The sequence below is a fragment of the Escherichia sp. E10V5 genome (genome assembly GCF_004212315.1).
In the GTDB taxonomy this organism is placed as follows: Bacteria; Pseudomonadota; Gammaproteobacteria; order Enterobacterales; family Enterobacteriaceae; genus Escherichia.
Genome location: NZ_RHJM01000003.1, coordinates 57672 through 173014, shown reverse-complemented (window position 1 = coordinate 173014; position 115343 = coordinate 57672). Strand labels below are relative to the sequence as shown.

Annotated in this window: 106 protein-coding genes and 4 tRNA genes (2 of these 110 cut by a window edge); 66 read left to right on the top strand and 44 right to left on the bottom strand. The window is 52.2% G+C overall.

Annotated elements, in window-relative coordinates; translation table 11 throughout:
• The 7 genes from hflX to nnr all read right to left on the bottom strand — a co-directional run.
• Window positions 1–114, bottom strand: the 5' end (the start) of a protein-coding gene (hflX, locus tag D9738_RS02880; protein ID WP_000460360.1) for a ribosome rescue GTPase HflX. Its footprint begins 1167 nt before the window's first position; the window shows 114 of its 1281 coding nt (coding positions 1–114); its start codon is at window positions 112–114; its stop codon lies off the left edge, out of view.
• 76 nt (window positions 115–190) lie between these two features.
• A complete protein-coding gene (hfq, locus tag D9738_RS02875) occupies window positions 191–499 on the bottom strand; it encodes an RNA chaperone Hfq (protein ID WP_001051883.1) in 309 nt (102 codons plus the stop codon).
• An 85-nt stretch (window positions 500–584) separates the two neighbouring features.
• Window positions 585–1535 (bottom strand): tRNA (adenosine(37)-N6)-dimethylallyltransferase MiaA, encoded by a 951-nt coding sequence (gene miaA / locus D9738_RS02870; protein ID WP_001280339.1) that lies wholly within the window; start codon window positions 1533–1535, stop codon window positions 585–587.
• The gene (gene mutL / locus D9738_RS02865) at window positions 1528–3393 is read right to left on the bottom strand and encodes a DNA mismatch repair endonuclease MutL (RefSeq protein ID WP_130259516.1); all 1866 of its coding nucleotides are present in this window, start codon (window positions 3391–3393) and stop codon (window positions 1528–1530) included. The genes miaA and mutL overlap by 8 nt, the downstream gene beginning before the upstream one ends.
• Window positions 3394–3402: 9 nt before the next feature.
• Window positions 3403–4740: an N-acetylmuramoyl-L-alanine amidase AmiB gene (amiB, locus tag D9738_RS02860; RefSeq protein WP_130259515.1), complete on the bottom strand. Its 1338-nt coding sequence runs from the start codon at window positions 4738–4740 to the stop codon at window positions 3403–3405.
• An 18-nt stretch (window positions 4741–4758) separates the two neighbouring features.
• Entirely contained in the window at window positions 4759–5220 is a 462-nt protein-coding gene (gene tsaE / locus D9738_RS02855; RefSeq protein WP_000981977.1) for a tRNA (adenosine(37)-N6)-threonylcarbamoyltransferase complex ATPase subunit type 1 TsaE, read from the bottom strand.
• The gene (nnr, locus tag D9738_RS02850) at window positions 5192–6739 is read right to left on the bottom strand and encodes a bifunctional ADP-dependent NAD(P)H-hydrate dehydratase/NAD(P)H-hydrate epimerase (RefSeq protein WP_130259514.1); all 1548 of its coding nucleotides are present in this window, start codon (window positions 6737–6739) and stop codon (window positions 5192–5194) included. Before nnr ends, tsaE begins: the two co-directional genes overlap by 29 nt.
• On the opposite strand from nnr, the gene queG reads away from it, so the two are divergent.
• A complete protein-coding gene (gene queG, locus D9738_RS02845; RefSeq protein ID WP_130259513.1) occupies window positions 6738–7877 on the top strand; it encodes a tRNA epoxyqueuosine(34) reductase QueG in 1140 nt (379 codons plus the stop codon). The genes nnr and queG overlap by 2 nt on opposite strands.
• Here the strand turns inward: queG and D9738_RS02840 are convergent.
• The 5 genes from D9738_RS02840 to orn all read right to left on the bottom strand — a co-directional run bounded on the left by D9738_RS02840 (window position 7860) and on the right by orn (window position 9200).
• Window positions 7860–7913, bottom strand: coding sequence for a hypothetical protein (locus tag D9738_RS02840; RefSeq protein WP_100699686.1), 54 nt, complete (start codon window positions 7911–7913; stop codon window positions 7860–7862). The two genes, queG and D9738_RS02840, sit on opposite strands and share 18 nt — an antisense overlap.
• A gap of 233 nt (window positions 7914–8146) precedes the next feature.
• Window positions 8147–8222 (bottom strand) — tRNA-Gly (locus tag D9738_RS02835).
• A 35-nt stretch (window positions 8223–8257) separates the two neighbouring features.
• Window positions 8258–8333 (bottom strand) — tRNA-Gly (locus tag D9738_RS02830).
• A 35-nt stretch (window positions 8334–8368) separates the two neighbouring features.
• Window positions 8369–8444: transfer RNA gene (locus D9738_RS02825), tRNA-Gly, on the bottom strand.
• Between the two features lie 210 nt (window positions 8445–8654).
• A complete protein-coding gene (gene orn / locus D9738_RS02820) occupies window positions 8655–9200 on the bottom strand; it encodes an oligoribonuclease (RefSeq protein ID WP_064525781.1) in 546 nt (181 codons plus the stop codon).
• A gap of 94 nt (window positions 9201–9294) precedes the next feature.
• Between orn and rsgA the strand changes: the two genes are divergently transcribed.
• The 3 genes from rsgA to mscM all read left to right on the top strand — a co-directional run bounded on the left by rsgA (window position 9295) and on the right by mscM (window position 14757).
• Window positions 9295–10347, top strand: a complete 1053-nt coding sequence (rsgA, locus tag D9738_RS02815) for a small ribosomal subunit biogenesis GTPase RsgA (RefSeq protein ID WP_130259512.1) — start codon at window positions 9295–9297, stop codon at window positions 10345–10347.
• Window positions 10348–10443: 96 nt separating this feature from the next.
• Entirely contained in the window at window positions 10444–11412 is a 969-nt protein-coding gene (asd, locus tag D9738_RS02810; protein WP_130259511.1) for an archaetidylserine decarboxylase, read from the top strand.
• 21 nt (window positions 11413–11433) lie between these two features.
• Complete coding sequence (gene mscM, locus D9738_RS02805; protein WP_130259510.1) at window positions 11434–14757, top strand: miniconductance mechanosensitive channel MscM; 3324 nt, start codon at window positions 11434–11436, stop codon at window positions 14755–14757.
• 30 nt (window positions 14758–14787) lie between these two features.
• Here the strand turns inward: mscM and D9738_RS02800 are convergent, their stop codons facing one another.
• The 3 genes from D9738_RS02800 to epmA form a co-directional block, all read right to left on the bottom strand.
• Window positions 14788–15111, bottom strand: a complete 324-nt coding sequence (locus tag D9738_RS02800; RefSeq protein WP_130259509.1) for a YjeO family protein — start codon at window positions 15109–15111, stop codon at window positions 14788–14790.
• Window positions 15112–15208: 97 nt separating this feature from the next.
• A complete protein-coding gene (yjeM, locus tag D9738_RS02795) occupies window positions 15209–16711 on the bottom strand; it encodes a glutamate/gamma-aminobutyrate family transporter YjeM (RefSeq protein WP_130205971.1) in 1503 nt (500 codons plus the stop codon).
• 218 nt (window positions 16712–16929) lie between these two features.
• Window positions 16930–17907 carry an elongation factor P--(R)-beta-lysine ligase gene (gene epmA / locus D9738_RS02790; RefSeq protein WP_000004771.1) on the bottom strand — a complete coding sequence of 326 codons (978 nt, stop codon included), beginning with the start codon at window positions 17905–17907 and terminating at the stop codon, window positions 16930–16932.
• Between the two features lie 324 nt (window positions 17908–18231).
• Here epmA and frdA point away from each other — a divergent pair, with 324 nt between their 5' ends.
• The 6 genes from frdA to blc all read left to right on the top strand — a co-directional run bounded on the left by frdA (window position 18232) and on the right by blc (window position 23369).
• Entirely contained in the window at window positions 18232–20040 is a 1809-nt protein-coding gene (gene frdA / locus D9738_RS02785) for a fumarate reductase (quinol) flavoprotein subunit (RefSeq protein ID WP_130205969.1), read from the top strand.
• A complete protein-coding gene (frdB, locus tag D9738_RS02780) occupies window positions 20033–20767 on the top strand; it encodes a fumarate reductase iron-sulfur protein (protein WP_064525766.1) in 735 nt (244 codons plus the stop codon). The genes frdA and frdB overlap by 8 nt, the downstream gene beginning before the upstream one ends.
• A gap of 10 nt (window positions 20768–20777) precedes the next feature.
• Complete coding sequence (frdC, locus tag D9738_RS02775) at window positions 20778–21173, top strand: fumarate reductase subunit FrdC (RefSeq protein WP_001568431.1); 396 nt, start codon at window positions 20778–20780, stop codon at window positions 21171–21173.
• A gap of 10 nt (window positions 21174–21183) precedes the next feature.
• Window positions 21184–21543: a fumarate reductase subunit FrdD gene (gene frdD, locus D9738_RS02770; RefSeq protein ID WP_130205967.1), complete on the top strand. Its 360-nt coding sequence runs from the start codon at window positions 21184–21186 to the stop codon at window positions 21541–21543.
• A 62-nt stretch (window positions 21544–21605) separates the two neighbouring features.
• Window positions 21606–22748, top strand: coding sequence for a BlaEC family class C beta-lactamase (locus D9738_RS02765; protein WP_130259508.1), 1143 nt, complete (start codon window positions 21606–21608; stop codon window positions 22746–22748).
• Between the two features lie 87 nt (window positions 22749–22835).
• Window positions 22836–23369, top strand: a complete 534-nt coding sequence (gene blc / locus D9738_RS02760) for a lipocalin Blc (protein WP_130259507.1) — start codon at window positions 22836–22838, stop codon at window positions 23367–23369.
• Here the strand turns inward: blc and sugE are convergent.
• The 4 genes from sugE to efp all read right to left on the bottom strand — a co-directional run bounded on the left by sugE (window position 23366) and on the right by efp (window position 25040).
• Complete coding sequence (sugE, locus tag D9738_RS02755) at window positions 23366–23683, bottom strand: quaternary ammonium compound efflux SMR transporter SugE (protein WP_130205961.1); 318 nt, start codon at window positions 23681–23683, stop codon at window positions 23366–23368. The two genes, blc and sugE, sit on opposite strands and share 4 nt — an antisense overlap.
• A gap of 356 nt (window positions 23684–24039) precedes the next feature.
• Window positions 24040–24186, bottom strand: a complete 147-nt coding sequence (ecnB, locus tag D9738_RS02750; protein WP_000239596.1) for a lipoprotein toxin entericidin B — start codon at window positions 24184–24186, stop codon at window positions 24040–24042.
• A 110-nt stretch (window positions 24187–24296) separates the two neighbouring features.
• Window positions 24297–24422 carry a lipoprotein antitoxin entericidin A gene (gene ecnA, locus D9738_RS02745; protein WP_064525758.1) on the bottom strand — a complete coding sequence of 42 codons (126 nt, stop codon included), beginning with the start codon at window positions 24420–24422 and terminating at the stop codon, window positions 24297–24299.
• 51 nt (window positions 24423–24473) lie between these two features.
• Window positions 24474–25040 carry an elongation factor P gene (gene efp, locus D9738_RS02740; protein ID WP_000257278.1) on the bottom strand — a complete coding sequence of 189 codons (567 nt, stop codon included), beginning with the start codon at window positions 25038–25040 and terminating at the stop codon, window positions 24474–24476.
• A 41-nt stretch (window positions 25041–25081) separates the two neighbouring features.
• Between efp and epmB the strand changes: the two genes are divergently transcribed.
• Together epmB and D9738_RS02730 are read left to right on the top strand one after the other, a co-directional pair.
• Complete coding sequence (epmB, locus tag D9738_RS02735) at window positions 25082–26110, top strand: EF-P beta-lysylation protein EpmB (protein WP_130205957.1); 1029 nt, start codon at window positions 25082–25084, stop codon at window positions 26108–26110.
• Between the two features lie 393 nt (window positions 26111–26503).
• Window positions 26504–27373, top strand: a complete 870-nt coding sequence (locus tag D9738_RS02730; protein ID WP_130205955.1) for a YjeJ family protein — start codon at window positions 26504–26506, stop codon at window positions 27371–27373.
• A gap of 202 nt (window positions 27374–27575) precedes the next feature.
• On the opposite strand, the gene D9738_RS02725 is transcribed toward D9738_RS02730, so the two are convergent.
• The 3 genes from D9738_RS02725 to D9738_RS02715 form a co-directional block, all read right to left on the bottom strand.
• On the bottom strand, window positions 27576–27929 hold the full coding sequence (locus D9738_RS02725) for a DUF4156 domain-containing protein (protein WP_000558209.1): 354 nt from the start codon (window positions 27927–27929) through the stop codon (window positions 27576–27578).
• Between the two features lie 137 nt (window positions 27930–28066).
• Complete coding sequence (gene groL / locus D9738_RS02720; protein ID WP_000729132.1) at window positions 28067–29713, bottom strand: chaperonin GroEL; 1647 nt, start codon at window positions 29711–29713, stop codon at window positions 28067–28069.
• Between the two features lie 43 nt (window positions 29714–29756).
• Window positions 29757–30050, bottom strand: a complete 294-nt coding sequence (locus D9738_RS02715) for a co-chaperone GroES (RefSeq protein WP_001026276.1) — start codon at window positions 30048–30050, stop codon at window positions 29757–29759.
• Between the two features lie 275 nt (window positions 30051–30325).
• On the opposite strand from D9738_RS02715, the gene yjeH reads away from it, so the two are divergent.
• On the top strand, window positions 30326–31582 hold the full coding sequence (yjeH, locus tag D9738_RS02710) for an L-methionine/branched-chain amino acid transporter (RefSeq protein WP_130259506.1): 1257 nt from the start codon (window positions 30326–30328) through the stop codon (window positions 31580–31582).
• Between the two features lie 15 nt (window positions 31583–31597).
• Here yjeH and D9738_RS02705 read toward each other — a convergent pair whose 3' ends face one another.
• Complete coding sequence (locus tag D9738_RS02705) at window positions 31598–32074, bottom strand: FxsA family protein (protein WP_130259505.1); 477 nt, start codon at window positions 32072–32074, stop codon at window positions 31598–31600.
• Window positions 32075–32410: 336 nt separating this feature from the next.
• On the opposite strand from D9738_RS02705, the gene aspA reads away from it, so the two are divergent.
• From aspA to lysS, 11 genes are all read left to right on the top strand, one after another.
• Complete coding sequence (gene aspA, locus D9738_RS02700) at window positions 32411–33847, top strand: aspartate ammonia-lyase (protein ID WP_130205949.1); 1437 nt, start codon at window positions 32411–32413, stop codon at window positions 33845–33847.
• Window positions 33848–33964: 117 nt separating this feature from the next.
• Window positions 33965–35266 carry an anaerobic C4-dicarboxylate transporter DcuA gene (gene dcuA / locus D9738_RS02695; RefSeq protein ID WP_130205947.1) on the top strand — a complete coding sequence of 434 codons (1302 nt, stop codon included), beginning with the start codon at window positions 33965–33967 and terminating at the stop codon, window positions 35264–35266.
• 115 nt (window positions 35267–35381) lie between these two features.
• A complete protein-coding gene (gene cutA, locus D9738_RS02690; protein ID WP_130205945.1) occupies window positions 35382–35720 on the top strand; it encodes a divalent cation tolerance protein CutA in 339 nt (112 codons plus the stop codon).
• Window positions 35696–37393, top strand: coding sequence for a protein-disulfide reductase DsbD (gene dsbD, locus D9738_RS02685; protein WP_130259504.1), 1698 nt, complete (start codon window positions 35696–35698; stop codon window positions 37391–37393). The genes cutA and dsbD overlap by 25 nt, the downstream gene beginning before the upstream one ends.
• Before the next feature lie 35 nt (window positions 37394–37428).
• On the top strand, window positions 37429–38004 hold the full coding sequence (locus D9738_RS02680) for a transcriptional regulator (protein WP_001188520.1): 576 nt from the start codon (window positions 37429–37431) through the stop codon (window positions 38002–38004).
• Window positions 38005–38110: 106 nt separating this feature from the next.
• Window positions 38111–38186 (top strand) — tRNA-Phe (locus D9738_RS02675).
• 601 nt (window positions 38187–38787) lie between these two features.
• On the top strand, window positions 38788–40326 hold the full coding sequence (gene cadC, locus D9738_RS02665; protein WP_130259503.1) for a lysine decarboxylation/transport transcriptional activator CadC: 1539 nt from the start codon (window positions 38788–38790) through the stop codon (window positions 40324–40326).
• Window positions 40327–40688: 362 nt separating this feature from the next.
• A complete protein-coding gene (gene cadB / locus D9738_RS02660) occupies window positions 40689–42023 on the top strand; it encodes a cadaverine/lysine antiporter (protein WP_130205939.1) in 1335 nt (444 codons plus the stop codon).
• Between the two features lie 79 nt (window positions 42024–42102).
• Window positions 42103–44250 (top strand): lysine decarboxylase CadA, encoded by a 2148-nt coding sequence (cadA, locus tag D9738_RS02655; RefSeq protein WP_130205937.1) that lies wholly within the window; start codon window positions 42103–42105, stop codon window positions 44248–44250.
• Window positions 44251–44308: 58 nt separating this feature from the next.
• Window positions 44309–45766, top strand: coding sequence for a dipeptide/tripeptide permease DtpC (dtpC, locus tag D9738_RS02650; RefSeq protein ID WP_130205935.1), 1458 nt, complete (start codon window positions 44309–44311; stop codon window positions 45764–45766).
• 237 nt (window positions 45767–46003) lie between these two features.
• Window positions 46004–47521, top strand: coding sequence for a lysine--tRNA ligase (gene lysS, locus D9738_RS02645; protein ID WP_130259502.1), 1518 nt, complete (start codon window positions 46004–46006; stop codon window positions 47519–47521).
• A 118-nt stretch (window positions 47522–47639) separates the two neighbouring features.
• Here the strand turns inward: lysS and ghoT are convergent, their stop codons facing one another.
• The 4 genes from ghoT to yjdI form a co-directional block, all read right to left on the bottom strand.
• The gene (gene ghoT, locus D9738_RS02640; RefSeq protein WP_130205931.1) at window positions 47640–47813 is read right to left on the bottom strand and encodes a type V toxin-antitoxin system toxin GhoT; all 174 of its coding nucleotides are present in this window, start codon (window positions 47811–47813) and stop codon (window positions 47640–47642) included.
• A gap of 26 nt (window positions 47814–47839) precedes the next feature.
• Complete coding sequence (gene ghoS / locus D9738_RS02635; RefSeq protein ID WP_130205929.1) at window positions 47840–48136, bottom strand: type V toxin-antitoxin system endoribonuclease antitoxin GhoS; 297 nt, start codon at window positions 48134–48136, stop codon at window positions 47840–47842.
• A gap of 217 nt (window positions 48137–48353) precedes the next feature.
• Window positions 48354–48626, bottom strand: coding sequence for a GNAT family N-acetyltransferase (locus D9738_RS02630; RefSeq protein ID WP_000405647.1), 273 nt, complete (start codon window positions 48624–48626; stop codon window positions 48354–48356).
• 11 nt (window positions 48627–48637) lie between these two features.
• The gene (gene yjdI, locus D9738_RS02625) at window positions 48638–48868 is read right to left on the bottom strand and encodes a 4Fe-4S mono-cluster protein YjdI (protein ID WP_130259501.1); all 231 of its coding nucleotides are present in this window, start codon (window positions 48866–48868) and stop codon (window positions 48638–48640) included.
• 179 nt (window positions 48869–49047) lie between these two features.
• Here yjdI and D9738_RS02620 point away from each other — a divergent pair, with 179 nt between their 5' ends.
• The 5 genes from D9738_RS02620 to D9738_RS02600 all read left to right on the top strand — a co-directional run bounded on the left by D9738_RS02620 (window position 49048) and on the right by D9738_RS02600 (window position 55789).
• On the top strand, window positions 49048–50679 hold the full coding sequence (locus D9738_RS02620) for a sensor histidine kinase (protein WP_130259500.1): 1632 nt from the start codon (window positions 49048–49050) through the stop codon (window positions 50677–50679).
• Window positions 50676–51395 (top strand): two-component system response regulator DcuR, encoded by a 720-nt coding sequence (dcuR, locus tag D9738_RS02615; protein WP_130205923.1) that lies wholly within the window; start codon window positions 50676–50678, stop codon window positions 51393–51395. The genes D9738_RS02620 and dcuR overlap by 4 nt, the downstream gene beginning before the upstream one ends.
• A gap of 556 nt (window positions 51396–51951) precedes the next feature.
• Window positions 51952–53292: an anaerobic C4-dicarboxylate transporter DcuB gene (gene dcuB / locus D9738_RS02610; protein ID WP_000899528.1), complete on the top strand. Its 1341-nt coding sequence runs from the start codon at window positions 51952–51954 to the stop codon at window positions 53290–53292.
• Window positions 53293–53369: 77 nt separating this feature from the next.
• The gene (fumB, locus tag D9738_RS02605) at window positions 53370–55016 is read left to right on the top strand and encodes a class I fumarate hydratase (RefSeq protein WP_130205921.1); all 1647 of its coding nucleotides are present in this window, start codon (window positions 53370–53372) and stop codon (window positions 55014–55016) included.
• Window positions 55017–55138: 122 nt separating this feature from the next.
• Window positions 55139–55789, top strand: coding sequence for a DUF2238 domain-containing protein (locus tag D9738_RS02600; RefSeq protein WP_130259499.1), 651 nt, complete (start codon window positions 55139–55141; stop codon window positions 55787–55789).
• Here the strand turns inward: D9738_RS02600 and melA are convergent.
• Window positions 55786–57141 (bottom strand): alpha-galactosidase, encoded by a 1356-nt coding sequence (gene melA / locus D9738_RS02595; protein ID WP_130259498.1) that lies wholly within the window; start codon window positions 57139–57141, stop codon window positions 55786–55788. The genes D9738_RS02600 and melA overlap by 4 nt on opposite strands.
• Before the next feature lie 282 nt (window positions 57142–57423).
• On the opposite strand from melA, the gene melR reads away from it, so the two are divergent.
• From melR to pmrB, 7 genes are all read left to right on the top strand, one after another.
• Window positions 57424–58332 carry a transcriptional regulator MelR gene (melR, locus tag D9738_RS02590; protein WP_130205915.1) on the top strand — a complete coding sequence of 303 codons (909 nt, stop codon included), beginning with the start codon at window positions 57424–57426 and terminating at the stop codon, window positions 58330–58332.
• A gap of 198 nt (window positions 58333–58530) precedes the next feature.
• Window positions 58531–60798: an arginine decarboxylase gene (adiA, locus tag D9738_RS02585; protein WP_130259640.1), complete on the top strand. Its 2268-nt coding sequence runs from the start codon at window positions 58531–58533 to the stop codon at window positions 60796–60798.
• A gap of 333 nt (window positions 60799–61131) precedes the next feature.
• Window positions 61132–61893: a DNA-binding transcriptional activator AdiY gene (gene adiY, locus D9738_RS02580; protein WP_130221796.1), complete on the top strand. Its 762-nt coding sequence runs from the start codon at window positions 61132–61134 to the stop codon at window positions 61891–61893.
• 136 nt (window positions 61894–62029) lie between these two features.
• Window positions 62030–63367, top strand: coding sequence for an arginine/agmatine antiporter (gene adiC, locus D9738_RS02575; RefSeq protein WP_130259497.1), 1338 nt, complete (start codon window positions 62030–62032; stop codon window positions 63365–63367).
• Between the two features lie 104 nt (window positions 63368–63471).
• Window positions 63472–65115 (top strand): phosphoethanolamine transferase EptA, encoded by a 1644-nt coding sequence (gene eptA, locus D9738_RS02570; protein WP_130259496.1) that lies wholly within the window; start codon window positions 63472–63474, stop codon window positions 65113–65115.
• Window positions 65112–65780 (top strand): two-component system response regulator BasR, encoded by a 669-nt coding sequence (basR, locus tag D9738_RS02565; protein ID WP_130259495.1) that lies wholly within the window; start codon window positions 65112–65114, stop codon window positions 65778–65780. Before eptA ends, basR begins: the two co-directional genes overlap by 4 nt.
• The gene (gene pmrB / locus D9738_RS02560) at window positions 65781–66881 is read left to right on the top strand and encodes a two-component system sensor histidine kinase PmrB (protein WP_165383162.1); all 1101 of its coding nucleotides are present in this window, start codon (window positions 65781–65783) and stop codon (window positions 66879–66881) included.
• Here the strand turns inward: pmrB and pmrR are convergent.
• From pmrR to crfC, 4 genes are all read right to left on the bottom strand, one after another.
• Entirely contained in the window at window positions 66857–66946 is a 90-nt protein-coding gene (gene pmrR, locus D9738_RS02555) for an LpxT activity modulator PmrR (protein WP_074399408.1), read from the bottom strand. The genes pmrB and pmrR overlap by 25 nt on opposite strands.
• Before the next feature lie 114 nt (window positions 66947–67060).
• Complete coding sequence (proP, locus tag D9738_RS02550; RefSeq protein ID WP_130259494.1) at window positions 67061–68563, bottom strand: glycine betaine/L-proline transporter ProP; 1503 nt, start codon at window positions 68561–68563, stop codon at window positions 67061–67063.
• Between the two features lie 262 nt (window positions 68564–68825).
• Complete coding sequence (locus D9738_RS02545; RefSeq protein ID WP_130259493.1) at window positions 68826–69704, bottom strand: diguanylate cyclase regulator RdcB family protein; 879 nt, start codon at window positions 69702–69704, stop codon at window positions 68826–68828.
• Window positions 69701–71929, bottom strand: coding sequence for a clamp-binding protein CrfC (gene crfC, locus D9738_RS02540; RefSeq protein WP_130259492.1), 2229 nt, complete (start codon window positions 71927–71929; stop codon window positions 69701–69703). Before crfC ends, D9738_RS02545 begins: the two co-directional genes overlap by 4 nt.
• Window positions 71930–72327: 398 nt before the next feature.
• Here crfC and D9738_RS02535 point away from each other — a divergent pair, with 398 nt between their 5' ends.
• From D9738_RS02535 to phnP, 16 genes are all read left to right on the top strand, one after another.
• Window positions 72328–72663: a zinc ribbon domain-containing protein YjdM gene (locus tag D9738_RS02535; protein WP_001300891.1), complete on the top strand. Its 336-nt coding sequence runs from the start codon at window positions 72328–72330 to the stop codon at window positions 72661–72663.
• A 284-nt stretch (window positions 72664–72947) separates the two neighbouring features.
• Complete coding sequence (gene yjdN, locus D9738_RS02530) at window positions 72948–73391, top strand: VOC family metalloprotein YjdN (RefSeq protein WP_130205897.1); 444 nt, start codon at window positions 72948–72950, stop codon at window positions 73389–73391.
• Window positions 73392–73523: 132 nt separating this feature from the next.
• Complete coding sequence (gene phnC / locus D9738_RS02525) at window positions 73524–74312, top strand: phosphonate ABC transporter ATP-binding protein (RefSeq protein WP_130259491.1); 789 nt, start codon at window positions 73524–73526, stop codon at window positions 74310–74312.
• A 24-nt stretch (window positions 74313–74336) separates the two neighbouring features.
• The gene (phnD, locus tag D9738_RS02520; protein ID WP_000991997.1) at window positions 74337–75353 is read left to right on the top strand and encodes a phosphonate ABC transporter substrate-binding protein; all 1017 of its coding nucleotides are present in this window, start codon (window positions 74337–74339) and stop codon (window positions 75351–75353) included.
• Window positions 75354–75458: 105 nt separating this feature from the next.
• Window positions 75459–76238 carry a phosphonate ABC transporter, permease protein PhnE gene (phnE, locus tag D9738_RS02515; protein ID WP_130259490.1) on the top strand — a complete coding sequence of 260 codons (780 nt, stop codon included), beginning with the start codon at window positions 75459–75461 and terminating at the stop codon, window positions 76236–76238.
• A 20-nt stretch (window positions 76239–76258) separates the two neighbouring features.
• Window positions 76259–76984, top strand: coding sequence for a phosphonate metabolism transcriptional regulator PhnF (phnF, locus tag D9738_RS02510; protein WP_130206096.1), 726 nt, complete (start codon window positions 76259–76261; stop codon window positions 76982–76984).
• A complete protein-coding gene (phnG, locus tag D9738_RS02505; protein ID WP_130205889.1) occupies window positions 76985–77437 on the top strand; it encodes a phosphonate C-P lyase system protein PhnG in 453 nt (150 codons plus the stop codon).
• Window positions 77434–78018 (top strand): phosphonate C-P lyase system protein PhnH, encoded by a 585-nt coding sequence (gene phnH / locus D9738_RS02500; protein WP_089574897.1) that lies wholly within the window; start codon window positions 77434–77436, stop codon window positions 78016–78018. The genes phnG and phnH overlap by 4 nt, the downstream gene beginning before the upstream one ends.
• Window positions 78018–79082: an alpha-D-ribose 1-methylphosphonate 5-triphosphate synthase subunit PhnI gene (gene phnI, locus D9738_RS02495; protein ID WP_130259489.1), complete on the top strand. Its 1065-nt coding sequence runs from the start codon at window positions 78018–78020 to the stop codon at window positions 79080–79082. Before phnH ends, phnI begins: the two co-directional genes overlap by 1 nt.
• Window positions 79075–79920 carry an alpha-D-ribose 1-methylphosphonate 5-phosphate C-P-lyase PhnJ gene (gene phnJ, locus D9738_RS02490; RefSeq protein WP_000002284.1) on the top strand — a complete coding sequence of 282 codons (846 nt, stop codon included), beginning with the start codon at window positions 79075–79077 and terminating at the stop codon, window positions 79918–79920. Before phnI ends, phnJ begins: the two co-directional genes overlap by 8 nt.
• The gene (gene phnK / locus D9738_RS02485; RefSeq protein ID WP_097750848.1) at window positions 79917–80675 is read left to right on the top strand and encodes a phosphonate C-P lyase system protein PhnK; all 759 of its coding nucleotides are present in this window, start codon (window positions 79917–79919) and stop codon (window positions 80673–80675) included. The genes phnJ and phnK overlap by 4 nt, the downstream gene beginning before the upstream one ends.
• A 110-nt stretch (window positions 80676–80785) precedes the next feature.
• Window positions 80786–81466 (top strand): phosphonate C-P lyase system protein PhnL, encoded by a 681-nt coding sequence (gene phnL / locus D9738_RS02480; protein ID WP_000611425.1) that lies wholly within the window; start codon window positions 80786–80788, stop codon window positions 81464–81466.
• On the top strand, window positions 81463–82599 hold the full coding sequence (gene phnM, locus D9738_RS02475) for an alpha-D-ribose 1-methylphosphonate 5-triphosphate diphosphatase (protein WP_130259488.1): 1137 nt from the start codon (window positions 81463–81465) through the stop codon (window positions 82597–82599). The genes phnL and phnM overlap by 4 nt, the downstream gene beginning before the upstream one ends.
• On the top strand, window positions 82599–83156 hold the full coding sequence (phnN, locus tag D9738_RS02470) for a ribose 1,5-bisphosphokinase (RefSeq protein WP_130259487.1): 558 nt from the start codon (window positions 82599–82601) through the stop codon (window positions 83154–83156). The genes phnM and phnN overlap by 1 nt, the downstream gene beginning before the upstream one ends.
• Window positions 83143–83577, top strand: coding sequence for an aminoalkylphosphonate N-acetyltransferase (gene phnO, locus D9738_RS02465; RefSeq protein WP_001110490.1), 435 nt, complete (start codon window positions 83143–83145; stop codon window positions 83575–83577). Before phnN ends, phnO begins: the two co-directional genes overlap by 14 nt.
• 1 nt (window position 83578) lies before the next feature.
• Window positions 83579–84337 carry a phosphonate metabolism protein PhnP gene (gene phnP, locus D9738_RS02460; protein WP_130259486.1) on the top strand — a complete coding sequence of 253 codons (759 nt, stop codon included), beginning with the start codon at window positions 83579–83581 and terminating at the stop codon, window positions 84335–84337.
• Between the two features lie 26 nt (window positions 84338–84363).
• Here phnP and yjdP read toward each other — a convergent pair whose 3' ends face one another.
• From yjdP to D9738_RS02445, 3 genes are all read right to left on the bottom strand, one after another.
• Window positions 84364–84693, bottom strand: coding sequence for a DDRRRQL repeat protein YjdP (gene yjdP / locus D9738_RS02455; protein WP_130259485.1), 330 nt, complete (start codon window positions 84691–84693; stop codon window positions 84364–84366).
• Between the two features lie 68 nt (window positions 84694–84761).
• Window positions 84762–85394, bottom strand: coding sequence for a GNAT family N-acetyltransferase (locus D9738_RS02450; protein WP_130206094.1), 633 nt, complete (start codon window positions 85392–85394; stop codon window positions 84762–84764).
• A gap of 112 nt (window positions 85395–85506) precedes the next feature.
• Window positions 85507–87771: a hybrid sensor histidine kinase/response regulator gene (locus tag D9738_RS02445; RefSeq protein WP_130259484.1), complete on the bottom strand. Its 2265-nt coding sequence runs from the start codon at window positions 87769–87771 to the stop codon at window positions 85507–85509.
• A 113-nt stretch (window positions 87772–87884) separates the two neighbouring features.
• Between D9738_RS02445 and D9738_RS02435 the strand changes: the two genes are divergently transcribed.
• From D9738_RS02435 to D9738_RS02410, 6 genes are read left to right on the top strand one after another with little or no spacing between them, the layout of a single operon-like run.
• Window positions 87885–89405 carry a sugar ABC transporter ATP-binding protein gene (locus tag D9738_RS02435; RefSeq protein ID WP_130259483.1) on the top strand — a complete coding sequence of 507 codons (1521 nt, stop codon included), beginning with the start codon at window positions 87885–87887 and terminating at the stop codon, window positions 89403–89405.
• A complete protein-coding gene (locus tag D9738_RS02430; protein ID WP_021557441.1) occupies window positions 89402–90376 on the top strand; it encodes a hypothetical protein in 975 nt (324 codons plus the stop codon). Before D9738_RS02435 ends, D9738_RS02430 begins: the two co-directional genes overlap by 4 nt.
• 30 nt (window positions 90377–90406) lie before the next feature.
• On the top strand, window positions 90407–91348 hold the full coding sequence (locus D9738_RS02425; RefSeq protein WP_130205867.1) for an ABC transporter substrate-binding protein: 942 nt from the start codon (window positions 90407–90409) through the stop codon (window positions 91346–91348).
• 54 nt (window positions 91349–91402) lie between these two features.
• The gene (locus tag D9738_RS02420; RefSeq protein ID WP_130205865.1) at window positions 91403–92086 is read left to right on the top strand and encodes a D-lyxose/D-mannose family sugar isomerase; all 684 of its coding nucleotides are present in this window, start codon (window positions 91403–91405) and stop codon (window positions 92084–92086) included.
• 14 nt (window positions 92087–92100) lie between these two features.
• Window positions 92101–92961: a ketose 1,6-bisphosphate aldolase gene (locus tag D9738_RS02415; protein WP_130215626.1), complete on the top strand. Its 861-nt coding sequence runs from the start codon at window positions 92101–92103 to the stop codon at window positions 92959–92961.
• Window positions 92958–93959, top strand: a complete 1002-nt coding sequence (locus tag D9738_RS02410) for a carbohydrate kinase family protein (RefSeq protein ID WP_130259482.1) — start codon at window positions 92958–92960, stop codon at window positions 93957–93959. The genes D9738_RS02415 and D9738_RS02410 overlap by 4 nt, the downstream gene beginning before the upstream one ends.
• Here the strand turns inward: D9738_RS02410 and D9738_RS02405 are convergent.
• Entirely contained in the window at window positions 93956–94663 is a 708-nt protein-coding gene (locus tag D9738_RS02405) for a response regulator transcription factor (protein ID WP_130205859.1), read from the bottom strand. The genes D9738_RS02410 and D9738_RS02405 overlap by 4 nt on opposite strands.
• A 290-nt stretch (window positions 94664–94953) precedes the next feature.
• On the opposite strand from D9738_RS02405, the gene yjcS reads away from it, so the two are divergent.
• From yjcS to yjcO, 7 genes are all read left to right on the top strand, one after another.
• Entirely contained in the window at window positions 94954–96939 is a 1986-nt protein-coding gene (gene yjcS / locus D9738_RS02400; protein ID WP_130259481.1) for an alkyl sulfatase YjcS, read from the top strand.
• A 208-nt stretch (window positions 96940–97147) separates the two neighbouring features.
• A complete protein-coding gene (locus tag D9738_RS02395) occupies window positions 97148–97423 on the top strand; it encodes a YtcA family lipoprotein (RefSeq protein WP_001308208.1) in 276 nt (91 codons plus the stop codon).
• Between the two features lie 18 nt (window positions 97424–97441).
• Window positions 97442–98473, top strand: a complete 1032-nt coding sequence (gene mdtN / locus D9738_RS02390) for a multidrug efflux transporter periplasmic adaptor subunit MdtN (protein ID WP_130259480.1) — start codon at window positions 97442–97444, stop codon at window positions 98471–98473.
• Window positions 98473–100524 (top strand): multidrug efflux transporter permease subunit MdtO, encoded by a 2052-nt coding sequence (gene mdtO, locus D9738_RS02385; RefSeq protein ID WP_130259479.1) that lies wholly within the window; start codon window positions 98473–98475, stop codon window positions 100522–100524. Before mdtN ends, mdtO begins: the two co-directional genes overlap by 1 nt.
• The gene (mdtP, locus tag D9738_RS02380; protein ID WP_130205853.1) at window positions 100521–101987 is read left to right on the top strand and encodes a multidrug efflux transporter outer membrane subunit MdtP; all 1467 of its coding nucleotides are present in this window, start codon (window positions 100521–100523) and stop codon (window positions 101985–101987) included. The genes mdtO and mdtP overlap by 4 nt, the downstream gene beginning before the upstream one ends.
• Window positions 101988–102184: 197 nt before the next feature.
• Window positions 102185–104332, top strand: a complete 2148-nt coding sequence (gene fdhF / locus D9738_RS02375; RefSeq protein WP_077629246.1) for a formate dehydrogenase subunit alpha — start codon at window positions 102185–102187, stop codon at window positions 104330–104332.
• A gap of 93 nt (window positions 104333–104425) precedes the next feature.
• Window positions 104426–105115 carry a Sel1 family TPR-like repeat protein YjcO gene (gene yjcO, locus D9738_RS02370; RefSeq protein WP_064525643.1) on the top strand — a complete coding sequence of 230 codons (690 nt, stop codon included), beginning with the start codon at window positions 104426–104428 and terminating at the stop codon, window positions 105113–105115.
• A gap of 78 nt (window positions 105116–105193) precedes the next feature.
• On the opposite strand, the gene gltP is transcribed toward yjcO, so the two are convergent.
• From gltP to nrfA, 8 genes are all read right to left on the bottom strand, one after another.
• Window positions 105194–106507, bottom strand: a complete 1314-nt coding sequence (gltP, locus tag D9738_RS02365) for a glutamate/aspartate:proton symporter GltP (RefSeq protein ID WP_130205847.1) — start codon at window positions 106505–106507, stop codon at window positions 105194–105196.
• Window positions 106508–106847: 340 nt separating this feature from the next.
• Complete coding sequence (nrfG, locus tag D9738_RS02360) at window positions 106848–107444, bottom strand: heme lyase NrfEFG subunit NrfG (protein ID WP_130259478.1); 597 nt, start codon at window positions 107442–107444, stop codon at window positions 106848–106850.
• Window positions 107441–107824 (bottom strand): heme lyase NrfEFG subunit NrfF, encoded by a 384-nt coding sequence (gene nrfF / locus D9738_RS02355; protein ID WP_130259477.1) that lies wholly within the window; start codon window positions 107822–107824, stop codon window positions 107441–107443. Before nrfF ends, nrfG begins: the two co-directional genes overlap by 4 nt.
• Window positions 107817–109535, bottom strand: coding sequence for a heme lyase CcmF/NrfE family subunit (locus tag D9738_RS02350; protein ID WP_130259476.1), 1719 nt, complete (start codon window positions 109533–109535; stop codon window positions 107817–107819). Before D9738_RS02350 ends, nrfF begins: the two co-directional genes overlap by 8 nt.
• 19 nt (window positions 109536–109554) lie before the next feature.
• On the bottom strand, window positions 109555–110511 hold the full coding sequence (nrfD, locus tag D9738_RS02345; RefSeq protein WP_130259475.1) for a cytochrome c nitrite reductase subunit NrfD: 957 nt from the start codon (window positions 110509–110511) through the stop codon (window positions 109555–109557).
• Window positions 110508–111179 (bottom strand): cytochrome c nitrite reductase Fe-S protein, encoded by a 672-nt coding sequence (gene nrfC, locus D9738_RS02340; RefSeq protein ID WP_000220281.1) that lies wholly within the window; start codon window positions 111177–111179, stop codon window positions 110508–110510. The genes nrfD and nrfC overlap by 4 nt, the downstream gene beginning before the upstream one ends.
• Window positions 111176–111742, bottom strand: a complete 567-nt coding sequence (gene nrfB / locus D9738_RS02335; protein WP_001295391.1) for a cytochrome c nitrite reductase pentaheme subunit — start codon at window positions 111740–111742, stop codon at window positions 111176–111178. Before nrfB ends, nrfC begins: the two co-directional genes overlap by 4 nt.
• Window positions 111743–111786: 44 nt before the next feature.
• Window positions 111787–113223, bottom strand: a complete 1437-nt coding sequence (gene nrfA, locus D9738_RS02330; protein ID WP_130205836.1) for an ammonia-forming nitrite reductase cytochrome c552 subunit — start codon at window positions 113221–113223, stop codon at window positions 111787–111789.
• Between the two features lie 393 nt (window positions 113224–113616).
• On the opposite strand from nrfA, the gene acs reads away from it, so the two are divergent.
• Window positions 113617–115343, top strand: partial view of an acetate--CoA ligase gene (acs, locus tag D9738_RS02320; protein ID WP_130205834.1) — the 5' portion only. The gene runs 232 nt beyond the window's last position; the window shows 1727 of its 1959 coding nt (coding positions 1–1727); it begins with the start codon at window positions 113617–113619; its stop codon lies off the right edge, out of view.

Here is a 115343-nt window from a genome sequence, read left to right as displayed (position 1 = left end):
ACCGGCGGAAGAAACCAGAGATTCAAACTCCTGGAGGTCTTCCATATCTTTGTCTTGCGTAAAATAGATGTGTACCAGTACCGCCTGCTCACCAGCATCATAACGGTCAAACAAGCGTATAACCCTCTAAATAGATCAGCGGGGAACGCAGGATCGCTGGCTCCCCGTGTAAAAAAAACAGCCCGAAACCTTATTCGGTTTCTTCGCTGTCCTGTTGCGCGGAAGTATTCTGCGCGCTGCTACCATGATGGTAGTTACTGCTGGTACCGCCACCGGCGTTGTTACTGTGATGAGAAACCGGGCGAGACGGGACAACAGTAGAAATCGCGTGCTTATAAACCATCTGGCTGACCGTGTTTTTCAACAGGATCACGAACTGATCAAAAGACTCGATTTGTCCTTGCAGCTTAATACCATTCACCAAATAAATAGAAACTGGAACACGTTCCCGACGCAGTGCGTTCAGGAACGGATCTTGTAAAGATTGCCCCTTAGCCATTCTCTCTTTTCCTTATATGCTTATTTGTACTTTGAACCTTTCGATTCTGAAAAAATTGCGCACGATACGTCTCAATTGTACACATTCAGCCTGCGATAGCACCAACAACCTGTAATACTTCGTCACGCGCCTGTTCTGGTTTTTCACTGTCAAGCCAGTGAACTCCTTCCCAACCACGCAGCCAGGTTATCTGCCGCTTCGCCAACTGTCTCGTGGCGCAAACACCTCGATAAACCATTTCATCGTATGAGATTTCGCCTTCAAGGTAAGACCACATCTGGCGATAACCCACGCAACGAATGGAAGGCAAATCCGTATGCAAATCTCCTCGGGCAAAAAGCGCCCGGACTTCTGCTTCAAAACCTGAAGCCAACATCTGATGAAAACGCTGCTCAATTCGTTGATGGAGCAGTTCACGGCTCGCCGGGGCGATGGCGAACTGATGCACCTGATACGGTAGAGCGTCTCCTGACGTTTGCGTCAGTTCCGTTAAAGTTTTACCCGAAATGAAAAAAACTTCCAGTGCTCGGGAAAGCCTTTGTGGATCATTTGGATGAATCCTTGCTGCCGCAACCGGATCGATCTCCTGAAGTTGACGATGCAATGACTCCCAACCTTGCTCTGCCGCCTGTTGCTCAATTCTGGCCCGTACTTCCGGGTCCGCCGACGGTAGTGGCGACAACCCTTCCAGCAACGCCTTGAAATACAACATCGTACCGCCCACTAACAGTGGGATCCGCCCCGCCGCCGTGATATCGGCCATCTCCGCCAGCGCATCGCGGCGAAAATCAGCGGCCGAATAAGCCTGCGACGGATCGCGAATATCCAGCAATCGGTGCGGCGCGGCGAGTAATTCTTCAGCGTTCGGCTTCGCCGTTCCGATATCCATCCCTTTGTAAATAAGGGCAGAATCAACGCTTATCAACTCTACTGGTAAAATTTTACGCAGCTCAATAGCTAACGCCGTTTTACCGGAGGCCGTCGGCCCCATCAAAAAAATCGCCTTAGGCAGGCTCGCCTTACTGATATCACTCATCTTTCAGGGCTTTTATCGCCGGATGTAAATCAACAGATTGTAACAGACCACCCGGCGGCGTTTTCACAAGCTGCGGACATAACCGTTCTACGTCCGTCAGCAGGGTAATGGCCTGTGCCATTGACCACTGCGCATGTTCGCTCATCAGATTTCGTGCAATCCACTGCGCAATATTGCCAGGTTCGAATACGGACTGCTTCGCCAGGTAGCCTATCAGTTCAGGAATCAAGATTTGTAAATTTTGTTGGCGTAAGGGTAAAGGCACGGCCCTGATGGTCACATGCTGCGCATCGGACTGAAATTCAATACCCAATTCCGCCAGTGCAGACTGCGCTTTTTCTAAGGCCGCTCTTTCTTCACCAGAGACTTTTAGCCGCAGCGGAATAAGCAGCGGCTGAGCGCAGACCGGCGCATCTCCCGGCGTTAACTGCGCCTGACGTAACCAGCGTTCCGCCACCGGCAGGGCTAAAAGTGAAATATTGCCGTCACGTTCTAGTAGCGCACAGTCCGAATGGACGATAGTCAACACCCGACCAAAGCTTTGACCATTCGCAGCCAGCGTAAGTTCCTGCGATTCTTGCACTTTTGGTTTGTGCATCGCTGCAGGCGTTTGCAAAAGCTGGCGATACACATCGCCTTGCTGTTTCTGGTAGCCCGGTTGCGCGTTCGGCCACGGGGCGGCCTGACGGCTACCGCTACTTGCAGCAGGCGCAGGAGATGAAGACGGAGAGTAACGCGGAGCCACTGGCTCACGAACTGCCGGTTCAGCAAAGTGATTACGCCCTGCTGCCACGCGGTTTTCGGGTATATGGCGCGGTGCTGACTGGGCGTTATCTTCCAACGGCAAAGGCGTTTCCAGCTGCTGTTGCAGCACGCTCAACACGCCCTGATAGATAAAGTCATGCACCAGACGCGACTGATGGAAACGCACTTCGTGTTTGGCGGGGTGTACGTTGACGTCCACCTGATGCGGGTCGATCTCCAGATATAGCACAAATGCCGGTTGCTGATCGGCCCCCAGTTTGTCTTCGCAGGCCTGGCGGATCGCGTGATTGATCAGGCGATCGCGCATCATGCGACCATTCACGTAGCAATACTGAATTTCCGCCAGTGCGGGCGTGATGTGATTCGGATCGGCCACCCAGCCGCGCAGCGTGAGATCGCCGTGTTGCCATTCAATCGCCAGCGCATGTTCGAGAAAAGCGGTGCCGCAAATCGCCCCTAAACGGCGTTCTTTTTGCCCGCCTTCCGGCACTGCGCGGTACTGGCGTACGATTTTTCCGTTATGCGACAGGTTGATAGTGACGTCGAAACGCGCCAGCGCAATGCGGCGGATGATTTCATCGATATGGTTAAATTCAGTTTTCTCAGTGCGCAGGAATTTGCGCCGCGCCGGCGTATTGTAGAACAGGTCCAGCACTTCCAGCGTCGTTCCCACCGGATGGGCCGCCGGTTTTACCGTCACGTCCATATCGCGGCCTTCGGCATAAGCCTGCCAGGCCTCCTGCTGCTCCGCGGTACGTGAAGTGAGCGTCAGACGGGAAACTGAACTGATACTCGCCAGCGCCTCACCGCGAAAGCCCAGGCTGATAATGGCTTCGAGATCGTCAAGAGAGGCGATTTTACTGGTGGCATGACGCGCGAGCGCCAGCGCCAGCTCATCTTTTTTGATACCGCAGCCGTTATCACGAATGCGGATAAGTTTCGCCCCACCGCGTTCGATATCAATATCGATACGTGTCGCACCGGCATCGAGGCTGTTTTCCACCAGTTCTTTGACTACCGACGCAGGTCGCTCGACCACCTCACCTGCGGCAATCTGGTTCGCCAGTTGTGGCGGTAAGACCTGAATTGGCATCAATAATCCTTAGTTTGGCAGCGTGCGATCTGGCGTCGTCACCGTACTGGCAGTTTGTGCCGTTGCCCCCTGCGGCGCAGACTGCATTGGATGCGCAAGGAAGTAATTGCGCAGGCCGTTGTAAATGGCTTCTGCCAGTTGTTGTTGGTAATCGTCGCTCGCCAGCAAACGTTCTTCGCTGTTATTGCTGATAAAACCCGTTTCGACCAGTACTGACGGGATATCCGGCGAACGCAGAACGCCGAGACTGGCGTGTTCTGGTCGGCGTTTATGAATTTCGCCAATGCGTTGCAACTGACTGATCATATTGGTCGCCACATCATACCCTACCCGCTGGGAATGACCGAATTGTAAATCCAGCACCGCCTGGCTTAGGTACGGGTCGGCCTGACTGTTCGCCAGCACATCGCCCGCCCCGCCCAGCAGCTCCGACTGCTTCTCATGCTGTTCCAGCCAGCTTGCCATTTCGCTGTTGGCGCGACGGTTAGAGAGCACCCATACGGAGGCTCCGGTGGCACTACGGTTTGGTGCGGCATCGGCATGAATCGACACAAGGAAATTGGCGTTTTGCTTACGTGCCACATCGCTGCGCCCCATCACCGAGATAAAGTAATCCCCGTCACGGGTTAAAACGCCCTTGAACATCGGATCGTTATTGAGCAAGGTACGTAATTTACGCGCAATGGCGATGGTGACATTTTTCTCCCGTGTACCACCAGGGCCGATAGCGCCAGGGTCCTGACCGCCGTGTCCAGCATCAATAGCGATGACAATTTTATCGCCAGTGTTAGCCGTCGAGCGCGCTGCCGGACGCGTTACCGTATTGCTGCTGATAACGCCCGTGGTACGGTTGTTTTCTGTTTTAAACGGATTGCGCGCCGGTTCGCTGACGCGCGGTGCGACCACTGGCGGAGCCTCAACGCGTTTAGCAACCACAGGCGTTGGAGGGGGCGGTGGCGGCGCATCGGCATTAATCGTAAAGACAACGGTGTAATTGCTGCCATTCTGCCGCTTCACCGCTTCGGTTTTACCGTTTTCGGTAAGATCGACCACCAGCCGCAACGTTTGTGCATCTTTAGGCGTTCCAGAGCGAATCGCCTTCACCAGATTATTACCGCTGAACAACAACGGCAGCCCCTGAATCACGCCCGTTTGTTTGATATCGAGCGCCACGGTGCGTTTGCTTTGATGGCTAAACGCATAATCAGGATCGCCATTAAAACTTAACGTTATCCGCGCCTGTTGATTACCGTTAGAAACCTGAATATCAGAGAGCGTCGCGGCGCCAGCCTGCGCGCACAGCAGCACCAACACCGCCACCAACCAATTTCTGATGCGATACATCATCCCGCCACCTTTTAAAGGTTAACCGGCTAAACGCGCCAGCAACAATTCACCCGCAGAGGAAACCGCACTCACGCGCGCCTCACGGCCTTGTGCCTGATAATCAATGTGTATTTCGACATCCGGGTCAGGAAGAACACCTGTACCTTGTTGTGGCCACTCCACCAGGCAGATGGCATCGTTGGCAAAATAGTCGCGGATCCCCATAAACTCCAGCTCCTCGGGATCGGCAAGGCGGTACAAATCAAAGTGATAAACCATTAAATTGTCGAGCGTATAGGGTTCGACCAGCGTATAAGTGGGGCTTTTGACATTACCCTGATGACCCAGAGCTTGTAAAAAGCCCCGGCTGAAGGTGGTTTTACCTGCGCCTAAATCGCCATACAGATAGATTACGGTTGCGCCATCGCAGGCTTTCGCTACCCGCTCGCCCAGGTCTAATGTTGCCTGCTCATCAGGGAGCGGAATTACTCGATTCATCATGGTTTTTATCAGTCACTTCCGGGTTAACAATACGCTGTAGCGTGGAAAAGAGATCGGTTGCCAGCATCCCGCGCGTACCAAAACGCGCTGCCAGTACGTCAGCTGCCGCACCGTGTGCGACACAGCCCGCGCACGCTGCATCATACGGCGATAATTTTTGCCCAAGCAATGCGCCAATAATACCAGAGAGCACATCGCCCATGCCGCCGCTCGCCATGCCTGCATTTCCGGCGTCAATAATACCTAAAGCGTCAGGATGTGCGGCGACCACGGTTCCGGCACCTTTCAGCACCGCTACGCCGCCATAACGTTGTACCAGACGTTGTGCGTAATGTAAGCGGTCACTTTCAATTTCAGCGACGGAACAGCCTAACAACCGCGCAGCCTCGCCAGGATGCGGCGTGATCACGCGATTGTGACGCTTATCGGGATTGATTGCCAGCAGGTTCAATGCATCGGCATCCCACAACATCGGTTTGCGAAAATTTTCAACTTTTTGCAGGGCTTTTTTTCCCCATTCTTGCTGGCCCAGACCGGGACCAATCACCACCACATCGGCCCATTCCAGGCTGTCTGTAAGAGAGTCCATAGTCAGTTCATGCACCATCAATTCCGGTCGTGCGGTCAGCAGCGGCGCAATGTTTTCACTGCGGGTCAGCACTCTGACCAAACCAGCGCCAGCACGCAGCGCCGCTTCTCCTGCCATACGAATAGCTCCTGCCGTGCCGTGATCGCCACCGATAATCACCAGCCGCCCGTGATCACCTTTATGCGAAGTCGGGCGACGCGGTTTCAGCCAGTGAGAAAGTTGTTCAGCAGAAAACCGCTGAATTTTCGTCTCCTGACCTGCCAGCCAGCTATCCAGCCCCAGAGAGTCAAAATGCAGTTGTCCGGTAACATCCCGCGCTTTCCCGGTGAGCAAGCCAGGTTTCAGCGCAATAAAGGTGATGGTGTGATCGGCGTTGATCACCGCACCTGGCGTGGCGCCGGTTTCCGCCAACAGGCCGGAAGGGATATCAACCGCCACAATCGGCGCGGGATGGGTATTAGCATGGTCGATTAATTGGCTAATAGATTCACGAGGCGCTTGCTGCAATCCAGTGCCGAGCAGCGCATCGACGATCAGATCCACCGACTCGGGCCAGACAATATTCGTCGCATGGATTTCGCCTCCCGCGTTTAACCATGCCTCGCGTGCCAGCGCGGCCTCTTCCGGCAACGGTTTGTCACTTTCCTGGGCCAGCAGCGTGACATCAATGCCGACCGCTTTTGCCAGCCGCGCGACCACGTAACCATCACCGCCGTTATTGCCGTGACCGCACAGCACCAGCCAGTGGCGGGCGTCAGGATAAGCCGCACGACACACCTGAAATGCGGCTTCGCCAGCGCGAAGCATCAGCTCATAGAGCGTTAGCCCCAGCGCATCTGCCGCCTCACGTTCGCCGCGGCGGATATCGTCGGCGTGCCAGACGGTGTGTGGTATACTTACGGGGTTTTTCTTCATTGTATGGTCCGTCATGTCAGAGCCCCTCGATCTCAATCAGTTAGCGCAAAAAATTAAACAGTGGGGGCTGGAACTGGGCTTTCAGCAGGTAGGTATTACCAATACCGATCTCAGCGAGTCCGAGCCCAAACTGCAAGCATGGCTGGACAAACAGTACCACGGCGAAATGGACTGGATGGCGCGTCACGGTATGCTGCGCGCCCGCCCCCACGAGTTATTGCCCGGTACGCTGCGCGTGATCAGCGTGCGGATGAATTATCTTCCTGCCAACGCCGCATTTGCCAGCACGCTGAAAAATCCCAAACTAGGCTATGTTAGCCGTTATGCGCTGGGCCGTGACTATCACAAGCTTCTGCGCAACCGACTCAAAAAGCTGGGCGAGATGATTCAGCAACATTGTGTTTCGCTGAATTTTAGACCGTTTGTCGATTCTGCGCCTATTCTCGAGCGCCCGTTAGCTGAAAAAGCTGGACTTGGCTGGACAGGTAAGCACTCACTTATCCTCAATCGCGAGGCCGGTTCGTTCTTCTTTTTAGGTGAATTGCTGGTCGATATTCCTCTGCCCGTGGATCAACCGGTCGAGGAAGGATGCGGTAAATGCGTGGCCTGTATGACGATTTGCCCGACCGGCGCCATCGTCGAGCCATATACCGTCGATGCTCGCCGTTGTATTTCTTATCTGACGATTGAGCTGGAAGGGGCTATCCCGGAAGAGTTGCGACCGTTAATGGGAAACCGTATTTACGGCTGTGATGACTGTCAGCTTATCTGCCCGTGGAATCGCTATTCACAACTGACAACTGAAGACGATTTCAGCCCGCGCAAACCACTACACGCACCGGAACTCATTGAGCTTTTTGCATGGAGCGAAGAGAAATTCTTAAAAGTCACGGAAGGATCGGCGATTCGCCGTATAGGTCACCTGCGTTGGCTGCGTAATATCGCCGTAGCATTAGGCAATGCGCCCTGGGATGAAGCGATTCTGACGGCGCTGGAAAGTCGTAAAGGTGAGCACCCACTTCTTGATGAGCATATAGCGTGGGCGATTGCGCAGCAAATTGAGAGACGAAATGCGTGCGTGGTCGAAGTGCAATTACCAAAAAAACAGCGTCTGGTTCGTGTAATTGAAAAGGGACTACCACGTGACGCCTGATTCATCCACAGCTTGTGAATAAAAATAAAAACGCATTGCAATTCAAGACGAATATCATCGTCAAGTGATCGATACGACAAAATACAATCTTAATTTTCAACTTATATATCAACAAGTTAAAAAATTACTATTCACCGTGCGAAGTTTTTCTGAAATTAAGATTACAGCCCGGACCTGTGGATAACTCTGTTTACAAGAGTTTGTCAGAGGCAACAAAAACCAGCAATAACGCATCGCGTCGCTGTGGATATTTTATTGGGGGAAGAATTTGGAGCGGGAAACGAGACTCGAACTCGCGACCCCGACCTTGGCAAGGTCGTGCTCTACCAACTGAGCTATTCCCGCTTGGGTGGTCTGTGCTTTGCAACACTTTCAAATTTTGGAGCGGGAAACGAGACTCGAACTCGCGACCCCGACCTTGGCAAGGTCGTGCTCTACCAACTGAGCTATTCCCGCTTGGGTGGTCTGTGCTCTGCAGCACTTTCAAATTTTGGAGCGGGAAACGAGACTCGAACTCGCGACCCCGACCTTGGCAAGGTCGTGCTCTACCAACTGAGCTATTCCCGCGTACTACTTAATTTTTGCTTTCGTAATTTCGCATTTCTGCGTCGTTACGGGAGGCGCATTATACGAGAAATCTTTCCCTCTGCAACCCCCCTAAAAAAAATTTTTCGAATTTTTATCTCAAGTGCTGAAATTATCAGCAAGACGTTCAATTTAGCGTCAAAATCACGCCGCCGCAAGTGGATTCCGGCGGTTACGTGACCAGGAAAAATTTTACAGCTTGATGAAATGCTCGCGGTAGTAAGCCAGTTCCGCAACTGATTCGCGGATATCATCCATCGCCTGATGCGTCCCCTGCTTGGTAAAACCGTCGAGAATTTCCGGCTTCCAGCGGCGCGCCAGCTCTTTCAGCGTGCTGACATCGAGATAGCGGTAGTGGAAGTACGATTCCAGTTCCGGCATGTATTTGAACAGGAAGCGGCGATCCTGACCGATGCTGTTACCGCAGATAGGCGATTTCCCCGCAGGCACCCACTGTTTTAAAAATTCGAGCGTCGCCAGTTCTGCTTCCCGATCGCCCATCGTGCTCGCTTTCACACGCTCCACCAGCCCGCTGGCGGTATGGGTGCGCACGTTCCAGTCATCCATCAGCGCCAGCTGTTCATCGGACTGATGTACTGCAATGGTCGGCCCTTCTGCCAGAATATTCAGGTTGGCATCGGTCACCAGCGTGGCAATCTCAATAATGCGATCGCGCTCGGGATCCAGACCGGTCATCTCAAGATCGATCCAAATCAGGTTGTTTTCATTGGCACTCATGCTATTTTCCACCCATTCACAGTGACTATATTGATCCACAATTGCGTGTATCATAGATGTTTTGCCCATCAGGGGCGACCAGGAGTCTGTACGATTGAGTAAAAATAAACTCTCCAAAGGCCAGCAGCGCCGCGTGAACGCCAATCACCAGCGTCGTCTTAAAACGTCTAAGGAGAAGCCCGACTACGACGACAATCTGTTTGGTGAGCCTGATGAAGGTATCGTCATCAGCCGCTTTGGTATGCACGCTGATGTGGAATCCGCCGATGGCGACGTTCACCGCTGCAATATTCGCCGCACCATCCGTTCACTGGTAACCGGCGACCGCGTAGTCTGGCGTCCGGGTAAACCGGCGGCGGAAGGCGTAAATGTCAAAGGGATCGTGGAAGCGGTACATGAGCGCACCTCGGTGTTAACGCGCCCGGATTTCTACGACGGCGTGAAACCCATCGCCGCCAACATCGATCAGATTGTTATTGTCTCCGCCATTTTGCCGGAGCTGTCGCTCAATATCATCGACCGTTACCTGGTAGCCTGCGAAACCTTGCAGATTGAGCCGATTATTGTGCTCAACAAGATAGACCTGTTGGACGACGAAGGCATGGCGTTCGTCAACGAACAGATGGATATCTACCGCAACATCGGTTATCGCGTATTGATGGTTTCCAGCCATACTCAGGATGGGCTGAAACCGCTGGAAGAGGCATTGACCGGACGCATCAGCATTTTTGCCGGGCAATCTGGCGTTGGCAAATCCAGCCTGCTGAACGCGTTGCTGGGGCTGCAAAAAGAGATCCTGACCAACGATGTCTCTGACAACTCAGGTCTGGGCCAGCACACCACGACTGCCGCTCGGTTGTATCACTTCCCGCACGGCGGCGATGTGATTGATTCTCCTGGGGTACGCGAATTCGGACTCTGGCATCTCGAGCCGGAACAAATCACTCACGGTTTTGTCGAATTCCATGACTACTTAGGTCTGTGCAAATACCGCGATTGCAAACACGATACCGATCCGGGCTGCGCTATCCGTGAAGCCGTTGACGAAGGGAGAATCGCGGAAACCCGTTTCGAAAACTATCACCGTATTCTGGAAAGCATGGCGCAGGTAAAAACGCGTAAAAACTTTTCTGATACGGATGACTGACAATTAAGCTAACCGTCGTTAGAATCGTCCCCTTTTTTTCAGGATCCGGCATATACGCCGGATCAGGAACGACAAAACAATGGCCTGGAGGCTACTTTGTTAAATTCATTTAAACTTTCGCTACAGTACATTCTGCCGAAACTATGGCTTACTCGCCTGGCGGGTTGGGGCGCAAGCAAGCGAGCAGGATGGCTGACAAAACTGGTTATCGATCTGTTCGTTAAATACTACAAAGTCGACATGCAAGAGGCGCAGAAGCCGGATACTGCCAGCTACCGCTCCTTTAACGAATTTTTTGTCCGTCCGCTGCGTGACGAAGTACGCCCAATCAATACCGATCCGAATGTTCTGGTCATGCCTGCCGATGGCGTTATCAGCCAGTTAGGTAAAATCGAAGAAGATAAAATCCTGCAAGCCAAAGGCCACAATTACAGCCTCGAAGCCCTGCTGGCGGGCAACTATCTGATGGCGGACCTATTCCGCAATGGTACGTTTGTGACCACTTACCTCTCCCCGCGTGACTATCACCGCGTACACATGCCGTGCAACGGTATTTTGCGTGAGATGATCTACGTGCCGGGCGATCTCTTCTCCGTTAACCATCTCACTGCTCAGAACGTGCCAAATCTGTTTGCCCGTAACGAACGCGTGATCTGCCTGTTCGATACCGAATTTGGCCCGATGGCGCAGATTCTGGTTGGTGCGACGATTGTTGGCAGCATTGAGACTGTCTGGGCGGGCACCATTACGCCGCCGCGCGAAGGTATCATCAAGCGCTGGACCTGGCCTGCCGGGGAAAACGACGGTTCTGTGGCGCTGCTGAAAGGCCAGGAAATGGGTCGCTTTAAACTTGGCTCTACCGTTATCAACCTGTTTGCACCAGGTAAAGTGAATCTGGTTGAGCAACTGGAAAGCCTGTCTGTCACGAAAATTGGCCAGCCGCTGGCAGTATCTACCGAAACCTTTGTTACGCCAGACGCTGAACCAGCCCCGCTTCCTGCTGAAGAGATCGAAGCAGAACACGACGCCAGCCCATTGGTTGACGACAAAAAAGACCAGGTCTAATCCATCAAAGGAAACGCTGACGTGCGCCTGATTATCACTTTTCTGATGGCCTGGTGCCTCAGTTGGGGGGCGTACGCCGCGACGGCCCCCGATAGCAAACAAATCACCCAGGAACTGGAGCAGGCAAAAGCGGCGAAACCCGCGCAGCCGGAAGTCGTAGAGGCGCTCCAGTCTGCCTTAAACGCGCTTGAGGAACGAAAAAGTTCCCTTGAGCGTATCAAGCAATACCAAGAAGTCATTGATAATTATCCGAAACTCTCCGCTACTCTGCGCGCACAATTAAACAACATGCGTGACGAGCCGCGCAGCGTGTCGCCGGGAATGTCTACCGACGCGCTGAATCAGGAAATTCTCCAGGTCAGCAGTCAGTTGCTGGATAAGAGCCGTCAGGCCCAGCAAGAGCAGGAACGCGCCCGCGAGATAGCGGATTCATTGAATCAACTGCCGCAACAGCAAACTGATGCCCGTCGTCAGTTAAATGAAATTGAGCGCCGCCTGGGAACACTTACCGGCAATACCCCGCTTAATCAGGCACAAAATTTCGCGTTGCAGTCTGACTCCGCACGTCTGAAAGCCCTCGTTGATGAACTGGAGCTGGCGCAGCTGTCTGCCAATAACCGCCAGGAATTAGCGCGCTTGCGCTCTGAGCTGGCGGAAAAAGAGAGCCAGCAGCTGGATGCGTATTTGCAGGCCTTACGTAATCAGTTGAACAGCCAACGCCAGCTTGAGGCGGAGCGGGCGCTGGAAAGCACCGAGTTGTTGGCTGAAAGTAGTGCCAATTTACCGAAAGATATCGTCGCGCAATTCAAAATTAACCGCGAGCTTTCGGCGGCGCTGAATCAGCAGGCGCAGCGAATGGATCTCGTCGCTTCGCAACAGCGTCAGGCTGCCAGCCAGACATTACAGGTCCGGCAGGCGCTGAATACCCTGCGCGAGCAGTCACAATGGCTGGGAGCGTCCAACCTGCTCGGCGAAGCATTGCGAGCGCAGGTGGCACGGCTACCGGAAATGCCGAAACCACAACAACTTGATACCGAAATGGCGCAGTTGCGCGTTCAACGGCTGCACTATGAGGATCTACTCAATAAACAACCTAAACTGCGACAAATCCTTCAGACTGACGGTCAGCCGCTGACCGCCGAGCAAAACCGTATTCTCGAAGCACAACTGCGTACTCAGCGTGAGTTGCTGAACTCATTGTTGCAGGGTGGTGACACGCTACTGCTGGAACTGACCAAGCTGAAAGTCTCCAACGGGCAACTGGAAGATGCGCTGAAAGAGGTGAACGAAGCGACGCACCGCTATCTGTTCTGGACCTCTGACGTGCGCCCGATGACCATCGCCTGGCCGCTGGAAATCGCCCAGGATCTGCGTCGTCTCATTTCGCTGGACACCTTCAGCCAGTTAGGTAAAGCCAGCATCATGATGCTGACCAGCAAAGAGACGATTTTGCCGCTGTTTGGCGCGTTGATTCTGGTCGGTTGCAGTATTTACTCGCGCCGCTATTTCACCCGTTTTCTCGAACGTTCGGCAGCGAAAGTCGGCAAGGTGACTCAGGATCACTTCTGGCTGACATTACGCACCCTTTTCTGGTCGATTCTCGTCGCGTCACCGTTACCGGTGCTGTGGATGACGCTGGGTTACGGCTTGCGCGAGGCGTGGCCTTATCCGCTGGCGGTAGCGATTGGTGATGGCGTAACAGCCACCGTGCCGCTGCTGTGGGTAGTGATGATTTGCGCCACATTTGCCCGCCCGAACGGCTTGTTTATCGCTCATTTTGGCTGGCCGCGCGAACGTGTTTCCCGCGGGATGCGCTACTACCTGATGAGCATCGGGCTTATCGTGCCGCTGATTATGGCGCTGATGATGTTCGATAATCTCGACGACCGCGAGTTTTCCGGTTCGCTGGGACGGCTTTGCTTTATTCTCATATGTGGTGCGCTGGCGGTGGTCACCCTCAGTTTGAAAAAAGCGGGGATCCCGCTGTACCTCAACAAAGAGGGAAGCGGCGATAACATTACCAACCATATGTTATGGAACATGATGATTGGCGCGCCGCTGGTCGCTATTCTGGCAGCGGCAGTCGGTTACCTGGCAACGGCACAGGCGCTGTTAGCAAGGCTTGAAACCTCGGTCGCCATCTGGTTCCTGCTGTTGGTGGTTTACCACGTTATCCGCCGCTGGATGCTAATCCAGCGACGCAGACTGGCTTTTGACCGGGCGAAACATCGCCGGGCCGAGATGTTAGCGCAGCGCGCGCGTGGCGAAGAGGAAGCGCATCATCACAGTAGCCCGGAAGGGGCGATTGAAGTCGATGAAAGCGAAGTCGATCTCGATGCCATCAGTGCGCAGTCCTTGCGGCTGGTGCGCTCAATCCTGATGTTGATCGCCCTGCTTTCGGTCATTGTGCTGTGGTCAGAAATCCATTCCGCTTTCGGCTTCCTTGAAAATATTTCGCTGTGGGATGTCACTTCCACGGTACAGGGCGTAGAAAGTCTGGAGCCGATTACCCTCGGTGCGGTGCTGATTGCCATTCTGGTGTTTATCATCACCACGCAGCTGGTGCGCAACCTGCCCGCGCTGCTGGAACTGGCGATTTTGCAGCACCTGGATTTAACGCCGGGTACGGGCTACGCCATCACCACCATCACCAAATATCTGCTGATGCTGATTGGCGGGCTGGTCGGCTTCTCAATGATTGGTATTGAGTGGTCGAAATTGCAGTGGCTGGTCGCCGCGCTCGGTGTTGGTCTCGGTTTTGGTTTGCAGGAAATTTTCGCCAACTTTATCTCTGGCCTGATTATCCTGTTCGAAAAACCGATTCGCATTGGCGATACGGTAACGATCCGCGATCTTACCGGTAGCGTGACGAAAATTAACACCCGCGCCACCACCATCAGCGACTGGGACCGTAAAGAGATTATCGTGCCGAACAAGGCGTTTATTACTGAGCAGTTTATCAACTGGTCGCTCTCTGACTCGGTCACGCGCGTGGTGTTGACGATTCCGGCCCCTGCTGATGCCAACAGTGAAGAAGTGACGGAAATCTTGCTTAACGCTGCGCATCGCTGCTCGCTGGTGATCGACAATCCTGCGCCGGAAGTCTTCCTGGTGGATCTACAGCAAGGGATCCAGATTTTCGAGCTGCGTATTTACGCCGCAGAAATGGGTCACCGCATGCCGCTGCGCCATGAAATCCATCAACTGATTCTGGCGGGCTTCCACGCCCACGGTATTGATATGCCATTCCCGCCCTTCCAGATGCGTCTGGAAAGCCTGAATGGTAAACAAACGGGGAGAACGCTGACTTCTGCGGGTAAAGGTCGTCAGGCGGGAAGTTTGTAAGGTCTTTGTGGCCGGATGACCCCATCCGGCTCACAAGCAAAACTGATAGCGCAGAAAAAACTGCCACAGCCAATAGCCGAAGATCGCAAGTGCGGTGACATGCATAAACCAGCCGCCTTTTTTTCGCCGCAGCGCGAACCAGAGAAAAGGGAAAAAGAGCGGCAACGTCAATATCACACCGACATCACGGGTATCGTCATTTTCCAGATACTCCAGCACATCGCAGATGTTTTTAACCCCGCCTTCATCAATCATCCACTCTTTGTCCAGCGTGGAAGTGATGAGTATCCAAGGGATCGCCACAACAAACCAAACAAACCAGATGCAGCACAAGACAAACATGCGCGCACTCATGAGGTAACCCGTAGTTTAATTTCGCTATAGCGCATACGAAATCCCACTAATTCCCTGTCATTACGCCCTATCGTCAGGCCGACGATAGGGCATCTGATTACTCAGCCGCCCACTGCGGATTTTTTGCCACTCTGCTGCAATAGTTCTGGTAAATCGCCATCGCTAACAGCGAGAAGAAGACAGGGCCGCCAACCATCCACAATGTGCTATCCCAGTCTCCGGCTTCAACCACTGGCTGGATGATGGTGAAAACGTTCGCAAACGTCACCACCAGTACCACCACCACTGTCGCGATCGTTGCTGACATGTGTGTTTTGAAAATCACAAATGGTCTGTCGAGATCCTGACGAGCTTTAAAGAATGGGAAAGCCAGCGCGAGGAACAGATAGGGAAGCGTCATGGAAACGTTCGCCATCAGCGTCAGCTTGTTAAAGAACGCTGATGCAGTACCACCGCCAAACGAAACCAGCAGGATGAAGACAGTAACCAGCCCACACTGCATCCACATGGCGATAGACGGCATACCCATGGCGTTCAGGCGCGTCATCGGTTCCGGCCATAACGCTTTCGGCGTACCCTGGATGATCGCTTTCAGCGGTGAATAGCAAAGCGTAAAGAACGCACCGGTATAGGCGAGGAACATCGAAAGCCCGGTAATACGCGCAAACCATACGCCCAGCGACAATGACGCTTCAGGTGACAAATGCAGCACGTTACCCAGCGTCATCCCCAGACTTTTCATCAACACATAGGTGATATTGCCGAGGTTAACGGAACCATTACTTAATACCTGCTGCCAGTTAGTGCTGACGCCCCATAAAAATATCGCCAGCGAATAACCGATTGAAATAACAATAGCGGCAAAAACAATACCTTTGGCAAAGTTCTTTTCTGGGTTTTCTGTTTTATCTACCAGACCACCAACCGCTTCAATTCCGCCGTAAGCGAAAATGGCAAATACCACAAACGATAACATCGCCAGACCGGATTGATATCCTGGATTCGGCGATACCACGAAATTAATATCCTGTGCAAAATGGCCACCATTTAATAACAAAATGGCAATGCTCACTAACAGTAATACTAAATTAAGACACATTACTGCAATACCACCTACTGCAGTAATACGAGCAATTTTATTAATCCCTTTTGAGGCAACCACGGTAACCAGGATCATCCATGCGACCGCCAGCAGACCCACTACCTGCGTTGGCTCCAGGCCAGCAATGCGCCAGTGCTGAGTCATGTCGGTACCGTAGAGGAACGTAGAAAATGGTACCCAGACTTTAGCTGAGGTACTCACCATCCAGATGATATAAGAGGAAAACCACATAAATGTGCCGATAAAGGCGAAACGTGGTCCGACACTATTATTCATCCAGGAATAGATGCCGCCTTCTTCTTTGCGATAGGCCGCGCCCATTTCTGCCATCATTAAGGCAAATGGTATAAAAAATAATAATGCAGAAAATATATAAAAGGGAATCGCACTATACCCCATTAAATAATAAGCTGCCGGACTATTGGCAAACCCAAATACTGAGGTAAAGATCATCAATATGAGTCCTATCAGACTCATCTTTTTTATCGTGTGAGGCATGAAATTATCCTTCGTTTTAGCACATGTATAAAACGCGCGCACTGAACTGCACTACCCATCGATTGACGGGCCGCAATAAAAAAACATACAGAATTGATACCTGGATGATAGCAAATATCCAGTCTTAAATTGTGGCCTTTAGCAGAAAAATGAAAACATCTGCTACAGAATGGCGTTACAGCGCCATTCTGTGTGGTTAATTAGATAATTTTTCAGAATTATGCCCGGTCAACGCTAAAGGCAATCACTTCCGCAAGCGTCTCCGCGCCCAACGCCAGCATCACCAGACGATCAACGCCCAGAGCTACGCCGGAGCAGTCAGGCATACCGACTTTCAGAGCTTCGATGAGGTTTTGGTCGATTGGATGCTGCGGTAAACCACGCGCCGCACGCTTACGGTTATCCTGCTCAAAGCGTTGTTGCTGTTCACGGGCGTCCGTTAATTCGTGGAAACCATTCGCCAGCTCAATACCTTTGTAGTAGACCTCGAAGCGCTCTGCGACCCGATGATCTTCGGTACTGATTTGCGCCAGTGATGCCTGACTGGCAGGGAAATGATAAACAAAGGTCGGTTTTTCTTTACCAATGTTCGGTTCCACACCAAAGGTAAACAGCAACTGCAACAACGTATCGCGGTCTTCTTCGGTATCAGCAACGTTGCTCAGATCCAGTTTCGCCGCCACTTCCCGCAGCTGCGTTTTATCAGCTGAGAGCGGATCAATTTCCAGATAACGTAAGAAGGCTTGCTGATAAGAAAGGCTTTCTGCAGCCGGGCAATCCAGTACTTGCTGCAGAAGATCGTCAACTTCGTTCATCAACCGGTACATATCATAATGCGGCCGATACCACTCCAGCATCGTGAACTCAGGGTTGTGATAACGCCCCATCTCTTCATTGCGGAAGCTGCGGCACAGCTGGAATACTGGGCCACAACCGGCAACCAGCAGGCGTTTCATGTGATATTCAGGGCTGGTCATTAACCAGAGATTCATCCCCTGGGAGTGTCCGGGGCCAACGAAACGTGTCTCAAACGGGACCAAATGAATATCGGTTACCGTCGCCTGGCTCATACAAGGCGTCTCCACCTCCAGCACTCCACGATCGGCAAAGAAACGACGGATCTCCGCCATAATCGCCGCGCGTTTTAATAAGTTAGGAATGGATGCGCTCGGCTGCCAGGATGCCGTTTCGCTCATAGTGAAATCTCCAGTTTTTAACAAGGGCACGAAGTCTACTCGCAACGCGACGGCGAGACAAATTTTACGCAGGAATCATTCAGCAAGGGGGGGTGACTAAAAAAACCACAATCTGATGGTTTAGTAATTAAATTAATCATCTTCAGTGATAATTTAGCCCGCTTGCGCACTAAAAAAATCGATCTCGTCAAATTTCAGACTTATCCATCAGACTATACTGTTGTACCTATAAAGGAGCAGTGGAATAGCGTTCGCAGACCGTAACTTTCAGGCACTTACCCTGAAGTACGTGGATGTGGGATAAAAACAATCTGGAGGAATGTCGTGCAAACCTTTCAAGCCGATCTTGCCATTGTAGGTGCCGGTGGCGCGGGATTACGTGCTGCAATTGCTGCCGCGCAGGCAAATCCGAATGCAAAAATCGCACTAATCTCAAAAGTATACCCAATGCGCAGCCATACCGTTGCTGCAGAAGGGGGCTCCGCCGCTGTCGCGCAGGATCATGACAGCTTCGATTATCACTTTAACGATACAGTAGCGGGTGGCGACTGGTTATGTGAGCAGGATGTTGTGGATTATTTCGTCCACCACTGCCCAACCGAAATGACCCAACTGGAACTGTGGGGATGCCCATGGAGCCGTCGCCCGGATGGTAGCGTGAACGTACGTCGCTTCGGCGGCATGAAAATCGAGCGTACCTGGTTCGCCGCCGATAAGACCGGCTTCCATATGCTGCATACGCTGTTCCAGACCTCTCTGCAATTCCCGCAGATCCAGCGTTTTGACGAACACTTCGTGCTGGATATTCTGGTTGATGATGGTCATGTTCGCGGCCTGGTAGCAATGAACATGATGGAAGGCACGCTGGTTCAGATCCGTGCTAACGCAGTGGTGATGGCAACCGGCGGCGCTGGCCGTGTTTATCGTTACAACACCAACGGCGGCATCGTTACTGGCGACGGTATGGGTATGGCGCTAAGCCACGGCGTTCCGCTGCGTGACATGGAATTCGTTCAGTATCACCCAACCGGTCTGCCAGGTTCCGGTATCCTGATGACCGAAGGTTGCCGTGGCGAAGGCGGTATTCTGGTCAACAAAAATGGCTACCGTTATCTGCAAGACTACGGCATGGGTCCAGAAACTCCGCTGGGCGAGCCGAAAAACAAATACATGGAACTGGGTCCACGCGACAAAGTTTCTCAGGCCTTCTGGCACGAATGGCGTAAAGGCAACACCATTTCCACGCCGCGTGGCGATGTGGTTTACCTCGACCTGCGTCACCTGGGCGAGAAAAAACTGCACGAACGTCTGCCGTTCATCTGTGAACTGGCGAAAGCTTATGTTGGCGTCGATCCGGTTAAAGAGCCGATTCCGGTACGTCCGACCGCGCACTACACCATGGGTGGTATCGAAACCGATCAGAACTGCGAAACCCGCATTAAGGGCCTGTTCGCCGTGGGCGAATGTTCCTCTGTAGGTCTGCACGGCGCAAACCGTCTGGGCTCCAACTCCCTGGCGGAACTGGTGGTCTTTGGTCGTCTGGCTGGTGAGCAAGCAATGGAGCGCGCATCTACTGCCGGTAATGGCAACGATGCAGCGATCAATGCCCAGGTTGCTGGCGTTGAACAGCGTCTGAAAGATCTGGTTAACCAGGACGGCGGCGAAAACTGGGCGAAGATCCGCGACGAAATGGGCCTGGCCATGGAAGAAGGCTGCGGTATCTACCGTACGCCGGAACTGATGCAGAAAACCATCGACAAGCTGGCGGAACTGCAGGAACGCTTCAAGCGCGTTCGCATCACCGACACTTCCAGCGTGTTCAACACCGACCTGCTTTACACCATTGAGTTGGGCCACGGTCTGAACGTTGCCGAATGTATGGCGCACTCCGCAATGGCACGTAAAGAGTCCCGCGGCGCGCACCAGCGTCTGGACGAAGGTTGCACTGAACGTGACGACATCAACTTCCTCAAACACACCCTCGCCTTCCGCGATGCTGATGGCACTACTCGCCTGGAGTACAGCGACGTGAAAATTACTAAGCTGCCGCCGGCCAAACGCATGTACGGTGGCGAAGCGGATGCAGCCGATAAGGCGGAAGCAGCCAATAAGAAGGAGAAGGCGAATGGCTGAGATGAAAAACCTGAAAATTGAGGTGGTGCGTTATAACCCGGAAGTCGATACCGCACCACATAGCGCATTCTATGAAGTGCCTTATGATGAAACCACCTCATTGCTGGATGCGCTGGGCTATATCAAAGACAACCTTGCGCCGGACCTGAGCTACCGCTGGTCCTGCCGTATGGCGATTTGTGGCTCCTGCGGCATGATGGTTAACAACGTGCCGAAACTGGCATGTAAAACCTTCCTGCGTGACTACACCAACGGCATGAAGGTTGAAGCGTTAGCTAACTTCCCGATTGAACGCGATCTGGTGGTCGATATGACCCACTTCATCGAAAGTCTGGAAGCGATCAAACCGTACATCATCGGCAACTCCCGCACCGCGGATCAGGGTACTAACATCCAGACCCCGGCGCAGATGGCGAAGTATCACCAGTTCTCCGGTTGCATCAACTGTGGTCTGTGCTATGCCGCATGCCCGCAGTTCGGCCTGAACCCAGAGTTCATCGGTCCGGCTGCCATTACGCTGGCACATCGTTATAACGAAGATAGCCGCGACCACGGTAAGAAGGAGCGTATGGCGCAGTTAAACAGCCAGAACGGCGTATGGAGCTGTACTTTCGTGGGCTACTGCTCCGAAGTCTGCCCGAAACACGTCGATCCGGCTGCGGCCATTCAGCAGGGCAAAGTAGAAAGTTCAAAAGACTTTCTTATCGCGACCCTGAAACCACGCTAAGGAGTGCAACATGACGACTAAACGTAAACCGTATGTACGGCCAATGACGTCCACCTGGTGGAAAAAATTGCCGTTTTATCGCTTTTACATGCTGCGCGAAGGCACAGCGGTTCCGGCTGTGTGGTTCAGCATTGAACTGATTTTCGGGCTGTTTGCCCTGAAAAATGGCCCGGAAACCTGGGCGGGATTCGTCGACTTTTTACAAAACCCGGTTATCGTGATCATTAACCTGATTACTCTGGCGGCAGCCCTGCTGCACACCAAAACCTGGTTTGAACTGGCACCGAAAGCGGCCAATATCATTGTAAAAGACGAAAAAATGGGACCAGAGCCAATTATCAAAAGTCTCTGGGCGGTAACCGTGGTTGCCACCATCGTAATCCTGTTTGTTGCCCTGTACTGGTAAGGAGCCTGAGATGATTAATCCAAATCCAAAGCGTTCTGACGAACCGGTATTCTGGGGCCTCTTCGGGGCCGGTGGTATGTGGAGTGCGATCATTGCGCCGGTAGTGATCCTGCTGGTTGGCATTCTGTTGCCGCTGGGTCTGTTCCCGGGTGACGCACTGAGCTACGAACGCGTTCTGGCGTTCGCGCAAAGCTTCATTGGTCGCGTATTCCTGTTCCTGATGATCGTCCTGCCGCTGTGGTGTGGTTTACACCGTATGCACCACGCGATGCACGATCTGAAAATTCACGTGCCTGCGGGCAAATGGGTTTTCTACGGTCTGGCTGCTATCCTGACAGTTGTCACGCTGATTGGTATCGTTACAATCTAACGTATCGCCAATGTAAATCCGGCCCGCCTATGGCGGGCCGTTTTGTATGGAAACCAGACCTTATGCTCAAAACGACGCTTTGCGCCTTACTGATTACCGTCTCTTGCTCCACTCTTGCCGCGCCCCATAGCGAACAACAAATCAACGATATTGTGCATCACACAATTACCCCACTTGTTGAGCAACAAAACATCCCCGGCATGGCCGTTGCAGTGATTTATCAGGGTAAGCCTTATTACTTTACCTGGGGCTACGCGGATGTGGCAAAAAAGCGGCCCGTCACGCAGCAAACGTTGTTTGAGTTAGGCTCGGTCAGTAAAACATTTACGGGCGTGCTTGGTGGCGATGCTATTGCTCGAGGGGAAATCAATCTAAACGATCCCGTCACAAAATACTGGCCTGAACTTACCGCTAAACAGTGGAATGGGATCACACTATTACATCTCGCAACCTACACCGCTGGCGGCCTGCCGTTACAGGTGCCGGATGAGGTGAAATCCTCAAGCGACTTGTTGCGCTTCTATCAAAACTGGCAGCCTGAATGGGCGCCAGGAACACAACGTCTGTATGCAAACTCCAGTATCGGTTTGTTCGGCGCACTGGCTGTGAAGCCATCCGGTTTGAGTTTTGAGCAGGCGATGCAAACTCGTGTTTTCCAGCCACTCAAACTCACCCATACGTGGATTAATGTGCCATCAGCGGAAGAAAAGAATTACGCCTGGGGATATCGCGAAGGCAAGGCAGTGCATGTTTCGTCAGGGGCGCTGGATGCTGAGGCTTACGGTGTAAAATCGACGATTGAAGATATGGCCCGCTGGGTACGAAGCAATATGAATCCCCGTGATATCAACGACAAAACACTTCAGCAAGGGATACAACTGGCGCAATCTCGCTACTGGCAAACCGGCGATATGTATCAGGGCCTGGGCTGGGAAATGCTGGACTGGCCGGTAAATCCTGACAGCATCATCAATGGCAGCGACAGTAAAATTGCGCTGGCGACAAGCCCAGTAAAAGCGATTACGCCCCCTGCTCCTGCTGTGCGGTCATCATGGGTGCATAAAACAGGTGCGACCGGCGGATTTGGTAGCTATGTCGCGTTTATCCCAGAAAAAGAGCTGGGTATTGTGATGCTGGCTAACAAAAATTATCCCAATCCAGCGAGAGTTACCGCCGCCTGGCAGATTCTCAACGCTCTGCAGTAAAATTTCATCGGGTCCGAATTTTCGGACCTTTTCTTCGCATTTCCTTGCTGTCATCTACACTTAGAAAAAACCAGTAAGGAAACATTTATGCGCCTGCTCCCTCTCGTTGCCGCAGCGACGGCTGCATTTCTGGTGGTTGCCTGTAGTTCTCCCACACCACCGCGTGGCGTGACCGTGGTAAATAATTTCGATACCAAACGCTATCTGGGCACATGGTATGAGATTGCCCGTTTTGATCACCGCTTTGAACGTGGACTGGAAAAAGTCACCGCAACATACAGCCTGCGTGATGACGGCGGCCTGAATGTCATTAATAAAGGCTATAACCCTGACAGAGAGATGTGGCAGCAGAGTGAAGGAAAAGCCTACTTTACTGGAGATCCGCGTCGCGCAGTCCTGAAGGTGTCGTTTTTTGGGCCATTCTACGGCGGTTATAATGTCATCGCGCTCGACCGGGAGTACCGCCACGCGCTGGTTTGCGGCCCGGACCGCGACTACCTGTGGATACTCTCTCGCACGCCAACCATTTCTGACGAAGTTAAACAGGAGATGCTGGCAGTCGCAACCCGGGAAGGGTTTGATGTTAGTAAGTTTATTTGGGTACAACAGCCCGGTAGTTAGTGAGTGCTGAGCTTCAGACCAATAATTCCCACCACAATTAACGCCAGACTCGCCAGGCGCATCGGGTTAGCGGACTCGCCGAGCAGCACAATGCCGGTGATAGCCGCGCCGACTGCGCCAATCCCCGTCCAGACAGCATAAGCCGTCCCTACAGGTAATGACTTCATCGCCCAGGCGAGCAGCGCCATACTGACAATCATCGCCGTCACGGTAATAACACTTGGCGTCAAACGACTAAAGCCGTGGGTATATTTCAGGCCAACAGCCCAGACGACTTCCAGCAACCCAGCAATAAATAAGATAATCCAGGACATATAAAACTCCGGAGAAATGGGGCCGTCCCCGGTGAAAAGAAGCGTTTGCAGGTCGTCCTGCAAAGCTGATGGTTGAACGGATATTTTGCCTGGTGGCAGGGGAATTTCAACTATTACCTTAGTGACTATCGCTGAAAAAATAAACGGTACGACAAACTTGTCGTACCGTTACAGATTGTTGACAAAGTGTCAGTTGTTTATGCCAGATGCGGCGTTAATGCCTTACCCAGCCTACAAAATCGTGCAAATTCAATATATTGCATGGACTATGTAGGTCTGATAAGCGTAGCGCATCAGGCAATTTTGCCTTTGTCATCAGTATCAACGGCACGACAAAACTGCCGTACCGTTATTGCTTATTGCTGCGCTTTCGTTGCTGCGCCAGAAATCGCGTTACCGCCGTCGGAGATATCTTCACCAACGCCACGCGTGGTGTTGCAGGCAGTCAATACTGTTGAAAGCACCAGAACAGAAAAGATCGCTGCAATTGTCTTCTTCACCATAACGTCTTCCTTTTAGGTAATGTTATTTGTGTTTGCCTATAGCAAATTAATAATAGACAACACCACCGAAAATGACGGAAATCTGATGATTTTTAGGAAGAGAAGAAAAATTAGCTGGCTGCGCGAGAGATGGAATTACCGAGATGTTTAATGTCTTCACCAAAACCGCGAGCGGTGTTACAGCCCGTGAGCAGCGCACTGGCAAGCAAAACAAGAAGGATAAGGCGTTTCATCATCTCTGACCTGAGAAAGTGATGGTGCAGCCCACAGGCCGCACCACAACCGCATTACTTCACGCGAGAGACGTATTCACCAGAGCGGGTATCCACTTTGATGACTTCGCCGATCTGTACGAACAGCGGAACTTTAACCACAGCGCCAGTAGACAGGGTAGCCGGTTTGCCACCAGTACCTGCGGTATCACCTTTCAGCCCCGGATCGGTATCAACGATTTCCAGTTCAACGAAGTTCGGCGGAGTAACGGAGATCGGCTGACCATTCCACAGAGTTACGATGCACTCTGCCTGATCCAGCAGCCATTTAGCATTGTCGCCAATTGCTTTTGCATCAGCAGACAGCTGCTCGAAAGTTTCGTTGTTCATGAAGTGCCAGAACTCACCGTCGTTGTACAGGTAAGTCAGATTCATATCGACAACATCAGCGCCTTCAGCGGAATCGGTAGATTTGAAGGTTTTTTCTACGCGAGTGCCAGTCAGCAGACGGCGCAGTTTAACGCGAGCGAATGCCTGACCTTTACCCGGTTTCACGAATTCACTGGCTTCAACCGCGTAAGGTTCGCCATCTAACATGATTTTAAGACCAGCACGAAAATCGTTGCTATAGTACGTTGCCATAAGGCCCTCTGAAATTTATTAATTGGTAGCTAAGCCACAAAATGGCGCATATTGTAACCCTAAATACCCCATCCAGAGAAGATTGGTTAGCGCAACTTGCCGATGTTGTGACCGATCCTGATGAACTTCTGCGTCTTTTGAATATAGACGCGGACGAAAAACTGTTGGCCGGACGCAGCGCCAAAAAGCTGTTTGCCCTGCGCGTGCCCCGCTCATTTATCGATCGCATGGAGAAAGGCAATCCAAACGATCCACTTTTGCGTCAGGTACTTACCTCGCAAGATGAATTTGTCGTCGCGCCCGGATTCTCCACCGACCCGCTGGAAGAACAGCACAGCGTAGTGCCTGGTTTGTTGCATAAATACCACAACCGGGCGCTATTGCTGGTCAAAGGCGGCTGCGCGGTAAATTGCCGCTATTGCTTCCGTCGCCACTTCCCGTATGCCGAAAATCAGGGCAACAAGCGAAACTGGAAGACGGCACTTGAGTATGTTGCTGCGCATCCGGAACTGGACGAGATTATTTTCTCCGGCGGCGATCCGCTGATGGCGAAAGATCACGAACTGGACTGGTTATTAACGCAACTGGAAGCCATCCCACATATCAAACGTCTGCGGATTCACAGCCGTCTGCCGATTGTGATCCCGGCACGCATCACCGAGGCGCTGGTTGAACGCTTTGCCCGTTCTACGCTGCAAATCTTGCTGGTGAATCACATCAACCATGCCAATGAGGTAGATGAAACGTTTCGTCAGGCGATGGCTAAATTGCGCCGTGTCGGCGTCACCCTGCTTAACCAAAGCGTTCTGTTACGTGGCGTGAACGATAACGCGCAAACGCTGGCAAATCTGAGTAATGCACTGTTTGACGCCGGTGTGATGCCCTATTACCTGCATGTGCTCGATAAAGTGCAGGGCGCGGCGCATTTCATGGTGAGCGATGATGAAGCGCGGCAGATTATGCGTGAGTTGCTGACGTTAGTATCGGGATATCTGGTGCCAAAACTGGCGCGCGAGATTGGTGGCGAACCCAGCAAAACGCCGCTGGATCTCCAGCTACGCCAGCAGTAACTGATTAAACAGGGAAGTTAAACATTAAAATTGCCTGATGCGCTACGCTTATCAGGCCTACATCGTGCATTGAAATTGAATGAATTTTCAATGAACTATAGGCCGGATAAGGCGTTTACGCCGCATCCGGCAAGAGCAACAAACGCAGTACAGCGACCTGTCATTTTACAGGGAAGTTTAATCTTTGCCCGTTGCATAACCTTTAATTATTCATATACATTGCTATTTTTACTCTTTATATAGCCAACACCAATAATTAACCTTTCTTTTCTGTTTATATAGAGTGAGCACGGCTATTTATGTTATTTTAACAACTATTACTACCAAGCCCATTTATCTGGCTTATAAATTAAAATTAATTATTTAATTGAGAAATGGTTAGGGAGAACCTACATGGCCATAAGCATCAAGGGTGTTAATACCGGTGTTATTCGCAAGAGTAATAATTTCATTGCACTGGCGCTGAAAATTAAAGAGCCTCGCAATAAAGAATCGTTGTTCTTCATGTCTGTGATGGAACTGCGCGACCTTCTGATTGCGCTGGAAAGTCGTCTGCATCAAAAGCATAAACTGGATGCTGATGCACGCCTTCTGTATGAGCAAGCTCGCGATAAAGTCATTAAGAAAATGGCAGAAAATATCCCGGAAATTCTGGTTGATGAGCTTAAAAATGCCGATATTAATCGCCGGGTTAACGCGCTGGAACTTACCGATAATCAGGGCGAAAATCTTAATTTCGCATTAACGCTACATGATGGCAGCAAATGCGAATTAGTGGTCAATGAGTTGCAGATTGAAATGCTGGCGCGAGCAATCATTCATGCAATTAATAATGCAGAAATGCGTGAACTGGCGTTACGTATTACATCGTTGTTAGATTTCCTGCCGTTATATGACGTCGACTGCCAGGACAATGGCAATCTGGAATACGACACCTATTCCCAACCAGAATGGAAACATAATCTGTTTAGTCATTATCTGGCCGTACTTTATCGCTTTAAAGATGAAGGTGGCAAAGAGCAATTTAGCGGAGCAGTAGTAAAAACGCGTGAAGCAACAGCGGGTAAAGAAGTGGAGGCTATCACTCGCCGGATGCTTGATTTCAGTCCTCGACTGAAAAAACTCGCGGGTGTGCCGTGTCAGGTCTACGTTCGGACTATGGCAGCCAATAACGCCCAACCACTGACCCAGGATCAATGCCTACGCGCACTGCATCACCTACGCGTTCAATCCATCAGCAAAACTGCACCACAGGCGAAATAATCCCATCTTTGCTAATGCGAGGCTGGAGCCATCCAGCCTGAAATGACCGATAACGTGATCGTTGATCATGCCGGATGCGGCGTAAACGCCTTATCCGGCCAACAAATTCTCGAGCATTCAATCAGTTGCAATGCCTGATGTGGGCCTGATAAGCGAAGCGCATCTGGCAATTATACGTTTGTCACCCAGCCTCAGGATCCCATCAGTTCGGGCACTTATATACCTGACCGATAATCTGGCTGTCAGTCGGGACAAAGCTGGACAGCATGCCCTGCGACGGGCTGCTGATACCATAAATCACGTTACCGCCCATTGCTGCCGCCTGGTTGCGCAGATCGTTTGCCGCACCACGCATAGAACCGCCCTCTTCACCGTGTTGCCCGGAAAGCCAGTTACTTTGCTTACCGGTAGCAGTACCAATCAGCTGGCACTCTGCACCTGGTTGCTCGTCCACGATGCGAACGCTCTGTCCGGCAGCGCTCAATTCGTTGCTGGAGCTACAACCCGCCATCAGTAGCGCGGCACCGACAATCCCTGCTAAGTATTTTACGTGCATGTTATTCCCCATAATCAATGAGCTGGACGCAACTCGCGTCGTCCGTGTCTGAATCTTATACTAGAAAGATGACCAAAAGAAAAACCCCCAGACATTTCTGCCCGGGGGTTTCTTTATTTCTGCGAGGTGCAGGGCAATTACATCATGCCGCCCATGCCACCCATGCCGCCCATACCGCCAGCAGCGCCTAAGTCAGCTGCATCGTTTTTCGGCAGGTCGGTAACCATGCACTCAGTGGTGATCATCAGGCCAGCCACAGAAGCTGCGTACTGCAGAGCAGAACGAGTTACTTTGGTTGGATCCAGGATACCCATGTCGATCATGTTGCCGTATTCTTCGGTTGCTGCGTTGTAGCCGTAGTTGCCGTCGCCAGCTTTAACGGTGTTAGCAACAACAGACGGTTCTTCACCGCAGTTCAGTACGATCTGACGCAGCGGAGCTTCCATTGCACGCAGTGCAACTTTGATACCCACGTTCTGCTCTTCGTTCTGACCACGCAGGTCAGCCAGTTTAGACGCTACGCGGATCAGCGCAACACCACCACCAGCAACCACGCCTTCTTCTACCGCAGCACGGGTCGCGTGCAGGGCGTCTTCAACGCGTGCTTTTTTCTCTTTCATTTCAACTTCGGTAGCAGCACCAACTTTGATAACTGCAACGCCGCCTGCCAGTTTCGCTACGCGCTCCTGCAGTTTTTCACGGTCGTAGTCAGAAGTTGCTTCTTCAATCTGCTGACGGATCTGAGCAACACGGCCCTGAATCGCAGCTTCTTCACCCACGCCATCGATGATGGTGGTGGTGTCTTTGTTGATCACAACACGTTTAGCCTGGCCCAGGTCTTCCAGGGTTGCTTTTTCCAGCTCCATACCAATCTCTTCAGAGATTACGGTACCGCCAGTCAGGGTTGCGATATCCTGCAGCATAGCTTTACGGCGATCGCCGAAGCCCGGAGCTTTAACCGCAGCGACTTTCACAATGCCACGCATGGTGTTAACAACCAGAGTTGCCAGCGCTTCGCCTTCAACATCTTCAGCGATGATCAGCAGCGGTTTGCCTGCTTTTGCAACGGCTTCCAGAACCGGCAGCATTTCGCGGATGTTGGAGATTTTCTTGTCAGCCAGCAGGATGAACGGGCTTTCCAGTTCTACTGCGCCAGTTTCCGGCTTGTTGATGAAGTAAGGAGACAGGTAGCCACGGTCGAACTGCATACCTTCAACCACGTCCAGTTCGTCCTGCAGACCAGTACCGTCTTCAACGGTGATAACGCCTTCTTTACCGACTTTGTCCATCGCTTCAGCGATCAGTTTACCTACGGTTTCGTCGGAGTTAGCGGAGATAGTACCAACCTGAGCAATCGCTTTAGAGTCGGAGCACGGTACGGACAGCGCTTTCAGTTCTTCAACTGCAGCAGTAACGGCTTTGTCGATACCACGTTTCAGGTCCATCGGGTTCATGCCCGCAGCAACAGCTTTCAGACCTTCAGTGATGATAGCCTGAGCCAGTACGGTTGCGGTGGTGGTACCGTCGCCTGCAGTGTCGTTCGCTTTAGAGGCAACTTCTTTCACCATCTGCGCACCCATGTTTTCGAACTTGTCTTCCAGTTCGATTTCACGAGCAACGGAAACACCATCTTTGGTGATGGTCGGTGCACCGAAAGATTTATCCAGAACTACGTTACGGCCTTTCGGACCGAGGGTAACTTTCACTGCATCTGCCAGTACGTTTACGCCGCGCAGCATTTTCACACGAGCGTCGTTACCGAATTTTACGTCTTTAGCTGCCATTATCTTTATTCCTTAAATTCGTATGTTCAGTGTCGTGCGCGGATTACGCTTCAACAATTGCCAGAATGTCGCTTTCGGACATGATCAACACTTCTTCATTGTCGATCTTCTCAGACTTCACACCGTAGCCATCATTGAAAATTACGATGTCGCCAACTTTCACGTCCAGCGGCTTCACTTCGCCATTTTCAAGGATACGGCCATTGCCAACAGCCAGCACTTCGCCACGGGTAGATTTAGCCGCTGCAGAGCCGGTCAGAACGATGCCGCCAGCAGATTTAGTTTCAACTTCTTTACGCTTGACGATCACGCGATCATGCAATGGACGAATATTCATTGATAACTCTCCTTTGAGAAAGTCCGTATCTGTTATGGGTGACGCCGGACCTTACGTGGTTTCCCGGCTGGTGACCAGTGAAATGGGGATGGGCTTCTCCCCCTTCAAGGGGGCAAATGAAAAAAAATTCTGATCAGTACAAAATCGGGTAAAAATCCTGATTCACATCACATTTCATCGCAATTTCTCCATCGCCGCCATACGCGAATCTGATTGTGCTACCATCGAAATCCTGCGCAGTTGCCCAAAATTTGGGCACAATTGGACATTAACCCATGAGTGGACTCAAACAAGAACTGGGATTAGCCCAGGGGATCGGCCTGTTATCAACCTCATTATTAGGCACGGGTGTGTTTGCCGTTCCCGCATTAGCCGCCCTGCTAGCGGGCAATACCAGCCTGTGGGCCTGGCCCGTTTTGATTATCTTGGTGTTCCCGATTGCAATCGTCTTTGCGCTGCTGGGACGCCACTATCCCAGCGCGGGCGGCGTCGCGCACTTCGTTGGTATGGCGTTTGGCTCGCGGCTTGAGCGAGTCACTGGCTGGCTATTTTTATCGGTCATTCCCGTGGGCCTGCCCGCTGCACTACAAATTGCCGCCGGCTTTGGCCAGGCAATGTTTGGCTGGCATAGTTGGCAACTGTTGTTAGCAGAACTTGGTACGCTGGCACTGGTGTGGTACATCGGTACTCGCGGTGCCAGTTCCAGTGCTAATCTACAAACGATTATTGCCGGGCTTATCGTCGCGCTGATTGTCGCTATCTGGTGGGCGGGCGATATCAAACCTGCGAATATCCCCTTCCCTGCGCCTGGTGATATCGAACTTTCCGGGCTGTTTGCTGCGTTATCGGTGATGTTCTGGTGCTTTGTCGGTCTGGAGGCATTTGCCCATCTCGCCTCGGAATTTAAAAATCCAGAGCGTGATTTTCCCCGCGCTCTGATGATTGGTCTGTTGCTGGCAGGATTAGTCTATTGGAGCTGTACGGTGGTGGTATTACGCTTCGACGCCTATGGTGAAAAAATGGCGGCGGCAGCATCGCTTCCAAAAATTGTGGTGCAGCTGTTCGGTGTAGGAGCATTGTGGATTGCCTGCGTGATTGGCTATCTGGCCTGCTTTGCCAGTCTCAACATTTATATACAGAGCTTCGCCCGATTAGTCTGGTCGCAGGCGCAACACAATCCTGACCACTACCTGGCACGCCTCTCTTCTCGCCATATCCCGACTAATGCCCTTAATGCCGTGCTCGGCTGTTGCGTGGTGAGCACGTTGGCGATCCATATGTTAGAGATCAATCTGGACGCACTTATCATCTATGCCAACGGCATCTTTATTATGATCTATCTGCTGTGCATGCTGGCAGGCTGTAAATTATTGCAAGGACGTTATCGACTACTGGCGGTAATTGGCGGGCTGTTATGTGTTCTGTTACTGGCGATGGTCGGCTGGAAAAGTTTATATGCCCTGATCATGCTGGCGGGGTTATGGCTATTTCTGCCAAAACGAAAAACGCCGGAAAATGGCATAACCACATAATCCGGCGTTTCGTCATTAATCCTGGCGATCGTCTTTATTATCAAGGCGGTCGCGGTCATCATCCTTACGCTGATACTCACCATCAAAAGTATTACCGCCACCGGTTCCGGCACTAAAACCACCGCCCGGCATACGGGAAAAGCGCAAATGCGGCATCAGCTTCACCGTCAGGTGCTTTTGCACTGGCGGTAATAAAAGTAGAAGACCGAGGAAATCGGTGAAAAAGCCCGGTAATAAAAGCAGCAAACCGGCAATGATCAACGAAACACTTTTAATCATTTCCGCCGCTGGGTTTTCTCCCGCCGCCATTTTTTGTTGCATCAGCACAAAATTCTTAAAGCCCTGATTACGTACCAGTGACATACCAATAATTGAGGTGAATATAACCAGCACGAGGGTCAGCAATACCCCAAGGACATGAGCAACCTGAATAAAGATTGAAATCTCAATATAGACATAAAGGAAAACGGCAATAAAAGGTAACCAGCGCAAAGGTTTCTCCTGTAATAGCAACCAGTTAAATCAGGTCGCCTGAATGGGTTGCGAATCGCGTTCAGCTTATATTGTGGTCATTAGCAAAATTTCAAGATGTTTGCGCAACTATTTTTGGTAGTAATCCCAAAGCGGTGATCTATTTCACAAATTAATAATTAAGGGGTAAAAACCAACACTTAAAGTGATCCAGATTACGGTAGAAATCCTCAAGCAGCATATGATCCCGGGTATTCGACTGATGCAGGGGATAATCGTCGGTCGAAAAACATTCGAAACCACATATATTCTGTGTGTTTAAAGCAAATCATTGGCAGCTTGAAAAAGAAGGTTCACATGTCAAACAACATTCGTATCGAAGAAGATCTGTTGGGTACCAGGGAAGTTCCAGCTGATGCCTACTATGGTGTTCACACTCTGAGAGCGATTGAAAACTTCTATATCAGCAACAACAAAATCAGCGATATTCCTGAATTTGTTCGCGGTATGGTAATGGTTAAAAAAGCTGCAGCTATGGCAAACAAAGAGCTGCAAACCATTCCTAAAAGTGTAGCGAATGCAATCATTGCCGCATGTGATGAAGTCCTGAACAACGGAAAATGCATGGATCAGTTCCCGGTAGACGTCTACCAGGGCGGCGCAGGTACTTCCGTAAACATGAACACCAACGAAGTGCTGGCCAATATCGGTCTGGAACTGATGGGTCACCAGAAAGGTGAATATCAGTATCTGAACCCGAACGACCACGTTAACAAATGTCAGTCCACTAACGACGCCTACCCGACCGGTTTCCGCATCGCAGTTTACTCTTCTCTGATTAAACTGGTAGATGCTATTAACCAACTGCGTGAAGGCTTTGAACGTAAAGCTGTCGAATTCCAGGACATCCTGAAAATGGGTCGTACCCAGCTGCAGGACGCAGTACCGATGACCCTCGGTCAGGAATTCCGCGCTTTCAGCATCCTGCTGAAAGAAGAAGTGAAAAACATCGAACGTACCGCTGAACTGCTGCTGGAAGTTAACCTCGGCGCAACTGCAATCGGTACTGGCCTGAACACGCCGAAAGAGTACTCTCCGCTGGCAGTGAAAAAACTGGCTGAAGTCACTGGCTTCCCATGCGTACCTGCTGAAGACCTGATCGAAGCGACCTCTGACTGCGGCGCTTACGTTATGGTTCATGGCGCGCTGAAACGCATGGCTGTGAAGATGTCCAAAATCTGTAACGACCTGCGCTTGCTCTCTTCTGGCCCACGTGCCGGCCTGAACGAGATCAACCTGCCGGAACTGCAGGCTGGCTCTTCCATCATGCCAGCTAAAGTAAACCCAGTTGTTCCGGAAGTGGTTAACCAGGTTTGCTTCAAAGTCATCGGTAACGACATCACTGTTACCATGGCAGCAGAAGCGGGTCAGCTGCAGCTGAACGTTATGGAGCCGGTCATTGGCCAGGCCATGTTTGAATCCGTTCACATTCTGACCAACGCTTGCTACAACCTGCTGGAAAAATGCGTTAACGGCATCACTGCTAACAAAGAAGTGTGCGAAGGTTACGTTTACAACTCTATCGGTATCGTCACTTACCTGAACCCATTCATCGGCCACCACAACGGTGACATCGTGGGTAAAATCTGTGCCGAAACTGGCAAGAGCGTACGTGAAGTCGTTCTGGAGCGCGGTCTGTTGACTGAAGCAGAACTAGACGATATTTTCTCCGTACAGAACCTGATGCATCCGGCTTACAAAGCAAAACGCTATACTGATGAAAGCGAACAGTAATCGTACAGGGTAGTACAAATAAAAGAGGCACGTCAGACGACGTGCCTTTTTTCTTGTGAGTAGTAACTTAAAAACAACAACCTGATATCAACTTGTTAAAAAACAAGGAAGGCTAATATGCTAGTTGTAGAACTCATCATCGTTTTGCTGGCGATCTTCTTGGGCGCCAGATTAGGGGGAATTGGTATTGGTTTTGCAGGTGGATTGGGGGTGCTGGTTCTTGCCGCTATCGGCGTCAAGCCTGGTAACATCCCATTCGATGTCATTTCCATTATCATGGCGGTTATCGCTGCTATTTCTGCTATGCAGGTTGCTGGCGGTCTGGACTATCTGGTTCACCAGACAGAAAAGCTGCTGCGCCGTAACCCGAAATACATCACGATCCTTGCACCGATCGTAACCTATTTCCTGACCATCTTTGCTGGTACCGGCAACATCTCTCTGGCGACACTGCCAGTTATCGCTGAAGTTGCGAAGGAACAAGGCGTTAAACCTTGCCGTCCGCTGTCTACTGCAGTGGTATCCGCGCAGATTGCGATCACCGCATCGCCAATCTCTGCGGCGGTGGTTTACATGTCTTCCGTGATGGAAGGTCATGGCATCAGCTACCTGCATCTGCTCTCTGTGGTCATCCCGTCTACCCTGCTGGCAGTTCTGGTGATGTCCTTCCTGGTAACCATGCTTTTCAACTCCAAACTGTCTGACGATCCGATTTATCGCAAGCGTCTGGAAGAAGGTCTGGTTGAACTGCGCGGTGAGAAACAGATTGAAATCAAACAAGGCGCGAAAGCATCCGTCTGGCTGTTCCTGCTGGGCGTAGTTGGCGTGGTTATCTATGCGATTATCAACAGCCCGAGCATGGGCCTGGTTGAAAAACCGCTGATGAACACCACTAACGCGATCCTGATTATCATGTTGAGCGTTGCAACCCTGACCACTGTTCTTTGTAAAGTGGACACCGACAACATCCTCAACTCCAGCACCTTCAAAGCAGGTATGAGCGCCTGTATTTGTATCCTGGGTGTTGCATGGCTGGGCGATACTTTCGTTTCCAACAACATCGACTGGATCAAAGATACCGCAGGTGAAGTCATTCAGGGCCATCCGTGGCTGCTGGCTGTTATCTTCTTCTTTGCTTCTGCTCTGCTGTACTCTCAGGCTGCAACTGCAAAAGCACTGATGCCGATGGCTCTGGCGCTGAACGTTTCTCCACTGACCGCTGTAGCTTCTTTCGCAGCCGTGTCTGGTCTGTTCATTCTGCCGACCTACCCGACGCTGGTTGCTGCGGTACAGATGGATGACACGGGTACCACTCGTATCGGTAAATTCGTCTTCAACCATCCGTTCTTTATCCCAGGTACTCTGGGTGTTGCCCTGGCCGTTTGCTTCGGCTTCGTGCTGGGCAGCGTGATGCTGTAATGACAAATCGCGGGGCGTTCACGCCCCGCTTTCTTTCCCGCCGACTAACATCCTTTCCCCGTCCGTTGTATAGTGACCTCTCTCTTGCGGTTCCATCTGTTCTTGCGAGGTGTTTATGCTTGCTGAAAAAAGTTCGAATACCGCGTCCGTCGTGGTGTTGTGCACCGCGCCGGATGAAGCGACGGCCCAGGAATTAGCCGCCAAAGTGTTGGCGGAAAAACTGGCGGCCTGCGCAACCTTGATTCCTGGCGCTACCTCTCTCTATTACTGGGAAGGTAAACTGGAACAGGAATACGAAGTGCAGATGATTTTAAAAACCACCGTATCTCACCAGCAGGCACTGCTGGAATGCCTGAAGTCTCATCATCCGTATCAAACCCCGGAGCTTCTGGTTTTACCTGTTACACACGGAGACACAGATTACCTCTCATGGCTCAACGCATCTTTACGCTGATCCTGCTACTTTGCAGCACTTCCGTTTTTGCCGGATTATTCGACGCGCCGGGACGCTCACAATTTGTCCCCGCGGATCAAGCCTTTGCTTTTGATTTTCAGCAAAACCAACATGAGCTTAATCTGAGCTGGCAGATCAAAGACGGTTACTATCTTTACCGTAAACAGATCCGCATTACGCCGGAACAAGCGAAAATTGCCGACGTGCAGCTGCCCCAGGGCGTCTGGCATGAAGATGAGTTTTACGGCAAAAGCGAGATTTACCGCGAGCGGCTGACGCTTCCTGTGACCATCAACCAGGCAAGTGCGGGTGCGACATTGACTGTCACCTACCAGGGCTGTGCTGACGCCGGTTTTTGTTATCCGCCAGAAACCAAAACCGTTCCGTTAAGCGAAGTGGTTACTAACAACGCGACGCCACCGTCTGCATCAGTTCCGCAGCAAGAGCAGCCCACCGCGCAATTGCCCTTTTCCGCGCTCTGGGCGTTGTTGATCGGTATTGGTATCGCCTTTACGCCATGCGTGCTGCCAATGTACCCACTGATTTCTGGCATCGTGCTGGGCGGTAAACAGCGGCTCTCCACTGCCAGAGCATTGTTGCTGACCTTTATTTATGTGCAGGGGATGGCGCTGACTTACACGGCACTGGGTCTGGTGGTTGCCGCCGCAGGGTTACAGTTCCAGGCGGCGCTACAGCACCCATACGTGCTCATTGGCCTCGCTATCGTCTTTACCTTGCTGGCGATGTCAATGTTTGGCTTGTTTACTCTGCAACTCCCCTCTTCGCTGCAAACGCGCCTCACGCTAATGAGCAATCGCCAACAAGGTGGCTCGCCCGGCGGTGTGTTTGTTATGGGGGCGATTGCCGGACTGATCTGTTCACCATGCACCACCGCACCGCTTAGCGCGATTCTGTTGTATATCGCCCAAAGCGGGAACATGTGGCTGGGGGGCGGCACGCTTTATCTCTATGCGCTGGGCATGGGCCTGCCGCTGATGCTAATAACCGTCTTTGGTAACCGCCTGCTACCGAAAAGCGGTCCGTGGATGGAACAGGTCAAAACCGCATTTGGTTTTGTGATCCTCGCACTGCCGGTCTTCCTGCTGGAGCGAGTAGTTGGTGATGTCTGGGGATTACGCTTGTGGTCGGCGCTTGGTGTCGCGTTCTTTGGCTGGGCCTTTATCACCAGCTTACAGGCCAAACGCGGCTGGATGCGTATTGTGCAAATTATCCTGCTGGCGGCAGCATTGGTTAGCGTGCGCCCACTCCAGGATTGGGCATTTGGCGCGACGCATACCGCGCAAACTCAGGCGCATCTCAACTTTACACAAATCAAAACGGTAGATGAGTTAAATCAGGCACTCGCTGAAGCCAAAGGCAAACCGGTGATGTTAGATCTCTATGCCGACTGGTGCGTCGCCTGTAAAGAGTTTGAGAAATACACCTTCAGCGACCCGCAGGTGCAAAAAGCGTTAGCAGACACGGTCTTACTTCAGGCCAACGTCACTGCCAACGACGCACAAGATGTGGCGCTGTTAAAGCATCTAAATGTCCTTGGCCTACCGACAATTCTCTTTTTTGACGGACAAGGCCAGGAGCATCCACAAGCGCGCGTCACGGGCTTTATGGATGCTGAAACCTTCAGCGCACATTTGCGCGATCGCCAACCGTGAACGACACTTCAGTGGGAAAGACGGAGGAAAATAGCGTGCAACGTGAAGATGTACTGGGAGAAGCCCTGAAATTATTAGAATTACAAGGGATTGCCAACACCACGCTGGAGATGGTTGCTGAACGTGTGGATTATCCACTGGACGAGCTGCGCCGCTTCTGGCCAGACAAAGAGGCGATCCTCTACGATGCCCTGCGCTATCTTAGCCAACAGATAGATGTCTGGCGTCGTCAGCTGATGCTGGACGAAACGCAAACCGCCGAACAAAAGCTGCTGGCACGTTATCAGGCGCTATCGGAGTGCGTTAAAAACAACCGCTATCCGGGCTGTCTGTTTATCGCTGCCTGTACGTTTTATCCCGATCCTGGCCACCCTATTCATCAATTGGCCGATCAGCAAAAAAGCGCGGCCTACGACTTTACCCACGAACTGTTAACCACGCTGGAAGTTGACGATCCGGCGATGGTAGCAAAGCAGATGGAACTGGTGCTGGAAGGTTGTTTAAGCCGAATGCTGGTGAATCGTAGCCAGGCGGATGTCGACACCGCACATCGGCTGGCGGAAGATATCCTGCGCTTCGCCCGCTGCCGCCAGGGTGGCGCACTGACCTGACAGAAACACAGAAAAGAAGCGATTTGCCGCAATCTTAAGCAGTTGAATCGCTTTTACTGAAATTAGGTTGACGAGATGTGCAGATTACGGTTTAATGCGCCCCGTTGCCCGGATAGCTCAGTCGGTAGAGCAGGGGATTGAAAATCCCCGTGTCCTTGGTTCGATTCCGAGTCCGGGCACCAAATTCATATGAACGGACCTCCACGGAGGTCCGTTTTTCGTTTCAGGACGCGACGATTTAACCGTTCTTCCTCCAAATCACTCCCACCAAACTCAACCAAATTCTCCCACATCACCAGCATTTTGCGGGTATACCCCTGTTTGAGAAAATTTGTCCCTGAGCTATGACACTGACTGACGCGAAATATCGTGCGGCCCCGTGATGCTGTTGAACGTCAAATGACGTCATCAGGAGCGTAACGCATCCATAAACAGAACGCCGACTGATGAGATTTCCTGGATGCGAACAAAGAGAAATGTATCAGTCCGTTTGATCATGCAAAGACTAACAATCCATTAAAATAGTAAGCGTTCCAGGCAATTTTCCGGGGATTATTTTCTGAACGTTTTCTTTGGCAAAGATAATCAATCTTGGTGGTAAGGCAAATTACTTCTGATTCTCATTAAAGTCATTTCGTAAGGCGATGTAATCAATAGGTTTACGGCTGGTAAAAATAACGTCTCACATTCACCTGTAATATGTAAACGCATCCATCTATAGATGGTAAAAATAGGTTATGGCAATTATCATTGCACCATTCCCTTTTCGAATGAGTTTTTATTATGCAACAACCTGTAGTTCGCGTTGGCGAGTGGCTTGTTACTCCGTCCATAAACCAAATTAGTCGCAATGGGCGTCAACTTACCCTTGAGCCGAGACTAATCGATCTTCTGGTTTTCTTTGCTCAACACAGTGGCGAAGTACTTAGCAGAGATGAACTTATCGATAATGTCTGGAAGAGAAGTATTGTTACCAATCACGTTGTAACGCAGAGTATCTCAGAACTGCGTAAGTCATTAAAAGATAATGATGAAGATAGTCTTGTCTATATCGCTACTGTACCAAAGCGCGGTTATAAATTAATGGTGCCAGTTATCTGGTACAGCGAAGAGGAGGGAGAAGAAATAATGCAATCTTCGCCTCCCCCTATACCAGAGGCGATTCCTGACACAGATTCTCCTTCCCACAGTCTTAACATTCAAAACACCGCAACGCCACCTGAACAATCCCCAGTTAAAAGCAAACGATTCACTACCTTTTGGGTATGGTTTTTTTTCCTGTTGTCGTTAGGTATCTGTGTAGCACTGGTGGCGTTTTCCAGTCTTGAAACGCGCCTTCCTATGAGTAAATCGCGTATTTTGCTCAATCCACGCGATATTGACATTAATATGGTGAATAAGAGTTGTAACAGCTGGACTTCCCCGTATCAGCTCTCTTACGCGATAGGCGTGGGTGATTTGGTGGCTACGTCACTTAATACCTTCTCCACTTTTATGGTTCATGACAAAATCAACTACAACATTGATGAACCGAGCAGTTCCGGTAAAACATTATCTATTGCGTTTGTTAATCAGCGCCAATACCGCGCTCAACAGTGCTTTATGTCGGTGAAATTGGTAGACAATGCAGATGGTTCAACCATGCTGGATAAACGTTATGTCATCACTAACGGTAATCAGCTGGCGATTCAAAATGATTTACTGGAGAGTTTGTCAAAAGCGTTAAATCAACCGTGGCCACAACAAATGCAGGAGATGCTCCAACAAATTTTGCCTCATCGTGGTGCGTTATTAACTAATTTTTATCAGGCACATGATTATTTAATGCATGGTGATGATAAATCATTGAACCGTGCCAGTGAGTTATTAGGTGAGATTGTTCAATCATCTCCCGAATTTACCTACGCGAGAGCAGAGAAAGCATTAGTTGATATAGTACGTCATTCTCAGCATCCTTTAGATGAAAAACAATTAGCAGCACTGAACACAGAAATTGATAACATTGCTACACTGCCAGGAATGAATAATCTGGCCATTCTCTATCAAATAAAAGCGGTCAGTGCTCTGACAAAAGGAAAAACAGACGAATCTTATCAGGCGATAAATACTGGCATTGACCTTGAAATGTCCTGGCTAAATTATGTGTTGCTTGGCAAAGTTTATGAGATGAAGGGGATGAACCGAGAAGCTGCTGATGCATATCTCACCGCCTTTAATTTACGCCCAGGAGCAAACACCCTTTACTGGATTGAAAATGGCATATTCCAGACTTCTGTTTCTTATGTTGTTCCTTATCTCGACAAATTTCTCGCTTCAGAATAAACGAATCCTGGGTTGATTCATTCGCGGGGATTTTTAGCGTTAAACGCTTGTATATTTATTGACATAACATGTTGCAGCAATTTATTTGCTGCATAATTTTTTATTACATAAATTTAACCAGCAGCTTTCTTCTAATTCATTGTAAATATTGAATATTTATCTTTTCATGACATCAACTTGCGATTCTGATCTGTTAATGAAGAGCTAAAATAATCACTGACATAAACTTTTGTATTATTTCACCTAATCTTTAGGATTAATCTTTTTTTTTGAGTAGTCTTGTCGCCAGTTTGGTCTGGTCAGTAAATAGTTATACATCATGACCCGGACTCCAAATTCTAAAATGAAATTAGGAGAAGAGCATGAGTTCTGCCAAGAAGATTGGGCTATTTGCCTGTACCGGTGTTGTTGCCGGTAATATGATGGGGAGCGGTATTGCATTATTACCTGCGAACCTTGCAAGTATCGGTGGTATTGCTATCTGGGGTTGGATCATTTCTATTATTGGTGCAATGTCGCTGGCTTATGTATATGCCCGACTGGCAACAAAGAACCCGCAACAAGGTGGCCCAATTGCTTATGCTGGAGAAATTTCCCCTGCATTTGGTTTTCAGACAGGTGTTCTTTATTACCATGCTAACTGGATTGGTAACCTGGCGATTGGTATTACCGCTGTATCTTATCTTTCCACCTTCTTCCCAGTATTAAATGATCCTGTTCCGGCGGGTATCGCCTGTATTGCTATCGTCTGGGTATTTACCTTTGTAAATATGCTCGGCGGTACCTGGGTAAGCCGTTTAACCACTATTGGCCTGGTGCTGGTTCTTATTCCTGTGGTTATGACTGCTATTGTTGGCTGGCATTGGTTTGATGCTGCAACTTATGCAGCTAACTGGAATACTGCAGGTACCACTGATGGTCATGCGATCATTAAAAGTATTCTGCTCTGCCTGTGGGCCTTCGTGGGTGTTGAATCCGCAGCTGTAAGTACTGGTATGGTTAAAAACCCGAAACGTACCGTTCCACTGGCAACCATGCTGGGTACTGGTTTAGCAGGTATTGTTTACATTGCTGCGACTCAGGTGCTTTCCGGTATGTATCCGTCTTCTGTAATGGCAGCTTCCGGTGCTCCGTTTGCAATCAGTGCTTCAACTATCCTCGGTAACTGGGCTGCGCCGCTGGTTTCTGCATTCACCGCCTTTGCGTGCCTGACTTCTCTGGGCTCCTGGATGATGCTGGTAGGCCAGGCAGGTGTACGTGCCGCTAACGACGGTAACTTCCCGAAAGTTTATGGTGAAGTCGACAGCAACGGTATTCCGAAAAAAGGTCTGCTGCTGGCTGCAGTGAAAATGACTGCCCTGATGATCCTCATCACTCTGATGAACTCTGCCGGTGGTAAAGCATCTGACCTGTTCGGTGAACTGACCGGTATCGCAGTACTGCTGACTATGCTGCCGTACTTCTACTCTTGCGTTGACCTGATTCGTTTTGAAGGCGTTAACATCCGCAACTTTGTCAGCCTGATCTGCTCTGTACTGGGTTGCGTGTTCTGCTTCATCGCTCTGATGGGCGCAAGCTCCTTCGAGCTGGCAGGTACCTTCATCGTCAGCCTGATTATCCTGATGTTCTACGCTCGCAAAATGCATGAGCGCCAGAGCCACTCAATGGATAACCACACAGCATCTAACGCACATTAATTAAAAGTATTTTCCGAGGCTCCTCCTTTCATTTTGTCCCATGTGTTGGGAGGGGCCTTTTTTACCTGGAGATATGACTATGAACGTTATTGCAATATTGAATCACATGGGGGTTTATTTTAAAGAAGAACCCATCCGTGAACTTCATCGCGCGCTTGAACGTCTGAACTTCCAGATTGTTTACCCGAACGACCGTGACGACTTATTAAAACTGATCGAAAACAATGCGCGTCTGTGCGGTGTTATTTTTGACTGGGATAAATATAATCTCGAGTTGTGCGAAGAAATTAGCAAAATGAACGAGAACCTGCCGTTGTACGCGTTCGCTAATACATATTCCACGCTCGATGTAAGCCTGAACGATCTGCGTTTACAGATTAGCTTCTTTGAATATGCGCTGGGTGCTGCTGATGATATTGCTAACAAGATCAAGCAGACCACTGACGAATATATCAACACTATTCTGCCTCCGCTGACCAAAGCGCTGTTTAAATATGTTCGTGAAGGTAAATATACTTTCTGTACTCCTGGTCACATGGGCGGTACTGCATTCCAGAAAAGCCCGGTAGGTAGCCTGTTCTATGATTTCTTTGGTCCGAACACCATGAAATCTGATATTTCCATTTCAGTATCTGAACTGGGTTCCCTGCTGGATCACAGCGGTCCACACAAAGAAGCAGAACAGTATATCGCTCGCGTCTTTAACGCAGAGCGCAGCTACATGGTGACCAACGGTACTTCCACTGCGAACAAAATTGTTGGTATGTACTCTGCTCCGGCAGGCAGCACCATTCTGATTGACCGTAACTGCCACAAATCGCTGACCCATCTGATGATGATGAGCGATGTTACGCCAATCTATTTCCGCCCGACCCGTAACGCTTACGGTATTCTTGGCGGTATCCCACAGAGTGAATTCCAGCACGCTACCATTGCTAAGCGCGTGAAAGAAACACCAAACGCGACCTGGCCGGTACATGCCGTAATTACTAACTCTACCTATGATGGTCTGCTGTACAACACCGACTTCATTAAGAAAACGCTGGATGTGAAATCCATCCACTTTGACTCCGCGTGGGTGCCTTACACCAACTTCTCACCGATTTACGAAGGTAAATGCGGTATGAGCGGTGGCCGTGTCGAAGGGAAAGTGATTTACGAAACCCAGTCCACTCACAAACTGCTGGCGGCGTTCTCTCAGGCTTCCATGATCCACGTTAAAGGTGACGTAAACGAAGAAACCTTTAACGAAGCCTACATGATGCACACCACCACTTCTCCGCACTACGGTATCGTGGCGTCCACTGAAACCGCTGCGGCGATGATGAAAGGTAATGCCGGTAAACGCCTGATCGACGGTTCCATTGAACGTGCGATCAAGTTCCGTAAAGAGATCAAACGTCTGAGAACAGAATCTGATGGCTGGTTCTTTGATGTATGGCAGCCGGATCATATCGATACTACTGAATGCTGGCCGCTGCGTTCTGACAGCACCTGGCACGGCTTCAAAAACATCGATAACGAGCACATGTATCTTGACCCGATCAAAGTCACTCTGCTGACTCCGGGGATGGAAAAAGACGGCACCATGAGCGACTTTGGTATTCCGGCCAGCATCGTGGCGAAATACCTCGACGAACATGGCATCGTTGTTGAGAAGACCGGTCCGTATAACCTGCTGTTCCTGTTCAGCATCGGTATTGATAAGACCAAAGCACTGAGCCTGCTGCGTGCTCTGACTGACTTCAAACGTGCGTTCGACCTGAACCTGCGTGTGAAAAACATGCTGCCGTCTCTGTATCGTGAAGATCCTGAATTCTATGAAAACATGCGTATTCAGGAACTGGCTCAGAATATCCACAAACTGATTGTTCACCACAATCTGCCGGATCTGATGTATCGCGCATTTGAAGTGCTGCCGACAATGGTAATGACTCCGTATGCTGCGTTCCAGAAAGAGCTGCACGGTATGACCGAAGAAGTTTACCTCGACGAAATGGTAGGTCGTATTAACGCCAATATGATCCTTCCGTATCCGCCGGGAGTTCCTCTGGTGATGCCGGGTGAAATGATCACCGAAGAAAGCCGTCCGGTTCTGGAGTTCCTGCAGATGCTGTGTGAAATCGGCGCTCACTATCCGGGCTTTGAAACCGATATTCACGGTGCATACCGTCAGGCTGATGGCCGCTATACCGTTAAGGTATTGAAAGAAGAAAGCAAAAAATAATTAGCTAGTACAAGGGAAGTGGCTTGCCACTTCCCTTTTTTGCTCATAAGGAGAACACATGAAAACACCCTCACAGCCGCGCGCGATATACTATATCGTGGCGATCCAGATCTGGGAGTACTTCAGTTTTTACGGCATGCGTGCCTTACTCATTCTCTATCTCACCCATCAGCTTGGTTTTGATGATAACCATGCCATCAGCCTGTTCAGCGCATACGCTTCTTTGGTTTACGTTACCCCTATTCTCGGCGGCTGGCTTGCCGACCGCCTGCTCGGCAACCGCACTGCGGTGATTGCCGGCGCGCTGTTAATGACCCTTGGCCATGTGGTGCTGGGCATTGATACAAATTCAACCTTTAGCCTGTATCTGGCGCTGGCAATCATTATTTGTGGCTACGGTTTATTCAAATCAAACATCAGCTGTTTGCTTGGCGAGCTCTACGACGAGAACGATCATCGACGTGATGGCGGTTTTTCGCTGCTGTATGCTGCGGGCAATATCGGTTCTATCGCAGCCCCCATCGCCTGCGGCCTGGCTGCTCAGTGGTATGGATGGCATGTTGGCTTTGCCCTTGCGGGTGGCGGCATGTTTATCGGTTTGTTGATTTTCTTAAGCGGTCATCGTCATTTCCAGTCCACGCGTAGTATGGATAAAAAAGCGCTCACTCGCGTGAAATTTGCCTTACCGGTATGGAGCTGGTTAGTGGTGATGCTCTGTTTAGCCCCAGTATTTTTTACCCTGCTGCTGGAGAACGACTGGTCCGGATATTTGCTGGCGATTGTTTGCCTTATTGCTGCACAAATCATTGCCCGCATGATGATCAAATTCCCCGAACACCGCCGTGCTCTTTGGCAAATTGTATTGTTGATGTTTGTCGGGACGTTGTTCTGGGTACTGGCACAACAGGGCGGCAGTACCATCAGCTTGTTTATCGATCGCTTTGTGAATCGTCAGGCATTCAATATTGAAGTACCTACTGCGCTATTCCAGTCAGTGAATGCAATTGCGGTGATGCTCGCTGGAGTTGTACTTGCCTGGCTGGCGTCGCCAGAAAGCCACGGCAACTCAACATTGCGCGTCTGGCTGAAGTTTGCCTTTGGCTTACTGCTGATGGCTTGTGGCTTTATGTTGCTGGCATTTGATGCCCGACATGCAGCGGCTGGCGGTCAAGCGTCAATGGGTGTGATGATATCCGGGCTGGCGCTAATGGGCTTTGCCGAACTCTTTATTGACCCGGTGGCGATTGCGCAAATCACGCGTCTGAAAATGTCTGGCGTATTAACCGGTATTTATATGCTGGCAACAGGCGCGGTCGCCAACTGGCTGGCAGGCGTAGTGGCACAACAGACGACAGAGTCGCAAATTAGCGGTATGGCAATTGCAGCTTACCAGCGATTCTTTTCCCAGATGGGAGAGTGGACGTTGGCTTGTGTCGCGATCATCGTGGCATTGGCCTTTGCTACCCGATTTCTGTTTAGCACTCCGACGAATATGATACAGGAAAGCAACGATTAACTTCCGTAAAAACAATTAGTTATGAATAAATTTACTTTCAGTTAATCACACTAGCAAATCCCAGATTAATAAGATATTTAAACCATTTTTATGGTTATTTATTAGTGATATCAACTTGAGGTAAGCGTTGGTTTAGATAAGATGAACTGAGTTACTAATAGTCGAGGCAGATAATACAGTGTACCGATCTGTCTCTTTATCTACGCTAAATTGAAAGCTGGATTAAGAGGAACCAAAATGTCTGAACAAGAAACACAGGGAGCCAATGAGGCTATTGATTTTAACGATGAAATGAGAAATCGTCGCGAAAAACTGGCAGCGCTGCGTCAGCAAGGCGTGGCGTTTCCCAATGATTTTCGCCGCGACCATACTTCTGACCAGTTGCACGAAGAGTTTGATGCGAAGGATAACCAGGAACTGGAATCCTTAAACATTGAAGTCTCGATTGCTGGCCGAATGATGACCCGTCGAATCATGGGGAAAGCCTCCTTTGTAACATTGCAGGATGTCGGTGGCCGTATTCAACTGTACGTTGCACGAGATAGCCTGCCAGAAGGTGTTTATAACGATCAGTTTAAAAAATGGGACCTGGGTGACATTATCGGTGCCCGCGGTACGCTGTTTAAGACGCAAACTGGTGAGCTTTCCATTCACTGTACTGAGTTACGCCTGCTGACTAAAGCACTACGTCCTTTACCAGATAAATTCCATGGTCTGCAGGATCAGGAAGTCCGTTATCGTCAACGTTATCTGGACCTCATCGCTAACGATAAATCCCGTCAAACGTTTGTTGTCCGTTCAAAAATTCTGGCCGCTATCCGCCAGTTCATGGTCGCACGCGGCTTTATGGAAGTAGAAACCCCGATGATGCAGGTAATTCCAGGTGGGGCATCTGCTCGCCCGTTTATTACCCATCATAATGCTCTGGATTTAGATATGTATCTGCGTATCGCGCCGGAGCTGTATCTGAAACGTCTGGTTGTAGGTGGTTTTGAACGGGTATTCGAAATCAACCGTAACTTCCGTAATGAAGGTATTTCTGTTCGTCATAATCCTGAGTTCACGATGATGGAACTCTACATGGCGTATGCGGATTACCACGATTTGATTGAACTGACAGAGTCACTGTTCCGCACCCTGGCACAAGAGGTACTGGGTACCACTAAAGTCACTTATGGCGAGCATGTGTTTGATTTCGGCAAACCGTTTGAAAAACTCACCATGCGTGAAGCAATCAAAAAATATCGTCCAGAAACCGATATGGCCGACCTGGATAATTTTGATGCCGCTAAAGCATTAGCTGAATCTATCGGTATTACAGTAGAGAAAAGCTGGGGACTGGGACGTATTATCACCGAAATCTTTGATGAAGTTGCAGAAGCACATCTGATTCAGCCAACCTTTATTACTGAGTATCCGGCAGAAGTGTCACCGCTGGCGCGCCGTAATGATGTTAACCCGGAAATCACCGACCGTTTTGAATTCTTCATCGGTGGTCGTGAAATCGGTAATGGTTTTAGCGAATTAAACGACGCAGAAGATCAGGCTGAACGTTTCCAGGAACAGGTTAACGCCAAAGCTGCAGGTGACGACGAAGCGATGTTCTACGACGAAGATTACGTGACTGCGTTGGAATATGGTCTGCCGCCAACCGCAGGTCTGGGAATTGGTATCGACCGAATGATTATGCTGTTTACTAACAGTCATACTATTCGCGACGTTATTCTCTTCCCGGCGATGCGTCCACAGAAATAAGTTTCACTTTAATGAACGAAGCAGCCAGGCGACTGCTTCGTTCGTCGTTCCGCAAATCAAGTTTTGAGGAGAGACGCTTCGTTTCAAGATAACCAGCGGATCCACTCAACCACAGCTCCTAAAAGAGAGAAAAAAGTAATGCCACAGGCAGACTCATTGGCCAGGTTATTCCTACCAGGAATGCACTAAGTAAACGAATATGTGTTTTCTCATGTGAGATAAACCAGATAATGACAAAGGATATGTTCACACCAATCACATAAAAAATTAATATTTTATAGAATAGTGTCATTTTGAATATCTTCTTATCCCTTCCATCTATTTGTAAAACTGACGGAAATAGTCATCAACTATCATAATGTTGAGGTCAAAATCAATATCTGGCAAGTCTAAGCATTTGATCCTGATTAAATCTTCAATTTCACTTGCGGCTAATGATGTCGTTATTGCGAAAGAATTCTCATTCAATTGTCGTGGTATTCCATATTCATCAGCCACTATAGAGGAGAAGTTCATATCATGCATCAATGATCTTAACCTTAAGAAAACTGAGGAATAAGATGATGGATAATCAAAAGAAACGACATAAGTATTGAACTTTTTTTTACCTTCCATAATAAGACTCCTATCAATATTAAATGCCCTGGGGATGCAAAGTTTATTAACCCCGATTGATGATTCTCATATAGGAGATATTCTTTTTTTTTTGCTCACTAAAGGGGATGACTTGGGACAAGAAAACGCTCTCTCTGACCATTCTTTGTGCATCCCCCGACCCTTCAGATACTCCCCTGCATCGCATTACGCAGAGCATGAAAAATATCGTTACTCATCAACTGCGAATATCATCATACTCACGCGTTTTATCAAATTCGTGTTTCGCAAATGGGCACAGTGGGATAATTTTTCGTTTTTCCCGGCGCATTTTTTCCACGACTTTCGCAACCAACTGTTTACCAATCCCTTGCCCTTTCAGGCTTTCATCAACATCGGTATGTTCGATAATCGCTAAATTCTCTCCAGTCGGCACAAAGACAATTTCAGCGATTTGCTTACCCTGTTCGTCATTGATGTAAAATTTATTGTGACCTTCACGTATTTCCATTTTTCCCTCGCTTATTTATGACGGTATTTCAGTGCGCCGCTCGGGCACGTATCAATCACTTTAACCACAGTGGTGACGTCAACTTCATCCGGCATGATCCACGGCTTACGTTTGAGATTAAATAACTTGCCGTTGCCACGTACGCAATTGCCAGAATGCTGACATATTGCAGTGTTGAAATAGACATCGATCTTTTCGCCGGTATAGCAGCGATAACCACCGTCCAGTAGATCCTGATCCATGACCTTCCCTCTCTCATCAGTATGGTTTTCGCAATAAGCATAGCCCGGAATCTTCATACAGCACCGACAGTTTCAGTTTCCAGAGTCTCTCCCCCTATATAGCCAATTATTCTTACTCCCTTTGAATTACCTGCCTCATCAGAGATAATGCTTAAGAAATTTGTCACACAAGGAAGCTGATGAGACATCCATTGCCCTACCGCAAGTTACGCAAACGTCCGATGAAATTGAGTACCACAGTGATCTTAATGGTCAGCGCGGTGCTGTTCTCGGTGCTGTTGGTGGTGCATCTGATTTACTTCTCGCAAATCAGTGATATGACGCGTGACGGACTGGCCAACAAGGCGCTGGCGGTAGCACGTACCCTTGCCGATTCGCCGGAAATCCGTCAGGGCTTGCAGAAAAAACCGCAGGAGAGCGGGATCCAGGCCATCGCGGAAGCCGTGCTCAAACGTAACGATCTGCTATTTATTGTCGTTACCGATATGCAAAGTCTTCGCTACTCGCATCCTGAAGCCCAGCGTATTGGTCAGCCATTTAAAGGTGATGACATCCTTAACGCGCTGAATGGCGAAGAAAATGTCGCTATCAATCGCGGTTTTCTGGCGCAGGCTTTACGCGTATTTACCCCCATCTATGATGAGAATAATAAACAGATTGGCGTGGTGGCGATCGGCCTTGAATTAAGCCGCGTGACCCAACAAATCAATGACAGTCGCTGGAGCATTATCTGGTCGGTGTTATTTGGCATGCTGGTCGGCCTCATCGGCACCTGCATTCTGGTTAAGGTGCTGAAAAAAATCCTTTTCGGCCTGGAACCCTACGAAATATCCACACTGTTTGAGCAACGCCAGGCCATGTTGCAGTCTATCAAAGAAGGCGTCGTTGCCGTGGACGATCGCGGCGAAGTCACGCTGATCAACGATGCCGCACAAGAATTGCTGAATTACCGTAAGTCGCAGGACGATGAGAAACTGTCGACGCTAAGCCACTCGTGGTCACAGGTAGTAGATGTCTCGGAAGTGTTACGCGACGGTACGCCGCGCCGCGACGAAGAGATTACCGTCAAAGATCGGCTATTACTGATCAACACCGTTCCGGTGCGCAGTAATGGCGTTATCATCGGTGCCATTTCAACCTTCAGGGATAAAACTGAAGTACGTAAACTGATGCAGCGACTGGATGGTCTGGTCAACTATGCTGACGCACTTCGTGAACGATCCCACGAATTTATGAATAAATTGCACGTGATTCTCGGATTATTGCATCTGAAGAGTTATAAGCAGTTGGAAGATTACATTCTCAAAACAGCCAATAACTATCAGGAAGAGATTGGCTCTCTGTTGGGCAAGATCAAATCGCCGGTTATCGCTGGTTTTTTAATCAGCAAGATTAACCGCGCGACCGATTTAGGCCATACGCTGATTTTAAACAGCGAAAGCCAGTTGCCCGACAGCGGCAGTGAAGACCAGGTCGCGACGCTGATTACCACGTTGGGAAATCTGATAGAAAACGCGCTGGAGGCATTAGGGCCGGAAGCTGGAGGCGAAATTAGCGTAACATTGCACTACCGTCACGGCTGGCTGCACTGTGAAGTTAACGATGATGGACCGGGGATCGCACCCGACAAAATCGATCACATTTTTGACAAAGGTGTCTCGACAAAAGGAAGCGAACGAGGCGTCGGTTTAGCTCTTGTCAAACAACAGGTAGAAAATCTCGACGGCAGTATCGCCGTAGAATCGGAACCCGGGATTTTCACACAATTTTTTGTCCAGATACCCTGGGACGGGGAGAAGTCGAGCAAATGATCAATGTATTAATTATCGATGACGACGCAATGGTGGCGGAGCTGAATCGCCGATACGTGGCGCAGATCCCGGGCTTTCAATGCTGCGGAACGGCCTCGACACTGGAAAAAGCCAAAGAGATAATTTTCAACAGCGACACGTCTATTGACCTGATATTGCTCGATATCTATATGCAGAAGGAGAACGGGCTCGATTTACTTCCGGTACTGCATAACGCTCGCTGCAAAAGCGATGTGATAGTCATCTCTTCCGCCGCCGATGCCGCGACGATTAAAGATTCGCTGCATTACGGCGTTGTTGATTACCTGATAAAACCCTTCCAGGCATCACGCTTTGAAGAGGCACTCACCGGCTGGCGACAAAAGAAAATGGCGCTGGAAAAACATCAGTATTATGACCAGGCCGAGCTGGATCAGCTAATCCACGGCAGCAGCGCCAACGAGCAGGATCCTCGTCGCTTGCCAAAAGGCTTAACGCCGCAAACGTTACGCACGCTGTGCCAGTGGATTGACGCGCATCAGGACTATGAGTTTTCAACCGACGAGTTGGCCAACGAGGTGAATATCTCGCGCGTTTCCTGCCGCAAGTACCTAATCTGGCTGGTCAACTGCCACATCTTATTTACCAGCATCCATTATGGCGTCACGGGTCGTCCGGTTTACCGTTACCGTATTCAAGCGGAACATTACTCATTGCTGAAACAATATTGCCAATAACGCACCATTGGTTATCCGCAAGTAACAATTATTGCAGTAATGCAAAAGAGCACTGGCACAAGTTACATCGTCCATCAGTAAAACTTGTGCCAGATCAAATATAATTATCCCCTTCTCATTTCATCGATTTAATATTCTTTAGGATAAATAGTGTTTTTAATTTCAAAACGCTAACAAAAGTTAATTAACTATTATGTCACCCGCATTATGTGTATTTTTACCCACAAATGGGTAGATCAGAATAATCTATAACCGTCATTAGAACAAAAAATATACCAATAAATATCAATAAGATAGTAGAAAACAAACTATTAACATCTGCGCAGCACAAACTATAACCCCATCGCCAGAGAGTATTTTTCTCTGAAAAAGTCGCTTATCACAGTGTATTAATTTATTGCTGCCTGAATCAGCCAATATTCACTGTGAAGTAATTACTCAGGCCAGTAACGACCAAAAGGATATTAGTCAGGCTCTGAAAAAAGTTCATACAAACAGAACGAGACTGCGTTCTATTCAGTAGAAATTTAAATGGGATTATCGCGAGGGTTCACAAATGTTATTTACTATCCAACTTATCATAATATTGATATGTCTGTTCTATGGCGCCAGAAAGGGCGGTATCGCGCTAGGTCTATTAGGCGGTATCGGCCTCGTCATTCTGGTATTCGTCTTCCATCTTCAGCCAGGTAAACCACCGGTTGATGTTATGCTGGTTATCATCGCGGTGGTGGCGGCATCGGCCACGTTGCAAGCCTCGGGCGGCCTTGACGTCATGCTGCAAATTGCCGAGAAACTGCTGCGCCGCAATCCGAAATATGTCTCCATTGTCGCGCCGTTTGTTACCTGTACGCTGACCATTCTTTGCGGTACAGGTCACGTGGTTTACACCATCCTGCCAATCATCTACGACGTGGCAATTAAGAACAATATCCGTCCGGAACGTCCGATGGCGGCAAGTTCTATCGGTGCACAGATGGGGATTATCGCCAGTCCGGTGTCGGTTGCGGTAGTGTCTCTGGTCGCGATGCTGGGTAACGTTACCTTTGATGGTCGTCACCTTGAGTTCCTCGACCTGCTGGCAATCACCATTCCATCGACGTTACTCGGTATCCTGGCGATCGGTATTTTCAGTTGGTTCCGCGGTAAAGATCTGGATAAAGACGAAGAGTTCCAGAAATTCATCTCCGTACCGGAAAACCGTGAGTACGTTTACGGTGACACCGCGACGCTGCTGGATAAAAAACTGCCGAAAAGCAACTGGCTGGCAATGTGGATCTTCCTCGGGGCAATTGCCGTGGTCGCACTCCTCGGTGCTGATTCGGACCTGCGTCCGTCCTTCGGCGGCAAACCGCTGTCGATGGTGCTGGTTATTCAGATGTTTATGCTGCTGACCGGCGCACTGATTATTATCCTGACCAAAACCAATCCCGCGTCTATCTCAAAAAACGAAGTATTCCGTTCCGGTATGATCGCCATCGTGGCGGTGTACGGTATCGCATGGATGGCAGAAACCATGTTCGGTGCGCATATGTCTGAAATTCAGGGCGTACTGGGCGAAATGGTGAAAGAGTATCCGTGGGCCTATGCCATTGTTCTGCTGCTGGTTTCCAAGTTTGTAAACTCCCAGGCCGCGGCGCTGGCGGCGATTGTTCCTGTCGCACTGGCGATTGGCGTTGACCCGGCTTACATCGTGGCTTCAGCACCGGCTTGCTACGGTTATTATATCCTGCCGACCTATCCGAGCGATCTGGCAGCGATTCAGTTTGACCGTTCCGGCACCACCCACATCGGTCGCTTCGTCATCAACCACAGCTTTATTCTGCCAGGGTTGATTGGCGTGAGCGTATCTTGCGTCTTTGGCTGGATCTTCGCCGCGATGTACGGGTTCTTATAAATGCACTTTGCGTGCCGCCCGTCGCTGTGCGGCACGCCATTTTCGTATAACAAATACAGAGTTACAGGCTGGAAGCTATGTCAAACAAACCATTTATCTACCAGGCGCCTTTCCCGATGGGGAAAGACAACACCGAATACTATCTGCTCACTTCCGATTACGTTAGCGTTGCCGAATTCAACGGCGAAACCATCCTGAAAGTGGAACCAGAAGCCCTGACCCTGCTGGCGCAGCAAGCCTTCCACGACGCCTCTTTCATGCTCCGCCCGGCACACCAGAAACAGGTTGCTTCTATTCTTCACGACCCAGAAGCCAGCGAGAACGATAAGTACGTGGCGCTGCAATTCTTGAGAAACTCCGAAATCGCCGCCAAAGGCGTGCTGCCGACCTGCCAGGATACTGGCACCGCGATCATTGTTGGTAAAAAAGGTCAGCGCGTATGGACCGGCGGTGGTGATGAAGAAGCGCTGTCGAAAGGCGTCTATAACACCTATATCGAAGATAACCTGCGCTATTCACAGAACGCGCCGCTGGACATGTACAAAGAGGTCAACACTGGCACTAACCTGCCTGCGCAAATCGACCTGTACGCGGTAGATGGCGATGAATATAAATTCCTCTGCGTCGCCAAAGGCGGCGGTTCTGCCAACAAAACGTATCTCTATCAGGAAACTAAAGCCCTGCTGACTCCGGGTAAACTGAAAAACTTCCTCGTCGAGAAAATGCGCACCCTCGGGACCGCAGCCTGCCCGCCGTACCATATCGCGTTTGTGATTGGCGGCACGTCTGCGGAAACCAACCTGAAAACCGTCAAGTTAGCAAGCGCTCACTATTACGATGAACTGCCGACCGAAGGGAACGAACACGGTCAGGCGTTCCGCGATGTCCAGCTGGAACAGGAACTGCTGGAAGAAGCCCAGAAACTCGGCCTCGGCGCGCAATTTGGCGGTAAATATTTTGCTCACGATATCCGCGTAATCCGCCTGCCGCGTCACGGCGCTTCCTGCCCGGTCGGTATGGGCGTGTCCTGTTCCGCTGACCGTAACATCAAAGCGAAAATTAACCGCGAAGGTATCTGGATCGAAAAACTGGAACACAACCCAGGCCAGTACATTCCGGAAGAACTGCGCCAGGCGGGTGAAGGCGAAGCGGTGAAAGTCGATCTCAACCGCCCAATGAAAGAGATCCTCGCCCAGCTTTCGCAATATCCGGTTTCCACTCGTTTGTCGCTCACCGGCACCATTATCGTGGGTCGAGATATTGCACACGCCAAGCTGAAAGAGCTGATCGACGCTGGTAAAGAACTGCCGCAGTACATCAAAGATCACCCGATCTACTACGCGGGTCCGGCGAAAACCCCTGCCGGTTATCCATCAGGTTCACTTGGCCCAACCACCGCAGGTCGTATGGACTCCTACGTGGATCTGCTGCAATCCCACGGCGGCAGCATGATCATGCTGGCGAAAGGTAACCGCAGTCAGCAGGTTACCGACGCGTGTCATAAACACGGCGGCTTCTACCTCGGTAGCATCGGTGGTCCGGCGGCGGTACTGGCGCAGCAGAGCATCAAGCATCTGGAGTGTGTCGCTTATCCGGAGCTGGGTATGGAAGCAATCTGGAAAATCGAAGTAGAAGATTTCCCGGCGTTTATCCTGGTCGATGACAAAGGCAACGACTTCTTCCAGCAGATCGTCAACAAACAGTGCGCGAACTGCACTAAGTAACCTCTTCGGCCCAGCGCCTGGCAGCATGCTGCCAGGTGATCCCCCTGGGCCACCTCTTTTGCGATTGTAATTTCACGCTTGCTGGTGAATAGTCAGTATTTTCCCTGACTTGCGAACTCACCATGACCCGCACACTCAAGCCGTTAATTCTTAACACCGGCGCACTGGCGCTAACGTTAATCCTGATTTATACCGGCATTTCGGCCCATGACAAACTCACCTGGTTGATGGAAGTGAAACCGGTGATTATTGTCGTGCCGCTACTGCTTGCCACCGCCAGACGTTACCCGTTAACGCCGCTGCTCTATACGCTCATTTTCTTTCACGCCATCATCCTGATGGTCGGCGGGCAGTACACCTATGCGAAAGTTCCCATCGGTTTTGAGGTGCAGGAATGGTTAGGGTTGAGCCGTAATCCGTATGACAAGCTGGGGCATTTTTTCCAGGGGCTGGTGCCTGCACTGGTGGCACGAGAAATTCTCGTGCGCGGAATGTACGTTCGTGGACGGAAAATGGTGGCGTTCCTGGTCTGCTGCGTAGCGCTGGCAATAAGCGCCATGTATGAGTTGATCGAGTGGTGGGCGGCGCTGGCGATGGGCCAGGGAGCGGATGATTTTCTCGGCACCCAGGGCGACCAGTGGGACACGCAATCCGATATGTTCTGTGCGTTGCTTGGCGCATTAACGACAGTGATATTGCTCGCTCGTCTTCACTGCCGCCAGTTACGGCGCTATGGCTTAATCACCAGAGCGCCGGAAGCGATTACACCTTAGCGGTGCAACCAGCCAGGTAGCCAGTCGCCGTGAGCGGTAATCAGGTCGTCAACAAGGGCATAAATTTCGTCAATGCCCAGCACGGCGGCGGTGTGCGGGTCCATCATTGCGGCGTGGTAAACACGGTCACGATTTTCGGTGAGAATGGCTTCGGTCAGCAGCGTCTGTACGTTGATGTTGGTTTGCATCAGGGCAGCCAGATGCGAAGGCAGTGCACCAACTTTGGTTGGCTGAATACCATTGGCGTCAACCAGACAGGCCACTTCCACACAGCATCCTTGTGGCAGGTTATCAATCAAACCATCGTTACGGACGTTGCCGTAAATCACACTCGGCTCACCGGTCCAGATAGCGTTCATAATCGTGCTGGCATATTCCCGCGACGGTTTAATATCAATCCGGGAGGCGTTCTTATACTCCTCCAGCTCTTTATGCCAGTTCGCCAACTGTTCAACACAGCGTTTCGGGTACTCATCCAGCGGCACTTTATAACGCTCAATCAAATCCTCGCGACCTGGCTTAATAAACCACGGCGTATATTCGGCAAAATGTTCTGACGACTCCGTGACGAAGTAGCCCAGCTTTTTGAACATTTCATAGCGCACAATATTCTGGCAACGAGTATTGCCATGAATATTCGGTTTCGGTGCCTGGCCTGCGTCATACGCTGCCAGCAGTTCCGGGTAGAGATTCACGTAACTGCCGTCTGCGGTTTTGCGCTCCAGCTCCAGGTAGAACGCCATATGGTTGATACCAGCGCAACGATAACGCAGCGTGGACGGTTCGATATTCAGGTCGCGGGCCAACTCTTCCGCCGTTCCCTGCACCGAATGGCACAGCCCCACCTGTTTGATATGCGGATAGCGGGCATACATCGCCCAGGTATTCATCGCCATCGGGTTAACGTAATTGAGCATGGTGGCATCGGGGCAAACTTCCGTCATGTCCTCGCAAATCTGCCACAAGTGCGGAATGGTACGTAGCGCACGCATAATGCCGCCAGGCCCCAGCGTATCGGCAATGGTTTGTTCCAGACCGTGGCGCTTACAGACCTCAAAATCAGTCACTGTGCAGGGTTCATAACCGCCAATCTGAAACGCCACCACCACAAAATCGGCGCCCTGTAAGGCTTCTTTCTGTTCGCTATGACAGGTGATTTTGCCGCTGGCTCCTGCTGAATCCATCAGCTTGCGCACCACGATGTGCGACTCTTCCAGCCGTGTGGGATCGATGTCCATCAGAGCGATATGCGCCGTTTTCAGTGCCTCACGGTGAAACACATCACCAAGAATATTTTTAACGAAAATTGTCGAACCAGCGCCGATAAATGTAATTTTGGGTGCAGACATCATGGAGATCTCCTGGCTTGCTTGAATAACTTCATCATGGCAGGCGATACCGCAGAAAACTTCCGGCTTCCCCGTCGAGTATTCCCATAAACTCAGATCCTGAGTGAAGTATCAGTAAATCTGAGTTTATGGAAATAAATTAGCTGAAAAGCAGAGATTTCGGCCTCCTTATCCTTGGACGCTCCCCGCGTCCCTCTGGGAAGAGGGTGAAAACCGTGCTCCCATTCGCAGTCATCCTCCCCCACTCATGTCATAATTCTGATAATCCAGGAAAGAGAGCCATCCATGAATACTGATAACTTTATGTGTAGCAGCGATGAAAAGCAGACCCGCAGCCCGCTATCACTGTATTCAGAATATCAGCGAATGGAGATTGAGTTTCGCGCACCGCATATCATGCCCACCAGCCACTGGCATGGTCAGGTCGAAGTGAATGTGCCTTTCGATGGCGATGTGGAATACCTGATCAACAATGAAAAAGTGAAGATCAACCAGGGGCATATCACGCTGTTCTGGGCCTGTACGCCACATCAGCTAACAGATACCGGAACCTGTCAGAGCATGGCAATTTTTAATCTGCCGATGCATCTGTTTCTCTCCTGGCCGCTGGATAAAGACCTTATAAACCACGTCACTCACGGTATGGTGATCAAATCACTGGCGTCACAGCAGCTTAGTCCGTTTGAAGTGCGTCGCTGGCAGCAGGAGCTCAACAGCCCAAACGAGCAAATTCGCCAACTCGCTATTGATGAAATTGGCCTGATGCTCAAGCGATTTAGCCTCTCTGGCTGGGAGCCGGTTCTGGTCAATAAAACCTCGCGTACGCACAAAAACAGCGTCTCGCGTCATGCACAGTTTTATGTCAGCCAGATGTTGGGCTTTATTGCAGAAAACTATGATCAAGCGCTAACCATCAACGACGTGGCCGAGCACGTCAAACTTAACGCCAACTATGCGATGGGGATCTTCCAGCGGGTCATGCAATTGACGATGAAACAGTACATTACGGCGATGCGCATCAACCACGTTCGCGCGTTACTGAGCGATACCGATAAAAGTATTCTCGATATTGCCCTGACAGCAGGCTTTCGTTCGAGCAGTCGCTTTTACAGTACGTTCGGCAAATATGTCGGCATGTCGCCGCAAAAATACCGCAAACTTAGCCAACAACACCGCCAGACACTTCCCGGATAAAGATGATATCAGTATCAGCCAAAAAAATAGTTTAGCTGTCGATAATAAGCAGTGAAAACAACTTTAGAAATCAATGTAATTGTTTGTTTATAAAAATAAAAAAAACAAAAGCGACTGTTTTTTACTCGCTTTACAGCCTGAAATACCCAGAAGATACTTGCCCGCAACGAAGATTCCTTCATAACCGGGTAAGCAATGATGAAAGTATTAATTGTTGAAAGCGAGTTTCTCCATCAGGACACCTGGGTCGGTAACGCCGTTGAGCGTCTGGCGAATGCCTTAAGCCAGCAAAATGTCACTGTCATTAAATCAACCTCATTTGATGACGGCTTTGCCATTCTCTCTTCAAATGAGGCCATTGATTGTCTGATGTTCAGCTATCAAATGGAACATCCGGACGAACATCAAAACGTCAGAGAATTGATCGGTAAGCTTCACGAACGCCAGCAAAATGTGCCGGTCTTCCTGTTGGGCGATCGGGAAAAAGCCCTCGCCGCAATAGATCGCGACCTGCTGGAGCTTGTCGATGAATTCGCCTGGATTCTGGAAGATACCGCCGACTTTATCGCCGGACGCGCCGTTGCCGCGATGACCCGCTATCGTCAGCAACTGTTGCCGCCACTGTTCAGCGCGCTAATGAAATATAGCGACATCCACGAGTATTCCTGGGCCGCACCGGGCCACCAGGGCGGCGTTGGCTTCACCAAAACGCCAGCCGGGCGTTTCTACCATGACTATTATGGTGAAAATCTGTTCCGTACCGACATGGGCATCGAAAGAACTTCCCTCGGTTCTTTACTCGACCATACTGGCGCATTTGGCGAAAGCGAAAAATATGCCGCGCGCGTATTTGGTGCCGATCGCTCCTGGTCGGTCGTCGTCGGGACTTCCGGCTCTAACCGCACTATCATGCAGGCTTGCATGACCGATAACGATGTGGTGGTCGTTGACCGTAACTGCCACAAATCCATCGAACAAGGCTTAATGCTGACTGGCGCGAAACCCGTCTACATGGTGCCAAGCCGCAACCGCTACGGCATTATCGGGCCAATCTACCCGCAGGAAATGCAGCCTGAAACTTTACAGAAGAAAATCAGCGAAAGCCCGCTGACCAAAGATAAAGTTGGGCAAAAACCCTCTTACTGCGTGGTAACCAACTGCACCTACGACGGCGTATGCTACAACGCCAAAGAAGCGCAGGATCTGCTGGAAAAAACCTCCGATCGTCTGCACTTCGACGAAGCCTGGTACGGCTATGCGCGCTTTAATCCGATCTATGCCGATCACTATGCCATGCGCGGTGAACCGGGCGATCATAACGGCCCAACCGTTTTTGCTACCCACTCCACTCACAAACTGCTGAATGCGCTGTCGCAGGCGTCTTACATTCATGTGCGTGAAGGTCGTGGAGCGATTAACTTCTCCCGCTTTAATCAGGCATACATGATGCATGCCACCACTTCCCCGTTGTATGCCATCTGCGCATCAAACGATGTGGCAGTATCGATGATGGACGGCAACAGCGGCCTGTCGCTGACGCAGGAAGTTATCGACGAAGCGGTCGATTTCCGTCAGGCAATGGCGCGGTTGTATAAAGAATTTACCGACGAAGGAAACTGGTTCTTTAAACCGTGGAATAAAGAAGTGGTTACCGACCCAGAAACTGGCAAAACCTATGACTTTGCCGACGCGCCGAGCAAACTGCTGACCACCGTTCAGGACTGCTGGGTAATGCACCCAGGCGAAAGCTGGCACGGCTTTAAAGATATCCCGGACAACTGGAGCATGCTCGACCCGATTAAAGTCAGCATCCTCGCACCGGGGATGGGAGAAGACGGCGAACTGGAAGAGACTGGCGTACCTGCCGCACTGGTCACCGCCTGGCTTGGTCGTCACGGCATTGTGCCAACCCGCACCACTGACTTCCAGATTATGTTCCTGTTCTCTATGGGCGTAACCCGTGGGAAATGGGGAACTCTGGTTAACACACTTTGCTCTTTCAAACGCCATTACGATGCTAATACACCGCTGGCGCAGGTGATGCCAGAACTTGCTGAACAATATCCTGACACTTACGCGAATATGGGTATTCACGATCTGGGTGACAAAATGTTTGCCTGGCTGAAAGAAAACAACCCAGGCGCACGGTTGAACGAAGCCTATTCTGGCCAGCCGGTGGCTGAAATCACCCCGCGTGAAGCCTACAACGCAATTGTCGATAACAACGTCGAACTGGTATCCATTGAAAACCTGCCGGGACGTATTGCGGCGAACTCTGTCATCCCGTATCCGCCAGGAATCCCAATGCTGCTCTCTGGCGAAAACTTCGGCGATAAAAACAGTCCGCAGGTAAGCTATTTACGCTCACTACAATCCTGGGATCATCATTTCCCTGGTTTCGAACACGAAACTGAAGGTACCGAAATTATTGACGGTATTTACCACGTGATGTGTGTGAAAGCGTAACCACTATTCCGCTGAAGGCGTAATTGTTTAAATAACATTACGCCGCCTGGCCTGAGGCCTTTTGAGTATGGCAACGTTTTCATAAAAATTGCTGCAAACAAAAATGTCATACTTTTTGCGCGGCCCCACCCCGCGCTTTTTTTTGCCTGTTATTTACACTTTTTCAGCATGTAAAATTTTTTGTACATGAGAAATTACTATAAAAATTTGTAATATTAGTAAAACACGTTATTTTTATGCATGTTTTGATTCGTCATACAATTATATAACCATTTCCCCGTATCGCTCTTCCTGGCGAAAACGGGTCTTTTATTTGCATTCAGGAGTACATGTATGAGGATTTGCAGCGACCAACCTTGTATTGTTTTATTGACTGAAAAAGATGTCTGGTTAAGGGTGAATGGGAAAGAACCTATAAGCCTGAAGGCTAACCACATGGCGTTATTAAGTTGTGAAAATAATATTATTGATGTCTCCTCACTTAATAACACTTTGGTTGCGCATATTAGTCATAACATCATCAAAGATTACCTCCGTTTTCTGAATAAAGATCTCTCAAAAATACCCGTCTGGCAACGAAGCGCCACCCCAGTCCTGGCCTTACCATGCCTGACACTGGACCTCTTTCGCGTCGCTGCTCAACATAGCATGATGCCCGCTGAAACAGAGTCAGAAAAAGAACGCACTCGTGCATTATTATTCACTGTGCTATCACGCTTTCTCGACAGTAAAAAATTCCTTTCTCTTATGATGTATATGTTACGTAATTGTGTAAGTGATAGCGTTTATCAAATAATTGAAAGCGATATTCATAAAGACTGGAATCTTAGTATGGTAGCCAGCTGTTTATGTCTAAGCCCCAGCCTGTTAAAGAAAAAACTGAAAAGTGAAAACACCAGTTATAGCCAAATAATCACCACCTGCCGTATGCGTTATGCCGTAAATGAATTAATGATGGACGGCAAAAATATCTCACAGGTATCACAATCCTGCGGCTACAACAGCACTTCCTATTTTATATCTGTATTTAAAGACTTCTATGGTATGACGCCTCTCCATTATGTTAGTCAGCACAGAGAACGTTCTGTCGCCTGATTTATAACCTGAACGAAGAGCTATATTAATAACAGCATCAGCGATAACCCGGTTGAGGATAATTCAACGCGCGAGTGTAGGCGTATGATATGACGTAATTTATTGTCACGAAGCTCGCCTTCGCAGGAGTTTAATTATGTCTTCGGATGCTGACGCTCACAAAGTGGGCTTAATCCCCGTCACCCTGATGGTGTCGGGGAATATTATGGGGTCAGGTGTTTTTCTGTTACCTGCAAACCTGGCCTCGACAGGCGGGATAGCCATATATGGTTGGTTGGTGACGATTATCGGTGCGCTGGCTTTGTCGATGGTCTACGCCAAAATGTCTTTCCTTGATCCCAGCCCTGGCGGTTCATATGCCTACGCGCGCCGCTGCTTTGGCCCTTTCCTCGGGTATCAAACAAACGTTCTCTACTGGCTGGCCTGCTGGATCGGCAATATAGCCATGGTGGTCATTGGCGTGGGGTATTTAAGCTACTTCTTCCCTATCCTCAAAGATCCGTTGGTATTAACCATCACCTGTGTGGTGGTGCTGTGGATCTTCGTTCTGCTTAATATCGTCGGTCCAAAAATGATCACCCGCGTGCAGGCTGTCGCCACTGTGCTGGCGCTGATCCCCATTGTCGGAATTGCAGTATTCGGCTGGTTCTGGTTCCACAGTGAAACGTATATGGCAGCCTGGAACGTGAGTGGTCAGGGTACTTTCGGTGCGATTCAAAGTACCTTAAACGTCACGTTGTGGTCGTTTATTGGGGTAGAAAGTGCTTCCGTTGCGGCGGGCGTAGTGAAAAACCCGAAACGCAACGTGCCTATCGCCACCATTGGCGGGGTGTTGATTGCCGCCGTCTGCTATGTACTCTCGACCACGGCAATTATGGGGATGATCCCTAATGCCGCGCTACGCGTTTCCGCCTCACCTTTTGGCGATGCAGCGCGGATGGCGCTGGGTGATACCGCTGGGGCCATTGTCTCCTTCTGCGCAGCGGCAGGTTGCTTAGGCTCGCTGGGCGGCTGGACACTACTGGCCGGGCAAACGGCGAAAGCGGCTGCCGATGACGGCCTGTTCCCCCCCATTTTTGCCCGCGTTAACAAAGCGGGTACTCCGGTTGCCGGGTTGATTATCGTTGGTATTCTGATGACTATCTTCCAGTTCAGTAGCATCTCGCCAAACGCCACCAAAGAGTTTGGTCTGGTGTCCTCCGTATCGGTAATCTTTACCCTCGTGCCTTATCTTTACACCTGTGCCGCTTTACTGCTTTTAGGTCACGGTCACTTTGGCAAAACGCGTCCGGCGTATGTGACCATCACGACTATCGCCTTCCTTTACTGTATCTGGGCGGTGGTCGGTTCTGGCGCAAAAGAGGTCATGTGGTCATTCGTCACTCTGATGGTGATCACAGCCATGTACACGCTGAACTACAACCGGATGCATAAAAACCCCTATCCTTTAGATGCACCGACCAGTAAAGATTAAGCCTCTCTTAATCCAGCAAACGCATAAGCCAACCTTAAGAACTTAAGGTTGGCTTAACTTTGCTTTGCGAACATATGCGCACTTTGTTCGATGGAAACACCGTGATGTTGAAGCGCCTTCTAAAAAGACCCTCTTTGAATTTACTCGCCTGGCTATTGCTGGCCTCTTTTTATATCTCTATCTGCCTGAATATTGCCTTTTTTAAACAGGTATTACAGGCGTTACCGCTGGATTCACTGCATAACGTGCTGGTTTTCTTGTCGATGCCGGTCGTCGCCTTCAGCGTGATTAATATTGTCCTGACACTAAGCTCTTTCTTATGGCTTAATCGCCCGCTGGCATGTCTGTTTATTCTTGTCGGCGCATCAGCGCAATATTTCATCATGACTTATGGCATCGTCATCGACCGTTCAATGATTGCCAATATTATGGATACCACAGCGGCGGAAAGTTATGCGTTGATGACGCCGCGGATGTTATTAACGCTAGGGTTAAGCGGCGTACTTGCCGCGCTGATTGCCTGCTGGATAAAAATCAAACCTGCCACCTCGCGCCTGCGCAGTGTTCTTTTCCGCGGAGCCAGCATCCTGATTTCTATACTGCTGATTGTGCTGGTCGCCGCACTGTTTTATAAAGACTACGCCTCGCTGTTTCGCAACAACAAAGAGCTGGTGAAATCCTTAAGCCCCTCTAACAGCATTGTTGCCAGCTGGTCATGGTATTCTCATCAACGACTGGCGAATCTGCCGCTGGTACGCATTGGTGAGGATGCTCGCCGCAACCCGTTAATGCAAAATGGAGATCGGAAAAACCTGACCATTTTGATCGTCGGTGAAACTTCACGGGCGGAAAACTTCTCGCTCAACGGCTACCCGCGTGAAACTAACCCGCGGCTGGCGAAAGATAACGTGGTCTATTTCCCAAATACTGCGTCTTGCGGCACAGCAACGGCTGTTTCTGTACCGTGCATGTTCTCGGATATGCCGCGCGAGCATTACAAAGAAGAGCTGGCACAACACCAGGAAGGCGTGCTGGATATCATTCAGCGGGCGGGTATCAACGTGCTTTGGAATGACAACGACGGTGGCTGCAAAGGCGTCTGCGACCGCGTGCCTCACCAGAACGTCACTGCGCTGAACTTGCCTGGTCAGTGCATCAACGGCGAATGCTATGACGAAGTGCTGTTCCACGGGCTGGAAGAGTACATCAATAACCTGCAGGGAGATGGCGTGATTGTATTACACACCATCGGCAGCCACGGCCCGACCTATTACAACCGTTATCCGCCGCAGTTCAGGAAATTTACCCCTACTTGCGACACCAACGAGATCCAAACCTGCTCGAAAGAACAACTGGTGAACACTTACGACAACACGCTGGTCTACGTCGACTATATTGTTGATAAAGCGATTAATCTGCTGAAAGAACATCAGGATAAATTTACCACCAGCCTGGTTTATCTTTCTGATCACGGTGAATCGTTAGGTGAAAATGGCATCTATCTGCACGGCCTGCCTTATGCCATCGCCCCGGATAGCCAAAAACAGGTGCCAATGCTGCTGTGGCTGTCGGAGGATTATCAAAAGCGGTATCAGGTTGACCAGAATTGCCTGCAAAAACAGGCGCAAACGCAGCACTATTCACAAGACAATTTATTCTCAACGCTGTTGGGATTAACCGGCGTTGAGACGAAGTATTACCAGGCTGCGGATGATATTCTGCAAACTTGCAGGAGAACGACTGAATGAAAATTCTAATTGTTGAAGACGATACACTGTTATTGCAGGGATTGATTCTGGCGGCGCAAACGGAAGGCTACGCCTGTGATGGCGTCACAACCGCACGGATGGCGGAACAAAGCCTGGAAGCTGGTCATTACAGTCTGGTGGTGCTGGATTTAGGTTTACCTGACGAAGACGGGCTGCATTTTCTCGCCCGCATCCGGCAGAAAAAATACACCCTGCCGGTGCTGATCCTCACCGCCCGCGACACTCTGACCGACAAAATCGCCGGGCTGGATGTCGGGGCTGACGACTATCTGGTGAAGCCTTTTGCGCTGGAAGAGTTGCACGCCCGCATTCGCGCCCTGCTGCGACGCCATAATAATCAGGGCGAAAGCGAGTTGATTGTTGGCAACCTGACGCTGAATATGGGTCGCCGTCAGGTATGGATGGGCGGTGAAGAACTGATTCTGACGCCGAAAGAATATGCTCTGCTGTCACGGTTGATGCTCAAGGCAGGCAGCCCCGTGCATCGGGAAATTCTCTACAACGACATCTATAACTGGGACAACGAACCCGCGACTAACACCCTGGAAGTGCATATCCACAACCTGCGCGATAAAGTGGGTAAGTCGCGCATCCGTACCGTACGCGGTTTTGGCTATATGCTGGTCGTAAATGAGGAGAACTAATTGAATCTGATGCGTTTTCTGCGTCGTCCAATATCGCTACGCCAGCGGCTAATATTGACCATCGGGGCCATTTTGCTGGTGTTTGAGCTGATCAGCGTCTTCTGGCTATGGCATGAAAGTACCGAGCAGATTCAGCTATTTGAGCAGGCGTTACGCGACAATCGCAACAACGATCGCCACATCATGCGTGAGATCCGCGAAGCGGTCGCCAGCCTGATTGTCCCCGGCGTGTTTATGGTCAGCCTGACGCTATTTATCTGCTATCAGGCGGTACGGCGCATCACCCGTCCGCTGGCAGAGTTGCAAAAAGAGCTGGAAGCGCGCACCGCCGACAACTTAACGCCCATTGCCATTCACAGTGCCACCCTCGAAATCGAATCGGTGGTTTCGGCTTTGAACGATCTGGTATCTCGCCTGACCAGCACGCTGGATAACGAACGCTTGTTTACCGCTGACGTCGCTCACGAACTGCGAACGCCGCTGGCGGGGGTACGTTTGCATCTGGAGTTGCTGGCGAAAACGCATCACATTGATGTAGCGCCGTTAGTGGCGCGGCTTGATCAGATGATGGAGAGCGTCTCCCAGTTGTTACAACTGGCGCGTGCGGGTCAGTCATTTTCATCCGGTAATTATCAGCATGTAAAACTGCTGGAAGATGTCATTCTGCCCTCGTATGACGAGTTAAGTACCATGCTCGATCAGCGTCAGCAAACCTTGCTGTTGCCAGAAAGCGCCGCCGACATCACCGTTCAGGGTGATGCAACCCTGCTGCGGATGTTATTGCGAAACCTGGTAGAAAACGCCCATCGTTACAGCCCACAAGGCAGCAACATTATGATTAAGCTGCAAGAAGATGGCGGTGCGGTAATGGCGGTTGAAGATGAAGGGCCAGGTATTGATGAGAGTAAATGCGGGGAGTTAAGCAAAGCGTTTGTACGAATGGACAGCCGTTATGGCGGAATTGGTCTGGGATTAAGTATTGTCAGCCGCATCACGCAGTTGCATCACGGGCAGTTTTTCCTGCAAAACCGGGAAGAAACCTCCGGCACGCGTGCCTGGGTACGGCTGAAGAAAGATCAGTACGTGGCAAACCAGATATAGAGAAAGCTGCTGACTACCAGCACGCTGAACACGGTGGTTAAACGTTCATAAATACGGTTTTTCATTGCACTCTCCTCCGTTAACCTGGAGGAGAGTATGCGCGCCAGAGATTAAGTGAACCTTAAGAGTTCGGTTGTAGGCCTGATAAGACAGCGTCGCATCAGGCCATCCATTTCAGATTACTCATCAATACGCGGATGTTGCTGCACCAGGCGAGAACGTTTCGCCTGCAAATCGGCAATCTCGTGGTCAATATCCTCGATTTTTTGCTCAATATTATCGTAATGCTCGACAAGAATTTCCTTCGCTTCCTGTAAATCTGACGCCGCTGGCGTCGCACCTTTCAATGGCTGATTCGCCGTCTCTTTCATGGTTACGCCGGTGATTAAACCAACCACCGCCACGACCATCAGATAATAGGCGGGCATCATCAGATTCTGCGAGCTTTCGACCAGCCAGGCCGCCAGTGTTGGCGTCAGACCAGCAATCAGCACCGAAATATTAAATGCCGCCGCCAGTGCACTGTAACGGATATGCGTCGGGAACATCGCTGGCAGCGTTGAGGCCATAACACCCGTAAAGCAGTTAAGGATCACTGCCAGCATCAACAACCCGGCGAAAATCAGGCCGATGATATTACTGTTAATCAGGATGAACGCCGGGATCGCCAGCGCAAACAGCGCAACACTGCCGAGGATCACAAACGGACGACGGCCAAAACGGTCACTAAGCAGCCCCATCACCGGTTGCACAAACAGCATACCAATCATAATGGCGATAATAATCAGCACTCCGTGGTCTTCGGAGTAGTGCAGGTTATGCGACAAATAACTCGGCATATAGGTCAGCAGCATGTAGTAAGTGACGTTGGTGGCAATCACCAGGCCAATACACGTCAACAAACTGCGCCAGTGTTTGGTGGCAATCTCTTTAAACGAGACTTTCGGACCATCCTGCAAACCTTCCCGGTCGCCCTGCTCCAGTTTCTCAACATGTTGCTGGAAAGCTGGCGTCTCTTCCAGCGCATGGCGCAAGTAAAGCCCGATAATCCCTAAAGGCAGAGCGATAAAGAACGGAATACGCCAGCCCCAGTCGAGGAAGTTTTCTTCACCGACGATGGTCGAAATTAACACCACCACGCCCGCACCCAGCACAAACCCGGCAATAGAACCGAAATCCAGCCAACTGCCCATAAAGCCGCGTTTACGGTCAGGGGAGTATTCCGCAACAAATATCGACGCCCCGGTATATTCGCCCCCTACCGAGAATCCTTGCGCCATCTTACAGATCAACAACAGAATCGGTGCCCAAATACCAATAGAGGCGTAGGACGGTATTAAGCCAATACAGAACGTACTGATCGACATAATCACAATGGTGATCGCAAGGATCTTCTGGCGACCATATTTATCGCCCAACATACCGAAGAAGAGCCCGCCAAGCGGTCGAATCAGAAAGGGAACGGAGAAGGTGGCAAGTGCAGCAACCATCTGCACGCCAGGGTCAGCCCCCGGGAAAAAGACCTTACCTAATGCGTAGGCAACAAAACCATAAACACCAAAATCGAACCATTCCATTGCATTACCCAGCGATGCTGCGGTAATGGCTTTGCGCAGTTTACCGTCATCAATAATAGTGACGTCACGAAGGGTAATCGGTTTTACTTTTTTCCTTTTCAGCATAGCTTTCCTCGCAGAGTAAGCCCATTTCCGCACACGTCAGGCAAATAACGTGGCGCCCGCAAAAGGGAAGCGGGAATTGCAGGGTGCAATCTCTGTAACAAGCGTAGCGGGTTTACTTACACGTTCCGATTAAGAATTGTACAACCAAACCAGTTGACGCCTGAATTGGGCAGTTAATGACCTTTTTACCCTACCAGCGTTTAAATTTGTGATCAACTTCACATATGGATTTCGTTAAACACTCACCAATGTAACTGATTATTTACACGCAATTTACAGAGAAGATTTCCTCGACCATGGCCTCCACCAGACGTTGTGCTGAACAGAGCCGTGGCATCCCTACCGCGACAGTTTGCCAACGTTGGGTCACCGACCAGCAAACGGGCTGTTTATCTGCATCGGACCACTTACCCAACCAACCTAAAAAATCAGCATGCTCCCCACCGCTTAGAGCTGTGGGTGATGTGAACCATTGGTGGTAATAATGACGAGTAGTCGGTGCCGCGTTGATACTTTCAGCCAGATATTGCGTCGCTTTCACGCGCAAATCATCAAGCAACAACGCTGCCGCTTGCGGACTTCCCAGACGGCAGGCATCGCCAAACGCCCCCCAACGCAGTTCTTCCAGAACGATGAAACCACGTCCAGGCAGCGACCAACTGTCATACGCACCGGCACGCCAGCGAGTAAAAATTTGCTCGCTCTGTTCGCCCGCCTGCACCAGCAACCCTCGTTGCGTTAAGGCTTTTTCCTTACAGTGACAACGGGCTGAAAACCACTCATATAAAGCGGTAATTTGCTGCTGGAGTTCCGGGAAAGCGGATTGTGGGCGGAGATCCCTTTTTTGCAGTAACGCCAGATATTGTGCGATCTGTGTCAACGCCAGATGACCGGGGTCAAGCATGGCCGTCAGTTTTTCCACCAATGCCAGGCGTAGACTAAGCGGCGCATTTAACATTCCGGCATTCGCCCACGTCTGAAGCTGTGTGCGAGCAAGGATCTCCTGCATCAGTCGTTCACGAAACTGCTGCTGATGGGCTTGCGGATGGCGGGTATCATCGCCCAGCGCCAGATCCACTAAAAAGCGGGGATGAACCGACTCCAGCACGCGACCGGGGCCGTCCAGTAACGTCTTTGTCAATACTGTTCTGCCGTGAAAAGAGTTTGAATATCATCGCGTAACAACTGAGAGTCCGTATAAATCCAGCCGTGCGTTGTTGCAGTCTGCTGCAATTGCTGCTGCATAATTTTCACCACGGATTCATTTTGCTGTCGCAAAGCCAGACTTTCGCGTAAACGCGTGTGTAATTCCGTCAAACATACAGCGAAATCAGCGAAAAATGTGCTCATTCCTGCCGTGACAGAATCATCGACCTGAACCGCTAAAACTTTAGCCATTTGTTGGCAATAGAGGTCAATTTCTTCGGTTAACGTACGTTGTAGCACACTGTAATCAACGGTCTTCGTCGGGGATTTCTCACTACTCCGTCCCCAGTCTGGTTGATTCAACCAGCGCGAGAAAGTCTCACGTACAACATCTAAACGGGTGACCTGCTCATCCGGTATTTCCTGGAGTGATATTGCATCGCTGAATAGCTGGCGAGTATTGAAGTGGGGAACCACGCTGCGAAAAACAGGAAACTCAAATCCAGGGCGAAACCCAGACTCACTCAATGCCACTTTAACCTGTTGTTCAATGGGACGAATAACATCGGTTAGTACCCGGCAAAAGGTTGATTCCAGTTCAGCAAAACGCAGCGTGAAATCCCGGCTGATTTGGGTCTGTGCCGTCTGTAACAGTGTCTCGCAGCGAGTACGAATCTCGCTTAATGGCCACGAATCATGTTGAAACAGCACGGCTAACTGGGCATTCACCTGCTCTTGCTGCTGACGCAAAAAGTCGTTGGCTGATGTCAGGGCCAGCTCTATTTCATGTTGAATCTCACCGCTCACCTGCGTCTGATTGAGTTGCAATAGCTGCAAATTTTCTTCGAGTTGGTGGATATTTTGCCGCAATAGCTCGCAGGCGACAGTCAGGCCGTGGGCGCGAAAATCAAGGTATTCCCGCGCCTGCTGGGCGTAATTCAACAATTTATGCGAGGCAGAACGCAGAGCGTACAACGACGCGTTGGCATACGCGGCATGAAGCAACGCCTGCACCGGCTGTTCAAATAACGAGTCTTCCCACAATTGCTCAACTGCATGGCGAATATGGTCGATATCCTCCAGATCCGCGTTACACCAGCGCCTGCCGAGCGCCGCATGAGCAAAATCCTCCACCCAGCGTTGCTGTTGAGGATCGGGCAACCTGCCGCTGCTGGCTAACTCATGGCGCGCCCGATTCGCCAGATAGCCCCACATCGACGATACCGGAAATATCTGCCCTGGCGTAACACAGCCTTTCATCAACGTCCCGGAAATCAGCGCCCGCACCTGTTCGGCATCGTCGCTGTTACGATCCTGCTGATCGAATTTATTGACCAATACATACAGCGGTACTGACTTGCCGACGGCCATAACCGCCGCGCGCACCTCTTCATCGGAGATCGATTTCAGTTGCGTATAATCCATCACCGCCAGCACCGCAGAAGCGCGCGCCAGCTGCTCATTAAGCATTTGTTGCAGATGTGGTTGTCCGGCTTCGTTTGGCCCGGGAGTATCCAGTAATGTTAACTGCCCCGGATAACTTTCCAGCCCCGCCAAATGGACGAACTCCACTTCAATCACTGGGATATGTTCGATGGCGGCGTAAGCAGAAAAAGGAAAATCAACGTCCAGCGCTTTCGCCATGCGCACCAAATCATTCAAACTTTTCAGACAATGAAAAATAGGCTGGGCGCCCAGGTAATATTTTTCGAAAGCGACGCCATTTTCGATCCGCTGCATAAGTGCACGCATATCTTTATCTATTTCCAGCAGATCGGTCAGATGCTTAATATCGTAATCACGCAGGCGTTGTTGTAATTGTTGGATTAAACGGTCAATTGGCGCGACATGTGAAAAATGCAGCACTGGTTCTTTTTGCCCCGGTGTATGGCGAATAAGCGTTGGCAGCGCAGTCATAGGGCGATTGCGATTAGGAAGAACTTCAGTACCAACAATGGCATTAATGGTGGTTGATTTCCCTGCTTTCATTGTGCCGACAATCGCCAGCACCATTTCCAGACGGGAAATTTTACGCAGCTCATTATTCAGCATCGCGTGGCGCTCGACGATATTATGCTGACTCCAGGGTAAAGTCAGAGGCGGCGCCACTTCTCCAGGTACAGCGAGAGGCATTTTTTCCAGTAACTGCAACTGTTGTCGGGAAAGCAGTAACAGACGTTCCGCCTCCTGACTTAACTCATATATTGTCTGTGTGCACATGGAAAGTTCTTCCTTAAAGCAAATTTTATTACTTTTATTTAGCCAGATCGTTTTTTAGTTCTGTTTTCGGCTTTTATAATTACTGCGGGAAATAATTTATATTTAATTTGTTGTTTTTATTAGAATGACGACGTCTCTTCCGACACGTTTAAAACGTCAGAAAGATAGAAAACAATTAAATAAAAAAAAGAACAAGAATAAAGTTAACCTTATCTCAAATAATAAACTGAGGCAAAAAGATTATTTTCTTTTTGCCTTCTCTTTCAAATGAAAACGATCGTCGTCTAAAATCAGCAGTACCCCCGACAAACTCAGGGATTTTGTGTATAATTGCGGCCTTTTTCGGCAATCTGCCGTTTTTTGGCGCTTTTGCCCCGCTGACTTTTGAGGAAATCCACATGTCATTACCACACTGCCCAAAATGCAACTCCGAATACACTTACGAAGATAACGGCATGTATATCTGCCCGGAATGCGCCTACGAATGGAACGACGCAGAACCTGCACAGGAAAGTGACGAGCTGATCGTTAAAGATGCTAACGGCAACCTGCTGGCTGACGGCGACAGCGTTACCATCATTAAAGATCTGAAGGTGAAAGGTAGCTCTTCGATGCTGAAGATCGGCACCAAAGTGAAAAACATCCGCCTGGTTGAAGGCGACCATAACATCGATTGCAAAATCGACGGTTTTGGTCCGATGAAACTGAAATCTGAGTTCGTGAAAAAGAACTGATTGTATTGCTCAATGTAATGTTGGCACATGATCGGTAGGCCGGATAAGGCGCTCGCGCCGCATCCGGCAACGGTGCCAGATGCCTGATGCGACGCTCGCGCGTCTTATCAGGCCTACAAATTCCCGCACACCCGCACCATCCGTAGGCCGGATAAGGCGTTCACGCCGCATCCGGCAACAGTGCGACTGCCTGATGCGACGCTCGCGCGTCTTATCAGGCCGCCTCTCATCTGTACAAATTTCGATCTACACTTAACTGGCTTCTCTTAACTGAGGTCACCATCATGCCGTTAAGTCCCTACCTCTCTTTTGCCGGTAACTGTGCCGACGCAATTGCTTATTATCAACGCACATTGGGCGCGGAACTGCTCTATAAAATCAGCTTCGGCGAAATGCCGAAATCAGCGCAGGACAGCGCCGAAGGCTGCCCTTCCGGGTTGCAATTTCCCGATACCGCCATCGCCCATGCTAACGTGCGTATTGCCGGAAGCGATATCATGATGAGCGATGCCATGCCGTCAGGAAAAGCCAGCTACTCCGGCTTTACGCTGGTGCTCGATTCGCAACAGGTCGAAGAAGGAAAACGCTGGTTTGATAACCTTGCAGCTAACGGAAAAATCGAAATGGACTGGCAGGAAACCTTCTGGGCGCATGGCTTCGGCAAAGTCACCGATAAATTTGGCGTACCGTGGATGATTAATGTCGTCAAACAACAACCAACGCAATAACCCGCCGGGAGGCCCGCCCTCCCGCACTGTCATCGAATTCCCGTTAACTCTTCATCTGTTAGTCACTTTTAATTAACCAAATCGTCACAATAATCCGCCACGATGGAGCCACTTTTTTAGGGAGGCTGCATCATGCAAACGATTATCCGTGTCGAGAAGCTCGCCAAAACCTTCAATCAGCATCAGGCGCTGCACGCGGTTGATCTGAATATTCATCATGGTGAAATGGTGGCTCTGCTTGGGCCGTCGGGTTCCGGCAAATCCACCCTTTTACGTCACTTAAGCGGTTTGATTACCGGCGATAAATCTGTCGGTAGCCATATCGAGCTGCTGGGCCGCACTGTCCAGCGCGAAGGCCGTCTGGCGCGCGATATCCGCAAAAGCCGCGCCCATACCGGCTACATCTTCCAACAATTCAACCTGGTGAATCGCCTGAGCGTACTGGAGAACGTGCTGATTGGCGCGCTCGGCAGCACGCCGTTCTGGCGCACCTGTTTTAGCTGGTTTACCCGCGAGCAGAAACAGCGCGCGTTACAGGCGCTGACCCGCGTCGGTATGGCGCACTTTGCATACCAGCGCGTTTCCACGCTCTCCGGCGGTCAGCAGCAGCGCGTGGCGATTGCCCGCGCGCTGATGCAGCAGGCGAAGGTGATTCTGGCGGACGAACCGATCGCCTCGCTGGACCCGGAATCAGCGCGCATCGTGATGGACACCCTGCGCGACATCAACCAGAACGACGGCATCACCGTGGTCGTCACGCTGCATCAGGTGGATTACGCCCTGCGCTACTGCGAACGCATCGTCGCGCTACGCCAGGGGCACGTCTTCTACGACGGCAGCAGCCAACAGTTTGATAACGAACGTTTTGACCATCTCTACCGCAGCATTAATCGCATCGAAGAGAACGCGAAAGCTGCCTGACATCCCCATCATTGAGGAAAACGAATGAACGCTAAGATAATTGCCTCGCTGGCCTTCACCAGCATGTTCAGCCTCAGCACCCTGTTAAGCCCGGCGCACGCCGAAGAGCAGGAAAAGGCACTGAATTTCGGCATTATTTCAACGGAATCACAGCAAAACCTGAAACCGCAATGGACGCCATTCTTACAGGATATGGAGAAGAAGCTGGGCGTGAAGGTCAACGCCTTCTTTGCCCCAGATTACGCAGGCATTATCCAGGGAATGCGCTTCAACAAAGTGGATATCGCCTGGTACGGCAACCTGTCGGCAATGGAAGCGGTGGATCGCGCCAACGGTCAGGTCTTCGCCCAGACGGTCGCGGCGGATGGATCGCCGGGTTACTGGAGCGTATTGATCGTCAACAAAGATAGCCCGATCAACAACCTGAACGATCTGCTGGCGAAGCGGAAAGATCTCACCTTCGGCAATGGCGATCCTAACTCTACCTCCGGCTTCCTCGTCCCCGGTTACTACGTCTTCGCTAAAAACAATATCTCCGCCAGCGACTTCAAGCGCACCGTCAACGCCGGGCATGAAACCAACGCGCTGGCCGTCGCCAACAAGCAGGTGGATGTTGCCACCAACAATACCGAAAACCTCGACAAGCTGAAAACCTCCGCGCCGGAGAAGCTGAAAGAACTGAAAGTGATCTGGAAGTCACCGCTGATCCCAGGCGATCCGATCGTCTGGCGCAAAAATCTGTCCGAAACCACCAAAGACAAGATCTACGACTTCTTTATGAACTACGGCAAAACGCCGGAAGAGAAAGCGGTGCTGGAACGCCTGGGCTGGGCGCCGTTCCGCGCCTCCAGCGACCTGCAACTGGTACCCATTCGCCAGCTCGCGCTGTTTAAAGAGATGCAGGGCGTAAAAGGCAATAAAGGGCTGAATGAGCAGGACAAGCTGGCGAAAACCACCGAGATTCAGGCACAGCTGGATGACCTGGACCGCCTGAACAACGCGTTAAGCGCGATGAGTTCGGTGAGTAAAGCGGTGCAGTAAATCGTAAGTCGGATAAGACGCCCCAGCGTCGCATCCGACAATGTGCAGACGTTGATGCCGGATGCGGTGCAAGCACCTTATCTGGCCTACAAACCGGAGCCAAACATGCAAACCATCACCATCGCCCCACCCAAGCGCAGCTGGTTCTCGATCTTCAGCTGGGCCGTTGTTCTCGCCGTGCTGGTCGTCTCGTGGCAGGGCGCGGAAATGGCCCCGCTCACGCTGATCAAAGACGGCGGCAACATGGCGACGTTCGCCGCCGACTTCTTCCCGCCCGATTTCAGCCAGTGGCAGGATTACCTCACCGAAATGGCCGTCACGCTGCAAATCGCCGTCTGGGGAACTGCGCTGGCCATCATTCTCTCCATTCCCTTCGGTCTGATGAGCGCCGAAAATCTGGTGCCCTGGTGGGTTTACCAGCCCACGCGCCGCCTGATGGACGCCTGCCGCGCCATTAACGAAATGGTCTTCGCCATGCTGTTCGTGGTCGCCGTCGGCCTCGGTCCGTTCGCTGGCGTGCTGGCGCTGTTTATCCACACCACCGGCGTGCTCTCCAAACTGCTTTCCGAAGCAGTGGAAGCGATTGAACCCGGCCCGGTGGAAGGCATTCGCGCCACTGGCGCCAACAAGCTCGAAGAGATCCTCTACGGCGTACTGCCACAGGTGATGCCACTGCTGATTTCCTACTCCCTCTATCGCTTCGAATCCAACGTCCGCTCGGCGACCGTCGTCGGCATGGTCGGCGCGGGCGGGATCGGCGTCACGCTGTGGGAAGCGATTCGCGGTTTCCAGTTCCAGCAAACCTGCGCCCTGATGGTGCTGATTATCGTCACGGTCAGCCTGCTGGATTTCCTCTCTCAACGGTTGCGTAAGCACTTTATCTGATTAGCGAGGCATTGATAGCTATGCACTTGTCTACACATCCGACCAGCTACCCGACACGCTATCAGGAGATAGCCGCAAAACTTGAGCAGGAGCTTCGTCAACACTATCGCTGCGGTGACTATCTCCCCGCGGAGCATCAACTGGCGGCACGCTTTGAGGTGAACCGCCACACCTTGCGCCGCGCCATCGACCAACTGGTGGAGAAAGGCTGGGTACAGCGCCGTCAGGGCGTCGGCGTGCTGGTGCTGATGCGCCCGTTCGATTATCCGCTCAACGCCCAGGCGCGTTTTAGCCAGAACCTGCTGGACCAGGGTAGCCATCCCACCAGCGAAAAACTGCTGTCGGTGCTGCGCCCCGCCTCCGGTCACGTCGCTGATGCGCTGGGGATAACCGAGGGGGAGAACGTCATCCACCTGCGCACCCTGCGTCGGGTCAACGGCGTCGCGCTCTGTTTAATCGACCACTACTTTGCGGACCTCACGCTCTGGCCGACGCTGCAACGCTTCGACAGCGGCTCGCTGCACGATTTTCTGCGCGAGCAAACGGGGATTGCGCTGCGCCGCAGCCAGACGCGGATCAGCGCCCGCCGCGCCCAGGCCAAAGAGTGCCAGCGTCTTGAAATCCCGAATATGTCGCCGCTGCTGTGCGTGCGCACCCTTAACCACCGTGACGGTGAAAGCAGCCCGGCGGAGTACTCCGTCAGCCTGACGCGCGCCGACATGATTGAATTCACTATGGAGCACTGAATGCACGCAGATACCGCGACCCGCCAGCACTGGATGTCCGTGCTGGCGCACAGCCAACCGGCTGAACTGGCAGCCCGCCTGAACGCGCTGAACATCACCGCCGACTATGACGTCATCCGCGCCGCCGAAACTGGCCTGGTGCAGATTCAGGCGCGGATGGGCGGTACCGGCGAACGTTTTTTTGCCGGCGACGCCACGCTGACCCGCGCCGCCGTGCGCCTGACTGACGGCACGCTCGGCTACAGCTGGGTGCTGGGGCGTGATAAACAGCATGCCGAACGCTGCGCGCTGATTGACGCGCTGATGCAGCAATCTCGCCACTTTCAAAACTTATCAGAAACCCTTATTGCCCCGCTGGACGCTGACCGTATGGCACGCATTGCCGCACGCCAGGCCGAAGTGAACGCCAGCCGGGTCGACTTCTTTACGATGGTTCGCGGAGACAACGCATGACCCTGGAAACCGCTTTTATGCTTCCCGTGCAGGATGCCCAGCACAGTTTTCGTCGCCTGTTAAAGGCCATGAGCGAGCCGGGCGTGATTGTCGCCCTGCATCAGCTCAAACGCGGCTGGCAGCCGCTGAATATCGCCACCACCAGCGTGCTGCTGACGCTGGCTGATAACGACACGCCGGTGTGGCTTTCCGCGCCATTAAGTAACGATATCGTCAGCCAGAGCCTGCGTTTTCATACCAACGCGCCGCTGGTCAATCAACCGGAACAGGCGACCTTCGCGGTAACGGATGAGGCGATTTCCAGCGAACAGCTCAACGCCCTTTCCACCGGCACCGCCGTTGCGCCAGAAGCGGGCGCGACGCTGATTTTACAGGTCGCCAGCCTGAGCGGCGGGCGCATGTTGCGTCTCACCGGCGCGGGTATTGCCGAAGAACGAATGATCGCCCCGCAGCTACCGGAGTGCATTCTGCACGAACTCACCGAGCGCCCGCACCCGTTCCCGCTCGGCATCGACCTGATCCTGACCTGCGGCGAGCGCCTGCTGGCTATCCCGCGAACCACTCATGTGGAGGTGTGCTGATGTACGTTGCCGTGAAAGGGGGCGAAAAGGCGATCGACGCCGCCCACGCCCTGCAAGAAAGCCGACGCCGGGGCGATACCGATTTGCCTGAACTGAGCGTCGCCCAGATTGAACAGCAGCTTAATCTCGCGGTGGATCGCGTGATGACCGAAGGCGGCATTGCCGACCGCGAACTGGCGGCACTGGCGCTGAAACAGGCCAGCGGCGATAACGTTGAAGCCATTTTCCTGTTGCGCGCCTACCGCACGACGCTGGCGAAACTGGCGGTGAGCGAGCCGCTCGCCACCACCGAGATGCGTCTCGAACGCCGTATCTCCGCCGTTTATAAAGACATTCCCGGCGGCCAGCTGCTTGGCCCAACCTACGACTACACCCATCGCCTGCTCGATTTCACCCTGCTGGCAAACGGCGAAGCGCCAACGCTGACCATCGCCGACAGCGAACAGCAACCATCGCCGCACGTTTTCAGCCTGCTGGCGCGTCAGGGGCTGGCGAAACAGGAAGAAGAGAGCGGCGCACAGCCGGATGACATCACCCGCACGCCGCCGGTTTACCCCTGCTCACGCTCTTCCCGCCTGCAACAGCTCATGCGCGGCGACGAAGGCTATTTGCTGGCGCTGGCCTACTCAACCCAGCGTGGTTACGGGCGCAACCACCCGTTCGCAGGCGAAATCCGCAGCGGCTATATCGACGTGTCGATTGTGCCGGAAGAGCTGGGATTTGCGGTGAACGTCGGCGAACTGCTGATGACCGAGTGTGAAATGGTCAACGGTTTTATCGACCCGCCGGATGAGCCGCCGCATTTTACACGCGGCTATGGGCTGGTGTTCGGCATGAGCGAGCGCAAAGCGATGGCAATGGCGCTGGTTGACCGCGCTCTGCAAGCCCCGGAATACGGCGAGCACGCGACAGGCCCGGCGCAGGATGAAGAGTTCGTGCTGGCGCATGCCGATAACGTCGAAGCCGCAGGCTTTGTCTCGCACCTCAAACTTCCGCACTACGTCGATTTCCAGGCCGAACTGGAGCTACTCAAACGTCTGCAACAGGAGCAGAACCATGGCTAATCTGAGCGGCTACAACTTTGCTTACCTCGACGAGCAGACCAAACGCATGATCCGCCGCGCCATCTTAAAAGCGGTGGCGATCCCCGGTTATCAGGTGCCGTTTGGCGGGCGCGAGATGCCGATGCCGTACGGTTGGGGAACCGGCGGCATACAGCTCACCGCCAGCGTGATTGGTGAAAGCGACGTGTTGAAGGTAATTGACCAGGGCGCGGATGACACCACCAACGCCGTGTCGATTCGCAACTTCTTTAAGCGCGTGACCGGGGTAAACACCACCGAGCGCACGGACGATGCGACGCTTATCCAGACGCGCCATCGCATCCCCGAAACGCCGCTGACCGAAGATCAGATCATTATTTTCCAGGTGCCGATCCCGGAACCGCTGCGCTTTATCGAGCCGCGCGAAACGGAAACCCGCACCATGCACGCGCTGGAGGAGTACGGCGTGATGCAGGTGAAGCTGTATGAAGATATCGCCCGCTTCGGTCATATCGCCACTACCTACGCCTATCCGGTGAAAGTAAACGGGCGCTACGTGATGGACCCGTCGCCGATCCCGAAATTTGATAACCCGAAAATGGACATGATGCCCGCCCTGCAGCTGTTCGGCGCGGGGCGCGAGAAACGCATCTATGCGGTGCCGCCGTTTACCCGCGTGGAAAGCCTCGATTTCGACGATCACCCGTTCACCGTCCAGCAGTGGGATGAGCCGTGCGCCATCTGCGGATCGACCCACAGCTATCTTGATGAAGTGGTGCTGGATGACGCCGGAAACCGCATGTTTGTCTGCTCCGATACCGATTACTGCCGCCAACAGAGTGAGGCGAAAAGCCAATGAATCAACCGTTACTTTCGGTCAATAACCTGACTCACCTTTACGCGCCGGGCAAAGGCTTCAGCGATGTCTCTTTTGATTTATGGCCGGGGGAGGTGCTGGGCATTGTCGGGGAATCCGGCTCCGGGAAGACCACGCTGCTGAAATCAATCTCCGCCCGTCTGACGCCGCAACAGGGGGAGATTTACTACGAGAACCGTTCCCTCTATGGCATGAGCGAAGCCGACCGCCGTCGCCTGCTGCGCACCGAATGGGGCGTGGTGCATCAGCATCCGCTCGACGGCCTGCGCCGCCAGGTGTCGGCAGGCGGCAATATCGGCGAGCGGCTGATGGCGACCGGGGCGCGTCATTACGGCGACATTCGCGCCACCGCGCAGAAATGGCTGGAAGAGGTGGAGATTCCCGCTAACCGGATCGACGACCTGCCGACCACCTTTTCCGGCGGCATGCAGCAACGTTTGCAGATCGCCCGCAACCTGGTGACGCATCCGAAGCTGGTGTTTATGGATGAACCGACCGGCGGGCTGGATGTGTCGGTACAGGCGCGCCTGCTCGATCTGCTGCGCGGTCTGGTGGTGGAGCTGAACCTGGCGGTGGTGATTGTCACCCACGATCTGGGCGTCGCCCGCCTGCTGGCGGACCGTTTACTGGTGATGAAGCAAGGGCAAGTGGTGGAGAGTGGGTTAACCGACCGCGTGCTCGACGACCCGCATCATCCGTATACACAGCTGCTGGTGTCATCGGTTTTGCAGAATTGAGCCGGTGCCGGATGCGGCGTAAACGCCTTATCTGGCCTACAAATGCGCTCCCAGTAGGTCGGATAAGACGCATCAGCGTCGCATCCGACACCCGAACCACGAGGCGAAAAATGATTAACGTACAAAACGTCAGTAAAACCTTCATCCTGCACCAGCAAAACGGCGTGCGCCTGCCCGTCTTACAACGCGCCTCGCTCACCGTCAACGCGGGCGAATGCGTGGTGCTCCACGGCCACTCCGGCAGCGGCAAATCAACCCTGCTGCGCTCGCTGTACGCCAACTATCTGCCCGACGAAGGGCAAATCCAGATCAAACACGGTGACGAATGGGTAGACCTGGTCACTGCACCAGCGCGCAAAGTGGTGGAAATCCGCAAAACCACCGTCGGCTGGGTGAGCCAGTTTCTGCGCGTCATCCCGCGTATTTCGGCGCTGGAAGTGGTGATGCAGCCGCTGCTCGATACTGGCGTTCCGCGTGAAGCCTGCGCCGCTAAAGCCGCGCGTCTGCTCACGCGCCTGAACGTACCGGAACGCCTGTGGCACCTTGCGCCATCAACCTTCTCGGGCGGCGAACAGCAGCGCGTCAACATTGCCCGTGGCTTTATCGTCGACTACCCCATTCTGCTGCTCGACGAACCCACCGCCTCGCTGGACGCCAAAAACAGCGCCGCCGTAGTCGAGCTGATTCGCGAAGCCAAAGCCCGTGGCGCGGCCATCGTCGGCATCTTCCATGATGAAGCCGTACGCAATGACGTCGCCGACCGCCTGCACCCAATGGGAGCCTCTGCATGATTATCAATAACGTCAAACTGGTGCTGGAAAACGAAGTGGTGCACGGTTCGCTGGAGATGCAGGACGGCGAAATCCGCGCCTTTGCCGAAAGCCAGAGCCGCCTGCCAGAAGCGATGGACGGCGAAGGCGGCTGGCTGCTGCCGGGGCTGATTGAGCTGCATACCGACAACCTCGATAAATTCTTCACCCCGCGCCCGAAAGTTGACTGGCCTGCCCACTCGGCGATGAGCAGCCACGACGCGCTGATGGTGGCGAGCGGCATCACCACCGTGCTGGACGCCGTGGCGATTGGTGATGTGCGCGACGGCGGCGATCGGCTGGAGAATCTGGAGAAGATGATCAACGCCATCGAAGAGACGCAGAAACGCGGTGTCAACCGCGCCGAGCACCGTCTGCACCTGCGCTGCGAACTGCCGCATCACACCACGCTGCCGCTGTTTGAAAAACTGGTGCAGCGCGAGCCAGTCACGCTGGTGTCGTTGATGGACCACTCACCCGGCCAGCGCCAGTTCGCCAACCGCGAGAAGTATCGCGAATATTATCAGGGCAAATACTCGCTCACCGATGCGCAGATGCAGCAGTACGAAGAGGAACAACTGGCGCTCGCCGCACGCTGGTCGCTGCCGAATCGCGAAACCATTGCCGCGATCTGCCGCACACGCCAGATTGCGCTTGCCAGCCACGATGACGCCACGCACGCCCACGTCGCCGAATCCCACCAGCTTGGCAGCGTGATCGCCGAATTTCCCACCACGTTTGAAGCAGCGGAAGCCTCGCGTAAGCATGGCATGAACGTGCTGATGGGCGCGCCGAATATCGTGCGTGGCGGCTCGCACTCCGGCAACGTGGCGGCAAGTGAACTGGCGCAGCTTGACCTGCTGGATATCCTCTCTTCCGACTACTACCCCGCCAGCCTGCTGGATGCGGCATTTCGCGTCGCCGATGACCAGAGCAACCGCTTTACGCTGCCGCAGGCGGTGAAGCTGGTGACCAAAAATCCGGCCCAGGCGCTGAATCTTCAGGATCGCGGGGTGATTGGCGAGGGCAAACGCGCCGACCTGGTGCTGGCGCATCGCAAGGGCAATCATATTCATATCGACCACGTCTGGCGTCAGGGTAAAAGGGTGTTCTGATGATGGGAAAGCTAATCTGGTTGATGGGGCCTTCCGGCTCCGGGAAAGACAGCCTGCTGGCGGCGCTGCGCCAGCGGGAACAGGCGCAGTTACTGGTGGCACATCGCTACATCACGCGCGATGCCTGTGCCGGAAGCGAAAACCATATCGCCCTGAGCGAGCAGGAGTTTTTTACCCGCGCGGGGCAAAATCTGTTGGCCTTAAGCTGGCACGCTAACGGTCTGTATTATGGCGTCGGCATCGAGATTGACCTCTGGCTGCACGCTGGATTCGACGTGGTAGTCAACGGCTCACGCGCGCATTTGCCGCAGGCGCGGGCGCGCTATCAATCGGCACTGCTGCCCATTTGTTTACAGGTTTCGCCGGAGATCCTCCGCCAGCGCCTGGAAAACCGTGGGCGTGAAAACGCCAGTGAAATTAACGCCCGGCTGGCGCGCGCCGCCCGCTATACTCCGCAGGATTGCCATACGCTCAACAATGACGGCAGCCTGCGCCAGTCGGTCGACACGCTGCTGACGCTGATCCATCAGAAGGAGAAACACCATGCCTGCTTGTGAGCTTCGCCCGGCCACGCAGTACGATACCGACGCGGTTTACGCGCTGATTTGTGAGCTAAAACAGGCGGAGTTTGACCATCACGCGTTTCGCGTGGGCTTTAACGCCAACCTGCGCGACCCGAATATGCGCTACCATCTGGCGCTGCTGGATGGCGAAGTTGTCGGCATGATCGGCCTGCATTTGCAGTTTCATCTGCATCATGTCAACTGGATCGGCGAAATTCAGGAACTGGTGGTGATGCCGCAGGCACGCGGTTTGAACGTGGGTAGCAAGTTGCTGGCATGGGCAGAAGAAGAAGCCCGCCAGGCCGGGGCCGAAATGACCGAGCTTTCCACCAACGTGAAGCGCCACGACGCGCACCGTTTCTATCTGCGCGAAGGCTACGAGCAGAGCCATTTCCGCTTCACGAAGGCGCTGTAACATGAGCCTGACTCTCACGCTCACCGGCACTGGCGGCGCACAGGGCGTTCCGGCATGGGGCTGTGAGTGCGCGGCCTGCGTCAGAGCGCGGCGCTCACCGCGGTATCGCCGCCAGCCATGCAGCGGCGTGGTGAAGTTTAACGAGGCTGTCACCCTGATCGACGCCGGGCGGCACGATCTCGCCGATCGCTGGTCACCCGGATCGTTCCAGCAGTTTTTGCTGACGCATTATCATATGGATCACGTCCAGGGGCTGTTTCCGCTGCGCTGGGGCGTTGGCGATCCGATCCCGGTTTACGGCCCGCCGGATGAACAGGGTTGCGACGATCTGTTTAAACATCCGGGCCTGCTTGATTTCAGCCACACGGTGGAACCGTTTGTAGTGTTTGATTTGCAGGGGGTGCAGGTCACGCCCCTGCCGCTCACCCACTCAAAACTCACTTTCGGCTATTTACTGGAAACGGCACATAGCCGGGTGGCGTGGCTGTCTGACACCGCTGGCCTGCCGGAAAAAACGCTGAAATTTTTACGCAATAACCAGCCGCAAGTGATGGTGATTGATTGCAGCCACCCGCCGCGCGAGGATGCGCCGCGTAATCACTGCGATTTAAACACCGTGCTGGCGCTGAATGAAGTTATCCGCTCGCCGCGCGTGATTCTGACGCACATCAGCCACCAGTTTGATGCGTGGCTGATGGAGAACGCGCTGCCGTCGGGATTTGAGGCGGGGTTTGATGGGATGGAGATTGGGGTAGCGTGATGGGGAGAATGTGCGCACTGGCCCCCTCACCGCCCATACTCATCTTCCATTCTCCGCTCTTCATCTTCTAGCTGCCGACGCTCCTGATCAAGCTGGCGCTGGCGATCGTCCAGTTGCCTGCGGCGATCTTCAAACTGGCGGTGGCGGTCGTCATATTGTCTGCGACGATCGTCGCTCACTTGACGCTGCCAGCCGTCGTCGCGCGAATCTTCATAGTCACGCCCACGGTCAGGGTTATAAGCGTCGTTAATCGCCTGCTGAATATTGCCAATGGTGTCGTCGATAATATCGGCCTGGGCCGGAACGGTGGACAGCGTGAGCAGGGTGAAAAGAAAGAGCGTGGAGTAAGGTTTCATAAGCCAGTCTCTGCAATGGACTGGCTTAACGTTAGTTGAGTGTGAATGAGCGGAGTAGCGGAGTAATCTCAAATTCGGTAAGGCGCAGACTCTTCCATTAGCTGGTTAGCTCGCTGTTTATTTTCCGCCACCAGCACAATGCCATGACATTTTTGATCCGGTGAAATACTCCAGATACGCTCTTCCGGAATGCAACCGCCATCGTAGATCACTTTCGTGCCATCGTAAGGCCAAAATGCCCCTTGTTCAGTGTCTAATACAAACACGGAAATCTGATCGGACTCGCGCGCGATCTTCTGCCAGAGCATCTTCCCGCCATCATATTGATCAAAATCGCTGATTAGCGTGATACCGCATTGCAGAATTAGCGCTTCATACAGCCGAGTTGCCAGCCCCTTATCGCGCTCACCAGGAGAGACACAAATACCTTCCACCTGTACCAGATCCGAGTCTTCCCACCAGCGTTCAACGGCAATGATATCGCTGCCGAACTCTTTTTTACGCTGCAGATCGAGAGCGGCAAGTACCCGATGACGCGGCACGCCTGCAAAAACTTCAATGTCCGCTTCAATGATGGCCGCTCTTGGCGTCTGCTTGTCATAAATTACCTGTAACAGACGTCCAGAAAGCTCGATCTCTTCCACCACGCGAAAAGAACGAGCAACCGTCATAGGGCTATAGGTGGTTGGCATCACGATCATATGTGAATCGCCTCTTGTCAGTACTGGCATAATTCCTTTTATATCCCATTCAGAACAGAATTGCTCACAATAGCAGCACGTTTGCTTCAGGCCTCTTGATAAATTCTGAAAATCATCCCTCTATTTGCCCCAGCGCCTGCGCCAACTGCGCGCGGGTAAAGGGTTTGCGCAGCAGCGCCACGTCGGGCAGCGCGGGGTTATGGCTGGGGCGTAAATCCTGACCGCTGATGAGTAGCAGCGTCAGGTGCGGGTAAAGTTTGCGGGCTGCATTGACCACTTCTGCGCCGCTCATACCGCCGGGGAGCATTAAGTCACTGATAAAAATATCGATTTCCGTTGATGTCGCCAGCAGGTCCAGCGCCTGTTCGCCGCTGCTCGCTTCCAGCGTCAAATAGCCCAACAGGTGCAACTGCTCGCAGATGGTCTGGCGCACCGCGGCTTCATCTTCCAGCACTAACACCAGTTTATCGCCGCTGACGGCTGTCTGCTCTACCACCGCTGGCAATACGTTTTTCTCCGCCACCAGCGCGCGGGGAAGCTGTAATCTGACCGTTGTTCCTTGCCCTGGCGCGCTTTCAATTTCCACGCGCCCGCCGGACTGGCGCACGAACCCATAGACCATCGACAAGCCCAGACCGCTGCCACTGCCCGTCTGTTTAGTGGTAAAGAACGGCTCGAACACCTGGCTTTTCACCGCCTGCGACATACCACAGCCATGATCGATAACCTCCAGCGCCACCATGTCCTGTCGCTGCCCACTGCTGCGGGTGACACGCTGATTCCAGGTGCGAATTTTGATGATTCCCGTCTGCCCTTCCATCGCATCGCGGGCGTTCACTACCAGGTTGATGATGGCGTTTTCCAGTTGGCTGACGTCAATCCACGCGGGCCACGCCGGAGACTGAGCTTCAATCTCCAGCGCCAGGGTTGCCGGTAAGGAGTGGCGCATTAATTCGCTTAACTCTTCCAGCAGAGTTTTCAGTTCAACGGCTTGCGGATGTAAGGACTGCTTGCGGGAAAACGCCAGTAGCCGCTGGGTCAGTAGCGCCCCACGTTCGGCGGCTTGCAGCGCCCGCTGTATTCGCGGCGCGTCGGGAGAGTCCGTGTTCACCAGCTCCAGGCTGCCAATGATCACCGCCAGTAGATTATTAAAATCATGCGCCAGCCCGCCCGTCAGTTGCCCGACCGCTTTCAACTTCTGGCTGTGCAATAGCGCCTCTTCCAGCCCCTGCCGCTCGGTTTGGGCAATCTCCATCTGCGTGGTTTTCTCTTTCAACAGCCGGGACGTTCGTTCGAGTGATGCGGTATTGCGGGCGAAGACGTTAAAGGCACGCGCCAGTTCACCCAACTCATCGCGCCGCTGTAGCGCCGGAAAAGTGACGTCCGCTTCGCCGTGCGCCAGGCGGCTCATGGCGCGGGAAATCGCCGTCAGGTTAGAGCCGAGATTGCGATAGATATACCAACCTGCAAACGCGGTGATCACCACCGCTAACAGGGCGAAAATCATGATCACCCTCTCGCCAGAGCGCAGATCCTGGTAACTTTGCGCCACTCGCTGACCGGAGAGCGTCGCTACCTGTTCGGCATAATGGTTAATGTCACTATTGAGGATCGCCACCAGCGCTTTGATGTGAAACATATACCAGCTGATTGCCAGATCGCTTTGCTCCAGAGCTTCCGAAAGTGGCGCCAGATTGCGCAGTTCACGATTAAAATCAGTGAGTAGCGTATTGACCAACGGCGTATCGCTGTGGGTCGGGAATGCAGACATCACCCCGACCAGTTGATGAATAATCGCCTGCGGCGCGGGCGTGGCAATAGCGGCAACAATCAGTCGGTTCATCTCGTTAAGCAAAATGTCATCTTCCGCGTGAGTGACTTTTTGCAAATGTCGCAGATAACTTAAGTTTTGATATAGCGAACTTAACAGCGCGTTACGCTCCAGATGCCGCCTTTGCCCGCGCTCCAGCATTCCGCCGACGCTGGTTTGCAGTTCGTTACTACGCGTGATGATGCGCGCCACTAGCCCGGCGTCCTGCTGCGCTAAAGGCGCGTCCGCCAGTTGCTCAAGCGAGCTTTTTAATGCCCGCTGTGTCTCCTGCAATCGCTCGGCTTCGCCTTTGTATTCCAGCGCACCCACCACCTGTGACAATCGCACCGCCGCCGTCGCCACGTTTGCCGTGTCGCGCGTCAGATTCAGGCTGCCGGTCATATCATCCACCGTTTGCTGCTGCACCTGCTCCTGCATCTGGCTGGCATGACGAAAGCCCATTACCGCCACGCCGCTGACCATCAGCGTCACCGCCACCACCAGCAAATTTAAAAGCAGCAATCGCCCGCGCGCGCTGGCAAAAAAGTGACGTCCGGGGTGCGCCATATCACGCTCCGTAAAGAAAAATCGCAATATGACAAATATGAACGGCTTCTGACATTTTGCATTTACTTTCCTGTGATGGAGTGCTGATATCGACAACCTCGCAGGAGTCCGCCATGAACAGCACGCCGGTTCTGGAGATGCGCAATATTGCCAAAGCTTTTGGCAAATTTTATGCGCTCAAAGGGGTGGATTTGACGGTCTACCCAGGCGAGATCCATGCTCTGATGGGGGAAAACGGCGCGGGAAAAAGCACGCTGATGAAGGTGCTGGCGGGGGCTTATACCGCCACCAGCGGCGAGATCCTGATTGACGGCAGGCCCTTTCACATTCGCACGCCAAAAGATGCCTTAAGCGCCGGTATTACGCTGATTTATCAGGAGATGCAGCTGGCACCGAATCTGACGGTAGCTGAAAACATTTTCCTCGGCAGCGAGCTTTCCCACGGCGGGCTGGTGCAGCGCATAGAGATGCTGATGCAGGCGCAAAAAGTGATCGACCGCCTCGGCGCGCAGTTTAACGCCAGCGATAAAGTCATGACGCTGACCATTGCCGAGCAACAACAGGTCGAAATCGCCCGCGCGCTGCATCGCAACAGCCGCATTCTGGTGATGGACGAACCCACCGCCGCCCTCTCCTCGCGTGAAACTCACCGCCTGTTTGAACTGATTATGCGGCTGCGCGATGAAGGGATGGCGATTATCTATATCAGCCACCGCATGGCGGAAGTGTATGAGCTTTCCGATCGCGTCAGCGTGCTGCGCGACGGGCAATACGTTGGCAGCCTGACCCGCGATAACCTCAACGCCGCTGAACTGGTACGGATGATGGTCGGCAGGCCACTGAGCGATCTGTTCAATAAAGAGCGCGATATCCCGCTCGGCAAAGCCCGCCTGAATGTTCACCACCTGACCGACGGTGGCAAAGTCCAGCCGAGTAGCCTGCTGGTGCGTTCCGGCGAAATTGTCGGCCTCGCCGGGCTGGTAGGAGCCGGACGTTCAGAGCTGGCGCAGTTGATCTTCGGCGTACGTAAAGCGACGGGCGGAATGATTGAAGTCGATGGCGAACCGGTGGTGATCCACTCCCCGCGCGAAGCTATCGATCTTGGCATTGGTTTTCTCACCGAAAATCGCAAAGAACAAGGTTTGTTCCTTGAAATGGCGGCAGCCGAAAACATCACTATGGCAACCCTGGAGCGCGATGCCAACTGGGGAATACTCAACCGCAAAAAAGCACAAACCATCTCCGATGACGCCATCAAGTTGCTCAACATCCGCGTGCCTCATGCCCAGGTGCGAGCGGGCGGGCTTTCAGGCGGCAATCAGCAAAAGCTGTTGATCTCCCGCTGGGTGGCGATTGGCCCGCGTATTTTACTGCTCGACGAACCCACGCGTGGTGTGGATGTCGGCGCAAAAAGCGAGATCTACCGGATCATGAACGAGATGGCGCGCAAAGGCGTGGCGATCCTGATGATCTCCAGCGAACTGCCGGAGATAGTTGGCATGAGCGATCGCGTTTATGTGATGCGCGAAGGCAGCATTGCCGGTGAGTTAAACGGCAAAAACATCACCCAGGAAAACATTATGACCTTAGCGACTGGCGTCAACGACGCCCATTCCCAGGCGGTGCCCTCATGACGACATCTGCAAAGACCTCTGCCAAAAAAATGCTGATGAGCGATCTGATGCAAACGGTCGGCATTTTGCCCATTTTGATTCTGATCGTGGCGGTATTTGGCTTTATCGCGCCAAACTTTTTTACCGAAAGCAACCTGCTAAATATTACCCGCCAGGCGTCGATCAACATTGTGCTGGCGGCGGGGATGACCTTCATCATTTTGACTGGCGGGATCGACCTTTCTGTAGGTTCAATTCTCGGCACCACGGCGGTAGCGGCGATGGTCGTCTCCCTTAGCCCGGAGTTCGCCATGCTGTCGATTCCAGCGGCGCTGATGCTCGGCCTGCTGCTGGGTTTGTTCAACGGCGCGCTGGTGGCCTTTGCCGGATTGCCACCGTTTATCGTCACGCTCGGCACCTATACGGCGCTACGCGGGGCGGCGTATCTGCTGGCGGACGGCACCACGGTCATCAACTCCAACATTAATTTCGAGTGGATAGGTAATAACTATCTTGGGCCTGTCCCGTGGCTGGTGGTGATTGCCCTCGCAGTGATTGTGCTGTGCTGGTTTATTCTGCGCCGCACCACGCTTGGCGTTCATATCTACGCCGTCGGCGGCAATATGCAGGCAGCGCGTCTTACCGGCATTAAGGTCTGGCTGGTGCTGCTGTTTGTTTATGGCATGAGCGGCCTGCTTTCAGGGCTTGGCGGGATTATGAGCGCCTCGCGGCTGTACAGCGCCAACGGCAACTTAGGCATGGGGTACGAACTGGATGCCATTGCGGCGGTGATCCTCGGCGGCACCAGTTTCGTTGGCGGCATCGGCACCATTACCGGCACGCTGGTTGGGGCGCTGATTATCGCCACGCTAAACAACGGCATGACCCTAATGGGCGTCTCTTACTTCTGGCAACTGGTGATCAAAGGGGCGGTGATCATCATTGCGGTGCTGATCGATAAATACCGTACCCGACATCATCAAAGCGCATAACAACAATACCCTACACATGAGGAATACAGCATGAGATTGAAGCCCTTAGTGACCGCGCTCTGTGCAGGCGCGCTGCTGGCCGCAGCACCGTTCGCCCAGGCAAAAGAATTGAAATCGATAGGCGTGACGGTAGGCGATCTGGCAAACCCATTCTTCGTGCAGATCACCAAAGGCGCGGAGCTGGAAGCGCGCAAACTGGCGGGCGATAACGTCAAAGTGACGCTGGTGTCCAGCGGCTACGATCTGGGCCAGCAGGTGTCGCAGATCGACAACTTTATCGCCGCTAACGTCGATATGATCATCCTCAACGCTGCCGATTCAAAAGGGATCGGCCCGGCGGTGAAACGGGCGAAAGACGCCGGGATCGTGGTCGTCGCAGTTGACGTAGCGGCAGAAGGCGCCGATGCCACCATCACTTCCGATAACACCCAGGCAGGCGAAATGGCCTGTAAGTACATCACCGATCGCCTGAAAGGCAAAGGCAACGTGGTGATCATCAACGGGCCTCCGGTGTCCGCCGTGCAAAACCGCGTTGAAGGCTGCCAGACTGAATTTAAACGCCATCCTGACATCAAGGTGCTCTCTGACAACCAGAACGCCAAAGGCAGTCGTGAAGGCGGGCTGGAGGTAATGACCGGACTGCTGGCGGCAAATCCGAAGATCGACGGCGTATTTGCCATTAACGATCCCACCGCGATCGGTGCCGATCTGGCAGCCAAACAGGCACAACGTAGCGAGTTCTTTATTGTCGGCGTTGACGGAAGCCCGGACGCCGAAGAGGCGCTGAAACGTGAGAACTCGTTGTTTGTCGCCACCCCTGCGCAAGATCCCCAGGTGATGGCAGCGAAAGCGGTGGAAATTGGCTACGACATTTTGCAGGGCAAACCCGCGCCGAAAGAGCCGGTGCTGATCCCGGTGACGATGATCGACAAAAACAACGTCGGCAATTACAAAGGCTGGACGGTGAAATAAGTCCACACGCCGGGCGGCGCAGCTGCCCGGCCACCGCTAAGGAGAACGCTTTCGATGAAACGCTCCGCTATAAACGACATTCTCGGCCATACACGGCAATTCTTTTCGCAACATGACGTGCATCTTCCGCCCTTTGCCAGTTTCACGCCTGCCCAATGGCAACAACTCGACTCCACTGCGTGGGAGGAAGTTTTTGAGCTCAAACTCGGCTGGGATGTTACCGCTTTTGGTGGCAACGACTTTGCTGCACAGGGGCTGACGCTGTTTACCCTGCGTAACGGCTCACCAAAAGGAATGCCGTATGTGAAATGTTACGCCGAGAAGATCATGCATGTGCGCGATGCGCAGGTAACGCCAATGCATTTTCACTGGCGTAAGCGTGAGGACATTATCAATCGCGGCGGCGGCAATTTGATTGTTGAACTGTGGAATGCCGATAGCAACGAGCAAACGGTTGATAGCGACGTTACGGTGGTGATCGACGGCTGCCGCCAGAAACATACCGCAGGCAGTCAGTTGCGCCTGTCTCCCGGCGAAAGTATCTGCCTGCCGCCTGGCCTTTATCACAGCTTTTGGGCAGAAGCCGGTTTTGGCGATGTGCTGGTTGGCGAAGTCTCTTCTGTTAATGACGACGACCACGATAACCACTTTTTACAGCCGCTGGACCGCTACAACCTGATTGACGAAGACGAACCAGCCCAGTTGGTGTTGTGTAACGAATACCGCCAGTTCCGCTGAATAAGGAGAACGTTATGCCGTTGATTTCTCTCGCTGAAGGGCTGGCTCATGCCCGCGAACATCACTATGCGTTAGGCGCGTTTAATGTGCTGGACTCACACTTTTTACGCGCGCTATTCGCTGCGGCCAGACAGGAACGCTCGCCGTTTATTATCAACATTGCCGAAGTACATTTTAAATATATCTCGCTGGATTCCCTGGTCGAAGCCGTGAAATTTGAAGCGGCGCGCCATGCCATTCCGGTGGTGTTAAATCTCGATCACGGGCTGCATTTTGAATCGGTGGTGCAAGCATTGCGGCTGGGATTCAGCTCGGTAATGTTTGACGGCTCCACGCTGGAGTATGAAGAAAATGTCCGCCAGACGCGGGAAGTGGTGAAAATGTGCCATGCCGTTGGCGTATCGGTAGAAGCTGAACTGGGCGCGGTAGGTGGCGACGAAGGCGGTGCGCTTTACGGTCATGCCGATGAATCTCTGTTTACCGATCCGCAACTGGCGCGTGATTTTGTCGACCGTACCGGCATTGACGCGCTGGCCGTGGCGATTGGCAATGCACACGGCAAATATCGCGGCGAACCGAAACTCGATTTCCCGCGCCTCGACGCTATCCGCCAGCAGGCGGCTATCCCGCTGGTGTTACACGGCGGCTCAGGGATTAGCGATGCCGATTTCCGCCGCGCCATCGAACGGGGTATCCACAAAATCAATTTCTACACGGGTATGTCGCAAGCGGCGCTGGCAGCCGTTGAGGCCCGAATGGCGCGCCGTCAGCCGATGTATGACGAGTTCGCCGAGTTACTGCTGGCAGTGGAAGCCGCCATCAGCGATACGGTTGCACAACAGATGCGTATTTTCGGCAGTGCGGGGCAAGCATGATGGAACGTAAAGGGATTATCGCCGCAGGCAATATGCTGGTTGATCACGTCCACCAGATTATCCAGTGGCCAGAGCGCGGCTGGCTGGCGGAGATCACCCACAGCGAACGCTCAACTGGAGGCGCGCCGCTTAACGTCCTGCTGACGCTGGCGAAAATGCGCACCGGGTTGCCGTTACAGGCGGTCGGGCTAATCGGTCAGGACAGCGACGGCGATTACATCATGGCGATGCTTGAGCAATATCACGTCAATCGCCAGCATGTGCAGCGCACCACCTTTGCCCCGACGTCGATGTCGCAGGTGATGACCGACCCAGGCGGGCAGCGCACCTTTTTCCATTCGCCGGGTACTAACCGACTGCTTGATCTTCCGGCGTTCGATCAGCTTGATAACAGCATGAAGATTTTCCATCTCGGCTATTTACTGTTGCTCGATAGCCTGGATATGCCGGACGATGTTTACGGTACTCGTAGCGCGCGTCTGCTGGCGCAAATGCGTGATAATGGCTTTGAAACCTCGCTCGACCTTGTCTCCCGCAAGGGCGATCCGCGTTATCAGCCGATGGTGCTGCCCGCGTTGCGCCATCTGGATTATCTGATAATTAACGAACTGGAGGCCGGGGAGTTTAGCGGGCTGGAAATTCGCTTACCCAACGGCGAACCGCATATCGTGCATATTGCTGCCGCCGCGCGTGAACTGTTAGATGCGGGCGTACGCCAGCGAGTGGTGATCCACTGCCCGGAAGGTGCCTGGGGAGAGACACCGGAACAGGGCGGCGTGTGGATCCCTTCGCAAAAGTTAGAACAACGGGAAATTATCGGCAGCGTCGGCGCGGGCGATGCATTTTGTGCCGGATTTTTATATGGCTGCCATGAACGCTGGACGCTTACCGAGAGCATCAAACTGGCACACGCCTGCGCGCGGGCAAGCCTGTTATGTGCCAATGCTATCGACGGGGCAAAAACGCTGGAAGAACTACAAACAGAATTGTCGGATTAGTGCACGTCGGCAGCGAAGACATACCCCAGACCGCGCAGAGTTTTAATCAACATCGGCTGATGCGGGTTTAGTTCGATTTTGCGGCGTAAGCGCATGATTAATACGTCGATGGTGCGATCAAACACCTCCACGCTGTCGCTGTGGGTGAACTCCAGCAACTGCTCGCGGCTCAATACCCGACGAGCGTTTTGCGCCAGGGCCAGTAACAAGCCATATTCGCCCTGGGTCAGCTCGACATGTTGTTGTAGCGGATTGTGCAACTGGCAGCGCGTGGTATCGAGATACCAGCCATTGAATGACAGTCCAGCGTTTTTCTCCTCATTGACCACCAGCGCGCCAACGCGCCGTAGCACCGCTTTTAGTCGCGCGACCACGACCCGTGGGGTAAACGGCTTGCAGATGTAATCATCTGCGCCCATTTCCAGCCCGACCACCACATCAGACTCGCTGCCCAGGCCGGTCAGCATCACCACCGGCAGTGCAGGACGCATTTTCTGTAATTGTTGCAATACCCTCAGGCCGTTGGTATCGGGTAGCATCATATCCAGCACTACCAGCGCGATATCAGGATCGCCCTCAACACGTGATATTGCCTCCTGCCCGGTATGGCAGACCGAAACCGTAAAGACATGTTCACTTAACACGTCCTGCAACAGTGCGCAGATAGCCGTGTCATCATCCACCACCAGCACAACAGGTTTCATGGTTATACTCCGAATTATTCACCTGATTAATCATTGTGCGGACTTCTTGCCGAAGTGAAAGAGAAAAGCAATATATATAATAAAAACATAAGTTAGGTCACATTATTGATGACAATAATAAATATGCCGTAATTTTCCCTCTTCAGCACAAATGCCTAATAAAATGGCTCGTTCCGCTCACACTTCCACTTATTAAAGTCGCAAATTCCCAATTATGATAACGCCAGCTTTAAATGACGTATTTTGCATGGATTACATATTTACGACATAAATGATAAATGGAGATTTATATGAATAACTCTCGGTTATTCCGTTTGAGCAGGATTGTTATTGCCTTAACCGCCGTCAGCGGCATGATGATAAATACCGCTTACGCAACAGATGAAGCGAAAGGCGCCACTCAATATACCCAGCAGGTTAATCAGAATTACGCCAAATCATTACCGTTTAGCGATCGTCAGGATTTTGACGATGCCCAGCGTGGATTTATCGCCCCGCTGCTGGATGAAGGTATTCTGCGTGATGCGAACGGTAAAGTTTACTACCGCGCAGACGATTACAAATTTGATATTAATGCCGCTGCGCCGGAAACCGTAAACCCCAGCCTGTGGCGTCAGTCGCAGATCAACGGTATTTCTGGCCTGTTTAAAGTCACCGATAGAATGTATCAGGTGCGCGGCCAGGATATCTCTAACATTACATTCGTTGAGGGCGAGAAAGGCATTATTGTTATCGACCCGCTGGTGACGCCGCCTGCCGCAAAAGCCGCACTTGACCTTTACTTCCAGCATCGTCCGCAAAAACCGATTGTTGCCGTTATCTACACTCACAGCCACGCCGACCACTATGGTGGCGTGAAAGGTATTATCTCTGAAGCCGATGTGAAATCCGGCAAAGTTCAGGTGATTGCCCCAGCTGGTTTTATGGACGAAGCCATCAGCGAAAACGTGCTGGCGGGGAACATCATGAGCCGCCGTGCGCTCTACTCTTACGGTCTGTTACTGCCGCACAACGCGCAAGGCAACGTAGGCAACGGCCTCGGTGTGACGCTGGCAACGGGCGACCCGAGCATTATTGCACCGACTAAAACTATCGTCAGAACTGGCGAGAAGATGATTATCGACGGCCTGGAGTTTGACTTCCTGATGACCCCAGGCAGCGAAGCGCCAGCCGAAATGCACTTCTATATTCCGGCCCTGAAAGCCCTGTGTACCGCCGAGAACGCCACGCATACCCTGCACAACTTCTACACTTTGCGCGGCGCGAAAACCCGCGACACCAGCAAGTGGACCGAGTATCTGAACGAAACGCTGGATATGTGGGGTAACGACGCGGAAGTACTGTTTATGCCGCACACCTGGCCGGTCTGGGGCAATAAGCATATCAATGATTATATTGGTAAATATCGCGATACTATCAAGTACATTCACGACCAGACCCTGCACCTGGCGAACCAGGGCTACACCATGAATGAAATCGGCGACATGATTAAGCTGCCACCTGCGCTTGCCAATAACTGGGCCAGCCGCGGCTATTACGGTTCTGTCAGCCACAACGCCCGCGCGGTGTATAACTTCTATCTTGGCTATTACGACGGTAACCCGGCTAACCTGCATCCGTATGGTCAGGTGGAGATGGGTAAACGTTATGTGCAGGCGCTGGGCGGTTCTGCCCGTGTCATCAACCTGGCGAAAGAAGCGAACAAGCAAGGTGATTATCGCTGGTCCGCAGAGTTGCTGAAACAGGTGATCGCCGCCAACCCGGGTGACCAGGTGGCGAAGAATCTGCAAGCGAATAACTTTGAACAGCTGGGCTATCAGGCCGAGTCCGCTACCTGGCGCGGTTTCTACCTGACCGGCGCGAAAGAACTGCGCGAAGGGGTACATAAGTTCAGCCACGGCACCACCGGTTCCCCGGACACCATTCGCGGAATGTCGGTCGAAATGCTGTTCGACTTTATGGCCGTTCGCCTCGATAGCGCGAAAGCCGCGGGTAAAAATATCAGCCTGAACTTCAATATGAGCAACGGCGATAACCTCAACCTGACGCTGAACGATAGCGTGCTTAACTACCGTAAAACACTGCAACCGCAAGCCAACGCCTCTTTCTATATCAGCCGTGAAGATCTGCACGCCGTGCTGACCGGACAAGCCAAAATGGCGGATCTGGTAAAAGCGAAGAAAGCCAAAATTATTGGCAATGGCGCGAAACTGGAAGAAATTATTGCCTGTCTGGATAATTTCGATTTGTGGGTGAATATCGTAACTCCAAATTAATGCCACTCGCTTTTGGGGGCGCTTAAGCCCCCAAAAGTATTTATTTTAAAAATACATACAACCAATTAATACATAAAATATATAAGTTATGAATGCGGTGGCTGAATAAAGCTATTTTTATTCATCGAGAAAATAGCCATACTGACGCCTTCAATGGATATTGATATTCACTACAGATATTGTTCGCAGCAGACAGGATGTATTTAATATGCCAACAGTTCTCTCTCGCATGGCGATGCAACTCAAAAAAACAGCCTGGATAATTCCCGTCTTCATGGTTTCGGGATGTTCATTATCTCCGGCAATCCCGGTGATCGGCGCTTATTATCCCAGCTGGTTTTTCTGCGCTATTGCCAGCCTTATTTTGACGCTCATCACGAGGCGAATTATTCAGCGGACAAATATCAATCTGGCATTTGTCGGAATTATTTATACCGCCCTTTTTGCTCTCTACGCCATGCTGTTCTGGCTGGCATTTTTCTAATCTATTTGAGACGCGCTCATGGAAAGTACGCCGAAAAAAGCTCCTCGCAGTAAATTCCCTGCTCTGTTAGTGGTTGCGCTGGCGCTGGTTGCCCTTGTTTTCGTTATCTGGCGCGTAGACAGTGCGCCATCAACTAATGACGCTTACGCGTCAGCAGATACCATTGATGTGGTGCCGGAAGTCAGCGGTCGCATTGTAGAACTGGCGGTCACCGACAACCAGGCGGTGAAACAGGGCGATTTGCTGTTCCGCATCGACCCGCGCCCGTACGAAGCCAATCTGGCGAAAGCTGAAGCCTCCCTCGCGGCGCTGGATAAGCAAATTATGCTCACCCAGCGTAGCGTTGACGCGCAACAGTTTGGTGCCGACTCGGTTAATGCCACGGTAGAAAAAGCCCGTGCCGCTGCAAAACAGGCCAGCGATACATTACGCCGCACCGAGCCATTACTGAAAGAAGGTTTTGTCTCAGCGGAAGACGTTGACCGTGCAAGAACGGCGCAGCGCGCCGCAGAAGCGGATCTTAATGCCGTATTGTTGCAGGCGCAGTCAGCCGCCAGCGCCGTCAGCGGCGTCGATGCATTAGTTGCCCAGCGTGCGGCAGTCGAAGCGGATATCGCGCTGACGAAACTGCATCTGGAAATGGCAACCGTTCGCGCGCCGTTTGATGGCCGGGTCATTTCCCTCAAAACCTCCGTCGGGCAATTTGCTTCTGCCATGCGCCCTATTTTCACCCTAATCGACACTCGTCACTGGTACGTTATCGCCAACTTCCGCGAAACCGATTTGAAAAACATTCATGCCGGTACACCCGCAACGATTCGCCTGATGAGCGACAGCGGCAAAACCTTCGAGAGTAAAGTGGATTCGATTGGCTACGGCGTGCTACCGGATGACGGCGGCCTGGTGCTGGGCGGCCTGCCGAAAGTGTCTCGGTCTATTAACTGGGTCCGCGTCGCCCAGCGTTTTCCGGTCAAAATCATGGTTGATAAACCCGATCCGGAAATGTTCCGCATCGGTGCTTCGGCAGTCGCTAATCTTGAGCCGCAATAATGAGCGCGCTCAACTCCCTGCCATTACCGGTGGTCAGGCTGCTGGCGTTCTTTCATGAAGAGTTAAGCGAGCGGCGACCAGGCCGCGTGCCGCAGACCGTGCAACTCTGGGTAGGCTGCCTGCTGGTGATTCTGATCTCGATGACCTTTGAGATCCCTTTTGTGGCGTTATCGCTGGCAGTGCTGTTTTACGGTATTCAGTCGAACGCGTTTTATACCAAATTTGTGGCGATCTTGTTTGTGGTCGCCACGGTGCTGGAGATCGCCAGCCTGTTTTTGATCTACAAATGGTCCTACGGCGAACCGTTGATCCGATTGATCATCGCCGGACCGATCCTGATGGGCTGCATGTTTTTGATGCGCACCCATCGGCTGGGGCTGGTCTTTTTCGCCGTCGCCATTGTCGCTATTTACGGGCAAACCTTCCCCGCCATGCTCGACTATCCGGAAGTGGTCGTGCGCTTAACGCTGTGGTGTATCGTTGTTGGCCTCTATCCAACCTTGCTGATGACGTTAATCGGCGTGCTGTGGTTTCCCAGTCGTGCCATTACGCAAATGCATCAGGCGCTTAATGATCGGCTTGATGATGCCATTGGTCACCTGACAGACAGCCTCGCACCGCTACCCGAAACGCGGATTGAAAGAGAGGCGCTGGCGCTGCAAAAACTCAATGTCTTTTGTCTCGCGGACGATGCCAACTGGCGAACTCAAAGCGCATGGCGGCAAAGCTGCGTGGCAACGGTAACCTACATTTACTCGACGCTGAATCGCTACGATCCCACCTCTTTTGCTGATTCTCAGGCAATCATTGAATTTCGGCAAAAATTAGCCTCAGAAATCAACAAGCTGCGACATGCCATTGCCAAAGGTCAGTGCTGGCAAAGCGACTGGCGACTTAGTGAAGATGAAGCGATGGCGGCACGGGAATGTAACCTGGAGAATATCTGCCAGACGTTATTGCAACTGGGTCAGATGGACCCGAATACGCCGCCAACGCCCGCAGCCAAACCGCCGTCAATGGTCGCCGATGCTTTTACCAATCCAGACTATATGCGCTACGCGGTAAAAACGCTGCTCGCCTGTTTGATCTGTTACACCTTCTACAGCGGCGTGGACTGGGAAGGCATTCACACCTGTATGCTGACCTGCGTGATCGTCGCTAACCCGAACGTCGGTTCGTCGTACCAGAAGATGGTGCTGCGTTTTGGCGGGGCTTTTTGCGGCGCGATTCTGGCGCTGTTATTTACACTACTGGTCATGCCCTGGCTGGACAATATTGTCGAATTGCTGTTTGTGCTGGCACCGATTTTCCTGTTGGGCGCATGGATTGCCACCAGCTCCGAACGTTCTTCTTATATCGGCACACAGATGGTGGTCACCTTCGCGCTCGCCACGCTCGAAAACGTTTTTGGCCCGGTGTACGACCTGGTGGAAATTCGCGATCGCGCCCTGGGTATCATCATTGGTACTGTGGTGTCAGCGGTGATTTACACCTTTGTCTGGCCTGAAAGCGAAGCGCGCACGCTGCCGCAAAAACTGGCTGGTGCGCTGGGTATGTTAAGTAAGGTAATGCGGATCCCACGCCAGCAGGAAGCCACGGCTCTGAGCACTTATCTGCAAATTCGCATAGGTCTGCATGCGGCGTTTAATGCCTGTGAAGAGATGTGCCAACGCGTGGCGCTGGAGCGTCAACTGGACAGCGAAGAACGCGCATTACTGATTGAACGTTCGCAAACGGTTATTCGTCAGGGACGCGACATTCTTCACGCCTGGGATGCGACCTGGAACTCGGCGCAGGCGCTGGATAACGCACTACAGCCGGACAGAGCAGGCCAGTTTGCCGACGCACTGGAGAAATACGCCGCCGGTCTGGCAACTGCACTCAGCCGTTCTCCTCAAATAACGCTTGAAGAAACACCTGCCTCGCAGGCCATCCTGCCCACCTTATTAAAACAGGAGCAACACGTCTGCCAGCTTTTCGCCCGCTTGCCAGACTGGACAGCCCCGGCATTAACGCCCGCCACGGAACAGGCACAAGGAGCCACACAATGATCAATCGTCAACTTTCACGTCTGCTGTTGTGCAGCATTCTCGGCAGCACGACGCTGATTTCCGGCTGTGCCCTGGTACGCAAGGATTCTGCGCCTCATCAACAGCTCAAACCGGAACAAATCAAACTTGCCGATGATATTCATCTGGCCAGTTCCGGCTGGCCGCAGGCGCAGTGGTGGAAACAATTTAACGACCCGCAACTGGATGCCCTGATCCAGCACACGTTGCAAGGTTCACACACGCTTGCCGAAGCGAAACTGCGGGAAGAAAAAGCGCAATCACAGGCCGACCTGTTAGATGCCGGTTCACAATTGCAGGTGGCGGCGATAGGGATGCTCAACCGCCAACGTGTCTCGGCGAACGGTTTTTTAAGCCCTTATTCAATGGATGCGCCAGCACTGGGTATGGACGGGCCGTACTATACGGAAGCCACAGTAGGTTTGTTTGCCGGATTGGATCTTGATTTGTGGGGTGTGCATCGCTCGGCGGTTGCCGCCGCCATTGGCGCGCATAATGCCGCGCTGGCAGAAACCGCAGCAGTAGAGCTATCGCTGACCACTGGCGTAGCGCAGCTTTATTACAGCATGCAGGCCAGCTACCAGATGCTTGATCTGTTAGAGCAAACTCGCGATGTGATTGATTACGCGGTGAGAGCGCACCAGAGCAAAGTGGCGCACGGTCTGGAAGCGCAAGTGCCTTTCCACGGCGCGCGGGCGCAGATTCTGGCCGTCGATAAACAAATTGCTGCCGTCAAAGGGCAAATCACCGAAACGCGAGAATCTCTGCGTGCATTGATTGGCGCGGGAGCCAGCGATATGCCGGAGATCAAGTCGGTGGCATTACCGCAAGTACAGACCGGTATTCCGGCGACACTCTCTTATGAGTTGCTCGCCAGGCGCCCGGATCTGCAAGCCATGCGTTGGTATGTTCAGGCGTCATTAGATCAGGTAGATTCCGCGCGGGCGTTGTTCTATCCGAGCTTTGATATCAAAGCGTTTTTCGGTCTGGACTCCATCCACCTGGATACCTTATTCAAAAAAACCAGTCGCCAGTTCAACTTCATCCCGGGTCTGAAATTGCCGCTGTTTGACGGTGGACGGTTGAATGCCAATCTCGAAGGCACTCGCGCCGCCAGCAACATGATGATTGAACGTTACAACCAGTCAGTACTGAACGCGGTGCGCGACGTTGCAGTCAATGGCACGCGTCTGCAAACGCTCAACGACGAGCGGGAGATGCAGGCAGAACGCGTAGAAGCAACCCGCTTCACCCAGCGTGCCGCCGACGCCGCCTACCAACGCGGTCTAACCAGCCGTTTACTGGCCACCGAAGCTCAGTTGCCGGTGCTTTCCGAAGAGATGTCATTACTGATGCTGGACAGCCGCCGTGTGATTCAAAGTATTCAGTTGATGAAATCACTGGGCGGCGGGTATCAGGCGGCTCCCGTCGTTGAGAAAAAATAAAATGTCTGCCGCGTGATGGCTGTCACGCGGTATTTCGTTTCGTCACGTCAAAACTGACGACAGCCTGTTTTTCGTCAGAGTTTTGAATAAATAGTGCCCGTAATATCAGGGAATAGCCTCAAATAAAATGTGGCATAAAAGATGCATACTGTGGTCGAGAGCGCGTATGCGTGATTTGATTAACTGGAGCGAGACTGATGAAAAAAGTCGTCACGGTTTGCCCATATTGCGCATCAGGTTGCAAAATCAACCTGGTCGTCGATAACGGCAAAATCGTCCGGGCGGAGGCAGCACAGGGGAAAACCAACCAGGGTACTCTGTGTCTGAAGGGTTATTATGGCTGGGATTTTATTAACGATACCCAGATCCTGACCCCGCGCCTGAAAACCCCCATGATCCGTCGCCAGCGTGGCGGCAAACTCGAACCTGTTTCCTGGGATGAGGCACTGAATTACGTTGCCGAGCGCCTGAGCGCCATCAAAGAGAAGTACGGTCCGGATGCCATCCAGACGACAGGCTCCTCGCGTGGTACGGGTAACGAAACCAACTATGTAATGCAAAAATTTGCGCGCGCCGTTATTGGTACCAATAACGTTGACTGCTGCGCTCGCGTCTGACACGGCCCATCGGTTGCAGGTCTGCACCAATCGGTCGGTAACGGCGCAATGAGCAATGCCATTAACGAAATTGATAATACCGATTTAGTGTTCGTTTTCGGGTACAACCCGGCGGATTCCCACCCTATCGTGGCGAATCACGTGATTAACGCTAAACGTAACGGGGCGAAAATTATCGTCTGCGATCCGCGCAAAATTGAAACCGCGCGCATTGCTGACATGCACATCGCACTGAAAAACGGCTCGAACATCGCGCTGTTGAATGCGATGGGCCATGTCATTATTGAAGAAAATCTGTACGACAAAGCGTTCGTCGCTTCTCGCACAGAGGGCTTTGAAGAGTATCGTAAAATCGTTGAAGGCTACACGCCGGAGTCGGTTGAAGATATCACCGGCGTTAGCGCCAGTGAGATTCGTCAGGCGGCGCGGATGTATGCCCAGGCGGAAAGCGCATCTATTCTGTGGGGCATGGGTGTGACCCAGTTCTATCAGGGCGTGGAAACCGTCCGTTCTCTGACCAGCCTCGCGATGCTGACCGGTAACCTCGGTAAGCCGCATGCGGGTGTTAACCCGGTTCGTGGTCAGAACAACGTGCAGGGCGCCTGTGATATGGGCGCGCTGCCGGATACGTATCCGGGATACCAGTACGTGAAAGATCCGGCTAACCGCGAGAAATTCGCCAAAGCCTGGGGCGTAGAAAGCCTGCCTGCTCATACCGGCTATCGCATCAGCGAGCTGCCGCACCGCGCAGCGCATGGCGAAGTGCGTGCCGCGTACATTATGGGCGAAGATCCGCTGCAAACGGATGCGGAACTGTCGGCAGTCCGTAAAGCCTTTGAAGATCTGGAACTGGTCATCGTTCAGGACATCTTTATGACCAAAACCGCGTCGGCGGCGGATGTCATATTACCGTCAACGTCGTGGGGCGAGCATGAAGGTGTCTATACTGCGGCTGACCGTGGCTTCCAGCGTTTCTTCAAGGCGGTTGAACCGAAGTGGGATCTGAAAACGGACTGGCAGATTATCAGTGAAATCGCCACCCGTATGGGTTATCCGATGCACTACAACAACACCCAGGAGATCTGGGACGAGTTGCGTCATCTGTGCCCGGATTTCTACGGTGCGACTTACGAGAAAATGGGCGAACTGGGCTTCATTCAGTGGCCTTGCCGCGATACGTCAGATGCCGATCAGGGGACTTCTTATCTGTTTAAAGAGAAGTTTGATACCCCGAACGGTCTGGCGCAGTTCTTCACCTGCGACTGGGTAGCGCCAATCGACAAACTCACCGACGAGTACCCGATGGTACTGTCAACGGTGCGTGAAGTTGGCCACTACTCTTGCCGTTCGATGACCGGTAACTGTGCGGCACTGGCAGCGCTGGCTGATGAACCTGGCTACGCACAAATCAATACCGAAGACGCCAAGCGTCTGGGTATTGAAGATGAGGCATTGGTTTGGGTGCACTCGCGTAAAGGCAAAATTATCACCCGTGCGCAGGTCAGCGATCGTCCTAACAAAGGGGCGATTTACATGACCTACCAGTGGTGGATTGGCGCCTGTAACGAGCTGGTTACCGAGAACTTAAGCCCGATTACCAAAACGCCGGAATACAAATACTGCGCCGTGCGCGTCGAGCCGATCGCCGATCAGCGCGCCGCCGAGCAGTACGTGATTGACGAGTACAACAAGTTGAAAACTCGCCTGCGCGAAGCGGCACTGGCGTAAATAAGTCCCTTCTACAGCCTCCTCTGGGAGGCTGTTTTTTTATCCATTCGAACTCTTTATACTGGATACACCCTACCCAATCGTATTATCAAAATGAAAAAAATTATCGCATTGATGTTGTTTTTGACATTCTTTGCCCACGCGAATGACTCTGAGCCTGGCAGCCAGTATGTAAAGGCGGCAGAGGCCGGAGACAGACGCGCACAATATTTTCTTGCCGACAGCTGGTTTAGCTCCGGCGATTTGAGCAAAGCCGAATATTGGGCACAGAAAGCCGCCGACAGTGGTGATGCCGATGCCTGCGCGCTGTTGGCGCAGATTAAAATCACCAATCCGGTCAGTCTGGACTATCCACAAGCAAAAATTCTCGCCGAAAAAGCAGCGCAAGCGGGCAGTAAAGAAGGTGAAGTGACGCTGGCACATATTCTGGTGAATACTCAGGCAGGTAAACCGGATTATCCGAAGGCGATTTCGCTGTTAGAAAACGCCTCGGAAGATCTGGAGAACGACTCCGCCGTCGATGCCCAGATGCTGCTTGGTTTGATTTACGCCAACGGCATAGGCATTAAGGCCGATGATGAGAAAGCGACCTGGTATTTCAAGCGTAGCTCTGCGATTTCCCGTACCGGTTATTCCGAGTACTGGGCAGGAATGATGTTCTTAAACGGTGAAGAAGGTTTTATCGAGAAGAACAAACAGAAGGCGCTGCACTGGTTGAACCTGAGCTGTATGGAAGGGTTTGATACCGGGTGTGAAGAGTTTGAAAAATTAACCAATGGTTAAGGTAGCCCTGATAAGACGCGGTAAGCGTCGCATCAGGCATCCACACATTGCCGGGTGGATGTCCCCGGCAATCTTCAATTACTGATCCGCAGTCTTATCAAATTTGCCCAGCACTTCACGCTCGTAGGCCATCGCTTTTTTGTGGTCAAATTTGTGTTCCCACTTGGCAATCACCAGCACCGCCAGCGCATTACCCACTACGTTCAGCGCGGTACGTGCCATGTCGAGGATACGGTCAACACCAGCAATAAACGCCAGACCTTCCAGCGGAATACCTACGCTGCCCAGCGTCGCCAGCAGCACCACAAACGACACGCCCGGCACGCCAGCAATCCCTTTCGAGGTCACCATCAGCGTCAGCACCAGAATAATTTCCTGCCAGATGGACAGGTCAATGCCATACAACTGCGCGATGAAGATAGCCGCAATACTTTGATACAGCGTCGAACCATCGAGGTTAAAAGAGTAACCGGTCGGCACCACGAAACTGGTGATCGATGCCGGGGCGCCGTAGGCTTCCATCTTCTCAATAATTCGCGGCAGTACGCTTTCTGAGCTGGCAGTGGAGTACGCCAGAATCAACTCATCTTTCAGAATACGAATCAAGATCCAGACACTTAACCCGCACAGGCGCGCCACAATTCCCAACACCGCCAGCGCGAAGAACAGAATGGCGAAATGCACCAGCAGCACCAGTTTCGCCAGTGGCCACAGAGAAGAGAAACCAAAGTTAGCCACCGTCACCGCAATCAGCGCGAACACCCCCACTGGGGCATAGCGCATCACCATGTGCGTCACTTTAAACATGGTTTCAGAGATGGAGCGGAACACGGTCACCAGCGGTTCGCGATGCGCCGCGGGCAGGGAGGAAAGCCCCAGACCAAACAGCACCGAGAAGAAGATGATTGGCAGCATTTCGCCTTTCGCCATCGATGCCACAATGTTCGTCGGCACCAGCGACAAAATCGTCCCCATAATACCGTGAGAACTGCTTTGTACCGCTTCCGTGGTGCTCTGATATTTCGAGATATCGACAGTCGCCAGCTGTGACATATCGACCCCTGCTCCAGGCTGGAAGACGTTCGCCAGGGTGATCCCCAGGATGATGGCGACAGTGGTGATCGCCTCAAAGTAGATAATGGTTTTCGCGCCAATTCGCCCAAGCTGCTTGGCATCGCCGACACCCGCGATACCGACCACCAGCGTGGAAATCACGATCGGCACAACGATCATTTTAATCAGGTGGATAAAGATATCACCTGCCGGGGAGAGAAAATTAACGACTAACCAGTCACGGCTGTCGCTATGATAATGCAGGTAACTTCCCAGGAGAATGCCCAGCACCATAGCAATGAGTATCTGCCAGGCAAGGCTGATTTTTATATTTTTCATACGATTGACTTCCTCAGTGGAACGCCGTTCCCCGTTCAAAAACGTAAGAACGTTATAAACTGCAGGGTATGGATTGTGTTGCGTTGGTTTGTGGATTTTTTTAACGCTTATGATCAGTATCATTTGCGCGGTATGTCGCGCAACCCTTTAACAACAGAGCTTTTCGCTGCATTAATGCATAATAACGCGACTTTATGGCAAAATTAATGAATAACTATTTGTTATGAAAGGATTTTTATTTGTTTAATTTGCAATAATACTGATTGGTGATTATTTTTTGCATGTGTTCATTCGATTATTTTTTACACATCTCAATAACATAATCTTCAACACTGAATGATTAATCCGCTCGCCGCTGCAGCAGTTTTGCCATATTAATCGACTCAACCAGCTGTGTTCGGTTAACTCGTGGTGAGTTTAGATCCATCACTTTTTTCCATAGTTCGATGGCTTGCGCGTAATTCGCCTGCATAAACGCATCTGAAGCCAGCAGCATCAGGGCGGTGATTTCATTACTGTCCAGCGCGAGGGCTTTGTCGATCATTGCGCGAGTCTGGGCGGTCATATGCTGGCTGGCCTGGTAATAAAGCACCGTCGCCAGCGCCGCATACAGTTCAGCGTTCTCACCACGTAGTTGCAACGCCTGACGGTACGCCAGCAGCGAATTGCTGTAATCGTTTTGCCACAGATAGTACTCGCCCAGCAACGCCCACTGTTCACTGTTTTGTGGATTGGCGCGGATTTTATCCTGCAATGCCTGAAGCTGCGCTTCCGGGGTTTGCTGGCTGGCAAACTGATGTAGCGGATCGCGCTGACGCTGATACTCCGCACGTACCGCCTGCCATTTTGGACTTAACAGATAACTGCCGACATAGAGAAATACCGTCAAAATCGTGAGTGTTGTCAGCATGTTCACCGGTATTTGAGGCTGTTTCATCGCTTCGCCCTTACTCGCCAGAGGATCAGTGCCATCAGCAGTAACAACACCACTGGCAGCGCCCACAACACCAGCGTCTGACCAGTTAACGGTGGGTTATAGCGAACAAAATCTCCGTAGCGTTCGGTCATCCAGCCAATGATTTCGACTTCACTTTTCCCCTCCGCCACCATGCTGTAAACCTGATGGCGCATACTGACCGCCACTGGCGCGTTGGATTCCAGTAAGTTCTGATTCTGGCACTGCGGGCAGCGTAACTGGCTGGCAATATTTAACGCCTGTTGCTGTTGTTGCGGATTGGCGAATTGCCAGGTGTCTACGACCTGAGCGTGCGCAAAACAGGTAAATAGCAGCAGCAAAGTGAGAAACCCTTTATTCATCGCGCTTCCTCCCCCGCCATCCGCTTAACAATGCGCCTGTAATCATCAACAATCCTCCCCCCCAGATCCAGCGCACACCGCTTTGTACATACAAACGAAAAGCGTAACGATCCGCTCCGGTTTTCTCGCCCATGACCGCATACCAGTCATGGATGCCGTTCCAGCGAATTGACGGCTCCATCATTTGCTGACGGCGTGCTTCATAGAAACGCCGCTCCGGCGTTAATTCACCAATACGTTGCTGATGGTCAAACAGTGCCACTATCGCTTTTTCGCTGGTGTAATTGCCTTTGGCTTGCAGATCGAGGCGCTCAAACCGGAAGGTGTATCCTGCCAGTTTTACCTGCTGCCCCGGCTGTAAATTCAGGCTGATCTCCTGACGGCTGACGCTGGAAACCACGATCCCCGCGGCAAATAACAGCACGCCCGCATGCGCCAGCAGCGCCGGAAGCTGCGCGCGTTTGCCAGAGACAAACGTCGCCAGCACAATCACCACCAGCATCAACAGACCAAACGGTAACGTCGCGCGGTTAAAATACGGTGCGCCAACGGAGAGGCGTCCCCAGCCCAGCAAGCCGTAAATCATCGGATAAAGCGTTCCCACCAGCACGATCAGTAGCACCGCGCAAAACAGCAACAGCGTAGCGAGGATTAACATTTCTCGCGATAACCCTGAAAAACGCACCGCCGGGCCACCGTCCCGCGCTCGCCAGCCATACAGAGCCAGAGACGCAAGGCTAATCAGCGCAAACAGGCTGAACAACGGCACGGCGCGGACGTTATCCAGCGCGAACGCATGAACCGAAACCAGAATGCCAGAACGGACAATCAACGTCCCCAGCAGCGACAGCATCAGAGTAACGATCGCCAGCAGCAGCGACCAGTGGCGGAAAATCCCCCGCTGGCGTGTCAGGGATAAACTGTGCAGCAGCGCGGTAGCAGAAAGCCAGGGTAATAAAGAGGCGTTTTCCACCGGATCCCAGAACCACCAGCCGCCCCAGCCGAGTTCGCAATAGGCCCACCAGGAACCGAGGATGATCCCCGCCGTTAATGCTCTCCAGCCAGGTAACGCCCAGCGCCAACAAATTCGGGCGCTGGCCGCATCAAACTCGCCGCACAGTAAACTCGCCAGCGCCACGCTCGCCGCCACCATCAAACCGCCATAGCCAAGGTAAAGCAGCGGTGGATGAAAGATAAGACCGGGATGTTGCAGCATCGGATTGAGATCGCGGCCTTCGATTGCTGGGGGGAATATCCGCACGAAGGGATCGGACCACAGCACCACAAACAGTAGCAGTGCGGCGATCATGAGAGATAAAACGGCTAGCGTCAGCGGAAATAGCGGATCGGTTTGCTGCCGATAATGCCAGGCAAACAGCGCGCTCCAGGCGGAAAGCAACAGTACCCAAAGTAGCAACGAACCTTCATGACCGCCCCACACCGCCGCCAGTTTGAGTTCCCACGACAGCAGGCTGTAGCTATGTTGTGCGACATAAATGACCGAGAAATCGCTGATGAGAAAACAATACGTCAGTACGCCAAAGGCGAGCAGCAGGAGTGTGAACTGCGCCAGAATGCCAATGCTGGTGAGCCGCATCATGGCAGGCCAGCGCAACCGCACTCCCACGAAGCTCATCAACGGGGTCAAAACATTGACCCCGAGACTTAACAACAACGCCAGAAAACCGACTTCAGGAAGTAATACGTCCAGAAACCACCTCTTTTCTGGCTTACGCCACCGTCAACTGTCCGGCGTAGAGAATGAAAAAGCGCAGCATCAACACGCCGACCAGGCTGGCCCCACACGCCGCCAGCACGGCAGGAATGCCGGAACTGCGATTGACCCACGGTTTGAGCAACATTGGCACAATCAGCCCCAGCCCAGCGACACCAAGCCAGAACCACCACGTCCAGAAACCGCCACCCAATGCCGCCACCAGCGCACGCACTTTACCGTCATCGCCCAGCGCCAGACCGACAAAAAACGCCACCAGCAGGAAAATTTCACCCCATACCACAGGGATTTCCATCCGGTGAACAAAGTGCGCTTCCGTGGAATGCGGGTTACTGCGTTGGCGTATCGCCATGGCGATCAGCGCCACCGCCGCACCGGACGAGATGCCGGAGAAGAGGAACAGCACAGGCAGGATCGGGTTATTGAGGAACGGATACGATTTCAGCGCCGACAGCAGAAAGCCGGTATAAGCCCCCAGTAGCACCGCCAGCACCAGCATCAACGTTTCCAGTCCGCGATGAACGGGCGTCAGCAGGCTCAAGACCTTTTGCACGCTCCCCAAATTCGGCAACCAGCGTTGTTGCAGGGTAAGCAAATCGTGTTCAAAGATTTTCGCCAGCCACAGCACCAGCACCACCATGTAGAGCTGAAACAGCATCACCCCCATCGACATCACCGAGGTAAAACTGTAGTGGAACATCAGCTTCCAGAAGGTCCACGGACGCGTCAGATGAAAGACGAGGATCAGCAGGCCGAGGATCACTGCGCCAGGCCCGACAATCAGCGTGGTGCGCAGCAACGTACTGTCTGCACCACCCGCCTGCGGGTAGAAGCGACGCAGCAACACCGCCAGCGTCACCAGTCCGGCAGAGATCCCCACCAAAAACAGATAGATGGCAATCGGCCAGTCCCACACCAGCGATTCAAAATGAAATGCGGAAGCCTGAGTCATTGGCTCACCTCCCCGTATTTAAACGGCACGCGGTACAGCTTCGGTTTGGTTCCCAGCGCCAGCTTGTAGCGGTAAGTGGGCTTCTGGCGCAGCAGTTGTGAAATCTCACTGTTGGGATCGTCCAGATTGCCAAACGTCAGCGCCTTCGTCGGGCAAGCTTCAACGCACGCGGGTAACTTACCGGCCTGCAAATTAGTCTTGCGGCAGAAATCGCATTTGTCCGCTGTCTTCGTGACCGGATGGATAAAGCGCACGCGGTACGGACAGGCGGCGATGCAGTACTGACAACCGACGCAGAGATCCGGATTAACATCGACAATCCCACTGGCGGCATCGCGAAAAGACGCACCGGTCGGGCAGACGTCAACGCACGGCGCATGATCGCAGTGCTGACAAGACTTACGGAAGAAGCGATATTTCACATCAGGAAATTCGCCCTGCGGCTCGCTACGAATAATCGTCAGGCGCGAGACACCTTCCGGCACCTTGTTCACTTCCCGACAAGCATCCATACAGGCGGTACAGCCGATGCATAACGACTCGTCATGCACCATGCCGTAACGCACCCCATTGATATTCAACGTTTTCGCCACCACGCGCCCTGCGGTGCCGCTGACGGCTGCCAGCACACCGACGCCGGTGAGAAACTGGCGACGTGACCAGGTCATGGCTGCTCCTTAAGCAACGGAACAGACGCCGGGTTAAAGTTCGGATTGGTGCGCTGATCGCTGTGGCAATCGACGCAAATCTTGATCCGTCCTTTGTCACTTAACGTCTGCATCGTATCTTGCTGTGGATGCAGGGAATGGCAGCTGGCGCACGCCACTTTGGTTACGTGAACATCGTGCGGCCAGAACGCTTTTTGCAACTGTTCCGGCAGATGGCAGGACATACAGACGCTGTTCTGCTCTCCAACCTTGTACATCGGCTCGTTAAAGCGCATCACATCTTTCACCCCTTCGCGGTGTTGCGGTGATGGCTGACCGTGACAGTTGGTGCAAGTGACCGGCAGTTTGTTATTCGGGTTGATAACGGAAGCATGTTTGCCATGCATACCTTCGGTATCTGGCTTATGACAGTCCAGACAGGCGGCATCCGGGTTACGCTGCTGGGTAACTTCGTAGCGATCATCAGATGCCTGCGCCGCAGGGGTAGCGGTAATTCCGTTCAGGCTCCACAACAGGCCCGACGCCAGCACCCCGGCAGTTAATAACGAACGTAATACGCTCATATTCACTCCATTGTGTTTTCCGCCCCTTGCGAGGCGGAACGGGGTTATTGGCTTAACAGACCGTTTTTACGTGCCTGATCTTCCCACTGCGGGATCACCGTTTTGATGAAATCCTGTTTCTCGGCTTTGATTTGCTCCATGTTCAGGCCAATTGCCTGCTGGGCTTTCTCTTTGGTCGAGATATCCGGGATCTGGATTTCATGGGTGATGCCTTTGGTCGCCAGCAGGCGCGCCAGTTTGGTACGCGCATCCGCCGCTTTATCCATCGCAGTACCGAGCATCCGCAGACCTTCTTCCGGTGCGTGCATATGAATGCCGTGGGAAGCGATCGCCAGATCCCAACGCCACTGGGCATGACGGATATCGTCCTGAATCGGCTTCATTTCGGCTTCCGTCGCGCCTGCGTCCAGTGCCGCTTTCGCTTCGAAGTGAGCGTGAACCAGTTGATCTTCAACCTTGATTTTCAGGTCGTTAATCGACTGCTTACGTTCCGCGACCACTTTTTGCAAGGCGGCTTTGTCCTGGGTATGGCAGTTCGCACAAGTCTGGGCGAAGTTATCAAACGGATTACCAATTTTATGGTCGGTGTAGAGTTTGCCTTCGGCGTTCTGCACTTTTGGCATATGGCAGTCGATACAGGTCACGTTGTTTTTGCCGTGAATGCCCGCTGTCCAGGTTTCATATTCCGGGTGCTGCGCTTTCAGCATTGGCGTTTTTGACAGGGAGTTAGTCCAGTCAGAGAAGGCAATTTTGTCGTAATACTGCTCCATATTTTCGACTTTCATGCCGTCATCCCACGGGAATTTAACCGCTTTGTTTTTGCCGTCGAAGTAATACTCCACATGGCACTGACCGCAAACCATCGATTGCTGGTCGAAACGTCCAGCTTTCTCAAAAGGTTTGCCAATGGCTTCCATTGCACGCGCCGCATATGGACGGGAAAGGGTTAACTCCGGCTTACCTTTGGCGAACTCTGGTGAGGCGGTGTTATGGCAGTCGGCACAACCTAAGTTGTTGACGATTTCCGGGCCGCCGCGCGCCCATTTACCGTGGAAGTAGCCATCTTCGCCGTCTTTCTGGATCAGGCGCGCCACATCCGGGCTTTTACAACTCCAGCATGCCATCGGTAGCGGACCATCTTCGGCGTTTTTCGGCGCACCGGTACGCAGAGTTTCACGCACATCGGTCACAGCAAAGGCATGTCCACGCGGCTTGTTGTAATCGCGCGAGAAGGGATACCCCGCCCACAGGATCACCAGCCGTGGATCTTCCGCCAGGGCGTCAACACGCTCTGACTGTTCCGAGGTGGCTTTCCAGGAGAGATATTGATCGGGATGCTGTGGGGCAAAGGTTTCATTCTTCGCTTCCACAGTTACAGGTTTCGCGGGAGCGGCCGTTTGTTCAGCGTGAACAGAAGTGAAAAAGAAAAAAGGAATCAACAAGCTGAAGATACGGCGTGCGTTTATTTTTATCCTTGTCATAGGGGCTTTATCCAAATTTTGCCATTGAGGCAATGGCAGTTTTTATTGTTTTTTCATGACAGTAACCGCACATACACTGTCATGACATTGCTCGCCCCTATGTGTAACAAATAACCATATGCGGAATGTTGTCTTTAATCAATTGTAAGTGCATGTAAAATACCACTTTAGAGTTAGTTGATAATTTCCTCCATTTCAAACACATGCATAACTGCATGTTCCAGAAAGAAAATGCCAACTTTTGTTGGTGTCCTTCAAAAATAATCCTGTCGTTTATTTGCACAATTCTACTTTTGCGTGATCTGCCGCCCAAATACTAAACAAAACTGCCAATACCCCTACATTTAACGCTTATGACACATATTATTAACATCCTACAAGGAGAACAAAAGCATGAGCCAAATACACAAACACACCATTCCTGCCAACATCGCAGACCATTGCCTGATAAACCCTCAGCAGTACGAAGCGATGTACCAACAATCAATTAACGCACCAGATACCTTTTGGGGCGAACAGGGAAAAATTCTCGACTGGATCAAACCGTACCAGAAGGTGAAAAACACCTCCTTTGCCCCCGGTAATGTGTCCATTAAATGGTACGAGGACGGCACGCTGAATCTTGCGGCAAACTGCCTTGACCGCCATCTGCAAGAAAACGGCGATCGTACCGCTATTATCTGGGAAGGCGATGACGCCAGTCAGAGCAAACATATTAGTTATAAAGAGCTGCACCGCGACGTCTGCCGCTTCGCCAATACCCTGCTCGAGCTGGGCATTAAAAAAGGTGATGTGGTGGCGATTTATATGCCGATGGTACCGGAAGCTGCGGTCGCGATGCTGGCCTGCGCCCGCATTGGCGCGGTGCATTCGGTAATTTTCGGCGGCTTCTCGCCGGAAGCCGTTGCCGGACGCATTATCGATTCTAACTCACGGTTGGTGATCACTTCCGATGAAGGTGTGCGCGCCGGGCGTAGTATTCCGCTGAAGAAAAACGTTGATGACGCGCTGAAAAACCCGAACGTCACCAGCATTGAACATGTGGTGGTACTGAAGCGTACTGGCGGAAAAATCGACTGGCAGGAAGGGCGCGACCTGTGGTGGCACGACCTGGTTGAGCAAGCCAGCGATCAGCATCAGGCGGAAGAGATAAACGCCGAAGATCCTCTGTTTATTCTCTACACCTCCGGTTCTACCGGTAAGCCGAAAGGCGTGCTGCACACTACCGGCGGTTATCTGGTGTACGCGGCGCTGACCTTTAAATATGTCTTTGATTATCATCCGGGCGATATCTACTGGTGTACCGCTGATGTGGGCTGGGTTACCGGACACAGTTATTTGCTGTACGGCCCGCTGGCCTGCGGCGCGACCACGCTGATGTTTGAAGGTGTACCGAACTGGCCGACGCCTGCCCGTATGGCGCAGGTGGTGGATAAGCATCAGGTCAATATTCTTTACACCGCGCCAACGGCGATTCGCGCGCTGATGGCGGAAGGCGATAAAGCGATTGAAGGCACCGACCGTTCGTCGCTACGCATTCTCGGTTCCGTGGGCGAGCCAATCAATCCGGAAGCGTGGGAGTGGTACTGGAAGAAGATCGGCAACGAGAAATGCCCGGTGGTCGACACCTGGTGGCAGACCGAAACTGGCGGTTTCATGATTACGCCGCTGCCTGGAGCGACCGAACTGAAAGCCGGTTCTGCAACGCGCCCGTTCTTCGGCGTACAACCGGCGCTGGTGGATAACGAAGGTAATCCACAAGAAGGTGCCGCTGAAGGCAGTCTGGTGATCACCGATTCCTGGCCGGGTCAGGCGCGTACGCTGTTTGGCGATCACGAACGTTTTGAACAGACCTACTTCTCCACCTTCAAAAATATGTATTTCAGCGGCGACGGCGCGCGTCGCGATGAAGATGGCTATTACTGGATCACCGGGCGCGTGGACGACGTGCTGAACGTCTCTGGTCACCGTCTGGGGACGGCGGAGATTGAGTCGGCGTTGGTGGCGCATCCGAAGATTGCCGAAGCCGCCGTGGTGGGTATTCCGCACAATATTAAAGGTCAGGCGATCTACGCCTACGTCACGCTTAATCACGGGGAGGAACCGTCACCAGAACTATA

Coding starts and splice junctions, on each gene's coding strand:
- hfq (WP_001051883.1), bottom strand. CDS start 499: ATGGCTAAGGGGCAATCTTTACAAGATCCGTTCCTGAACGCACTGCGT.
- miaA (WP_001280339.1), bottom strand. CDS start 1,535: ATGAGTGATATCAGTAAGGCGAGCCTGCCTAAGGCGATTTTTTTGATG.
- mutL (WP_130259516.1), bottom strand. CDS start 3,393: ATGCCAATTCAGGTCTTACCGCCACAACTGGCGAACCAGATTGCCGCA.
- amiB (WP_130259515.1), bottom strand. CDS start 4,740: ATGATGTATCGCATCAGAAATTGGTTGGTGGCGGTGTTGGTGCTGCTG.
- tsaE (WP_000981977.1), bottom strand. CDS start 5,220: ATGATGAATCGAGTAATTCCGCTCCCTGATGAGCAGGCAACATTAGAC.
- queG (WP_130259513.1), top strand. CDS start 6,738: ATGTCAGAGCCCCTCGATCTCAATCAGTTAGCGCAAAAAATTAAACAG.
- nnr (WP_130259514.1), bottom strand. CDS start 6,739: ATGACGGACCATACAATGAAGAAAAACCCCGTAAGTATACCACACACC.
- orn (WP_064525781.1), bottom strand. CDS start 9,200: ATGAGTGCCAATGAAAACAACCTGATTTGGATCGATCTTGAGATGACC.
- D9738_RS02800 (WP_130259509.1), bottom strand. CDS start 15,111: ATGAGTGCGCGCATGTTTGTCTTGTGCTGCATCTGGTTTGTTTGGTTT.
- yjeM (WP_130205971.1), bottom strand. CDS start 16,711: ATGCCTCACACGATAAAAAAGATGAGTCTGATAGGACTCATATTGATG.
- epmA (WP_000004771.1), bottom strand. CDS start 17,907: ATGAGCGAAACGGCATCCTGGCAGCCGAGCGCATCCATTCCTAACTTA.
- frdB (WP_064525766.1), top strand. CDS start 20,033: ATGGCTGAGATGAAAAACCTGAAAATTGAGGTGGTGCGTTATAACCCG.
- frdC (WP_001568431.1), top strand. CDS start 20,778: ATGACGACTAAACGTAAACCGTATGTACGGCCAATGACGTCCACCTGG.
- frdD (WP_130205967.1), top strand. CDS start 21,184: ATGATTAATCCAAATCCAAAGCGTTCTGACGAACCGGTATTCTGGGGC.
- D9738_RS02765 (WP_130259508.1), top strand. CDS start 21,606: ATGCTCAAAACGACGCTTTGCGCCTTACTGATTACCGTCTCTTGCTCC.
- blc (WP_130259507.1), top strand. CDS start 22,836: ATGCGCCTGCTCCCTCTCGTTGCCGCAGCGACGGCTGCATTTCTGGTG.
- sugE (WP_130205961.1), bottom strand. CDS start 23,683: ATGTCCTGGATTATCTTATTTATTGCTGGGTTGCTGGAAGTCGTCTGG.
- ecnB (WP_000239596.1), bottom strand. CDS start 24,186: ATGGTGAAGAAGACAATTGCAGCGATCTTTTCTGTTCTGGTGCTTTCA.
- ecnA (WP_064525758.1), bottom strand. CDS start 24,422: ATGATGAAACGCCTTATCCTTCTTGTTTTGCTTGCCAGTGCGCTGCTC.
- efp (WP_000257278.1), bottom strand. CDS start 25,040: ATGGCAACGTACTATAGCAACGATTTTCGTGCTGGTCTTAAAATCATG.
- epmB (WP_130205957.1), top strand. CDS start 25,082: ATGGCGCATATTGTAACCCTAAATACCCCATCCAGAGAAGATTGGTTA.
- D9738_RS02730 (WP_130205955.1), top strand. CDS start 26,504: ATGGCCATAAGCATCAAGGGTGTTAATACCGGTGTTATTCGCAAGAGT.
- D9738_RS02725 (WP_000558209.1), bottom strand. CDS start 27,929: ATGCACGTAAAATACTTAGCAGGGATTGTCGGTGCCGCGCTACTGATG.
- groL (WP_000729132.1), bottom strand. CDS start 29,713: ATGGCAGCTAAAGACGTAAAATTCGGTAACGACGCTCGTGTGAAAATG.
- D9738_RS02715 (WP_001026276.1), bottom strand. CDS start 30,050: ATGAATATTCGTCCATTGCATGATCGCGTGATCGTCAAGCGTAAAGAA.
- yjeH (WP_130259506.1), top strand. CDS start 30,326: ATGAGTGGACTCAAACAAGAACTGGGATTAGCCCAGGGGATCGGCCTG.
- aspA (WP_130205949.1), top strand. CDS start 32,411: ATGTCAAACAACATTCGTATCGAAGAAGATCTGTTGGGTACCAGGGAA.
- dcuA (WP_130205947.1), top strand. CDS start 33,965: ATGCTAGTTGTAGAACTCATCATCGTTTTGCTGGCGATCTTCTTGGGC.
- cutA (WP_130205945.1), top strand. CDS start 35,382: ATGCTTGCTGAAAAAAGTTCGAATACCGCGTCCGTCGTGGTGTTGTGC.
- dsbD (WP_130259504.1), top strand. CDS start 35,696: ATGGCTCAACGCATCTTTACGCTGATCCTGCTACTTTGCAGCACTTCC.
- cadC (WP_130259503.1), top strand. CDS start 38,788: ATGCAACAACCTGTAGTTCGCGTTGGCGAGTGGCTTGTTACTCCGTCC.
- cadB (WP_130205939.1), top strand. CDS start 40,689: ATGAGTTCTGCCAAGAAGATTGGGCTATTTGCCTGTACCGGTGTTGTT.
- cadA (WP_130205937.1), top strand. CDS start 42,103: ATGAACGTTATTGCAATATTGAATCACATGGGGGTTTATTTTAAAGAA.
- dtpC (WP_130205935.1), top strand. CDS start 44,309: ATGAAAACACCCTCACAGCCGCGCGCGATATACTATATCGTGGCGATC.
- lysS (WP_130259502.1), top strand. CDS start 46,004: ATGTCTGAACAAGAAACACAGGGAGCCAATGAGGCTATTGATTTTAAC.
- ghoT (WP_130205931.1), bottom strand. CDS start 47,813: ATGACACTATTCTATAAAATATTAATTTTTTATGTGATTGGTGTGAAC.
- ghoS (WP_130205929.1), bottom strand. CDS start 48,136: ATGGAAGGTAAAAAAAAGTTCAATACTTATGTCGTTTCTTTTGATTAT.
- D9738_RS02630 (WP_000405647.1), bottom strand. CDS start 48,626: ATGGAAATACGTGAAGGTCACAATAAATTTTACATCAATGACGAACAG.
- yjdI (WP_130259501.1), bottom strand. CDS start 48,868: ATGGATCAGGATCTACTGGACGGTGGTTATCGCTGCTATACCGGCGAA.
- D9738_RS02620 (WP_130259500.1), top strand. CDS start 49,048: ATGAGACATCCATTGCCCTACCGCAAGTTACGCAAACGTCCGATGAAA.
- dcuR (WP_130205923.1), top strand. CDS start 50,676: ATGATCAATGTATTAATTATCGATGACGACGCAATGGTGGCGGAGCTG.
- dcuB (WP_000899528.1), top strand. CDS start 51,952: ATGTTATTTACTATCCAACTTATCATAATATTGATATGTCTGTTCTAT.
- fumB (WP_130205921.1), top strand. CDS start 53,370: ATGTCAAACAAACCATTTATCTACCAGGCGCCTTTCCCGATGGGGAAA.
- D9738_RS02600 (WP_130259499.1), top strand. CDS start 55,139: ATGACCCGCACACTCAAGCCGTTAATTCTTAACACCGGCGCACTGGCG.
- melA (WP_130259498.1), bottom strand. CDS start 57,141: ATGATGTCTGCACCCAAAATTACATTTATCGGCGCTGGTTCGACAATT.
- melR (WP_130205915.1), top strand. CDS start 57,424: ATGAATACTGATAACTTTATGTGTAGCAGCGATGAAAAGCAGACCCGC.
- adiA (WP_130259640.1), top strand. CDS start 58,531: ATGAAAGTATTAATTGTTGAAAGCGAGTTTCTCCATCAGGACACCTGG.
- adiY (WP_130221796.1), top strand. CDS start 61,132: ATGAGGATTTGCAGCGACCAACCTTGTATTGTTTTATTGACTGAAAAA.
- adiC (WP_130259497.1), top strand. CDS start 62,030: ATGTCTTCGGATGCTGACGCTCACAAAGTGGGCTTAATCCCCGTCACC.
- eptA (WP_130259496.1), top strand. CDS start 63,472: ATGTTGAAGCGCCTTCTAAAAAGACCCTCTTTGAATTTACTCGCCTGG.
- basR (WP_130259495.1), top strand. CDS start 65,112: ATGAAAATTCTAATTGTTGAAGACGATACACTGTTATTGCAGGGATTG.
- pmrR (WP_074399408.1), bottom strand. CDS start 66,946: ATGAAAAACCGTATTTATGAACGTTTAACCACCGTGTTCAGCGTGCTG.
- proP (WP_130259494.1), bottom strand. CDS start 68,563: ATGCTGAAAAGGAAAAAAGTAAAACCGATTACCCTTCGTGACGTCACT.
- crfC (WP_130259492.1), bottom strand. CDS start 71,929: ATGTGCACACAGACAATATATGAGTTAAGTCAGGAGGCGGAACGTCTG.
- D9738_RS02535 (WP_001300891.1), top strand. CDS start 72,328: ATGTCATTACCACACTGCCCAAAATGCAACTCCGAATACACTTACGAA.
- yjdN (WP_130205897.1), top strand. CDS start 72,948: ATGCCGTTAAGTCCCTACCTCTCTTTTGCCGGTAACTGTGCCGACGCA.
- phnC (WP_130259491.1), top strand. CDS start 73,524: ATGCAAACGATTATCCGTGTCGAGAAGCTCGCCAAAACCTTCAATCAG.
- phnD (WP_000991997.1), top strand. CDS start 74,337: ATGAACGCTAAGATAATTGCCTCGCTGGCCTTCACCAGCATGTTCAGC.
- phnE (WP_130259490.1), top strand. CDS start 75,459: ATGCAAACCATCACCATCGCCCCACCCAAGCGCAGCTGGTTCTCGATC.
- phnF (WP_130206096.1), top strand. CDS start 76,259: ATGCACTTGTCTACACATCCGACCAGCTACCCGACACGCTATCAGGAG.
- phnG (WP_130205889.1), top strand. CDS start 76,985: ATGCACGCAGATACCGCGACCCGCCAGCACTGGATGTCCGTGCTGGCG.
- phnH (WP_089574897.1), top strand. CDS start 77,434: ATGACCCTGGAAACCGCTTTTATGCTTCCCGTGCAGGATGCCCAGCAC.
- phnI (WP_130259489.1), top strand. CDS start 78,018: ATGTACGTTGCCGTGAAAGGGGGCGAAAAGGCGATCGACGCCGCCCAC.
- phnJ (WP_000002284.1), top strand. CDS start 79,075: ATGGCTAATCTGAGCGGCTACAACTTTGCTTACCTCGACGAGCAGACC.
- phnK (WP_097750848.1), top strand. CDS start 79,917: ATGAATCAACCGTTACTTTCGGTCAATAACCTGACTCACCTTTACGCG.
- phnL (WP_000611425.1), top strand. CDS start 80,786: ATGATTAACGTACAAAACGTCAGTAAAACCTTCATCCTGCACCAGCAA.
- phnM (WP_130259488.1), top strand. CDS start 81,463: ATGATTATCAATAACGTCAAACTGGTGCTGGAAAACGAAGTGGTGCAC.
- phnN (WP_130259487.1), top strand. CDS start 82,599: ATGATGGGAAAGCTAATCTGGTTGATGGGGCCTTCCGGCTCCGGGAAA.
- phnO (WP_001110490.1), top strand. CDS start 83,143: ATGCCTGCTTGTGAGCTTCGCCCGGCCACGCAGTACGATACCGACGCG.
- phnP (WP_130259486.1), top strand. CDS start 83,579: ATGAGCCTGACTCTCACGCTCACCGGCACTGGCGGCGCACAGGGCGTT.
- yjdP (WP_130259485.1), bottom strand. CDS start 84,693: ATGAAACCTTACTCCACGCTCTTTCTTTTCACCCTGCTCACGCTGTCC.
- D9738_RS02450 (WP_130206094.1), bottom strand. CDS start 85,394: ATGATCGTGATGCCAACCACCTATAGCCCTATGACGGTTGCTCGTTCT.
- D9738_RS02445 (WP_130259484.1), bottom strand. CDS start 87,771: ATGGCGCACCCCGGACGTCACTTTTTTGCCAGCGCGCGCGGGCGATTG.
- D9738_RS02435 (WP_130259483.1), top strand. CDS start 87,885: ATGAACAGCACGCCGGTTCTGGAGATGCGCAATATTGCCAAAGCTTTT.
- D9738_RS02430 (WP_021557441.1), top strand. CDS start 89,402: ATGACGACATCTGCAAAGACCTCTGCCAAAAAAATGCTGATGAGCGAT.
- D9738_RS02425 (WP_130205867.1), top strand. CDS start 90,407: ATGAGATTGAAGCCCTTAGTGACCGCGCTCTGTGCAGGCGCGCTGCTG.
- D9738_RS02420 (WP_130205865.1), top strand. CDS start 91,403: ATGAAACGCTCCGCTATAAACGACATTCTCGGCCATACACGGCAATTC.
- D9738_RS02415 (WP_130215626.1), top strand. CDS start 92,101: ATGCCGTTGATTTCTCTCGCTGAAGGGCTGGCTCATGCCCGCGAACAT.
- D9738_RS02410 (WP_130259482.1), top strand. CDS start 92,958: ATGATGGAACGTAAAGGGATTATCGCCGCAGGCAATATGCTGGTTGAT.
- D9738_RS02405 (WP_130205859.1), bottom strand. CDS start 94,663: ATGAAACCTGTTGTGCTGGTGGTGGATGATGACACGGCTATCTGCGCA.
- yjcS (WP_130259481.1), top strand. CDS start 94,954: ATGAATAACTCTCGGTTATTCCGTTTGAGCAGGATTGTTATTGCCTTA.
- D9738_RS02395 (WP_001308208.1), top strand. CDS start 97,148: ATGCCAACAGTTCTCTCTCGCATGGCGATGCAACTCAAAAAAACAGCC.
- mdtN (WP_130259480.1), top strand. CDS start 97,442: ATGGAAAGTACGCCGAAAAAAGCTCCTCGCAGTAAATTCCCTGCTCTG.
- mdtO (WP_130259479.1), top strand. CDS start 98,473: ATGAGCGCGCTCAACTCCCTGCCATTACCGGTGGTCAGGCTGCTGGCG.
- mdtP (WP_130205853.1), top strand. CDS start 100,521: ATGATCAATCGTCAACTTTCACGTCTGCTGTTGTGCAGCATTCTCGGC.
- yjcO (WP_064525643.1), top strand. CDS start 104,426: ATGAAAAAAATTATCGCATTGATGTTGTTTTTGACATTCTTTGCCCAC.
- gltP (WP_130205847.1), bottom strand. CDS start 106,507: ATGAAAAATATAAAAATCAGCCTTGCCTGGCAGATACTCATTGCTATG.
- nrfG (WP_130259478.1), bottom strand. CDS start 107,444: ATGAAACAGCCTCAAATACCGGTGAACATGCTGACAACACTCACGATT.
- nrfF (WP_130259477.1), bottom strand. CDS start 107,824: ATGAATAAAGGGTTTCTCACTTTGCTGCTGCTATTTACCTGTTTTGCG.
- nrfD (WP_130259475.1), bottom strand. CDS start 110,511: ATGACTCAGGCTTCCGCATTTCATTTTGAATCGCTGGTGTGGGACTGG.
- nrfC (WP_000220281.1), bottom strand. CDS start 111,179: ATGACCTGGTCACGTCGCCAGTTTCTCACCGGCGTCGGTGTGCTGGCA.
- nrfB (WP_001295391.1), bottom strand. CDS start 111,742: ATGAGCGTATTACGTTCGTTATTAACTGCCGGGGTGCTGGCGTCGGGC.
- nrfA (WP_130205836.1), bottom strand. CDS start 113,223: ATGACAAGGATAAAAATAAACGCACGCCGTATCTTCAGCTTGTTGATT.